This window comes from Ruegeria sp. G7 (assembly GCF_056535465.1).
On the sequence record NZ_JBQFIL010000001.1, the window covers coordinates 113,159 to 226,293 of the forward strand.

109 protein-coding genes, 3 tRNA genes, 1 pseudogene and 1 riboswitch (2 of these 114 running past the window's edge) are annotated in these 113,135 nt (G+C 60.3%); of the genes and pseudogenes, 69 read left to right on the forward strand and 44 right to left on the reverse strand.

Annotated elements, in window-relative coordinates; genetic code table 11:
• The 5 genes from ACR3EN_RS00550 to ACR3EN_RS00570 all read right to left on the reverse strand — a co-directional run.
• Positions 1-608 carry the start of a sarcosine oxidase subunit alpha family protein gene (locus ACR3EN_RS00550; protein ID WP_480819559.1) on the reverse strand. The gene continues 2,326 nt to the left of window position 1, outside the view, so the window shows 608 of its 2,934 coding nt (coding positions 1-608); it begins with the start codon at positions 606-608; the stop codon falls past the left edge of the window.
• Entirely contained in the window at positions 605-868 is a 264-nt protein-coding gene (locus tag ACR3EN_RS00555; RefSeq protein WP_480819558.1) for a sarcosine oxidase subunit delta, read from the reverse strand. Before ACR3EN_RS00555 ends, ACR3EN_RS00550 begins: the two co-directional genes overlap by 4 nt.
• A 55-nt stretch (positions 869-923) precedes the next feature.
• On the reverse strand, positions 924-2,177 hold the full coding sequence (locus tag ACR3EN_RS00560; protein WP_480819557.1) for a sarcosine oxidase subunit beta family protein: 1,254 nt from the start codon (positions 2,175-2,177) through the stop codon (positions 924-926).
• 143 nt (positions 2,178-2,320) lie between these two features.
• Positions 2,321-3,217, reverse strand: a complete 897-nt coding sequence (locus ACR3EN_RS00565; RefSeq protein ID WP_480869474.1) for a hypothetical protein — start codon at positions 3,215-3,217, stop codon at positions 2,321-2,323.
• 93 nt (positions 3,218-3,310) lie between these two features.
• A complete protein-coding gene (locus tag ACR3EN_RS00570) occupies positions 3,311-4,741 on the reverse strand; it encodes a Glu/Leu/Phe/Val family dehydrogenase (protein ID WP_480819555.1) in 1,431 nt (476 codons plus the stop codon).
• A 330-nt stretch (positions 4,742-5,071) separates the two neighbouring features.
• On the opposite strand from ACR3EN_RS00570, the gene ACR3EN_RS00575 reads away from it, so the two are divergent.
• From ACR3EN_RS00575 to ACR3EN_RS00585, 3 genes are all read left to right on the forward strand, one after another.
• Positions 5,072-6,772 carry a pilus assembly protein TadG-related protein gene (locus tag ACR3EN_RS00575; protein ID WP_480819554.1) on the forward strand — a complete coding sequence of 567 codons (1,701 nt, stop codon included), beginning with the start codon at positions 5,072-5,074 and terminating at the stop codon, positions 6,770-6,772.
• On the forward strand, positions 6,772-7,302 hold the full coding sequence (locus tag ACR3EN_RS00580; protein ID WP_480843360.1) for a TadE/TadG family type IV pilus assembly protein: 531 nt from the start codon (positions 6,772-6,774) through the stop codon (positions 7,300-7,302). The genes ACR3EN_RS00575 and ACR3EN_RS00580 overlap by 1 nt, the downstream gene beginning before the upstream one ends.
• Before the next feature lie 66 nt (positions 7,303-7,368).
• Complete coding sequence (locus tag ACR3EN_RS00585; RefSeq protein WP_480918378.1) at positions 7,369-7,932, forward strand: hypothetical protein; 564 nt, start codon at positions 7,369-7,371, stop codon at positions 7,930-7,932.
• On the opposite strand, the gene ACR3EN_RS00590 is transcribed toward ACR3EN_RS00585, so the two are convergent.
• Complete coding sequence (locus ACR3EN_RS00590; protein WP_480819551.1) at positions 7,929-8,408, reverse strand: hypothetical protein; 480 nt, start codon at positions 8,406-8,408, stop codon at positions 7,929-7,931. The two genes, ACR3EN_RS00585 and ACR3EN_RS00590, sit on opposite strands and share 4 nt — an antisense overlap.
• A 160-nt stretch (positions 8,409-8,568) precedes the next feature.
• Here ACR3EN_RS00590 and ACR3EN_RS00595 point away from each other — a divergent pair, with 160 nt between their 5' ends.
• On the forward strand, positions 8,569-9,480 hold the full coding sequence (locus ACR3EN_RS00595) for a pirin family protein (RefSeq protein ID WP_480819550.1): 912 nt from the start codon (positions 8,569-8,571) through the stop codon (positions 9,478-9,480).
• Positions 9,481-9,483: 3 nt separating this feature from the next.
• Here the strand turns inward: ACR3EN_RS00595 and ACR3EN_RS00600 are convergent, their stop codons facing one another.
• Positions 9,484-10,071, reverse strand: coding sequence for a TetR/AcrR family transcriptional regulator (locus ACR3EN_RS00600; RefSeq protein ID WP_480819549.1), 588 nt, complete (start codon positions 10,069-10,071; stop codon positions 9,484-9,486).
• Positions 10,072-10,171: 100 nt separating this feature from the next.
• Here ACR3EN_RS00600 and ACR3EN_RS00605 point away from each other — a divergent pair, with 100 nt between their 5' ends.
• The 6 genes from ACR3EN_RS00605 to ACR3EN_RS00630 all read left to right on the forward strand — a co-directional run bounded on the left by ACR3EN_RS00605 (position 10,172) and on the right by ACR3EN_RS00630 (position 14,981).
• A complete protein-coding gene (locus tag ACR3EN_RS00605) occupies positions 10,172-10,420 on the forward strand; it encodes a hypothetical protein (protein WP_480819548.1) in 249 nt (82 codons plus the stop codon).
• Positions 10,421-10,527: 107 nt separating this feature from the next.
• The gene (locus tag ACR3EN_RS00610; protein ID WP_480819547.1) at positions 10,528-11,814 is read left to right on the forward strand and encodes a homoserine dehydrogenase; all 1,287 of its coding nucleotides are present in this window, start codon (positions 10,528-10,530) and stop codon (positions 11,812-11,814) included.
• A gap of 69 nt (positions 11,815-11,883) precedes the next feature.
• Positions 11,884-12,867, forward strand: coding sequence for a class II fructose-bisphosphatase (glpX, locus tag ACR3EN_RS00615; protein ID WP_480819546.1), 984 nt, complete (start codon positions 11,884-11,886; stop codon positions 12,865-12,867).
• A 91-nt stretch (positions 12,868-12,958) separates the two neighbouring features.
• Complete coding sequence (gene recJ, locus ACR3EN_RS00620) at positions 12,959-14,701, forward strand: single-stranded-DNA-specific exonuclease RecJ (protein WP_480870200.1); 1,743 nt, start codon at positions 12,959-12,961, stop codon at positions 14,699-14,701.
• Positions 14,702-14,810: 109 nt separating this feature from the next.
• Positions 14,811-14,885: transfer RNA gene (locus ACR3EN_RS00625), tRNA-Glu, on the forward strand.
• A gap of 21 nt (positions 14,886-14,906) precedes the next feature.
• A tRNA-Glu gene (locus ACR3EN_RS00630) sits at positions 14,907-14,981 on the forward strand.
• Positions 14,982-15,017: 36 nt separating this feature from the next.
• On the opposite strand, the gene ACR3EN_RS00635 is transcribed toward ACR3EN_RS00630, so the two are convergent.
• Both ACR3EN_RS00635 and ACR3EN_RS00640 read right to left on the reverse strand, forming a co-directional pair.
• Positions 15,018-15,818, reverse strand: coding sequence for a DeoR/GlpR family DNA-binding transcription regulator (locus ACR3EN_RS00635; RefSeq protein WP_480819544.1), 801 nt, complete (start codon positions 15,816-15,818; stop codon positions 15,018-15,020).
• A gap of 113 nt (positions 15,819-15,931) precedes the next feature.
• A complete protein-coding gene (locus ACR3EN_RS00640) occupies positions 15,932-16,888 on the reverse strand; it encodes an NAD(P)-dependent oxidoreductase (protein WP_480819543.1) in 957 nt (318 codons plus the stop codon).
• 145 nt (positions 16,889-17,033) lie between these two features.
• Positions 17,034-17,236: riboswitch (cobalamin riboswitch) on the forward strand.
• A gap of 82 nt (positions 17,237-17,318) precedes the next feature.
• On the opposite strand from ACR3EN_RS00640, the gene ACR3EN_RS00645 reads away from it, so the two are divergent.
• Genes ACR3EN_RS00645 through cobJ form a run of 7 tightly spaced genes read left to right on the forward strand, consistent with a single transcriptional unit; the run spans position 17,319 to position 25,275 of the window.
• Positions 17,319-17,699 carry a DUF1636 family protein gene (locus ACR3EN_RS00645; RefSeq protein ID WP_480819542.1) on the forward strand — a complete coding sequence of 127 codons (381 nt, stop codon included), beginning with the start codon at positions 17,319-17,321 and terminating at the stop codon, positions 17,697-17,699.
• A complete protein-coding gene (gene cobW, locus ACR3EN_RS00650; RefSeq protein WP_480528634.1) occupies positions 17,696-18,751 on the forward strand; it encodes a cobalamin biosynthesis protein CobW in 1,056 nt (351 codons plus the stop codon). Before ACR3EN_RS00645 ends, cobW begins: the two co-directional genes overlap by 4 nt.
• Before the next feature lie 3 nt (positions 18,752-18,754).
• Positions 18,755-22,048: a cobaltochelatase subunit CobN gene (cobN, locus tag ACR3EN_RS00655; protein WP_480819541.1), complete on the forward strand. Its 3,294-nt coding sequence runs from the start codon at positions 18,755-18,757 to the stop codon at positions 22,046-22,048.
• Positions 22,045-23,172 carry a precorrin-3B synthase gene (gene cobG, locus ACR3EN_RS00660; RefSeq protein ID WP_480819540.1) on the forward strand — a complete coding sequence of 376 codons (1,128 nt, stop codon included), beginning with the start codon at positions 22,045-22,047 and terminating at the stop codon, positions 23,170-23,172. The genes cobN and cobG overlap by 4 nt, the downstream gene beginning before the upstream one ends.
• On the forward strand, positions 23,172-23,801 hold the full coding sequence (locus ACR3EN_RS00665) for a precorrin-8X methylmutase (protein ID WP_480819539.1): 630 nt from the start codon (positions 23,172-23,174) through the stop codon (positions 23,799-23,801). Before cobG ends, ACR3EN_RS00665 begins: the two co-directional genes overlap by 1 nt.
• A complete protein-coding gene (locus tag ACR3EN_RS00670) occupies positions 23,798-24,526 on the forward strand; it encodes a precorrin-2 C(20)-methyltransferase (protein WP_480819538.1) in 729 nt (242 codons plus the stop codon). The genes ACR3EN_RS00665 and ACR3EN_RS00670 overlap by 4 nt, the downstream gene beginning before the upstream one ends.
• Positions 24,523-25,275: a precorrin-3B C(17)-methyltransferase gene (cobJ, locus tag ACR3EN_RS00675; RefSeq protein ID WP_480819537.1), complete on the forward strand. Its 753-nt coding sequence runs from the start codon at positions 24,523-24,525 to the stop codon at positions 25,273-25,275. Before ACR3EN_RS00670 ends, cobJ begins: the two co-directional genes overlap by 4 nt.
• Here the strand turns inward: cobJ and ACR3EN_RS00680 are convergent.
• The gene (locus ACR3EN_RS00680; protein ID WP_480819536.1) at positions 25,248-26,012 is read right to left on the reverse strand and encodes a cobalt-precorrin-6A reductase; all 765 of its coding nucleotides are present in this window, start codon (positions 26,010-26,012) and stop codon (positions 25,248-25,250) included. The two genes, cobJ and ACR3EN_RS00680, sit on opposite strands and share 28 nt — an antisense overlap.
• On the opposite strand from ACR3EN_RS00680, the gene cbiE reads away from it, so the two are divergent.
• The 13 genes from cbiE to mdoH all read left to right on the forward strand — a co-directional run bounded on the left by cbiE (position 26,011) and on the right by mdoH (position 40,722).
• Positions 26,011-27,210: a precorrin-6y C5,15-methyltransferase (decarboxylating) subunit CbiE gene (gene cbiE, locus ACR3EN_RS00685; RefSeq protein WP_480819535.1), complete on the forward strand. Its 1,200-nt coding sequence runs from the start codon at positions 26,011-26,013 to the stop codon at positions 27,208-27,210. The two genes, ACR3EN_RS00680 and cbiE, sit on opposite strands and share 2 nt — an antisense overlap.
• A complete protein-coding gene (locus ACR3EN_RS00690) occupies positions 27,207-27,575 on the forward strand; it encodes a cobalamin biosynthesis protein (protein WP_480820062.1) in 369 nt (122 codons plus the stop codon). Before cbiE ends, ACR3EN_RS00690 begins: the two co-directional genes overlap by 4 nt.
• Positions 27,572-28,366: a precorrin-4 C(11)-methyltransferase gene (gene cobM, locus ACR3EN_RS00695; protein ID WP_480819534.1), complete on the forward strand. Its 795-nt coding sequence runs from the start codon at positions 27,572-27,574 to the stop codon at positions 28,364-28,366. The genes ACR3EN_RS00690 and cobM overlap by 4 nt, the downstream gene beginning before the upstream one ends.
• Complete coding sequence (locus ACR3EN_RS00700) at positions 28,353-29,675, forward strand: cobyrinic acid a,c-diamide synthase CobB (protein WP_480819533.1); 1,323 nt, start codon at positions 28,353-28,355, stop codon at positions 29,673-29,675. Before cobM ends, ACR3EN_RS00700 begins: the two co-directional genes overlap by 14 nt.
• Complete coding sequence (gene cobA, locus ACR3EN_RS00705) at positions 29,672-30,400, forward strand: uroporphyrinogen-III C-methyltransferase (RefSeq protein ID WP_480819532.1); 729 nt, start codon at positions 29,672-29,674, stop codon at positions 30,398-30,400. Before ACR3EN_RS00700 ends, cobA begins: the two co-directional genes overlap by 4 nt.
• Positions 30,393-31,142 carry a precorrin-6A synthase (deacetylating) gene (cobF, locus tag ACR3EN_RS00710; protein ID WP_480819531.1) on the forward strand — a complete coding sequence of 250 codons (750 nt, stop codon included), beginning with the start codon at positions 30,393-30,395 and terminating at the stop codon, positions 31,140-31,142. The genes cobA and cobF overlap by 8 nt, the downstream gene beginning before the upstream one ends.
• A gap of 83 nt (positions 31,143-31,225) precedes the next feature.
• A complete protein-coding gene (locus tag ACR3EN_RS00715; RefSeq protein ID WP_480819530.1) occupies positions 31,226-31,690 on the forward strand; it encodes a DUF302 domain-containing protein in 465 nt (154 codons plus the stop codon).
• Between the two features lie 79 nt (positions 31,691-31,769).
• Complete coding sequence (locus tag ACR3EN_RS00720; protein ID WP_480819529.1) at positions 31,770-33,389, forward strand: thiamine pyrophosphate-binding protein; 1,620 nt, start codon at positions 31,770-31,772, stop codon at positions 33,387-33,389.
• Positions 33,376-34,560 carry a CaiB/BaiF CoA transferase family protein gene (locus tag ACR3EN_RS00725; RefSeq protein ID WP_480819528.1) on the forward strand — a complete coding sequence of 395 codons (1,185 nt, stop codon included), beginning with the start codon at positions 33,376-33,378 and terminating at the stop codon, positions 34,558-34,560. The genes ACR3EN_RS00720 and ACR3EN_RS00725 overlap by 14 nt, the downstream gene beginning before the upstream one ends.
• Positions 34,561-34,738: 178 nt before the next feature.
• Complete coding sequence (locus tag ACR3EN_RS00730) at positions 34,739-36,109, forward strand: tetratricopeptide repeat protein (protein ID WP_480819527.1); 1,371 nt, start codon at positions 34,739-34,741, stop codon at positions 36,107-36,109.
• 31 nt (positions 36,110-36,140) lie between these two features.
• Positions 36,141-37,358 carry an OpgC family protein gene (locus tag ACR3EN_RS00735; protein ID WP_480819526.1) on the forward strand — a complete coding sequence of 406 codons (1,218 nt, stop codon included), beginning with the start codon at positions 36,141-36,143 and terminating at the stop codon, positions 37,356-37,358.
• Entirely contained in the window at positions 37,355-38,854 is a 1,500-nt protein-coding gene (locus ACR3EN_RS00740; protein WP_480819525.1) for an OpgD/OpgG family glucan biosynthesis protein, read from the forward strand. The genes ACR3EN_RS00735 and ACR3EN_RS00740 overlap by 4 nt, the downstream gene beginning before the upstream one ends.
• On the forward strand, positions 38,851-40,722 hold the full coding sequence (gene mdoH / locus ACR3EN_RS00745) for a glucans biosynthesis glucosyltransferase MdoH (protein WP_480819524.1): 1,872 nt from the start codon (positions 38,851-38,853) through the stop codon (positions 40,720-40,722). Before ACR3EN_RS00740 ends, mdoH begins: the two co-directional genes overlap by 4 nt.
• Here the strand turns inward: mdoH and ACR3EN_RS00750 are convergent, their stop codons facing one another.
• Both ACR3EN_RS00750 and ACR3EN_RS00755 read right to left on the reverse strand, forming a co-directional pair.
• On the reverse strand, positions 40,723-41,547 hold the full coding sequence (locus ACR3EN_RS00750; RefSeq protein WP_480819523.1) for a CE1 family esterase: 825 nt from the start codon (positions 41,545-41,547) through the stop codon (positions 40,723-40,725).
• Positions 41,547-42,017 carry a rhodanese-like domain-containing protein gene (locus ACR3EN_RS00755; protein ID WP_480819522.1) on the reverse strand — a complete coding sequence of 157 codons (471 nt, stop codon included), beginning with the start codon at positions 42,015-42,017 and terminating at the stop codon, positions 41,547-41,549. The genes ACR3EN_RS00750 and ACR3EN_RS00755 overlap by 1 nt, the downstream gene beginning before the upstream one ends.
• 219 nt (positions 42,018-42,236) lie before the next feature.
• Here ACR3EN_RS00755 and ACR3EN_RS00760 point away from each other — a divergent pair, with 219 nt between their 5' ends.
• The 7 genes from ACR3EN_RS00760 to selD are packed head-to-tail and all read left to right on the forward strand — an operon-like array spanning position 42,237 to position 50,323.
• Complete coding sequence (locus ACR3EN_RS00760) at positions 42,237-45,107, forward strand: monovalent cation/H+ antiporter subunit A (RefSeq protein ID WP_480819521.1); 2,871 nt, start codon at positions 42,237-42,239, stop codon at positions 45,105-45,107.
• Positions 45,107-45,466 (forward strand): Na+/H+ antiporter subunit C, encoded by a 360-nt coding sequence (locus tag ACR3EN_RS00765; protein ID WP_480819520.1) that lies wholly within the window; start codon positions 45,107-45,109, stop codon positions 45,464-45,466. Before ACR3EN_RS00760 ends, ACR3EN_RS00765 begins: the two co-directional genes overlap by 1 nt.
• Positions 45,463-47,001 carry a monovalent cation/H+ antiporter subunit D gene (locus tag ACR3EN_RS00770; RefSeq protein ID WP_480819519.1) on the forward strand — a complete coding sequence of 513 codons (1,539 nt, stop codon included), beginning with the start codon at positions 45,463-45,465 and terminating at the stop codon, positions 46,999-47,001. Before ACR3EN_RS00765 ends, ACR3EN_RS00770 begins: the two co-directional genes overlap by 4 nt.
• A complete protein-coding gene (locus ACR3EN_RS00775; protein WP_480870205.1) occupies positions 46,998-47,498 on the forward strand; it encodes a Na+/H+ antiporter subunit E in 501 nt (166 codons plus the stop codon). The genes ACR3EN_RS00770 and ACR3EN_RS00775 overlap by 4 nt, the downstream gene beginning before the upstream one ends.
• Positions 47,495-47,764, forward strand: coding sequence for a K+/H+ antiporter subunit F (locus ACR3EN_RS00780; RefSeq protein WP_480819517.1), 270 nt, complete (start codon positions 47,495-47,497; stop codon positions 47,762-47,764). The genes ACR3EN_RS00775 and ACR3EN_RS00780 overlap by 4 nt, the downstream gene beginning before the upstream one ends.
• Positions 47,765-47,771: 7 nt before the next feature.
• On the forward strand, positions 47,772-48,158 hold the full coding sequence (locus ACR3EN_RS00785) for a Na+/H+ antiporter subunit G (protein WP_480819516.1): 387 nt from the start codon (positions 47,772-47,774) through the stop codon (positions 48,156-48,158).
• Between the two features lie 5 nt (positions 48,159-48,163).
• A complete protein-coding gene (gene selD, locus ACR3EN_RS00790; RefSeq protein ID WP_480819515.1) occupies positions 48,164-50,323 on the forward strand; it encodes a selenide, water dikinase SelD in 2,160 nt (719 codons plus the stop codon).
• Here selD and mnmH read toward each other — a convergent pair.
• Both mnmH and ACR3EN_RS00800 read right to left on the reverse strand, forming a co-directional pair.
• Positions 50,314-51,366 (reverse strand): tRNA 2-selenouridine(34) synthase MnmH, encoded by a 1,053-nt coding sequence (gene mnmH, locus ACR3EN_RS00795; protein WP_480819514.1) that lies wholly within the window; start codon positions 51,364-51,366, stop codon positions 50,314-50,316. The two genes, selD and mnmH, sit on opposite strands and share 10 nt — an antisense overlap.
• Before the next feature lie 73 nt (positions 51,367-51,439).
• Positions 51,440-53,023, reverse strand: coding sequence for a bifunctional metallophosphatase/5'-nucleotidase (locus ACR3EN_RS00800; RefSeq protein ID WP_480819513.1), 1,584 nt, complete (start codon positions 53,021-53,023; stop codon positions 51,440-51,442).
• Between the two features lie 108 nt (positions 53,024-53,131).
• On the opposite strand from ACR3EN_RS00800, the gene ACR3EN_RS00805 reads away from it, so the two are divergent.
• Genes ACR3EN_RS00805 through arsC form a run of 4 tightly spaced genes read left to right on the forward strand, consistent with a single transcriptional unit; the run spans position 53,132 to position 55,291 of the window.
• Positions 53,132-53,470: a DUF952 domain-containing protein gene (locus tag ACR3EN_RS00805; protein WP_480819512.1), complete on the forward strand. Its 339-nt coding sequence runs from the start codon at positions 53,132-53,134 to the stop codon at positions 53,468-53,470.
• Complete coding sequence (locus ACR3EN_RS00810) at positions 53,467-53,898, forward strand: DUF1330 domain-containing protein (RefSeq protein WP_480819511.1); 432 nt, start codon at positions 53,467-53,469, stop codon at positions 53,896-53,898. Before ACR3EN_RS00805 ends, ACR3EN_RS00810 begins: the two co-directional genes overlap by 4 nt.
• Positions 53,895-54,953 carry a quinone-dependent dihydroorotate dehydrogenase gene (locus ACR3EN_RS00815; protein ID WP_480819510.1) on the forward strand — a complete coding sequence of 353 codons (1,059 nt, stop codon included), beginning with the start codon at positions 53,895-53,897 and terminating at the stop codon, positions 54,951-54,953. Before ACR3EN_RS00810 ends, ACR3EN_RS00815 begins: the two co-directional genes overlap by 4 nt.
• Entirely contained in the window at positions 54,950-55,291 is a 342-nt protein-coding gene (arsC, locus tag ACR3EN_RS00820; RefSeq protein ID WP_480819509.1) for an arsenate reductase (glutaredoxin), read from the forward strand. The genes ACR3EN_RS00815 and arsC overlap by 4 nt, the downstream gene beginning before the upstream one ends.
• Here arsC and ACR3EN_RS00825 read toward each other — a convergent pair.
• From ACR3EN_RS00825 to ACR3EN_RS00835, 3 genes are read right to left on the reverse strand one after another with little or no spacing between them, the layout of a single operon-like run.
• Complete coding sequence (locus tag ACR3EN_RS00825) at positions 55,288-56,604, reverse strand: MATE family efflux transporter (protein WP_480819508.1); 1,317 nt, start codon at positions 56,602-56,604, stop codon at positions 55,288-55,290. The genes arsC and ACR3EN_RS00825 overlap by 4 nt on opposite strands.
• A gap of 2 nt (positions 56,605-56,606) precedes the next feature.
• Positions 56,607-57,122 (reverse strand): PaaI family thioesterase, encoded by a 516-nt coding sequence (locus ACR3EN_RS00830; RefSeq protein WP_480819507.1) that lies wholly within the window; start codon positions 57,120-57,122, stop codon positions 56,607-56,609.
• A 1-nt stretch (position 57,123) separates the two neighbouring features.
• Positions 57,124-57,543 (reverse strand): PaaI family thioesterase, encoded by a 420-nt coding sequence (locus ACR3EN_RS00835; protein ID WP_480819506.1) that lies wholly within the window; start codon positions 57,541-57,543, stop codon positions 57,124-57,126.
• A gap of 117 nt (positions 57,544-57,660) precedes the next feature.
• On the opposite strand from ACR3EN_RS00835, the gene ACR3EN_RS00840 reads away from it, so the two are divergent.
• The 8 genes from ACR3EN_RS00840 (at position 57,661) to ACR3EN_RS00875 (ending at position 65,510) form a co-directional block, all read left to right on the forward strand.
• Positions 57,661-58,029: a MerR family transcriptional regulator gene (locus ACR3EN_RS00840; protein ID WP_480531464.1), complete on the forward strand. Its 369-nt coding sequence runs from the start codon at positions 57,661-57,663 to the stop codon at positions 58,027-58,029.
• Between the two features lie 172 nt (positions 58,030-58,201).
• Positions 58,202-58,603 (forward strand): MerR family transcriptional regulator, encoded by a 402-nt coding sequence (locus tag ACR3EN_RS00845; RefSeq protein ID WP_480819505.1) that lies wholly within the window; start codon positions 58,202-58,204, stop codon positions 58,601-58,603.
• 38 nt (positions 58,604-58,641) lie between these two features.
• Entirely contained in the window at positions 58,642-60,423 is a 1,782-nt protein-coding gene (locus tag ACR3EN_RS00850; RefSeq protein WP_480819504.1) for an acyl-CoA dehydrogenase C-terminal domain-containing protein, read from the forward strand.
• A gap of 53 nt (positions 60,424-60,476) precedes the next feature.
• On the forward strand, positions 60,477-60,689 hold the full coding sequence (locus ACR3EN_RS00855) for a hypothetical protein (RefSeq protein WP_480819503.1): 213 nt from the start codon (positions 60,477-60,479) through the stop codon (positions 60,687-60,689).
• Positions 60,690-60,966: 277 nt separating this feature from the next.
• Positions 60,967-61,605, forward strand: coding sequence for a glutathione S-transferase family protein (locus ACR3EN_RS00860; protein ID WP_480819502.1), 639 nt, complete (start codon positions 60,967-60,969; stop codon positions 61,603-61,605).
• Between the two features lie 11 nt (positions 61,606-61,616).
• Complete coding sequence (locus tag ACR3EN_RS00865) at positions 61,617-62,828, forward strand: acetyl-CoA C-acetyltransferase (RefSeq protein ID WP_480819501.1); 1,212 nt, start codon at positions 61,617-61,619, stop codon at positions 62,826-62,828.
• Entirely contained in the window at positions 62,828-63,316 is a 489-nt protein-coding gene (locus ACR3EN_RS00870; RefSeq protein ID WP_480819500.1) for a cupin domain-containing protein, read from the forward strand. Before ACR3EN_RS00865 ends, ACR3EN_RS00870 begins: the two co-directional genes overlap by 1 nt.
• The gene (locus ACR3EN_RS00875) at positions 63,309-65,510 is read left to right on the forward strand and encodes a 3-hydroxyacyl-CoA dehydrogenase NAD-binding domain-containing protein (protein ID WP_480819499.1); all 2,202 of its coding nucleotides are present in this window, start codon (positions 63,309-63,311) and stop codon (positions 65,508-65,510) included. Before ACR3EN_RS00870 ends, ACR3EN_RS00875 begins: the two co-directional genes overlap by 8 nt.
• Before the next feature lie 59 nt (positions 65,511-65,569).
• On the opposite strand, the gene ACR3EN_RS00880 is transcribed toward ACR3EN_RS00875, so the two are convergent.
• A complete protein-coding gene (locus tag ACR3EN_RS00880) occupies positions 65,570-66,265 on the reverse strand; it encodes a Hint domain-containing protein (protein WP_480819498.1) in 696 nt (231 codons plus the stop codon).
• A 267-nt stretch (positions 66,266-66,532) separates the two neighbouring features.
• Positions 66,533-67,453 carry a DMT family transporter gene (locus ACR3EN_RS00885; protein ID WP_480819497.1) on the reverse strand — a complete coding sequence of 307 codons (921 nt, stop codon included), beginning with the start codon at positions 67,451-67,453 and terminating at the stop codon, positions 66,533-66,535.
• 143 nt (positions 67,454-67,596) lie between these two features.
• Between ACR3EN_RS00885 and ACR3EN_RS00890 the strand changes: the two are divergent.
• A pseudogene (locus tag ACR3EN_RS00890) lies at positions 67,597-68,608 on the forward strand (hypothetical protein).
• Between the two features lie 3 nt (positions 68,609-68,611).
• On the opposite strand, the gene upp reads toward ACR3EN_RS00890, so the two are convergent.
• From upp to ACR3EN_RS00925, 7 genes are all read right to left on the reverse strand, one after another.
• The gene (upp, locus tag ACR3EN_RS00895) at positions 68,612-69,244 is read right to left on the reverse strand and encodes a uracil phosphoribosyltransferase (RefSeq protein WP_480819495.1); all 633 of its coding nucleotides are present in this window, start codon (positions 69,242-69,244) and stop codon (positions 68,612-68,614) included.
• Positions 69,241-70,227: an adenosine deaminase gene (locus tag ACR3EN_RS00900; protein WP_480819494.1), complete on the reverse strand. Its 987-nt coding sequence runs from the start codon at positions 70,225-70,227 to the stop codon at positions 69,241-69,243. The genes upp and ACR3EN_RS00900 overlap by 4 nt, the downstream gene beginning before the upstream one ends.
• Entirely contained in the window at positions 70,224-71,435 is a 1,212-nt protein-coding gene (locus ACR3EN_RS00905) for a phosphopentomutase (protein WP_480819493.1), read from the reverse strand. Before ACR3EN_RS00905 ends, ACR3EN_RS00900 begins: the two co-directional genes overlap by 4 nt.
• Positions 71,432-72,739: a thymidine phosphorylase gene (locus ACR3EN_RS00910; RefSeq protein ID WP_480819492.1), complete on the reverse strand. Its 1,308-nt coding sequence runs from the start codon at positions 72,737-72,739 to the stop codon at positions 71,432-71,434. Before ACR3EN_RS00910 ends, ACR3EN_RS00905 begins: the two co-directional genes overlap by 4 nt.
• On the reverse strand, positions 72,740-73,132 hold the full coding sequence (locus tag ACR3EN_RS00915) for a cytidine deaminase (RefSeq protein WP_480819491.1): 393 nt from the start codon (positions 73,130-73,132) through the stop codon (positions 72,740-72,742).
• 99 nt (positions 73,133-73,231) lie between these two features.
• The gene (locus ACR3EN_RS00920) at positions 73,232-74,329 is read right to left on the reverse strand and encodes a cupin domain-containing protein (protein ID WP_480819490.1); all 1,098 of its coding nucleotides are present in this window, start codon (positions 74,327-74,329) and stop codon (positions 73,232-73,234) included.
• On the reverse strand, positions 74,298-74,996 hold the full coding sequence (locus tag ACR3EN_RS00925; RefSeq protein ID WP_480819489.1) for a hypothetical protein: 699 nt from the start codon (positions 74,994-74,996) through the stop codon (positions 74,298-74,300). Before ACR3EN_RS00925 ends, ACR3EN_RS00920 begins: the two co-directional genes overlap by 32 nt.
• Positions 74,997-75,171: 175 nt before the next feature.
• Between ACR3EN_RS00925 and ACR3EN_RS00930 the strand changes: the two genes are divergently transcribed.
• The 3 genes from ACR3EN_RS00930 (at position 75,172) to ACR3EN_RS00940 (ending at position 81,227) form a co-directional block, all read left to right on the forward strand.
• Positions 75,172-77,445, forward strand: a complete 2,274-nt coding sequence (locus ACR3EN_RS00930; protein WP_480857072.1) for an NADP-dependent malic enzyme — start codon at positions 75,172-75,174, stop codon at positions 77,443-77,445.
• Between the two features lie 283 nt (positions 77,446-77,728).
• The gene (prpE, locus tag ACR3EN_RS00935; protein WP_480820060.1) at positions 77,729-79,618 is read left to right on the forward strand and encodes a propionate-CoA ligase PrpE; all 1,890 of its coding nucleotides are present in this window, start codon (positions 77,729-77,731) and stop codon (positions 79,616-79,618) included.
• Between the two features lie 169 nt (positions 79,619-79,787).
• Complete coding sequence (locus ACR3EN_RS00940) at positions 79,788-81,227, forward strand: amidase family protein (protein WP_480819487.1); 1,440 nt, start codon at positions 79,788-79,790, stop codon at positions 81,225-81,227.
• A 251-nt stretch (positions 81,228-81,478) separates the two neighbouring features.
• On the opposite strand, the gene ACR3EN_RS00945 is transcribed toward ACR3EN_RS00940, so the two are convergent.
• Positions 81,479-82,240 carry an NAD kinase gene (locus ACR3EN_RS00945; protein WP_480819486.1) on the reverse strand — a complete coding sequence of 254 codons (762 nt, stop codon included), beginning with the start codon at positions 82,238-82,240 and terminating at the stop codon, positions 81,479-81,481.
• Between the two features lie 168 nt (positions 82,241-82,408).
• Here ACR3EN_RS00945 and glyA point away from each other — a divergent pair, with 168 nt between their 5' ends.
• Complete coding sequence (glyA, locus tag ACR3EN_RS00950) at positions 82,409-83,704, forward strand: serine hydroxymethyltransferase (RefSeq protein WP_480819485.1); 1,296 nt, start codon at positions 82,409-82,411, stop codon at positions 83,702-83,704.
• Between the two features lie 65 nt (positions 83,705-83,769).
• On the opposite strand, the gene ACR3EN_RS00955 is transcribed toward glyA, so the two are convergent.
• Positions 83,770-84,144 (reverse strand): hypothetical protein, encoded by a 375-nt coding sequence (locus ACR3EN_RS00955; RefSeq protein WP_480819484.1) that lies wholly within the window; start codon positions 84,142-84,144, stop codon positions 83,770-83,772.
• A gap of 47 nt (positions 84,145-84,191) precedes the next feature.
• On the opposite strand from ACR3EN_RS00955, the gene ACR3EN_RS00960 reads away from it, so the two are divergent.
• Positions 84,192-84,992 carry an alpha/beta fold hydrolase gene (locus ACR3EN_RS00960; protein WP_480870208.1) on the forward strand — a complete coding sequence of 267 codons (801 nt, stop codon included), beginning with the start codon at positions 84,192-84,194 and terminating at the stop codon, positions 84,990-84,992.
• On the opposite strand, the gene ACR3EN_RS00965 is transcribed toward ACR3EN_RS00960, so the two are convergent.
• From ACR3EN_RS00965 to ACR3EN_RS00990, 6 genes are all read right to left on the reverse strand, one after another.
• Positions 84,993-85,178 carry a hypothetical protein gene (locus ACR3EN_RS00965; protein ID WP_480528563.1) on the reverse strand — a complete coding sequence of 62 codons (186 nt, stop codon included), beginning with the start codon at positions 85,176-85,178 and terminating at the stop codon, positions 84,993-84,995.
• An 85-nt stretch (positions 85,179-85,263) separates the two neighbouring features.
• On the reverse strand, positions 85,264-85,656 hold the full coding sequence (locus ACR3EN_RS00970; protein WP_480819482.1) for a rhodanese-like domain-containing protein: 393 nt from the start codon (positions 85,654-85,656) through the stop codon (positions 85,264-85,266).
• 87 nt (positions 85,657-85,743) lie between these two features.
• Positions 85,744-87,087 (reverse strand): HlyD family type I secretion periplasmic adaptor subunit, encoded by a 1,344-nt coding sequence (locus ACR3EN_RS00975; protein ID WP_480819481.1) that lies wholly within the window; start codon positions 87,085-87,087, stop codon positions 85,744-85,746.
• Positions 87,088-87,090: 3 nt separating this feature from the next.
• Complete coding sequence (locus ACR3EN_RS00980; protein WP_480819480.1) at positions 87,091-89,400, reverse strand: type I secretion system permease/ATPase; 2,310 nt, start codon at positions 89,398-89,400, stop codon at positions 87,091-87,093.
• A gap of 40 nt (positions 89,401-89,440) precedes the next feature.
• Positions 89,441-91,381 (reverse strand): type I secretion protein, encoded by a 1,941-nt coding sequence (locus ACR3EN_RS00985; protein ID WP_480870211.1) that lies wholly within the window; start codon positions 91,379-91,381, stop codon positions 89,441-89,443.
• Between the two features lie 130 nt (positions 91,382-91,511).
• Positions 91,512-93,938 carry a hypothetical protein gene (locus ACR3EN_RS00990; RefSeq protein ID WP_480819478.1) on the reverse strand — a complete coding sequence of 809 codons (2,427 nt, stop codon included), beginning with the start codon at positions 93,936-93,938 and terminating at the stop codon, positions 91,512-91,514.
• 520 nt (positions 93,939-94,458) lie between these two features.
• Here ACR3EN_RS00990 and ACR3EN_RS00995 point away from each other — a divergent pair.
• A complete protein-coding gene (locus ACR3EN_RS00995; protein ID WP_480819477.1) occupies positions 94,459-95,310 on the forward strand; it encodes a response regulator transcription factor in 852 nt (283 codons plus the stop codon).
• A complete protein-coding gene (locus ACR3EN_RS01000) occupies positions 95,294-95,800 on the forward strand; it encodes a hypothetical protein (RefSeq protein ID WP_480819476.1) in 507 nt (168 codons plus the stop codon). Before ACR3EN_RS00995 ends, ACR3EN_RS01000 begins: the two co-directional genes overlap by 17 nt.
• A 791-nt stretch (positions 95,801-96,591) precedes the next feature.
• On the opposite strand, the gene ACR3EN_RS01005 is transcribed toward ACR3EN_RS01000, so the two are convergent.
• Positions 96,592-96,723, reverse strand: coding sequence for a hypothetical protein (locus tag ACR3EN_RS01005; protein ID WP_480918379.1), 132 nt, complete (start codon positions 96,721-96,723; stop codon positions 96,592-96,594).
• Positions 96,724-96,758: 35 nt separating this feature from the next.
• On the opposite strand from ACR3EN_RS01005, the gene ACR3EN_RS01010 reads away from it, so the two are divergent.
• From ACR3EN_RS01010 to ACR3EN_RS01035, 6 genes are all read left to right on the forward strand, one after another.
• Positions 96,759-97,490, forward strand: a complete 732-nt coding sequence (locus tag ACR3EN_RS01010; RefSeq protein ID WP_480918380.1) for a hypothetical protein — start codon at positions 96,759-96,761, stop codon at positions 97,488-97,490.
• A gap of 231 nt (positions 97,491-97,721) precedes the next feature.
• The gene (locus ACR3EN_RS01015; protein WP_480870217.1) at positions 97,722-97,892 is read left to right on the forward strand and encodes a hypothetical protein; all 171 of its coding nucleotides are present in this window, start codon (positions 97,722-97,724) and stop codon (positions 97,890-97,892) included.
• Positions 97,893-98,007: 115 nt separating this feature from the next.
• On the forward strand, positions 98,008-98,580 hold the full coding sequence (locus ACR3EN_RS01020; protein ID WP_480870220.1) for a recombinase family protein: 573 nt from the start codon (positions 98,008-98,010) through the stop codon (positions 98,578-98,580).
• 326 nt (positions 98,581-98,906) lie between these two features.
• A complete protein-coding gene (locus ACR3EN_RS01025) occupies positions 98,907-99,767 on the forward strand; it encodes a hypothetical protein (protein WP_480870222.1) in 861 nt (286 codons plus the stop codon).
• A gap of 127 nt (positions 99,768-99,894) precedes the next feature.
• Entirely contained in the window at positions 99,895-100,278 is a 384-nt protein-coding gene (locus tag ACR3EN_RS01030; RefSeq protein ID WP_480870225.1) for a hypothetical protein, read from the forward strand.
• Positions 100,279-100,313: 35 nt separating this feature from the next.
• The gene (locus tag ACR3EN_RS01035) at positions 100,314-101,282 is read left to right on the forward strand and encodes a hypothetical protein (RefSeq protein WP_480870228.1); all 969 of its coding nucleotides are present in this window, start codon (positions 100,314-100,316) and stop codon (positions 101,280-101,282) included.
• A 419-nt stretch (positions 101,283-101,701) separates the two neighbouring features.
• On the opposite strand, the gene ACR3EN_RS01040 is transcribed toward ACR3EN_RS01035, so the two are convergent.
• Together ACR3EN_RS01040 and ACR3EN_RS01045 are read right to left on the reverse strand one after the other, a co-directional pair.
• Positions 101,702-103,057, reverse strand: coding sequence for a tyrosine-type recombinase/integrase (locus ACR3EN_RS01040; protein WP_480870231.1), 1,356 nt, complete (start codon positions 103,055-103,057; stop codon positions 101,702-101,704).
• Positions 103,058-103,149: 92 nt separating this feature from the next.
• Positions 103,150-103,225, reverse strand: a tRNA-Thr gene (locus ACR3EN_RS01045).
• 178 nt (positions 103,226-103,403) lie between these two features.
• Between ACR3EN_RS01045 and ACR3EN_RS01050 the strand changes: the two genes are divergently transcribed.
• A complete protein-coding gene (locus ACR3EN_RS01050; protein ID WP_480819475.1) occupies positions 103,404-104,279 on the forward strand; it encodes a hypothetical protein in 876 nt (291 codons plus the stop codon).
• Between the two features lie 9 nt (positions 104,280-104,288).
• Here ACR3EN_RS01050 and ACR3EN_RS01055 read toward each other — a convergent pair whose 3' ends face one another.
• Positions 104,289-104,555: a DUF2312 domain-containing protein gene (locus ACR3EN_RS01055; protein WP_480819474.1), complete on the reverse strand. Its 267-nt coding sequence runs from the start codon at positions 104,553-104,555 to the stop codon at positions 104,289-104,291.
• A gap of 167 nt (positions 104,556-104,722) precedes the next feature.
• Between ACR3EN_RS01055 and ACR3EN_RS01060 the strand changes: the two genes are divergently transcribed.
• The gene (locus ACR3EN_RS01060; protein WP_480819473.1) at positions 104,723-104,941 is read left to right on the forward strand and encodes a hypothetical protein; all 219 of its coding nucleotides are present in this window, start codon (positions 104,723-104,725) and stop codon (positions 104,939-104,941) included.
• Positions 104,942-104,949: 8 nt separating this feature from the next.
• On the opposite strand, the gene ACR3EN_RS01065 is transcribed toward ACR3EN_RS01060, so the two are convergent.
• Complete coding sequence (locus ACR3EN_RS01065; RefSeq protein WP_480819472.1) at positions 104,950-105,165, reverse strand: hypothetical protein; 216 nt, start codon at positions 105,163-105,165, stop codon at positions 104,950-104,952.
• 242 nt (positions 105,166-105,407) lie between these two features.
• Between ACR3EN_RS01065 and ACR3EN_RS01070 the strand changes: the two genes are divergently transcribed.
• The 4 genes from ACR3EN_RS01070 to ACR3EN_RS01085 are packed head-to-tail and all read left to right on the forward strand — an operon-like array spanning position 105,408 to position 107,594.
• Positions 105,408-106,271 (forward strand): MBL fold metallo-hydrolase, encoded by an 864-nt coding sequence (locus ACR3EN_RS01070; protein ID WP_480819471.1) that lies wholly within the window; start codon positions 105,408-105,410, stop codon positions 106,269-106,271.
• Between the two features lie 25 nt (positions 106,272-106,296).
• Positions 106,297-106,725: a YeeE/YedE family protein gene (locus ACR3EN_RS01075; protein ID WP_480819470.1), complete on the forward strand. Its 429-nt coding sequence runs from the start codon at positions 106,297-106,299 to the stop codon at positions 106,723-106,725.
• Positions 106,725-107,156, forward strand: a complete 432-nt coding sequence (locus ACR3EN_RS01080) for a DUF6691 family protein (RefSeq protein WP_480819469.1) — start codon at positions 106,725-106,727, stop codon at positions 107,154-107,156. Before ACR3EN_RS01075 ends, ACR3EN_RS01080 begins: the two co-directional genes overlap by 1 nt.
• A 9-nt stretch (positions 107,157-107,165) precedes the next feature.
• The gene (locus ACR3EN_RS01085; protein ID WP_480819468.1) at positions 107,166-107,594 is read left to right on the forward strand and encodes a protein tyrosine phosphatase family protein; all 429 of its coding nucleotides are present in this window, start codon (positions 107,166-107,168) and stop codon (positions 107,592-107,594) included.
• A gap of 5 nt (positions 107,595-107,599) precedes the next feature.
• On the opposite strand, the gene ACR3EN_RS01090 is transcribed toward ACR3EN_RS01085, so the two are convergent.
• The 5 genes from ACR3EN_RS01090 to ACR3EN_RS01110 all read right to left on the reverse strand — a co-directional run.
• Positions 107,600-108,682 (reverse strand): FliM/FliN family flagellar motor C-terminal domain-containing protein, encoded by a 1,083-nt coding sequence (locus tag ACR3EN_RS01090; RefSeq protein WP_480819467.1) that lies wholly within the window; start codon positions 108,680-108,682, stop codon positions 107,600-107,602.
• Between the two features lie 77 nt (positions 108,683-108,759).
• Positions 108,760-111,441 carry an ATP-binding protein gene (locus ACR3EN_RS01095; protein ID WP_480819466.1) on the reverse strand — a complete coding sequence of 894 codons (2,682 nt, stop codon included), beginning with the start codon at positions 111,439-111,441 and terminating at the stop codon, positions 108,760-108,762.
• Entirely contained in the window at positions 111,429-111,749 is a 321-nt protein-coding gene (locus ACR3EN_RS01100) for a hypothetical protein (protein WP_480819465.1), read from the reverse strand. The genes ACR3EN_RS01095 and ACR3EN_RS01100 overlap by 13 nt, the downstream gene beginning before the upstream one ends.
• Complete coding sequence (locus ACR3EN_RS01105) at positions 111,746-112,126, reverse strand: response regulator transcription factor (RefSeq protein WP_480819464.1); 381 nt, start codon at positions 112,124-112,126, stop codon at positions 111,746-111,748. The genes ACR3EN_RS01100 and ACR3EN_RS01105 overlap by 4 nt, the downstream gene beginning before the upstream one ends.
• 78 nt (positions 112,127-112,204) lie before the next feature.
• On the reverse strand, positions 112,205-113,135 hold the 3' portion of the coding sequence (locus ACR3EN_RS01110; RefSeq protein ID WP_480819463.1) for a helix-turn-helix domain-containing protein. The gene runs 365 nt beyond the window's last position; only the last 931 of its 1,296 coding nucleotides appear in the window; its start codon lies off the right edge, out of view; its stop codon occupies positions 112,205-112,207.

Genomic DNA, 113,135 nt, shown 5'->3' on the forward strand with positions numbered 1-113,135 from the left:
CGCCCGCCCATCCGCGCGTTTTCATCCGCCAGAATGACATCCGCCCCGGCGCGCGCGGCGGTAAGTGCGGCCATCAACCCCGCAGGCCCGGCACCAATGACCAACAGATCACAGAAGGCATAGGCGCTCTCGTACTTGTCGGCATTATCCTCGCCGGACAACGCGCCCAGCCCTGCAGCACGGCGGATCACGGGTTCATAAAGCTTTTCCCAGAAGCTTTTCGGCCACATGAAGGTCTTGTAGTAGAAGCCCGCCCCCAGAAACGGCGCGGCCAGATCGTTAAGCGCCATGACATCGAACCCAAGGCTCGGCCAGCGGTTCTGGCTGCGCGCCTCAAGCCCGGGGTAAATCTCCTGCATTGTGGCCCGCACGTTCGGTTCCTGTCCGCCCCCATGGCCGACCGTCACCAGCGCGTTGGGTTCTTCGCTGCCTGCTGTCAGAATACCGCGCGGGCGGTGGTACTTGAACGACCGACCCACAAGCTTCACGCCATTGGCCAACAGGGCGGAGGCCAGCGTGTCCCCCTGAAACCCTTCGTAACCGACGCCATCAAAAACAAACGGCACCGTTTGCGTCCGATCAACCAGTCCCTTGCCCGAAATCCTCATGCCTTCACCTCGGACGCCAGTTGAGAGCCCAACATCTCATGCGTGACCGTATCGCGCGTCACAACGATCCACGCGCCGCAGCCGCCTTCGTGATACCAAAGCTCCCTAGTCACACCTGCAGGATTGTCACGCAGATGTACGAAACCATCCCAGGCATCATCCCCCGCATCCGGGGCCGGACGATCCAGATCCACCGCCGCGCCACGATAGTAAAACTCGCGCCGATCACGCTCACCGCAATAGGGACAGGTAACCCTCATACCCGCACCCGTGGCTTCATCTTTTTAAAAATACTCAAATCCAACATCGCCACCCTCAATGCAGATTGTGTTGAGAGCCCTTGCCCTCTTCATCAATAATCCCCCGCCCGGTCCGAAAGCGATCCAGCCGGAACCCGGTCGCATTCTCATGATACCGATCCGTCGCAATCAGATGCGCAAACACGTTGCCCGAACCCGGCACCGCCTTGAACCCCCCATAGTTCCAGCCGCAATTCAGATAGAGCCCGTCGATATCGGTGCGATCAATGATCGGAGAGCCATCCGGCGACATATCCATGATCCCGCCCCAGGATCGCAGCACCCTTGCCTTGCCGATCATCGGCATCAGGGCGACCCCGGCCTCCATCACGCTTTCCACCGTGGGCAGGTTCCCCCGCGCCGCATAAGAGGCATAGAAATCCAGATCGCCGCCGAAAACCAAACCGCCTTTGTCCGACTGGCTAATGTAGAAATGCCCCATGCCAAAGGTCACGACGTGATCGATACAAGGCTTCAGCCCCTCGGTCACAAAGGCCTGCAGAACATGGCTTTCAATGGGCAAGCGCATGCCCGCCATCGCCGCCACCAGTCCGGATCGGCCCGCTGCAACCATGGCAACCTTCTTGGCCCGTATCGCACCGCGCGTGGTCTGAACGCCGCGCACGGCACCATTCTCGATATCTATCCCGGTCACCTCGCAATTCTGGATCAGGTCCACCCCGCGCTGATCCGCGCCGCGCGCATAACCCCATGCCACCGCATCATGCCGCGCCGTGCCGCCACGCGGATGGTACAACCCGCCATATAGCGGAAACCGCAGATCGTCGTAATTCAGATAAGGCAACATCTCACGCAGCTGATCGCGGCTCAGCAGGATGGCGTCATCACCCTGACTGATCATCATGTTCCCCCGCCGCGCGGCTGCATCGCGTTGCCCGTCCGAGTGGAACAGATTGATGATACCGCGCTGCGAATGCATGACGTTGTAATTCAGGTCCTCCTCAAGACCTTCCCACAGTTTCAGCGAATGCGAATAGAACTCGGAATTGCCCTGCAGAAAGTAGTTCGCGCGCACAATGGTCGTGTTGCGCCCGACATTGCCGCCGCCGATATAACCCTTCTCCAGCACGGCGACATTGGTCAGACCATGTTCTTTGGCCAGATAATACGCCGTACTCAGGCCATGACCGCCACCGCCAATAATGATGATGTCATATTCGTCCTTGGGCTGCGGATCACGCCAGTGCGGGGCCCAACCTTTGTTACCGGTCAGCCCCTCTCTGAGAATCCTAAAGCCGGAAAAACGCATTCAGACCTCCCTGCAGCCCTGAGTGGCATCAAACAAACTCTGACCAGCAGTAGCAATGTCATCAGGGCGCGCCGCCGCTGTTTTCGACACCAACTTGTCCGTGGGCGACGAAACATGAGCGGAATGCGAATTTTCAATACAGGTCAGAAGCGCAACTGAAAAGCAACGCCCGCGATCGGCGCTGTGTCATAGTCCTGCTGACTGATCTCGCGACCATTTTCATCTTCAAGGGTCAGTTCGCCGCCAAACTCTGCACCGGCGAATGCCGTCAGCGCTACGCCGGGGTTCGGGGCATATCGAACGGACAACACGACCGGAAAACTGCGGTCCTCGCCGACACCACCCGGTGCAATTCCGTCATCGTCCAGCCGGAAGCGAACACTCTCGAACCGCGCGGCCAAGCCAACCGTCAAATCGTCAGAGACCGCGCGCTCTAGGGTTAGCCCCGGCCCCTGCGTCGCGCCCAAACCCCCGCCCGTGCTCAGCTTCCAACGGTCAGCGAATTCCCAATCCACAAGCACCGCCGGAAACACCTCGGGGCCACCCGAGCCAATCTCTGAAAACACGCCAAACGCAGGACCCAGCCGTAGGTTCGGCGTCAGCTGCCAAGAAATCCCCGCAAAAGCACCATAGCTGAACCCTTCGGACGTATCGGCCCCCAGCTCATAATCCCAGCGCAGTTGCGGCGAGATGAACACGCTGGCACCATTGTCCAGAATAAGGCGCATCGGCGCGGTGACCCGGATGTCGCGAATATCCTCCCACGGCGCATTTTCGGAACGCTGAAAGTCGTATGAGAACAACCCATAGCTGACGAGGACACCGGCAAAGGACCCATCGTCAAAGCGGTTGATCGCGCCCCCACGCAGGAACGCGCGATTGGCGCTGAAATCTCCGCCGTCATCCAAATCGGCCTTGCCCTGATAGACCGCCAGGCCTTCGGCACTGCCCCCCCAGCCTGACGGAGCCTGCGCCATCGCGCTTGGTGCGCTGAGCGACAGCGATGCTGCCAAGAAAACTGTTCTGATGGAAAATTCCAATGGCTCCGCTCCTCTCGACACCTTGTATGTATACGATGGGCGGTTGCAACCGGACCAATGAAATTGGTCCGGTTTCTGTCTGGGTGTGTCGCGTCAAAGCCCCTTGGCGCGATAGCTTTTTGAGACGCGGTCGATCGCTACGATATAAGCTGCTGTGCGCAGGTCCTCGACATCCGAACGACTGTGCCAGACCTCTCGCATGGCCTGATAAGCAATCCGCATCGTGTCATCGAGGCCCGAGCGGACCAGTTCCAACTCATCGGCACCCTTGAGATACTTCGCCTTAAAGTCCGGCGACATTGACCAAGCATCGCCCAGATAACGGTCCAACCGCTCCAGTTCGCTGACAATCAACTCGTGGCGCGATTCCTCCTGACGGCGCTGCATGCGGCCAAAACGGATATGGCTCAGGTTCTTGACCCATTCGAAATAGGACACCGTCACACCGCCAGCGTTGGCATACATATCGGGGATGATCACCGTGCCCTTCTTGCGCAGGATTTCATCCGCGCCCGCGGTCACCGGGCCATTCGCCGCCTCAATAATCAGTGGCGCCTTGATACGGTCGGCATTCGACAGGTTGATGACCCCTTCCAGGGCCGCCGGGATGAGAATATCGCAGTCTTCTTCAAGAACCGCAGATCCTTCAGCCGAGTGATTTGCGTCAGGATAGTCTTTTACACCTCCGTGCTTGACGATCCACTGTCGTACCGCCTCGACATCGATCCCCTCGGGGTTGAAAAGCGCGCCGTCCCACTCGATGACACCGATGACGCGCGCGCCATCCTCTTCGCTGAGGAATTTGGCCGCGTGGTAGCCCACATTCCCAAGCCCCTGAACGATCACGCGCTTGCCGTCCAGCTTACCCGAAAGACCTGCCTTCGCGATGTCCTCGGGATGGCGGAAGAATTCACGCAGCGCGTATTGAACGCCACGTCCGGTCGCTTCGACACGACCTGAGATGCCTCCGGCATTCAGCGGCTTGCCCGTCACACAGGCGCGCGCGTTGATGTCTGTCGTGTTCATCCGCGCGTATTGATCAGCCATCCAGGCCATCTCGCGCTCACCCGTACCCATATCGGGGGCGGGCACGTTCTGCGAAGGATTGATCAGGTCGCGTTTGGCCAGTTCATAGGCGAAACGGCGGGTGATCTGCTCAAGCTCGTGCTCTTCGTACAGACGCGGGTCGATGCACAAGCCCCCCTTCGAGCCACCGAACGGAGTTTCAACCAGGGCGCATTTATAAGTCATCAGTGCTGCAAGCGCCTCGACCTCGTCCTGATTTACCGCAAGCGCATAGCGGATACCGCCTTTCACAGGCTCCATATGCTCTGAATGCACCGAACGGTATCCGGTGAATGTCTGAATTTTGCCGCGGAGGCGCACGCCGAAGCGCACGGTATATGTGGCGTTGCAAACCCGTATCTTTTCTTCGAGCCCCGGCGGCAGGTCCATCAAGGATGCCGCCCTGTTGAACATCAGATCTACACTTTCGCGAAAGCTGGGTTCATTGATTGCCGTCATGTAATCCTCCGTACCGGTAAATGACGAATGTCATGACGTTTTGTCGCACCACTGCGCTCGGGCTGCAATCACCAACTGCATATTTTTTGATCAATTTGAGAACTCAGCTTGCCGTCGCGCGCCTGAGTCGCGTCGTAAATGGTGGGCTCAGACAATTGTTCACGACAGGACGACAGAGCGACACCGGAGCGCGGGATTATCTTCGGAATTACCGCAAACCAGCCTAAACTAAGCCTTTTTCGCCCAATTCCCGCCACGTTTGGAAATTAACGTAATACAGTAAATTTTTCCTTGGGGGCTTTATCGGCCTGCTCAGCGGAGTCACCAAATATGAAGAGTAACTTGCCCAGTCTTGGTTCTATCAAGCCAAACAACAAATTTGATACAGTCCGTCAATTCCCCAAAAATGAGGAGGGTTCGTTCACCATCCTCACGGTCTTTCTTTTCCTGCTCATGATTGCGACGACGGGGATTGGCGTCGATATGATGAATTACGAGCGTGATCGCGCGGCCCTTCAGTCGACGCTTGATCGCGCGGTTCTTGCTGCCGCCGATCTCGACCAAAAAGAGCCACCGAAAGCGGTTGTAGAAGCCTATCTCGACAAAGCCGGTCTTGGCGACAAGCTGAAAGATGTGACCGTTGTCGAGGGCTTCGGCTCACGGAAGGTCTCGGCCACAGCAGAAACGATCGTCAATACGCACTTTATGCGCCTGTCTGGCGTCGAAACCATGATCGCGCCGGCCGCAAGCACGGCTGAGGAGTCAATCGGCGCGGTGGAAATCTCGCTGGTTCTGGACATCTCGGGGTCGATGAGTGAACGGTCTGCCGATCCGCTCTATTCAAAAATGGCAGTTTTGCGGGATTCGGCGACGGAATTCGTTAATCTGATGCTGGACAAGCCTGGCGAGAGCGAGATTTCGATTTCGATCGTCCCCTACGCCACCCAGGTCAACGCGGGCGAAGATCTCCTGGATAAGTTCACGAATGTCACTCAAGAGCACGATTATTCGCATTGCGTGAACTTTATTCCCGAACAATATAGCGACTCGGACCTGCATCGCGGTGACACACTTGAACGCACCGCGCATTTTGATCCGTTCACCTACTCAGAGAATGGAATCCGAATTCCGGTATGTCCTGTTCGCGCTGGCAGTGCCATTACCGCTGTGACCAACAACCGTGACAAACTGCTGAAGCACATCAGCCAGCTGACGCCCAATGGGAACACGTCGATCGATATCGGTATGAAATGGGGTGTCGCTCTTCTGGACCCCAGCATGCGTGGCATCGTCAATGATCTGTCGAAACAGACGGATCCGGACCCGCAGTTCTCGTCATCAACCATCGTTCCAGCGAATTTCAGCCAACGTCCTACGGACTACAATACGGATGTGCTGAAGGTCGTTATCGTCATGACCGACGGGAAGAACACCGATCAATACATGCTGAATCCGTCGCTTCGCGAAGGATACTCGGATGTGTGGTATAATCCCGACTCTGGAAATCTGACCAGTTGGATCGATTATGGCCGCCGTACACGTCATAATGTAGAGGGCGACTATACAATCTTTCACTCGCAAGGTAAGCCGAACTACTTCTGGCCTCAGCGCAATCAGTGGGCTGATCATCCATACGGCAACCCGGAACCCGAAACCGCCAAGAACAACGAACCTGGTGATGCTGTACGCCTGACGTATCCGGAATTGTTCAACCGCGTTTCGCTGGCCTGGAATGCTGAATACAATTTCTACTGGCAGTCCAGTGCTTGGGCCGAGTGGTATTCAAAAGCTTTCTCAAAAGTTGAAACCTCGGCCAAGAACCAGCGTACGAAGCACGTGTGCAACGCCGCGAAAGACGAAGGTATCATTATCTACGGTATCGCATTCGAAGCTCCTCGGAGCGGGTATCGCCTGCTTCAGGATTGCGCCAGCTCTGAGTCAAGTCACGTCTACAATGTAAAAGGGCTGGATCTTGAAAGCGCCTTTGAGTCGATCGCGTCGTCAATCCGCAAACTGAGGCTGACACAATGATGGGTAAGTTTTCCTCATTCGCGCGGCGGTTTCGCAAGGCGGAGAATGGCAATGCTACAATTGAATTTGCCATCATATTTCCCGCTTTCATGCTCTTCACTCTATCTGCCGCGGAGCTGACAATCATAACAGCTCAGCAGACCATGCTTGAGAGAGCCGTAGACATGACGGTGCGAGACATTCGTTTGGGTACAGGGACAACCCTTGAGCATGACGACATCAAAGACGTCATCTGTGAACGCACTGCTTTTATCAAAAATTGTTCAAATAACCTGCGGCTTGAGATGATTCAGCAGAGTGCATTCGAAGGAATCGTCCTTGAAGAAGAACCAGATTGCACGGACAACTCGGAAGAGGTGAAACCGGTCAGAAACTTCATCAATGGGCAATCGAATGAGCTCATGATCCTGCGTGCCTGCGCTCGTATTGATCCAATCTTCCCGACGTCGAAGATGGCAGAAGGAATATCCGACAAGTCTGGCCAATACTCTCTTACCGCGACAACCGCGTTTGTTCAGGAGCCGATTTAAGCGATGTTACAACTAGCAAAACTCTCAAAGTATCTGAAAGTCCTGACGCGCAAAGAATCCGGCTCCATGACTTTGGATGCCGTCCTGATGTTCCCACTGCTTTTGTTCACCGCCACTGGGACATATACGTGGTTCGACGGTTTTCGGCAAAGCGCGTCCAACTTGAAGGCCGCTTACACCGTAAGCGACCTCATCTCACGCGAGACTGGGACAATCAATGACACTTACATCAATTCACTGCACCAATTGATGAAGCGCATGATCAACAATGGGTCTCCTTTGTCGATGCGCGTGTCGCTGTTGGTCTTTGACGAGGAAAAAGATCGCCATCTCGTTCAATGGTCGACAGCGCGTGGGTATCAGTTCATATGGACAAACGACAACGTTGAACATCTTCGCACTTCTCTGCCTCCGATGCCCAATCAAGACACTCTGATCCTTGTTGAGACATCAAACAAGTATCAGCCGATTTTTAACGAAAACATCGTCAAGGATATCTCGTTCGACAATTTCGTTTTCACCCGGCCCCGCTTCACAAACAAGATCGGTGCAGAGTTTGAAACCCTGATCATTGATCTGGAAGATGTCGGCAACGATATTGACGATGCTGAGGAGTCTGGCTCGATCTAAGCGCCTGAACCGCGCTCGGCCAGCATCGCCGATAGCATTTCGGACATGAACTTGGCTTCGGCGGCCGCTGTCATGCCGCCGATGCCGACACGCCGACCCAAGCGCCACCAGAGGCCCGGTGCCCAGGCATTGGGTGCCGGCGCAACGGTTTTGATCAGGAAGCCGTTCGACGGCTTGAACGCAAAGATACCCCGGTCAATCGCTTCTATCTCATCGACGGTGCAGATGACCTGCCCTGACCCGGTGCGCAACGTCGATCGTGTCAACTCGATCGTATCTGCGGTCGCGCTCCACATGCGCTGGGACAGCCAGAAAGATGCAGTACCGATAACCAGCAGAAACACCTGCCACCCCAGCTGAGGCGGGCTGGCCAGCGCGACATAAATCACCAGCGCGCCGACCGTTGTCAGCATCCCCACCCCCATCCAGCGGCGCGGGGCTGAGGCCGCGACAGTGGCCAGAACATCTTCTTGCATGTGTCTCTCCTGCTTTGCCGCCTGCTTTAGCGGCTTTGCCGCGCAAAGGACAGAGCCCCCGGATGGATCTGAGCACCCCTGCACAGACTGCGTGTTTCTGCGCGAATTGATTGCACTGACATGCGGCTTAGATTTGCAGCCAACGATGATGGAGGCTTGGATGTCGCTCAGACCTACTCTGGAAACCCGCAAAGCCGTGCCGACGATGGAGGGCGCGGGTGTCAAACTGCACCGGGCCTTTGGGTTTCAGGACCCGTCGGAACTGGACCCGTTCCTGCTGTTTGATGACTTTCGGAACGAACACCCGCAGGACTACATGGCCGGTTTCCCATGGCATCCGCATCGCGGAATCGAGACGATTACCTATGTTCTGTCGGGAACAGTCGATCACAGCGACTCGCTGGGCAACAGCGGGACGCTGGGGGCGGGTGATGTGCAATGGATGACCGCAGGCTCGGGCATTCTGCATCAGGAGATGCCGAAGGGTACCGCCAGCGGTCAGATGCATGGGTTCCAACTCTGGGGCAACTTGCCTTCGGATCAGAAGATGACTGCGCCGCGCTATCAGGATGTTCAAAGCCGGGACATCCCGGAGATCGTCGATGATGACGGAACCACGGTGCGGGTAATCGTGGGTGAGTTCTGGGGGCGTACAGGCCCTGTGGATGGCATTGCAGCCGATCCGCAGTATCTGGACATCAGCATCCCGGCAGGCGTGAAAAAGACCTTTCGCATCGACACGTATCGCCGCGCGTTCGCCTATGTATTCGAAGGTCAGGCCGCCTTTGCCGATGCCTCGCAGCCCACTGGCGTTCTGCTGGAAAAAGAGGTGGCGGGGCATGAGGTCAACATCCGCGATATGTCCGGCGACCGGACGCTGATCCGCTTTGGCTCGGGCGATGAAGTGACGGTTCAGGCCGGGCCCGAGGGCGTGCGGTTTCTGCTGATCTCGGGCGCTCCGATCAATGAGCCTGTCGCATGGCACGGACCGATCGTCATGAACACGCAGGCCGAGTTACAGCAGGCCTTTCGCGAATTGCGCAACGGGACGTTCATCCGCCCGGCCCACTAAGGGTCAGGCGGATACGGCCTTGCGCACCATGTCCCAATAGACCTGCTCGACCTCATCCAGAGACAGCCGTCCGCCGCTGCGATACCAGGTGATCACGCCGTTCAACATCGCGATGACCGCAAGCGTGGCGATTTTGGTATCGGTCACCGCGAACTGCCCGGTCTCGTGGCCACGTCGCAGAATGCTTTCAAGCGAGTCCTCGTACTGGCGGCGCAGGGCTTCAATCTCGGCGAAGTTGGGGGGCGTCAGATTGCGCAGCTCCATATATGCGATGAAGACCTCATCCGGTCGCTCCAGATGAAAGCGGATGTGGAAGCCGACGAACTGGCGCAGGGCGTCTTTTGGATCGTCAAACCGGGTGAGATCGCTATACGCAGCCGATAGGTCCTGCATATGGGTACGCATCAGATCGTAAAGCAGGCTCTGCTTGTCGGGGGTGTAATTATAAAGCGCACCCGCCTGCACCCCGACTGCCCCCGCGATCTGGCGCATCGAAACCGCGGCATAGCCGTGGCGCGCAAAAAGCCCCAACGCCGCCCTACGGATGCGCGGGCCTGTTATATCGGAATGAGAGCCTTGTGTGCGTGCCATGATCCGACCGTATCTGAACAAACGTTCAGATAGAAGCCCGCTTGAACCGCCTCGACAAAAGGTGCATCACATAGGTCACGGCGCAACCCAAAGGATCATCATGAAGCCTCTGCCACTGGTACTTTTGCTGTTCGTCGCTGCTGGCTGCGTTGATATCCCAGAGTTAAAAGACAGCGAGACCGAGGCCTTGCGCAAAGCCCCCTACCCCAAGCTGATCCCTTTGGATGCGGCTTTGGGCGCGCCTACCGATCCGGTCAGCGAGGCTGCAGAGGTCGAAGAAGAGCTGACCGCCCGCGCTGAGGCGCTGGCAAACCGTGCCGAGGCCCTTCAAAACGCCGAGATAAACTAGCGCGCTTTGCGTTCTGACGGATTGCACCCCTGCCCCGAACCCGCTAAGGCAGCCCGCAATGGATGGCCCGCCACCGGCGGAGTTTCGAGCGGAAAGGACCCATAGGGATGACACAGGCGCTGCGGCTTGGAATTGCCGGTTTGGGAACCGTGGGTATTGGCGTGGTCAAGATCGTCCGCCGCCACGCGGAACTGCTGCAGGCCCGCACTGGGCGGCCCATCGAAATCACCGCAGTCTCGGCCCGTGATGCTGGCAAGGATCGCGGCGTGAACCTGTCGGATTATGCGTGGGAAACCGATCCGGTCGCGCTGGCCAAGCGCGACGACGTTGATGTTTTTGTAGAACTGATGGGTGGTGAAAACGGCCCCGCCAGGGCCTCGGTCGAGGCGGCGCTGGCCAGCGGTAAGGATGTGGTCACCGCCAACAAGGCACTGCTGGCCATTCACGGTCAGGAACTTGCCGAAAAGGCCGAGGCCGCTGGTCGCGTGATCCGGTTCGAGGCCGCTGTTGCCGGCGGCATCCCGGTCATCAAATCTCTGACCGAGGGGTTGGCGGGTAACGAAATCACCCGCGTCATGGGGGTGATGAACGGCACCTGCAACTACATCCTGACCCGAATGCAGTCACAGGAACTGGGCTATAACGCGTTGTTCGAGGAATGTGCCCAGCTTGGGTATCTCGAAGCCGATCCCAATCTGGACGTGGGCGGCATCGATGCGGCGCATAAGCTGGCGCTGCTGTCGTCAATTGCCTTTGGCACCAAGCCGAACTTCGACGGGATCGAGATTGAGGGCATTCAACAGATCAGCCTGGATGATATCCATCAGGCCGATGACATGGGCTATCGGATCAAGCTGCTCGGCGTGGCGCAACGCACCGCGCGCGGTCTGGTTCAGCGCATGCAGCCCTGTCTGGTGCCCAGCGACTCGCCCTTGGGGCAGCTGGAAGGCGGCACGAATATGGTGGTGCTGGATGGCGACTCGATCGAGCAGATCGTTCTGCGCGGCCCCGGTGCAGGCGAAGGCCCGACCGCCAGTGCCGTGATGGGCGATGTCTGCGATCTGGCGCGTGGGCTGCACATCCCGACCTTTGGACGCCCCGCCACCTCGCTGCAAGACGCTACGCCCGCCGTTACCGGCCTACCTGCGCCGTATTATCTGCGGCTGGGCCTCATGGACAAACCCGGCGCGCTGGCCAAGGTCGCCGCCATTTTGGGTGATGCCGGTGTTTCGATCGACCGGATGCGCCAGTATGCCCACGCCGAAAGCACCGCGCCGGTTCTGATCGTCACCCACAAAACCACACGCGCCACACTGGACATCGCGCTTGAGGGCTTGCGCGAGACCGATGTGATCGCGGGCGAACCGGTTGCCCTGCGGATTGAAGAGGTTTGAGCTTGCAGCCTGCATGAAACGCAAGCTATGCCGGAAGAAACGGCTTTGTTGACCTGAGGATACGAACATATGAGTGCTGCCAAGATCGATTTTAACGACCGCCTGCTGTCGCTGGGGCTGGCAAGGGTTGCAGAACAGGCCGCACTGGCCTCGGCCTCTCTGGTTGGGCGGGGCGACGAAAAGGCAGCTGATCAGGCTGCGGTGAACGCCATGCGCGAACAGCTGAACCTGCTGGACATCGCGGGCGTTGTTGTCATCGGCGAAGGCGAGCGTGACGAAGCACCGATGCTTTATATCGGTGAAGAGGTCGGTACCGGCAACGGCCCCGGCGTGGATATCGCACTGGATCCGCTGGAAGGCACCACCCTGACCGCCAAGGACATGCCCAACGCGCTGACCGTGATTGCCATGGGCCCGCGCGGCTCGATGCTGCATGCGCCGGATGTCTATATGGACAAGTTGGCGGTTGGTCCGGGTTACCCCGAGAACGTGGTCAATCTGGACATGACCCCGCGCGAACGCGTCGAGGCGCTGGCCCAGGCCAAAGGCTGCGAACCTGCCGATATCACCGTCTGCATTCTGGAACGTCCGCGCCACGAGGCGATGATCGCCGAGGTGCGCGAGACCGGTGCCTCGATCCGTCTGATCACCGATGGAGACGTGGCCGGTGTCATGCATTGCGCCGAAAGCGAAGTGACCGGTATCGATATGTATATGGGTCAGGGCGGCGCGCCTGAGGGTGTTCTTGCGGCGGCGGCTCTGAAATGCATGGGTGGCCAGATCTTTGGCCGGCTGTTGTTCCGCAACGACGACGAACGGGGGCGTGCTGCCAAGGCAGGTATCACCGATCTGGACCGCGTGTACGCGCGGGATGAGATGGTGACAGCCGATGTGATCTTTGCCGCCACTGGCGTGACGGGCGGGTCGCTGCTGCCGCGCATCAAGCGGGAACCGGGCTGGGTCGAGACGACGACGCTGTTGATGCGGTCCAAGACAGGCTCGGTCCGGCGCATGTCCTACCGCACGCCGATGTGGTCGCATACCGACGCATAGCGGCTTGCGCCGCTGCCTTCGGCGAGAGTATTTGTGAAAAGATGAAGAGGCCGGGTCCTGAAGGGTCCGGCCTTGGTGCATGAGGTGAGATGTGGCGTTTCTGGGTGTTGAGCAATCATTGAGCGGGCGGCGCTGGGTTGGACCGGGAATCGAGGTCGAGCGCGCGGCCGAAATGATGGCGCAGCAGACCGATCTGCCGCGCGCGCTGTGCCAGGTTCTGGCCCGACGCGGGGTTCCCGCCATGGAGGCCGCGGGATTTCTGGAGCCCAAGCTGAAAGAACTGCTGCCTGACCCCCGCGCAATGAAGGATATGGAAGCTGCTGCGGCCCGGTTTCTGGAGGCCGTGCGTAAGCGTCAGAAGATTGCGGTGTTTGCGGATTATGACGTGGATGGCGGGTCTTCGGCGGCGCTGTTGCTGGTTTGGCTGCGCCAGATGGGGATTGCTGCAACGCTCTATGTGCCGGATCGGATTGACGAGGGCTATGGGCCCAATGTGCCCGCCATGCAGGAGCTGGCGGCAAGTCATGATCTGATCATCTGCGTGGATTGCGGAACGCTGAGCCACGAACCTATCGCGGCGGCCAAGGGTGCGGATGTGATCGTGCTGGATCACCATCTGGGCGGGGAGACCCTGCCGGATTGCGTGGCCGTGGTGAACCCGAACCGGCAGGATGAAAGCGGCGATCTGGGCTATCTCTGTGCCGCTGCGGTGGTGTTTCTGATGCTGGTCGAGGCCGGGCGCCAGCTGCGCGAGGCCGGGGCCAAGGGGCCGGACCTGATGGCGATGCTTGATCTGGTGGCTCTGGCCACGGTGGCTGATGTCGCGCCTCTGATCGAGGCCAACAGGGCGCTGGTTCGGCAGGGTCTGAAGGTGATGGCCCAAAGGCAAAGGCCGGGGCTGGTGGCGCTGTCGGATGTGGCGCGTATGGATACCGCGCCCAACAGCTATCATCTGGGGTTCCTGCTGGGACCGCGCGTGAATGCAGGCGGGCGCATTGGTCAGGCCGATCTGGGCGCGCGGCTGTTGAGCACCGACTCGGCGACCGAGGCCGAAGCTTTGTCCGAGCGGCTGGACGCGCTAAACGCGGAGCGGCGAGAGATCGAGAACACGGTGCGCGCAGCCGCGCTAGCGCAGGCCGAAGACCGTGGGCTGGACGCGCCACTTGTCTGGGCCGCAGGCGATGGTTGGCATCCGGGCGTCGTGGGCATCGTTGCCTCACGCTTGAAAGAGACCGCAAACCGCCCCGCCATCGTGATCGGGTTTGATGGGGATGAGGGCAAGGGCTCGGGCCGTTCGGTCTCGGGTGTTGATCTGGGTGCCTCGATCCAGCGTCTGGCGGCCGAGGGGCTGCTGGTCAAGGGCGGCGGTCACAAGATGGCGGCGGGACTCACCGTAATGCGTGATCAATTGGAGCCCGCGATGGCGCGGCTATCGGAACTGCTTGCCAAACAGGGTGCAGGGCAAAGCGGCCCCGCCGATCTGAAACTGGACGGCGCTCTGATGTCGGGGGCCGCGACGGTTCACCTGATCGAACAGATCGAAAAGGCGGGTCCCTTCGGAGCCGGAGCCCCTGCCCCCCGCTATGCCCTGCCCGATCTGCAGGTGCGCTTTGCCAAACGCGTGGGCGAGACCCATCTGAAACTCTCGCTGTCGGATGGCATGTCCGGCGGGCTGGACGCCATCGCATTTGGGGCCTTCGATGGCCCGCTGGGGGATCGTTTGTCCAATCACGGCGGGGCGCGTTTCCATTTTGCGGGCCGGCTTGAGGTGAATTCCTGGGGCGGTCGGCAGAGCGTGCAGCTGCGGTTGGAGGATGCCGCAGAGGCCGTCTGATACCCGTTTCAAAGCCCTGCGGAGGCGGCCAAAAAAGTTGCGCAGCCTTGCGTTTTTCGTCTTGCGGGGGGGGAAGGTAAACCGTAAAAGGCCCTCCACAAGCCAGCGTGGCCCGTTCGTCTATCGGTTAGGACGCCAGGTTTTCAACCTGGAAAGAGGGGTTCGATTCCCCTACGGGCTGCCATTTTGCTTGTTTGAACCAAATGGCCCGTTCGTCTATCGGTTAGGACGCCAGGTTTTCAACCTGGAAAGAGGGGTTCGATTCCCCTACGGGCTGCCATTTTTCCAAAGATCAGCCTCAACGAACACACCCACGTCAGCCTGCGGCCTGCACCCCGCTTGCAACCGCGATCTGGACCTCAATACCCCATTGATTCAATGCGTTGGCGACGTCTCCGCCGGGTGCCTGATCGGTGACAAGCTGATCGATCATGCGCGGTTCGGGACCAACGTATGGCGCGGTTTCACCAAACTTGAAATGCGCCGCCGCCACCAGCAGCCGATCCGCATTCCCCGCCACAACGCTTGCCAGATCAGCCTCGACCGAGCTGTGGTACAGGAACCCCCGCCGCGCCGAGATCGCATCGATGCTGAGCACGGCCACATCGAAGGCATAGCGCTGCACCTGCCGATGCGTGACATGGCCGAAAGCGCCGCGCTCATCGCTTTGCAGTTCGCCACCCAGCAGGTGCACACGGTTGCCCGGCGTCCCGGCAAGCGTCTGCCCGACCCCGATCGAGTTGGTCACGACGGTGAGATTGCCAGACTGACGCAACTCCTCGGCGACGTAGGCGGTGGTAGATCCGACATCCAGAAACACGGTCATACCGTCCCGGATCAGGCCCGCCACATGCCCGGCAATCAATCGCTTTTCCTCGGAATGCTGCGCAATGCGGTGGAAGAAGCTGGGATCGCCTTGTGTGCCTGCCAGATAGGCACCACCATGCACCCGTTCGACGGCCCCCGAAGACGCCAGCGACTTGATCGTGCGCCGCACGGTCTCCTCGGACACGCCGAGCGTCTTGGCCAGTTCCGAGTTCCGGGCCGTGCCGCCAAGACGTCTGAGGACATCAAGCAGCTCCAGCTCACGATGGGTGTGCGGGGTGCGGGTTTTCACTGGACGCTCCGTATTTCCCAAATTCGCCCAGACAAAGGCACAAAAACCACTCGGCAATCAACCCGAAACACGTGCTGCAGCCCGCAGACCGGTCGCGCCTGATGCAAACGTGTCTATGATACCCTGCGGTTCTGGGGGACGACCTCATAGCCCGGTTCTTCGGGTTCATCGTCCTGCATCTCGGGCGGGAAGCCCGGGGCCTGAATTTCAAGCCCCGTCGCGTCCTCAAGCCGTTTGATGATATTCGGCGACAGCTCGCGCTCGCCATAGCGCGCGATCCCGTCTTCGAAAATCTTGATCATCAACGGGTTGATCTCAAGCGGCACTCCGGCGCGGTCGGCGACCTCCTGAAACAGGCCGATATCCTTTCTCACCAGATCCATGGTGAACGAAATATCGCGCGAGCCGTTCAGGATGACCTGACTTTCCGTCTCATGCACAAAGGATGTCCCCGAGGAAATCTTGATCGCCTCATAGGTGGTGCCAAGGTCCATCCCGGCGGCCTTTGCGGTCACCAAAGCCTCGGCGCAGGTGATCAGGTTGGCAGTGGCCAGATAATTGGTCAGCACTTTCAGCACCGACGCCGAGCCCAGTTCGCCCGTATGCAGGATGCGTCGCCCCATGGTCGTCAGGAAGGGAAGGATACGCTCGAACGTCTCGCGATCACAGCCCGCGAAGATCGAGATATTGCCCGTCGCGGCCCGATGGCAGCCGCCTGAAACCGGGCAATCCACCGCAGCCCCGCCCCGCTCGATCACCATCGCGCCAAGGCGTTTGACCTCGGCTTCGTCGGTGGTCGACATTTCCATCCAGATTTTGCCGGGAGTGACCTCGGGCAGCATCTCTTGCATCACCGCATCCGAGGCGGCGGGCGACGGCAGGCAGGTGATCACCGCATCGCAATCGCGCATCAGTTGGGCCGGGCTTTCAGCCGCTTTGGCCCACTGCGTGACAAACGCGGCCACCAGATCGGGGTTCAGATCATGCACCGTCAGATCAATCCCGTTGCGCAGCAGCGATCCTGACAGCTTGCCCCCCACATTGCCCAGCCCGATAAACCCTACTTTCATGCGCCGCATCCTCCTGTTCGCGTTTTGCAAACCATGCCAGCATGTCGGCCCAACCGGATCATGCCGCCCAGCGACCCGGACAGGTCGCTTTTTACCCGCGTGATCACGGATCAGCGTGTTGCGCTTGACAAGCGGGGCAACCCTGCCGCATGTCCCTTTCGTTGGTGTCTGCGACAGCAGATGAAAAGGGAATGCGTCAGCGGATCATCCGTCAAACGCAGCCGCCCCCGCGACCGTGACCGGAGAGGGTGCCCAAGCCACTGGCGAATGCCGGGAAGGCGGGACATCCGACAGAGGACGCCTCTGACATCCGCAAGCCGGGAGACCTGCCAGCGCCCGAAGATGAAACCGGACGGGGTGTTCCGGTGTCGGGTCAATGGACCCGCATGAAACCCCGTCCCCCACGAAGAGGATTTGGGGGATGAGAGACATGACCGAGACCGCTCCGGTCGAATTGCTGGTTTGTACCACCTGCCGTCGCGGGCTGCCCGTCGAGGACGATGCGCAACGCCCCGGCACCTTGTTGCACAAGGCTCTGGAACAGGCCGACCTGCCCGACGGGATCACCCTGAAAGCCGTCGAATGCCTGTCGAACTGTGACGAGGGTTGTTCCATCGTCCTGCGTGGCGGACCGGATCGTTGGACCTTCGTGTACGAACACCTGAACGAAACCGACCATGTCGACGTGATCGTTGACGGCGCCACCAAGTACCTCGCGACCGAGGACGGTCTGGTCAAATGGCGCGAACGCCCTGAACATTTCCGCAAAAACTGTGCGGCCCGCATTCCCCCGATTGGAGCCCTGAAATGAGCAATCTCGAAAAACTCCCCGTCACCGTGATCACCGGCTTTCTGGGTTCGGGGAAGACGACGCTGGTGCGCCATCTGATGCAGAACCCGCAGGGCAAGCGTCTGGCTGTTGTGGTCAACGAATTCGGAGATGTGGGCGTCGATGGCGACATCCTGAAATCCTGCGCCATCCCCGATTGCCCGGCGGAAAACATCATGGAACTGGCGAACGGTTGCATCTGCTGCACCGTGGCCGACGATTTCATCCCCACGATCGAGGCCCTGATGGCGCTGGAGCCGCGCCCCGATCACATCCTGATTGAAACCTCTGGCCTCGCCCTGCCCAAACCGCTGCTGAAAGCCTTCGACTGGCCCGATATCCGTTCGAAAATCACCGTCGATGGCGTGATCGCTCTGGCCGATGCCGAAGCCGTGGCCGCAGGTCGCTTCGCGCCCAATGTCGAGGCGGTGGACGCCCAGCGCATGGCCGATGACTCGATTGACCACGAAACGCCCCTGTCCGAAGTGTTCGAGGATCAGATTTCCTGCGCCGATATCATCCTGCTGACCAAGCCCGATCTGGCCGGTCCCGAAGGTGTCGCCAAGGCACGCGAGATTATCGCCGCCGAAGCCCCGCGCCCGTTGCCCGTGGTTGAGGTCGCCGAAGGTGCCGTTGACGTCCGCGTCGTGCTGGGTCTTGAAGCCGCCGCCGAGGATGACATGGACGCACGTCCCTCGCATCACGACGGCCACCACGATCATGAGCATGACGATTTCGAAAGCATCATCGTCGAGTTGCCGGAACAGTCTGACCCGCTGGATCTGGTTGCCAAGATCGAACGTCTGGCCAAGGAACTGAACATCCTGCGCGTCAAAGGCTATGCCGCCGTTCAGGGCAAACCGATGCGCCTGTTGGTACAGGCCGTGGGTGCGCGTGTACGTCATCAGTACGACCGTCCTTGGGAGCCCGGCGAAGACCGCCGCTCGCGCCTTGTGGTCATTGCCGAGCATGACGACATCAAGGAAGCCGAAATCCGCGACATCCTCGTGGGTGTGGCCGAGGCCGCCGAGTAAGCCATGCACGTCGTCTTCCGCGAAAGCCACGGGCTCGAAGAAACCGAGACCCCGACCGATCTGGGCCAGAGCCCGGCGGATCTGGTGGTGCTGTCCTTTTCCGACAGCGACCTCGGCGCTTTCGCGGCAGGCTGGCATCGTGGCGGCGGTCCCGATGGGCGCATGCCGACCCTGCGGCTGGCCAATCTGACGGCGCTGAAACACCCCCTGTCCGTCGACACCTATGTCGAACAGACATTGGAGGGCGCGAAGGGCATCCTGATCCGCCTGATCGGCGGGGTGCCCTATTGGGCCTACGGGCTGCAGCAGGTTCTGGCGCTTGCGCAGGCCAAAGGAATTGCCCTGGCCGTCCTGCCTGCCGATGGGCGCGAAGACACGCGGCTGGACGACTATTCCACCTTGCCTGTCTCGACCCTCCGCCGTTTGGCACATCTCTGCGACACAGGCGGTGAAGTCGCGGCACAAGCAGCGCTGGCGCAAATGGCGCTGGCGGCGGGTCTCTATGCCGGGCCGGTAATGGGGGCCAAAACGATCCCCGAATGCGGCGCCTGGTGCCCGGATCGCGGTGTGATCCCGGTGGACACAGCGTTCTCCGGCGATGCCAAACGCATCCTCGTGACGTTCTACCGCGCCTATCTGACCTCTGCCGACACCGCCCCGGTCGCAGCCTTGATACGCAGCCTGCGCGCGCGGGGGTATGAGGCCTTGGGCCTGTTCGCCCCCTCGTTGAAAGCGCCCGCAGCCGCCGATTGGCTACGCGAACAGGTCGTGGCGCTGACCCCCTCGGCGATCATCAACGCAACCTCCTTTTCGGGGAAAGGCGCGTCGGGCACATCCCCTCTGGACGCTGCCAATGTACCGGTGTTCCAGGTCGCCCTTGCCACTTCGCGCCGCAAAGCCTGGGCCGAGGCGGAACGCGGCCTGTCCCCCGCCGACCTTGCCATGCATGTGGTGCTGCCCGAGGTGGACGGGCGGATTTCGGCAGGCATTGCGTCCTTCAAGGAACCCGGCAAACGCGACCCGCATCTGGAATATTCCCGCTTTGCCCACCGGGCCGAACCCGAACGGATCGAGTCGATCATCGACCGCGTCACCGGCTGGCTGAATCTGGTGGACAGACCCAAAGCAGATCAGGTTCCGGCGCTGGTGCTGTCCACCTATCCCGGCAAAAACTGGCAGATGGCTCATGCGGTGGGTCTGGACGCACTGGCCTCGGCCGAGGCGATGCTGGCCGATCTGCAAGACGAAGGCTATGACACCGCGCCTGCTGAGCCGATTGCTGAGACGCTGCTGGATGCGCGGATTTCATGGCCTCTGGCGGATTATCTGACCGCGCTGGCCGAATTGCCTGAAAACCTGCACGCAGACCTGCAAACCGTCTGGGGCAACGCCGAAGATGACCCGGTATTCTCAGACGGCGCATTCCATTTCACCGCCCTGCGCCGTGGCAAGGCTCTGATCGCTCTGCAGCCGGAGCGCGGTACACCCGAGCTGCGCGATGACGACTACCACGACCTGTCTCGCACCCCGCGCCACAGCTATGTCGCGTTTTACCTGTGGCTGCGCAAAAGCCTTAAAGCCGATACGCTGATCCATATCGGCGCCCATGGCACGCTGGAATGGCTGCCGGGCAAATCGGTCGCTTTGTCCGCGGATTGCTGGCCCGAGGCTTTGATCCGCGACCTACCGGTGATCTACCCTTTCATCGTCAACGATCCCGGCGAAGCCGCGCAGGCCAAACGCCGGATCGGAGCCGTCACACTGGGCCATATCCCCCCCGCGTTGAAAGAAAGCGGTACGCCCGACCGGATGGTGCGTCTGGAATCGCTGCTGGATGAGTTCTCAAACGCCGATGGGCTCGACCCCAAGCGCCGCGACCGGCTGCAAGAAGACATCCGTGACGAGGCGCAGGCCATTGGGCTGGAAAGCGATCTGGGGCTAGATCAGGCCACCTGCACCGCCGAGGCGATCACCCGCATCGACCGCTTCGTCTGTGACATCAAGGAAAGCCAGTTCGGCGACGGGCTGCACATCTTTGGTCGCGTCCCCGAAGTGGCTGGCAATTTCGACCCCGCGCCGTCGGCCCATGCCGAAAGGCAGGGTCTTATCGACGCGCTGGCCGGAAAACGGATCGAGGCTGGTCCATCCGGCTCTCCTTATCGCGGGCGTTCGGACGTGCTGCCGACAGGGCGAAACCTCTACACCACCGACCCGCGCTCGGTCCCGACCCGCGCGGCCTATACCCAAGGCGTGAAACTGGCCGAGGAACTGGTGCGGCGGCATTTGCAGGAGGAAGGCGACTATCCCAAAGGTCTGATCGTCGATCTCTGGGGCTCGGCCACCATGCGCACCGCGGGGGAAGAGTTTGCCATGGCGCTGCACCTGCTGGGCGTGAAACCGGTCTGGGACAAGGGCTCCGAGCGGGTTTCGGGCATCGAGGTACTGCCGATCACCGACCTTAGCCGCCCGCGTCTGGACGTGACTCTGCGGGTCTCGGGCCTGTTCCGCGACGTATTCCCGACGCTCTCGACGCTCTATGGTCAAGCCATTCGCGCCCTGTCCGCTCGGGATGAGGCCCCGGACTGGAACCCCTATGCCGGTCAGGAACCGGCGGCCCGCGTCTATGGCCCGGCCCCCGGCAGCTATGGTCTGAACATGACCCACCTGTCCGAAACCTATACCGACGAGGCGCGGGCACAGGCGGGTGAAGCATGGCTCAACGCGAGTTCCTTTGCGCTGGAAGGCGAGCATATCGCGCAGGACAAAGACGGCATCACCCAGCGCGTCGCCAATGCCGACAGCTTTGTCCACCTGCAGGACCTGACCGAGACCGACCTATTGCTGGCCAATGACTATGCCACGCATGAGGCCGGGTTCGCTGCCGCCAAGAAGATCACCGGCGGAACCGCGCAGCTTTACCACTTGGACAATACCAACCCCGAAAACCCACGCGCCCGCACTTTGCCCGAAGAGATCAGCCGCGTCGTCCATGCCCGCGCCGCCAATCCCGGCTGGATCGCCGGGATGCAGCGGCATGGCTTCCGAGGGGCTGCCGAGATCGCCGCGACGCTGGATCACATGGCCTCCTTCGCGCATCTGTCGGGCACCGTCGCGCCGCATCTGTTTGACCTCTACCACGATGCCACGCTGGGCGATGCCGAGGTGGATGCGTTTTTGCAGGAATCCAATCCGCAAGCGCATCAGGCCATGCAGGACCGGTTCCGCGCGCTGCTGGAGGCGGGTCTGTGGGACACCCGCCGGAATTCGATCCGCGCCAATCTGGAGGGGCTGGGATGAGCGGCCCCATCGTTCAGGGGTGGTGCCCCGGCGCGCACCGTCCGATGATGTCGGGCGACGGCCTCGTGGTGCGTGTTCGTCCGCGACTGGCGCGATTGAACGCCGTGCAGGCCTTGGGCTTGTGCGAACTGGCCGAACAATTCGGCAATGGCACCATCGATCTGACCAACCGCGCCAACCTGCAACTGCGCGGGGTGGCCGAGGCGGATCATCAGCCACTACTGGCCGAACTGTCCGCGCTGGACTTGCTGGACGCCGAACCCGGCATTGAGGTACGGCGCAACATTCTGGTCTCGCCGCTTTATGAAACAGACGACCTGACTACGCGACTGACGCAGGAACTGATTGACCGCCTGTCGGAATTGCCTTCCCTGCCCGCCAAATTCGGGTTTGCGGTGGACACCGGACCCGAGCGGCTGCTTGCAGCGGATTCGGCGGATATTCGACTGGAAGCCAGCCCGGATGGCCTGATTCTGCGCGCTGACGGGGTCGAGACAGGACGACAAGTCTCGGAGGCTGAAGCCATCGATCGACTGATCGCGCTGGCCGGATGGTTCGCTAAAAACTACACCCCCGAGACCCGCCGCATGGCACGGACCGTCGCCGCACTTGGTCTACCGCCAGAATGGCAAGGCACCGCGCCCGGTCCGGTTGGAGCCGCACTTGAACCCGGCTGTTGCGCACAAGGGACACTTTACGGCGCGGCGTTCGGGCAATTGCCTGCGCGTGAGCTTGCCCGGTTGATTGAGAAAAGTGGGGCGACTGCCCTGCGTGTCACCCCGTGGCGGCTAATTCTGCTGGAAGGCGGGGCGGCGAAACCTGCCCCGGCCTTTGTTACGGACGGCACCGACCCGCTTATGACCACCGACGCCTGCCCCGGCGCACCGTTCTGCCCGCAGGCGCATATGGCGACCCGCGACATCGCCCGTGCGCTAGCCCCGCGCGTCCCCGGCACGTTGCACGTCTCGGGCTGCGCCAAGGGATGCGCGCGCATGGGGGCTGCCGATATCACTCTGGTCGGCCATGATGGACGATTTGATCTTGTCAAACAGGGCCGCGCAGGGGATGAGCCCTGCCAGACCGGCCTGACCGAAGAAACACTCATGACCATGGACTTCACCTGATGCCCTATACTTACGAAACCGATGGCGCGGCGATCTATAAGGAAAGCTTTGCCACCATCCGGTCCGAGGCCGATCTGGCCCGGTTTGATACTGATGAAGAGCAGGTTGCCGTCCGCATGATCCACGCCGCCGGGATGGTCGGGCTGGAAGAGTTCGTGCATTTCTCACCCGGTTTTGTGCAGGCCGCCCGCACCGCGTTGGAAGGTGGAGCGCCGATCCTGTGTGATGCGCGCATGGTCAGCGAGGGCGTCACCCGCTTTCGCCTGCCCTCCGAGAATGAGGTGATCTGCACCCTGCATGACGAACGTGTGCGCCCCCTGGCTGCCGAGATGAGCAACACCCGTTCTGCTGCCGCGTTGGAGCTGTGGCGTCCGCACCTGCAGGGCGCTGTAGTTGCAATCGGAAACGCCCCCACCGCCCTGTTCCACCTGTTGAATATGCTGGAAGATCCCGACTGCCCGCGCCCGGCCGCCATCATCGGCTGCCCGGTGGGCTTTGTCGGCGCGGTGGAATCGAAGGATGCTCTGTGGGCCGCGCAACCGGTGCCGTGCTGCATCGTCAAGGGCCGTCTGGGCGGCAGCGCCATCACCGTCGCCGCCATCAACGCGATCGCGAGCCGGGCCGAATGAAGATGGGAACGATATATGGCGTAGGTCTGGGCCCAGGCGACCCCGACCTGATGAGCGTCCGGGCCGACCGGCTGCTGCGCAACGCGCGGCATGTGGCGTTCTTTCGCAAGCCGGGGCGCAGCGGTCAGGCACGCAAGATCGTCAACGGAATGATCCCCGAGGGTGCGGTGGAATTTCCGATGGAATACCCCGTGACAACGGAAATCCCTGTGACCGATCCGCGCTACAATGAACTGCTTTCGACCTTCTACAAGGACTGCGCGGCGCATCTGAAGTCACTCGCCGAGCAAGGCGAGGACGTCGTGGTTCTGTGCGAGGGTGATCCGTTTTTCTACGGTTCTTTCATGCATCTTTACAACCGACTACGAGACGAAGCTGATGTTGATGTGATCCCCGCCATCACCGGCATGTCGGGCGCATGGACAGCCACTGGAGACCCCATCACCTGGGGCGATGACGTGCTGACGGTGCTGGTCGGAACTCTGCCCGAGGATACTCTGGCCGAGCGGATGGCGCAGACCGACGCTTTGGTTGTGATGAAGATCGGGCGCAATATCGAAAAGGTTAAACGGGCGCTGAAAACCGCAGGCCTGTATGATCGCGCTTGGATCGTGGAATTCGCGCAAATGCCCAACCAGACAGTGACCAAACTGTCCGAGGCCTGCGACAAGGTCACCCCCTATTTCTCGATCATCATCGTCCACGGGCAAGGGCGGCGGCCATGAGCGGCTGGGTGAAGATCGCGGGGCTTGGGCCGGGCGATGAGGCACTTGTGACACCCGAAGTCACGGCGGCACTGGCCGAGGCGACCGATGTGGTCGGCTACATTCCCTATGTCGCCCGCGTGGCCGAGCGCGAAGGGCTGACGCTGCATGCCAGTGACAACCGGGTTGAGATTGACCGGTCTGAACACGCGTTGCAGATGGCCGCCGAGGGCAAACGGGTGGTCGTCGTCTCCTCGGGTGATCCGGGCGTGTTTGCGATGGCGGCGGCAGTGTTCGAGGCGCTGGAGAACGGCCCCACCGAATGGCGTGATCTTCAGATCGACGTTCTGCCGGGCATCACCGCGATGCTGGCGGCATCCGCCCGTGTTGGCGCTCCGATGGGGCATGATTTCTGCGCGATCAACCTCAGCGATAACCTAAAGCCATGGTCGCTGATTGAAAAACGGCTGCGGCTGGCGGCGCAAGCAGATTTCTCGATGGCCTTCTACAACCCTCGCTCGAAGTCCCGCCCAGAAGGGTTTGTAAAGACACTGGAAATCCTGCGTGACGAATGCGAGCCTGAGCGTCTGATCCTGTTCGCCCGCGCCGTCTCACGCGCGGATGAGGCGATCCGTATTTCGACCCTGTCCGAGGCCACTCCGGACATGGCAGACATGCAGACCGTGGTCATCCTGGGATCGTCCCGCACCCGGCTGATTGAACGCGACGGCGCGCCTATCGTCTACACGCCGAGGTTCACACCGGAATGATTCAACCAGTCCAGAACCTGCGCGACACTCGTCACTTCGGTCCGCTGCGGCAGAACCGGACGGTCGATCATAAGCACCGGCAGGCCCAACGCCCGCGCCGCGTCCAGCTTGGCGCGCGCGCCGGTGCCGCCTGCGTTCTTGGACACAACCAGCTGCGTGTCGTGGCGCTGCATCAGCGCGCGGTCATCGGCCTCGGTGAAGGGGCCTCGGGCCACGACCACATCTGCATGCGGCAGTGGCAAGGCGTCGGGTTCATCCACCAGCCGCAGCAGGTAGTGATGCTGAGGCTGGATGGCGAAGTCTTCAAGATGCATGCGCCCCACGGCAAGAAACACGCGCTGAGGGTCGCCGGACAGTGCCTGAACCGCAGCAGCGATATCTGGAACATGCCGCCACGCATCGCCGGGCCTTGCGGTCCACGCCGCCCGCGTCAGGGCAGCCAGCGGGGTGCGCGTTTCACGGCAGGCCTCAATCGCATTCCGGCTCATCTGCGCCGCAAAGGGATGGGTGGCATCAACCACATGGGTGATCCTGTTTTCGCAGATATAGCGGACCAGACCCTGCGGGCCTCCGAACCCGCCGACGCGGGTCGGCAGCGGCTGCGGACGCGGGTTCTCCACACGTCCCGCATAGGAATAGACCGCCGTAACGCCCTGTTCGGCAAGGGTTTTGGCCAGCGCGTTCGCCTCGGTCGTGCCGCCCAGAACAAGCACATTGGAGATCAGGAGGTTTGGCATGGCTGACGCTCCGTGGTTGACCGTTCTGGGGTTGGGCGAAGATGGGCTTGATGGCCTGTCGCCTGCCAGCCGTCAAGTGCTGGACCGGGCCGAGGTCATCATGGGCCCGCCCCGCCACCTGTCGCTGGTGCCCGAAAACAAGGCCGAGCGAATAGCATGGCCGGTGCCCTTCTCGGACGGTTTGCCGCTGTTACAACAGCAGCGCGGGCGGGCGACTGTAGTTCTGGCCTCGGGCGATCCGTTCTGGTTTGGTGCGGGATCCGTCATTGCAAGGAATTTCGAGGCGGGGGAATGGACTGCGTTGCCCGGTCAGTCGACATTCTCGCTAGCCGCTGCGCGCTTGGGCTGGCCACTGGAAAGCACGCAAACCTTCGGGTTGCACACAGCCCCCCTGACCCGCCTGCGCCCGCATCTGTCATCCGGCCTACGCGCGATCATTCTGCTGCGCAACGGCGCGGCAGTCGCCGAACTTGCGTCTTACCTGACCGAAACAGGCTTTGCCGACACAAGGCTGCATGTACTTGAGGCCCTCGGCGGCCCCCGCGAACGCGCCCGCTCGGTGTCGCTGACCGAGGCGCTGCTGGGTACGTTCGATCACCCGGTCTGCGTCGCTCTTGAGGTGGCGGGCGAGGGACGCGCGCTGCCCAAGGCGTCCGGAAAGCCGGATGAGATATTTGAAACCGACGGCCAGATCACCAAACGTCCGATCCGCGCGCTGACCCTGTCAGCGCTGGCTCCTCAACGCGGTGAGCATCTTTGGGATATCGGCGGCGGCACCGGATCAATCAGCATCGAATGGCTGATGTGTGATCCGACACTGACGGCCACCACGATTGAACCGCGCGAGGACCGCACCGAGCGTATTCGACGGAATGCCGACGCTCTGGGACAAGACCGCCTGAACGTCGTGCAAGGCACTGCCCCGGACGCGCTGTCTGGTCTTCCCTTGCCGGATGTCGTGTTCATCGGAGGTGGGCTCAGCGCCAACCTGCTCGCATGGCTACGCGATGCCCTGCCCGCCGGAACACGGTTGGTCGCGAATGCGGTGACTCTGGAAAGCGAGGCCTTACTGGCCAGCTGGCACGAAGAACTGGGCGGAGACCTATTGCGCATCGAACTGGCACAGTCCGCGCCTCTGGGGCCCCGCCGTGGCTGGAAGTCGGCCTATCCGGTCGTGCAGTGGAGCGTGACGCTATGATCGTTGCCGGGATCGGATTTTCCTCAGCCGCGACAGCGGACAGCCTGCGCGCCGCATACCGCGCCGCATCGGCAGGACATGAGGTCGAGGCGCTGGCGAGCGTGGCGGACAAAGAAGGGCACCCCGCCCTTGTCGCCTTCGCCGAAGACCTGCCGGTGCCAGTGCATTTCGTTGCCGCATCCGATCTGGCAGGACAGCGAACCCTCACGTGCTCGAACCGCAGCCGGGCGACCTATGGCACCGGCAGCGTGGCCGAAGCATCCGCATTGGCTGCCGCCGGGATTGGCGCGCGGCTGCTTTCACCCAGACATATCTCGGACGACCGGCTGGCCACCTGCGCCATTGCCATCGGAGGACAATCATGACCGTTCATTTCATCGGCGCCGGACCCGGCGCTGCCGACCTGCTGACCCTGCGCGGGCGCGATATCATCGCATCCTGCCCTGTGTGCCTGTACGCGGGTTCTCTGGTGCCCGAGGAAATCCTTGGCCACTGCCCCGAAGGTGCAAAAATCATCAACACCGCGCCGATGGATCTGGATCAGATCATGGCCGAGATCGACGCCGCGCATCAGGCCGGTCAGGACGTAGCGCGGTTGCACTCGGGCGACCTGTCCGTCTGGTCGGCAATGGGTGAACAAATCCGCCGCCTGAAAGAGATGGGCATCCCGGTCAGCGTGACCCCCGGTGTGCCTTCGTTTGCCGCGGCTGCGGCTTCGCTGGGCACCGAACTGACCTTGCCGGGGCTGGCGCAATCGGTGGTGCTGACCCGCACACCGGGACGTGCGTCCTCGATGCCAGAAGGCGAAACGCTTGAAAATTTCGCCCGCACCGGCGCAACGCTGGCCATTCACCTGTCGATTGGCAATCTGGAGCGCGTGATCGCTGACCTGACCCCGGCCTATGGCGCTGACTGCCCGGTGGCCGTGGTATACCGCGCCAGCTGGCCGGATGAGCGGATCATCCGCGCAACGCTGGCGACGCTGAAGGATGCTTTGGACGACAGCATTTCGCGCACGGCGTTGATTATGGTCGGCCCGGCGCTGGCAGGCGAAGGGTTCGACGAAAGCTGCTTGTATTCCAAGGATTACGACCGGCGCTATCGCCCGCAAAGCGCCGATAGCCCTTGGTCAAGCTGGAGCCATGGTGATGACTAACCCCCCCGGCCTTCTGATTTCGGCCCCCTCTTCAGGGACCGGCAAGACCACCGTGATGCTGGGCCTTCTGCGCGCGCTGGCCGAGGATGGGTTGACCGTCCAACCTTTCAAGAGTGGGCCGGACTACATCGACCCGGCCTTTCACCGCGCTGCGGCGGGGCGGGCGTCGTTCAATCTGGACAGTTGGGCGATGGGCGATCCATTACTGGCCGCGATTTCCGAGCAGGCTGACGGCGCGGATATTGTCGTCGCCGAGGGCTCGATGGGCTTGTTTGACGGCGTTGCCAAACCCGGAGAATTGGGTCATGGGTCCAGCGCCGAAACCGCGCTGCGTATGGGCTGGCCGGTGGTTCTGGTGCTGGATGTGGGCGGCCAGGCGCAATCGGCGGCAGCCACGGCGTTGGGGTTCAAGATGTACAATCCCGACCTGCCCTTTGCCGGCGTGATCCTGAACCGCTGCGCCAGTCCCCGGCATGAGCGACTGACGCGGTTGGGCATGGAGCGCGCGGGCCTGCCGGTTCTGGGCGTGTTGCCCCGTCGCGGAGACTTGACCCTGCCCGAGCGGCATCTGGGGCTGATACAGGCGGTCGAGCATCCCGATCTGGAAAGCGCGATTGCCGGATACGCCGCGTTTCTGCGCGAGCATGTGGATATTGAGGCGATCAAACGGGCGGCCTCCTCAGGCCCCTCGGGGCCATCGTCAGCCGCGCTGCCGCGTCCTCCGGCGCAACGGATCGCGTTGGCCCGGGATGCGGCGTTTTCGTTTACCTATCCGCATTTGCTGGAAGGTTGGCGAACGGCAGGGGCCGAGATCTTGCCGTTCTCACCGTTGGCTGATGAGGCCCCTGCACAGGATGCCGATCTGGTGTGGTTGCCGGGTGGTTATCCAGAATTGCACGCGGGCACGCTGGCCGCTGCGGGAACGTTTTTGGCCGGGCTGCGCAAACATGCTGAGACAAAACCTGTGCATGGGGAATGCGGAGGGTACATGGCGCTAGGTCAGGCGTTGATCGACAAAGAGGGTGTGCGACATGAGATGGCGGGCCTGCTGGGGCTGGTAACGTCGTACCAGAAACGCAAATTCAATCTGGGCTATCGCCGGGCGGAACTGCTTTCCAAGATGCCCGGGTTTGCCGAAGGGACCGCCTTGCGCGGGCATGAATTCCACTATTCGTCGATTGTCGAGCAACCCGATGCCCCGCTCGCGCGTGTGTTTGACGCCGAAGGCGCGGAAGGGCCGCAAACCGGGTCCGTTCGTGGCCACGTGACTGGCACGTTCTTCCACCTGATTGCCGAGGCTTCGGCATGAGCGGGTTTGTCTCATTCATTGGTTCAGGCCCCGGCGACCCGGAACTGCTGACGCTGAAGGCGGTGGACCGGATGCAAAAGGCCGATGCAGTGCTTTTTGACGACCTCAGCAGCGGGCCGATCCTGACCCATGCGCGCGACGATGCCGATCTGGTCGGCGTTGGCAAGCGCGCGGGTCGCCCCTCGCCCAAGCAGGATCATGTCAGCCGTTTGTTGGTCGAATATGCACAGACCGGGCAACGCGTCGTGCGGTTGAAATCCGGCGATGGCGGTATGTTCGGCCGCCTCGAGGAAGAGCTGGTCGCACTGCGTGCCGCCGGGATCGAATATGAAATCATTCCGGGCATCCCTTCGGCCATCGCGGCCGCTGCGGCGGCTGGTATCCCGCTGACGCGGCGCCTGACGGCGCGGCGCGTGCAGTTTGTCACCGGCCATGATATCAGCGGCAAGCTGCCCTCCGACCTGAACCTGCCCGCCTTGGCCGATGCCGGGGCAACCACGGTTGTGTTCATGGGCAAGCGGACCTTTCCGCTGTTGGTCGAAGCCCTGCATGCCCATGGTCTGCCGCTGGACACCCCGGCGCTGATGGCTGAATCCGTTTCGACCCCCGAACAGGCGCTGCACCGGTCGACCATCGGCGCGCTGGCCGAGAAGCTGCAATCCGAGATCGGGAAGGCTCCGGCATTGATACTCTATGGCCCGTTGGCGGAGTTCGATGATGATTGAACTCAGCCTGATCGGTATTGGTACCGGCAACCCGGATCATGTGACCTTTCAGGGCGCACAGGCGATCCGAAACGCCGATCTTATCCTGATCCCCCGCAAGGGTGAGAACAAGGCCGATCTGGCCGGGTTGCGCGAACAGATCATCGCTCGGGTCTCTGATGCCACGCCGCGCATCGCCTATTTCGACATCCCCAAGCGACGCTCGGATGACGGCTATCTGCGCGGGGTCGACGCGTGGCACGACGCCATAGCTCTGCGCTGGCAAGAAGCGATGGCCGCCAACCCGGACGCACACCATGTGGCGCTGCTGATCTGGGGGGACCCGTCGCTTTATGACAGTTCGCTGCGCATCGCGGCGCGGCTGCGCCCACAGCCGAAAACCAAAGTGATACCCGGCATTACCGCGCTGCAGGCGCTGACGGCGGCGCATGCGATCCCGATCAACGATCTGGGCGCGCCCTATGTGGTCACCACCGGGCGGCGCATCCGCGAGGAGGGCTGGCCCGAAGCAGCCTCGACCGTGGCCGTGATGCTGGACGGTGAATGCTCATTCCAGAGCCTTGAGATGGACGGCTATGACATCTGGTGGGGGGCTTATGTGGGTATGGCCGAAGAGCTGCTGGTCAAGGGGCCATTGGCCGAGGTGGCGCAGCAAATCCTTGACACCCGCGCTCGTGCGCGCGCCGATCACGGATGGATCATGGATATCTATCTGCTGAAAAAACGCCCGGATCAGAGCTGACCAGCCGCCGCCCACGCGATTGTGAGTGCGATTTCATCGCTTTTCTGCCATCACTTCGATGACCACCGAAGGAAGGCTGGAACATGAGAGCATTCTGCATCGTACTATCCCTGCTGGCCCTGCCCGCATGGGCCGACAGCCCCGAGCCTCTTCCCGGGTGGGCAGTTTATCCCAGCGCCAAAAGCTATGACCAACTGGTCGAAGACACCAAGACCGCCGTTAAGGAAAATGGACTGATCGTCGTCACGCAGGCGGGTCCAACCAAGGCCGCCGCTGCGCGCGGCATTACCATTCCGGGCAACCGGGTGATCGGGGCGTTCAACAATGACTATGCGGTGCGGGTGCTTGAAACCTCGACCAACGCGATGATCGAAGCACCGATCCGGTTTTATGTGACCGAAAATGGCGATGGCACTGCAACCCTGTCTTACAAAACCCCGGGATTCGTCTTTGCCCCTTATGCTCATGAAGGCGGAGAAGCGCTGAGCGAGATCGCCGCCGAACTTGACGCCAAGTTTCAGGCAGTCGCGGAAAGCGCAGTCAAATAGTCACACTGACGTGAACCTGCTTGCGTCCGGGCCTGTCCTCCGCAATCTGCTGCATAACGTGATGATCGGAGCTTGAGTGATGCAGGACCTGTCCCCCCGCGCTGCGGATCTGTTGGCGCAACGCCTCTATGAGGCTGGATGCCGCCATGCCTTTGGCATGCCGGGCGGTGAGGTTCTGACGTTGGTGGACGCTTTGGAGCAGGCGGGGATCACCTTCCATCTGGCCAAACACGAGAACTCCGCCGGTTTCATGGCCGAGGCCGTCCACCACCGCGATGGCGCGCCCGCGATTCTGGTGGCCACGCTGGGGCCCGGTGCGATGAATGGAATCAACGTGGTCGCCAACGCGCTGCAGGACCGGGTGCCGATGATCGTGCTGACCGGCTGCGTCGACGCGGATGAGGCGCTGACCTACACCCATCAGGTAATGGACCACGCGCAGGTCTATCGCTCGATCACCAAGGGTACGTTCATGCTGACCGCAGAAGGTGCTGATATCATTGCTGACAAGGCCGTATCGCTGGCCAACCAGCCGCGACCCGGCCCGGTCCATATCGACGTGCCGATTTCAGTCGCCGATACCCGCGTGACGAATGTGAAACGCCGCCGTCTGGCCAAAGTCGCCCCCGTCGCGCCCGAAGGTGAATGTCTGGAGAAAGCCCGCCGCTGGGTGGCCGAGGCCGAGCGGCCCATCGCGATTGTCGGTCTGGACGTGCTCTATGACGACTCGCGCTCGGTGGTGCAGGCGTTTCTGGAACATTTCAGCATTCCCTTCGTGACCACCTACAAGGCCAAAGGCGTGGTGCCCGAGGATCATCCGTTATGTCTGGGTGGCGCGGGGCTGTCACCGCTGGCCGACAAACATCTGGTACCGCTGGTCGAACAGGCCGATCTGGTGCTGTGTCTGGGCTACGACCCCATCGAAATGCGCCCCGGCTGGCGCGAGATCTGGGACCCCGAAACCAAGCGCGTCATCGATATCTCGGCGGTGGTCAACGATCACTATATGCACCAGTCGGGGCTCAATCTGGTTGCCGACACTGGCGCAACTCTTGAGGCTATAGCCAAGGGCAACCCGGCCCGGGCGACGTGGCCGGGCGGCGAACCTGGGCAGGTCAAGGCCGCATTGGCACAGGCCTTTCCGACGGATGAAGACTGGGGACCAGCAGCGATCATCGCCGAGACCCGCGCCGCCCTGCCGCCCGAAACGCTGGCCACCGCCGACAGTGGCGCGCATCGCATTCTTCTCAGCCAGATGTGGCAATGCACCGAAGAGCGCGGGCTGATCCAGTCCTCGGCGCTGTGCACCATGGGCTGCGCGGCGCCGATGGCGATCGGTCTGAAACTGGCCGAACCCGACCGCCCCGTGATCAGCTTTTCGGGCGATGCCGGGTTCCTGATGGTCGCCGGAGAGTTGTCGACCGCCGCCGAGCTGGGCGGCAACCCCATCTTTCTGGTCTTTGTCGACGCCAGCCTTGCGCTGATCGAGCTAAAGCAACGCCAGCGCCAGATGGGCAATCGCGGGGTGGATTTCGACCGTCACGACTTTGCGGCCATGGGCCGCGCCTTTGGCGGCTATGGCCACACTGTGCGCACTAGGTCCGAGTTGCGCTCTGCGCTGGAAGATGCTGTAAAAGCGGACAAATTCACCGTGATTGCAGCAGAGATCGAGCGTGGAGGATATGATGGCCGCATCTGAGGGACCGCTGAAAGGCGTCAAGGTTCTGGACCTGTCACGTATTCTCGCGGGGCCGACCTGTACGCAGTTGCTGGGCGATCTTGGTGCAACGGTCATCAAGATCGAAAACCCCGCCACCGGAGGGGACGATACGCGGCAATGGGGCCCGCCCTATGTCGAGGACGCAGACGGCAACCGATCTGACCTGAGCGCCTATTTCATGTCCTCGAACCGCAACAAGAAATCCGTGGCCTTGGACATTGCAACCTCCGAAGGTCAGGCGGAAATCCGGCGGTTGGCGGCCCATGCGGATATCCTGATCGAGAATTTCAAACCCGGCGGGTTGGCGAAATATGGGCTCGACTATGCCACTCTTTCGCAAGAATTTCCGGGCCTCGTCTATTGTTCTATATCGGGCTATGGGCAAACCGGACCAAATGCCAGCAAGCCCGGTTATGACCTGATGGCGCAAGGCTATGGTGGCGTCATGTCTTTGACTGGCGACCCCGATGGAGCGCCGATGAAGGTCGGCGTCGGCATCGCCGACGTGATGTGCGGCATGTATGCCTGTGTTGGAATCCTTGCCGCGCTGCGCCACCGCGACCGGACTGGTGAAGGTCAGCAGATCGATCTGGCGCTGGTCGACGCGCAGGTCGCGTGGCTGATCAATGAGGGCGTGAACTATCTGACGTCAGGCGATGTGCCTCAGCGGCGCGGAAACGGGCACCCGAACATCGTGCCCTATGATGTCTACCAGACAGCGGATGGGCATGTGATTCTGGCCGTTGGAAATGACAGTCAGTTCAGACGCTTCTGCGGCTTCATCAAACGCCCCGATTTGCCCGATGATCCGCGTTTCGCCACCAACCCGGCGCGATTGGAACATCGCGATGCCCTGAACGCTATTCTGCGCCCCGCCGTACAGATGCTGGATACCGAAACCGTCATCGACGGTCTGGAAACGCTGAAAGTCCCTGTCGGGCCGGTGCAGACGCTGGATCAGGTCTTTGCCAGCGATCAGGTCGCCGCGCGGGACATGCAGATTTCGATGCAGGCCGAACCGGGCCCGGTCAATCTGGTCGGGAATCCTCTGAACCTGTCGCGTACACCTGTAACATATCGCAGCGCACCCCCGGTCTGCGGGGCCGATACCGACGCGGTTCTGAACGCCAAAAATCCCTTCGAGGATTGAAACACTCCGCCTAATTCGGCGGCAAGTTGCTGAAACATGCCCTTGAATCGGCGGTTTTTTCATTTTTTGCCCACACGGGCTTTCACCAATTCGAGAGCAGGGTCGATACTGTTACGACCCGCATACACTCTCTGCTAAGTCGTAGAGTGTAAAAATCGCAACCAGATTGGACCCGAGCATGAAACAAGACGTTTTTGGACAGATGAACACCCTGAGCCTGCCGGCAAGTGTCGAGGCCTGGAATGGTGTTCTGCTCGGGTTCATGGCGCACGCGGCTGTTACACCTCAGCATCTGGGTAAGGTGCTCGAGCTTGAGCCCGATTTTGCGCTGGGTCATGCGGTCAAGGGTTTGTTCATGGTTCTGCTGGGTCGGCGCGAGATGATCCCAGTCGCGACCGAGGCGCTGAATGCAGCCAATGCGGCGATGGAACGGCAGCCGGTCTCGGCGCGCGAAAGGCTCTATGTTGAGGCGCTGGCGCTGTATATGGCTGACCTGCCTTCGCAGGCGGTGCAGAAATTCGAAGAGGTTCTGCGCGCCCACCCCACCGATACGCTGGCGATGAAGCTCAGCCATGCCACCCGGTTTGTTCTGGGCGACGCGCAGGGGATGCGCCGATCGATTGAACGTGTGATGCCCGCCTATGAACCTGATCACGCCGGTCGCGGTTACCTGCTGGGCTGTCATTCCTTCGCGCTTGAGGAAACCGGCGCTTATGAGAAGGCCGAGATCGCCGGGCGTCAGGCGCTGTGGATGGTCTCGGACGACGCTTGGGGCCTGCACGCCGTTGCGCATGTGCATGAAATGACGGGCAACGCGCAGCTGGGTCTGGACTGGCTGGCGGGGCGCGAGGATGCCTGGGCGCATTGCAACAACTTCCGCTATCACGTCTGGTGGCACAAGGCGCTGATGCACCTGGACCTGGGTCAGGTCGATCAGGTGATGGCGCTTTATGATCACCACATCCGTCAGGATAAAACTGACGATTACCGCGATATATCAAATGCCACCTCGCTGCTGTCGCGGCTCGAGCTTGAGGGTGTGGATGTGGGCGACCGCTGGGAAGAACTGGCGGACCTTAGCGCTGCGCGCACCGAAGATGGCTGCCTGATCTTTGCCGATCTGCATTACCTGCTGGCCCTGACCGGCGACAATCGTTCGGACGCGACCGGCAAGATGTTGCAGCGCATCCAGAAAGACGCCCAGCGCAATCAGGGCGACACGCCCATTCGCATGTCCGACCCGGGCATTGCCGCCGCCAAGGGGCTTGAGGCCTTTGGTGACGGTTTGTACGGCCAAGCCTTTGATTTCCTGTCGAATGCGCGCGGCGGGATGCAACTTGCGGGTGGCAGCCACGCCCAACGTGATGTATTCGAGCGCATCACAATTGATTCCGGCCTGCGCGCCGGCCGTCTGGATGAGGTCGAGCACATCCTGGATGACCGCCGCGCCAAGCGTGCGGGTGGCGAAGACAACTATGCCCTCGCCCGCCGCGCTCTGATCGAGGCCGCACGCGACAGCGGTGACGCACAAAGCGTCCCAGCCGAATAACAACAAAAAAGACCAAGAAGGACAGAACTGTATGGCGACTGCATCGCCCGCTTCTGATTTTGCTCCGGTGGCTTCTGCGACAGCCACCCCTGCCCGTACGCGCGATCCGCGTCTGGACTTCTATCGCGGCATCGCGATGTTCATCATCCTGATCGCTCATATCCCCAACGACCCATGGGCCAAGTGGATCCCCGCCCGTTTCGGGTTTTCGGACGCGACCGAGATTTTTGTGTTCTGCTCGGGCATGGCCTCGGCCATTGCCTTTGGCGGTGCGTTCATGCGCAGGGGATGGTGGATGGGCACCGCCCGCGTGACGTTCCGCATCTGGCAGGTCTATTGGGCCCATATCTGCCTGTTCTTCTTTGTTGCCATGTCCATGGCTGCGCTGAACGAAAGCGGGTTGTTCGAGAAAAACTATATTGCCTCTCTGAACTTGCAGCATTTCTTCAACGATCCGGCCTCGCAGATCGTGGGGCTGTTCACCCTGACCTATGTGCCGAACTACTTTGACATCCTGCCGATGTATCTGGTGGTTCTGGCGATGATGCCGCTGTTCATGGGTCTCTACCGCATCGGATTCTGGGCTGTTGCAGCGGCTTCGGTCGCGATCTGGCTGGTGGCGCAGACAGGTGTATTGGCCCTGCCGGCCGAGCCGTGGTCGGATCGTCAGTGGTTCTTCAACCCGTTTGGCTGGCAATTGCTGTTCTTCACAGGCTTTGCCTTCATGCGCGGATGGATCCCGGCCCCTCCGGTGTCGAAAACCCTGATCTGGGCGGCGGCGCTGTTCCTGATCTTCTCGATGCCGTTTGGGTCGTGGAAAGTGTTCACCTGGATCAATGCTGCAGCGCCCGATCTGGCGGATGAAATCCGCAAGGTCTGGCCAATCACGAAGGAATTCCGCGACAAGACCGACTTTGGCCTGTTCCGGTATCTGCACTTCCTGTCACTGGCCTATCTGGGCTGGGTCGTCGCCGGTGAGCACGGCCATCGCCTGATCGCCACCGGCCATGGCGCGGCAGCGCGGGTCTGGCAGGGCTTGCTGACCGTGATCACCAAAGTGGGTCAGCAATCGCTCGCGGTATTCGTATTTTCTATGGCAGCAGCAAGGCTTATCGGCGTCGGACTGGACCTGAGTGGGCGGGATGTTGCCAGTGTCTTTGTCGCTAACATGATTGGCTTTGCCATGATCATCGGCGTGGCTTATCTGGCCGCTTGGTTCAAGTCTCAACCCTGGAAATCGAAGAAATGAATTTTACCCGCCGCGCATTTCTCGCCTCATCAACGGCTCTGGCCTTTGCCCCGGCTGCCTATGCAACAGGCGGAGAGAGCCCGTTCAGCCGTGATGACGTCATCGCCATGGCCCGCGATCTGGCCAGCCGCGACTATGCCGAGCGTGAGATGGTCCCGCAGGAATGGCAGGATCTGACGTACCAGCAATACCGATCCATCCGGTTCCGGCTGGACCGTGCGCTCTGGTACGAGACTGAGACCCCTTTCAACGTCGATTTCTTCACACCGGGCCTGTACTTCCCACGCACCGTCAAGGTGCACACGGTCGAAGATGGTGTGACTACGCCAGTCAGTTTCGATCTGGCGATGTTCGACAAATCCGAAGACGTGCCCAAGCTGCCGATCGACGACACGCTGGGCTTTTCCGGCCTGCGCCTGCGCACCGAAATGCACCGACCGGGTGAGACCGATGAATTCTGCGTCTGGCAAGGGGCCAGCTATTTCCGCGCCATTGGTCTGCATGAGGTTTATGGCCTATCGGCCCGTGGTCTGGCGCTTAAAACCGGCGACCCGGATGGTGAAGAATTCCCCGAATTCATCCGCTTCTGGCTGGAGCGTCCCAAACCGGGTCAGCGCAACATGATCGTGCATGCCCTGATGGACAGCCCCAGCGTCACCGGGGCCTACCGCTTCAATGTCACCGCCGGAGCAGACTGCGTGATGGATGTCGAAGCGACGCTGTTTCCGCGCACCGAACTGCCCCATGTCGGCATCGCGCCCGGCACGTCAATGTTCCTTTTCGACCAGACCAACCACAGCCGGTTCGACGATTTCCGCCCCGCCGTCCACGACAGCGACGGCCTGCTGATCCGCAACGGTGCCGGAGAAGTCCTGTGGCGACCGTTGGCCAACCCGACCCGTCTGCAAATCTCGTCTTTCGTCGACACCAACCCGCGCGGCTTTGGCCTGATGCAGCGGAAACGCAAGTTCTCGGACTATGCGGACCTTGAGGCGAATTATCACAAACGCCCGGGCCTTTGGGTTGAACCCAATGGCGATTGGGGCAAAGGTACCGTCACGTTGGTCGAGATCCCTGCGGATCAGGAGATCTATGACAACATCGTCGCCTATTGGCGCCCGATGGAGCCCTACGCCGCAGGCAGTCAGATTGACCTGTCCTATCGCCTGATCTGGGGCGAGGAACCTCAGCGCACGCCGATGCCGCGCGTGATCAACACCGCCATGGGTGACAATACGTTCGGCGAGGGTCGTCTGGCCGTGATCGATTTCGAAGACAGCGAATTGTTCGAAGACCCCGAGGCCATCAGCATTTTTGTTGACTCGCCCCATGCCGAAACCTCTGACGGTGTGCTGCAGCGCAACCCGGATACCGGCGGTCTGCGGCTGGCGTTCTCGTTCGAGCCGGGGGACCGCACCTATGTGGAGCTGCGCGCGCAGCTTCTGAAAGACAAACAACCGGCCTCTGAGGTCTGGCTTTACCGTTGGACCACATGAGCCGCGATCTGCATATCATGCCGCCCGAGGCCCCTCTGGCGATGCCGGCGCAGAACTTCGCGCAGGGCTTCCGCGATGCCCAGGTGCCTGCAGGGGGTCGTAAGCCCGCGTCCGGGTTCTGGCGTGCGCTGGCCTTTTCGCCCGCAATGGCGGCGGCTCTGGGTCTGCTCTGGGTCATGTCCGACTGGTTCAGTGCCGAAGGGATCAATCTGGTCGAAGGCATTCTGCTGACGCTGATCTCGTTCAACTTCTTCTGGATTTCCTTCACGGTCTGCACTGTGCTGCTGGGGATGATCTCGCTGTCCCGGCAAGAGCAGCCCAAGCGCGAAACCCGCCCGCAACCCCTGCGCGTGGCGCTTTTGACGCCGGTCTACAACGAGGTGCCGTGGAACGTGCTGGGCAACGCCCGCACGATGCTGGAAGACCTGCAGAAACGCGGCGGTCAGCACCACTATGCCATGTTCATCCTGTCCGACACGCGAGACCCCGAGATCGCCGCGCAGGAACAGGCCAGCGTCGAGGCGCTGCGAACCACGTTGGCCCCCGGTCTGGAACTCTACTACCGCCGCCGTCCTGAGAACACGGACCGCAAAGTTGGCAACATCGCCGATTGGGTCAGCCGCTGGGGCGCGGATTGGGATGCGATGCTTGTGCTGGATGCCGACAGCCTGATGACCGGCCGCGCAATCAGCCGCCTGACCGACGCGCTGGCGCGCGATCCTCGCGCAGGCCTGATCCAGAGCTATCCACAATTGATCGGTGCGCAATCGGTCTTTGCCCGGATGCAGCAGTTCGCCAATGGTGTCTATGGCATCGCCTTCGCCGAGGGCCTCGCGCGTTGGTGCGGGCAAGAGGGCAACTATTGGGGCCACAACGCCATCATCCGCACTCGCGCCTTTGCCTCCAGCGCAGGCCTGCCCAAGTTGAGATCGCTGGGCGGGCAGGACAAGCTGATCATGAGCCACGATTTTGTCGAGGCCGGTCTGTTGCGCCGTGCCGGATGGGCCGTGCGTTTCCTGCCGCGCATCCGCGGGTCCTATGAAGAGACACCGCCCACCCTTATCGACCACGCCATGCGCGACCGCCGCTGGTGTCAGGGCAACCTGCAGCACCTTAAACTGCTGGGCTCGACCGGGTTCCGCGCTGTGTCACGCTTCCATATGTTCCACGGCGCGGTCGGCTATCTGATGTCGCCGCTGTGGTTCGCGCTGCTGGTGATGTGGGCGCTGATCGGTCAGGGCGAGGATGCCTCGGTCCTGCACTATTTCAGCCCGGACAACCCGCTGTTCCCGCAATGGCCCGAGATGTCCGAGACGCGCCATGTGCTGATCATTCTGGTAATGTACGCGATGCTGCTTGCGCCCAAGGTTCTGGGCGTGGCGGCCCTGCCCCTCAGCGGTGTGCGCTATTCTGATTTCGGCGGCACACGCAAGTTCTTCACCTCGTTCCTGTCCGAAGTCATTTTGTCGATTCTCTATGCCCCGATCCTGATGGTGCAGCAGATGATCGCCGTGTTCCGCACCGCCTTGGGCCTGCAAAAGGGCTGGTCGCCGCAGGCGCGCGATGGCGGCAGTTATGGGCTGCGCACATTGATCCTGTGCCACACGCTGGAAACCATCAGCGGTGTCGCGCTGAGCGTTGGTATCCTCGCCGGTCTGGTCTCGGTCTGGCTGGCCCCGATTGCAATCAGCCTTGCGCTGGCCATCCCGCTCTCGGCGCTCAGCGGTGTGTCGGCGGGCGCCGCGCGCCGCATGGTCGGGATGCGCGAAGATGTCAGCGAGCCCGCCATCACCCGCTCGGCACGGCGGTATCGGGATGAGTTGAAGCGCCTGATCGAAGGCAAGGGCATTGTCACCCCGGCCGAGTAATCAGCCGCCCGGCAACCTTTCGTACCAGTCCACCATCATATCAGCCCACCCCTGCGGCACAGTATGTCCGCCGGGGAACAGCGCGAATTCCAGCGCGCTGCCTTCGGCGCACCCCATCCAGTTACGCCGCAGAAACTGACCTGTGGTCGAAAACCCGCTGGGTTTGGTATCGACACATTCATTGGCGACCCGCCAGATTTCCAGACCGGCGAAAATATCACCCTGATGAAACCGGCCACCGCCCAAAAGCCGGCCTTCCAGTGGTACAACATTGTCGGTCCAGCCATGGGTGTGGAACATGCGCACCGGTCCTGCGCAATCCTCGGGGTGCGGACGCCAGAAACCGCCTGACACCGGCACATAGGCCGAGAAGGTCTCGGGCGCTTCACAGGCGAGATAATTGACCATGAAGCCACCTGCCGAGAAGCCGCCCAGAACAACGCGGTCGCTGTCGATGCCGAACCGTGCAGCCGCGTCTTCGACCGCTTCGCTTAGAAATGCGGTTTCATCACGCTCGCCGAAGCCCGGATAGAAGTTCCAGCTTTTGGTGCCGCCCCGGTCGGGTCGCTCCAGCCCCTCGGGCGCCATAACGGCATAGCCGCGGTCAAGTAACGGATCGACCATGCGGCGATTGTTCATGGTGCCGCTGCCACTGCCACCATATCCGTGCAGGAACACCACCAAGGGCGGGTTGTCTGCATCAGGCAGTTCGATGTGATATTCACCAGACCCTGTCCCACAGGTCCCCTCGTCCGGACCGCAAGCAGCGGCTGCCTGTTGCCCCGCAAGCGCCAAACAGAAAGACATCCAATACAGCTTATTCATCACGTACCCTCAGCGAAAACTTCGACCGGAAGCCCGGCGCGCACCCACCCCGGCCCTGCAGCCGATCCAAGCATACCCTCAGGCACGTCGATGATGTTTGTAAACCCTGCCTCGGTCAGACGGTTGCTCAGCCGGGCCGAGCGCACGCCGCGCGCACAGATCAATGCGACAGGGGCCGAGGTATCTCCGCCGGTCAGTTGCATCAACGCGGATACGAAATCCGCGCGGCGCATATCCAGCGGCCGCGCGCCCTCGCCTATGCCGGTTGAGCGCCACTCGCGCGGGGTGCGGATATCGACCAACAGCACCTCACCGGAGACAGCCTTGGCATGGGCCTCGGCAACCTGCAACTGACCGCCGGCATAATCCTGCGGGGTCAAAAGGTACTCACGGGCGGCAAATCCCGCTGCGATGGCAACGCCGCCGCCCAGCAAAACCCATCTGCGGGTTCTATTTTGTGCGACCACCATGCCGCCTCCCTCTGCCGTGACGGTTTGTTTTAACACAGGGCAAATCGCGACGCTGTCGGGAAATCAGACACCCGGATCAAGTTCGCGTCATTATCACGCAGGTAAATCACATTTAATATGTACCTTTTAGAACCTTTCAAAACCTTGCAATTTCCGAGCAGTCAATAAATTATCCCTAGTAATTCAGTCATCTTGACCGCACAGACCGGAGTATCGCACTTGTCCCTATTCCTTATCGCGGCCCTTCCCTTCCTCGGAGCTGTCTTTCCAGCCCTCCTGATACGGGCAGGACGAAACGCTGCAGCCTCGGCCGCCGGGTTGACCACCTTTCTGGCGTTGATGGGGCTGCTGATCCACATCCCCAGCGTCATGCGCGGAGATGTGGTGACCGCACGCTTTGACTGGATACCAGGCCTTGGTTTGAACGCGAATTTCATGCTGGACGGCCTGGGTTTTCTGTTCGCACTGCTGATCCTTGGGATTGGCCTGCTGATCATCCTCTATGCGCGGTTCTACCTGTCGCGCGAAGATCCGATGGGGCAGTTCTACACCTATCTGCTTCTGTTTCAGGGCGCGATGGTCGGGATCGTTCTGTCCGACAACATCCTGCTTCTGCTTATTTTCTGGGAACTTACGTCTCTCAGCTCATTCCTGCTGATCGGTTATTGGAAACATCTGCCCGAGGGGCGGCAAGGTGCGCGCATGGCACTGGCCGTCACCGGTTCAGGCGGTTTGGCGATGATCGCGGGGATGCTGATCCTCGGCAATATTGTGGGGTCCTATGACCTGAGCGTCATTCTACAGAACAAAGAACTGATCCAGGCCTCACCCTACTACTTGCCCGCGCTGATCCTGATTCTGCTGGGCTGTTTCACCAAGTCCGCTCAGTTCCCGTTCCACTTCTGGCTGCCGCACGCCATGGCCGCGCCAACCCCTGTCTCGGCCTATCTGCACTCGGCCACGATGGTGAAGGCCGGTCTGTTCCTGATGGCACGGATGTGGCCCGTTTTGGCGGGCACCGATGCGTGGTTCTATATTGTGGCCACGACGGGTCTGATCACCATGTTGCTGGGCGCGGTCATCGCGCTGTTCAAGGATGATCTCAAGGCGCTGCTGGCGTTTTCGACGGTCTCGCATCTGGGTCTGGTGACCATGCTGCTGGGCTTTGGCACCAAGTTCGCTGCCGTTGCCGCGGTGTTCCACATCATCAACCACGCAACGTTCAAAGCGGCCCTGTTCATGACCGCCGGGATCGTCGATCACGAGGCCGGAACGCGCGATATCAAACGACTGGGCGGGCTGCGCCACCTGATGCCGATCACCTTTACCATCGGCACCATCGCAGCCTTGTCGATGGCCGGTCTGCCACCGCTGAACGGGTTCCTGTCAAAAGAAATGATGCTTGAGGAAACCGTGCACACCACGTGGCTGAACACCCATTATCTGGTGCCCGGCCTGGCGCTGCTGGCGGCGCTGTTTTCAGCAGCCTATTCCTTCCGGTTCATCAGCCATGTGTTTCTGGGGGAAACGCGCGACGACTACCCGGCGCACCCGCATGACCCGCCTGTTGGCCTTTGGCTGGCCCCGGCTTTCCTTGTCGTGCTGGTGATCCTGATCGGCCTGTATTCGGCTGCCATCGTCGGCCCTCTGGTCGCGGTTGTGTCCAGCGCCGTGATCGGCGGCGAAAAGCTGCCCTATTACTCGCTGAAACTGTGGCACGGCTTTACGCCCGCGCTTTATATGTCCGTTGTCGCGACGCTTGGCGGCCTGTTTCTGCTGTCACTGCACAAGCGTGGGGATCAGATCTGGAACGCGCTGCCCCGTCCCGAAGCCAAGGTGATTTTCGAGGCACTCATAGCGGCGCTGACCCGCGCCAGCCGCTGGATCACGGACGAGTTGCACAACGGTGTCCTCAGCCGCTATGCGATCATCTTCGTCGCCTTCACCGTCGGGTTGGGCTATTATGCCTATTCCACCGGTACCATTGGCGTCGAAACGCGGGTGTCGCTGGAGCCCCAGATCATTCCGATCATCGGCTGGATCTGTCTGATTGTCGCGACGCTGGCGATCATGTGGTTCCATCGCAACCGTTTGCTGTCTCTGGTGCTGATCGGGGTGGTCGGCCTGATCGTTTCGATGGCCTTCAACTATCTTTCGGCCCCGGATCTGGCGCTGACGCAAATCTCGGTAGAAGTCGTCACGATGATCCTTCTCTTGCTGTCGCTGAACTTCTTGCCGACCGAGACCCCATGGGACAGCAGCGCGGCGCGGCGCTGGCGCGATGCCGCGATCTCGGTGATTGCGGGGATTGGCTCGGGCGCATTGATCTATGCGCTGATGATGCGGGATTTCGCCTTTCCGACGATCTCGGAATTCCATCTGGCCAATTCCTACAAAGGCGGTGGCGGCACCAATGTCGTAAACGTGATCCTCGTCGATTTCCGTGGCTTTGATACCTTTGGCGAGATCATCGTGCTGGGCATCGCCGCACTGATCATCTTTGCCCTGACCGAGGCGGTTCTGGGCACCAATGTTCGAAGCTATCTGTTGAACCGCAAACCGCATTGGCCGCAATCGGGGGATTCGCACCCGCTGATGATGGTCGTCGTCACCCGCGTGATGATGCCCATCGCGCTGATGGTCGGGGCCTATATCTTCTTCCGTGGCCACAACCAGCCCGGAGGTGGCTTTATCGCGGGCCTGATCGTCGCAATTGCGTTCCTGATGCAGTACATGGCCAGTGGCTATACCTGGGCGATCGAGCGACAAAGGTTCTACTACCACGGCACCATCGGCTGGGGCGTGCTGATTGCCGCAGCCACCGGTCTGGGCGCCTGGTTCAACGAACGTCCGTTCCTGACCAGCGATTTCGGCTATATCAACTGGCCGCCACTGGAAGAGTTCGAATGGGCGACCGCAATCCTGTTCGATACAGGCGTGTTCCTGGCCGTGCTGGGCGCGGTAATGCTGGCCCTAGACAGCCTGTCGCGGTTCGCCTGGCAGCCGGGCATGGCACAAGAATTCCCGATGGATATCAACCCGCTGCGGGATGACCCTCAGGACCAAGATAATGAGAAGGAGCAGGCCTGATGGAAGCGCTCGTAGCCTCTGCCGTAGGCGTCATGACCGCCGCCGGGATTTTCCTGATCCTGCGCCGCCGGACTTTCCCCGTGATCCTTGGCCTGTCGCTGATCACCTATGCAGTCAACGTGTTCCTGTTTGCGACCGGGCGGCTGGCCACAAATGCGCCCGCCGTTCTGAACAAATACGAAGACGTCCCGTATACCGATCCGCTGCCACAGGCGCTGGTGCTGACAGCCATTGTGATCTCGTTCGGGATGACGGCCGTGATCGTGATGATCGCGCTGTCGGCCTATCTGTCCTCAAAGGATGACCACATCGACATGAGCGCCAGCGACAGCGTGGACGCGCCGGGAGAAGACGCATGAATCACTGGATCGTTGCGCCGATCGTCCTGCCCGCGATCCTGGCCCCGTTCATCATCATGGTCCTGCGCTATCACCTGGACCTGCAGCGCATCTTCTCGGTCGCGGGCGTTTTCGGTCTGCTGGGCATTGCGCTGACGATTACCGCGCAAGCCGCCGGAGGAGAGGTTCAGGTCTACGAGCTTGGCAACTGGCCCGCCCCTTTCGGTATCGTCATGGTCCTGGACAAGCTATCGGCCATGATGGTGTTGCTGACCGCCCTTCTGGCCCTGCCCATTGTTCTGTATGCCATCGGGTCCGGCTGGGATGAACGCGGCAAACATTTCCACGCGCTGTTTCATTTTCAGCTTATGGGGGTCTGCGGCGCCTTCCTGACCGGCGACGCCTTCAACCTGTTTGTGTTCTTCGAGGTGCTGCTGATCGCCTCTTACGGGCTGATGACCCATGCAGGCGGCGCGGTGAGGCTGAAAGCTGGCGTACAATATGTGGCCTACAACCTGTTGGGCTCGACCCTGTTTCTGTTTGCTCTGGGCACGCTCTATGCTGTGACCGGGACGCTGAACATGGCCGATCTGGCTGTCCGTGTTGCCGAGATCCCTCCTGAGGACACCGCCTTGCTGCGGGTCGGCGCAGTTCTGCTGTTGCTGGTGTTCTGTATCAAGGCTGCAGTCCTGCCGCTGCATTTCTGGCTGCCCGCCAGCTATGCCAATGCCCCGCTGCCCGTGGCCGCCCTGTTCGCGATCATGACCAAAGTCGGAGCCTATTCGATCCTGCGCGTCTACACGCTGGTCTTCGGCCCAGAGGTCGCCGCCACCGATGGTCTGGTCGGAACGTGGCTGCAACCCGCAGCCCTGCTGACCCTGGCCGTCGGGGCGATCGGCATTCTGGGATCGCAGCACATCGCGCGGATGGTCGCCTTCTGCGCCATCGCCTCGATGGGCACATTGCTGATCGCGATCTCATTGTTCAATGAGGCGGCGACGGCGGCGGCGCTGTATTACATCTTCCACTCCACACTGGCGACAGCACTGATGTTCCTTGTCGCCGATATGGTGATGGAGCGCCGCGGCGGTGCCATCTCACCGACAGCCCCGATGGCGCAAACCGGGTTGATCTCGGCGCTGTTCTTCGTCGGCGCGATTGCCATGGCGGGTATGCCGCCGTTATCGGGTTTCATCGGTAAGCTGCTGGTTCTGGACGCGTCACGCGGGGCCCCGGATGCCAACGCGGTCTGGGCGGTAATCCTGATCGGGTCCTTTGTCACCATCGTTGGACTGGCCCGCGCCGGGACTATGATCTTCTGGAAAAGCCACGATACGCAGCACAACCCTGCACCCGATCCCGAAGAAGATGCTGCACCAAAACACGCGCCCGAACCTCATCCGGGTCTCGCCTTTACGTCGGTGTTTGGCGCTGTTTTGGGTCTGGTGCTTCTGACGCTGTTTGCCGGTCCGGCGCTGGATTATGCCAGCGGCACCTCGGCGCAGCTTTTTGCGCCGGATGACTACATCTCGTCAGTGCTGGGAGGAGAACAATGAGAAAGCTTCTGCACCGCATATTTCCGCACCCTCATCTGACCTTTCTGCTGACATTTGTTTGGGTCCTGCTGGCCAATAACGGGTCCCTTAACTCGCTGGTCTTTGGGTTGCTGCTGGGCATCATCATTCCCTTCATCACCCAGCCCTATTGGCCCGACCGCCCCAAGCTGCGCAACTGGCCGATGGTAGCCGAATACATGCTGGTGGTTCTGTGGGATATCGTGATGGCCAACATCGCGGTCGCCCGGATCATCCTGTTCAAACGCGATGCGGATCGGCAGCCCGGCTTTGTCAGCGTCCCGCTAGAGTTGCGTACGCCCGAAGCCATTACCGTGCTGGCCGGAACCATCACCATGACCCCCGGTACCGTCAGTTGCGATCTGTCCGCGCAGGGGCATTGCCTGCTGGTTCACTGCCTGGACGCCCCCAAGCCCGAAGAGGTGCGCGACCAGATCAAGCAACGCTACGAACGCCGCCTGAAGGAGATTTTCGAATGATCACCTATGCGATTTACTTTGCCTTTGCCTGTTTCGGTACAGCCATCATGCTGTGCCTGTATCGGATCATCTCGGCCGAAGGCGTCGGCACCCGCGTTCTGGCACTGGACACGATGGTGATCAACACCATTGCGCTGTTGATCCTGTACGGGCTGAATGTCGAGACCGAGATATTCTTCGAATCCGCCATGATAATCGCCATGCTGGGCTTTGTTTCAACGGTGGCTTATGCGCGCTTTATGCTGCGCGGCAATATCATCGAGTGAGGGCGGCATGACATTCATCTTCGAACTGCTCATCGCCTTCTTCCTGATCGTCTCGGGCATTTTCGGTTTTGTCGGCTCGTTCGGTATGATCAAGCTGAAGGATCCCATGTCCCGACTGCACGCCCCGACCAAAGCGACCACGCTGGGGGTGGGCGGCGTCCTGTTGGCCTCGATCGCGCATTCGGTGCTGCTTGAGGGTAAACTGTCGCTGCACGAATTGCTGATCACGCTGTTTTTGTTCCTGACCGCGCCGATCACAGCCCTGTTCATTGCCAAATGGCACATTCACCGCCATGAAAAGCCCGGTGATCTGCCGGACGCGGGCGAGGATGAGCTTTGGGCTACCCACGCGGTCGAACAGGTCGAGGACGTCCCGGACCACAGCACGAACTGAGAGCCATGAAAACACCTCCGCTGCCCCTGACCCGCGATCTGGTTCTGATAGGCGGAGGCCACACCCACGCGCTACTGCTGCGCAAGTGGGGCATGAACCCGCTGCCCGGCGCACGGGTCACAGTGATCAATCCCGGCCCTACCGCGCCCTATTCCGGCATGCTGCCCGGCTTTGTCGCCGGTCACTATGAGCGGTGGGAGTTGGATATCGATCTGGTCCGTCTGGCGCGGTTTGCCGGTGCGCGCGTCATTCTGGGTGCAGTCGACGGGATTGACCCAGATGCGCGGCAGGTCCATGTGCCCGGTCGTCCGCCCGTGGCATTTGATGTCGCCTCGGTCAATGTGGGCATCACCTCGGACATGCCCGCCCTGCCCGGTTTTGCCGACCATGCGGTTCCGGCCAAACCGCTGGGACCGTTTGCGGCGCAATGGGCCAGTTATCTGGCCGGGTCCGGCCCGGCCTCGGTCGCTGTGATTGGCGGCGGCGTCGCGGGCGTCGAACTTGTCATGGCGATGGCGCACGCGCTGCGCAGCAAAGGGCGCAACGCACAGGTGACACTGATCGATAATGCCACGGCATTGACTGCGACGGTCCCAAAGGCCGCCGCCACGATCCGGCAGGCGATGGCGCAGTTGGGTGTTGAGGTTCTTGAACAGAGCACAATCCAACAGATCTCGGCGGGCCAGATCACCCTGAGTGACGGGCGCGAAATCCCTGCCGCGTTCATCACCGGGGCGGCCGGTGCGCGACCCTATGGCTGGATGGCCAGCAGCGGACTAGAGCTTCACGACGGCTATATACGCGCGAACGGCTATCTTCAGTCCAGCGACCCCGCAATTTTCGCCGCCGGAGACTGCGCCCACCTCTCGGAAAACCCACGCCCCAAGGCGGGCGTTTATGCGGTGCGTGAGGCTCCGGTGCTGTTCGACAATCTCAGGGCTGCCTTGGGCGCAGGCAGGATGCGCCGTTACACGCCGCAAAAGGACTATCTGAAGCTTATCTCGCTGGGTGGTAAATCCGCACTGGCCGAACGTCTGGGCACTTCGTTCAGCGGGCCGCTGATGTGGAAGTGGAAAAACCACATCGATCAGAGCTTTATGAACAGGTTCCGGGCGTTGCCAAAAATGCAGGCCCCCACCCTGCCCCGTCTACGTGCCGATGGAATGCACGAGGCACTGGGTGCCAAACCCATGTGCGGCGGTTGCGGCGCCAAGGTTGGACGCGAAGCATTACAGACTGCGTTGCGCGACTTACCAGCACCTGAGCGCGGGGACATAACGCCCCTACCCGGTGACGATGCCGCGCTGTTGAGCACAGGCGGGGCGCGGCAGGTGATGACCTCGGACCACCTGCGCAGCCTGAGCGATGACCCGGTTCTGATGACGCGGATCGCCGCGGTTCATGCGCTTGGCGATATCTGGGCCATGGGCGCACAGCCGCAGGCCGCGACCGCGACGCTTATCCTGCCACGGATGTCGGCAGAGTTGCAGCAACGCACACTGGCCGAAATCATGACCACTGCGGCCGAGGTTATGCGCGACGCCGGGGCCGAGATCGTTGGCGGCCACAGCTCGATGGGGGACGAAATGACCATCGGGTTTACGCTGACCGGCCTGTGCGACACCGATCCGATCACCCTGAGCGGCGCAAAACCCGGCGATGCTTTGATCCTGACCAAACCAATCGGCAGCGGTGTTTTGATGGCCGCCGAAATGGCCGGTGAGGCCGATGGCGACTGGGTTGCGGCAGCTTTCGCGCATATGACGCATCCACAGGCCACGGCCTCTCGCCTGCTGGGTGAGGCCCATGCGATGACCGATGTCACCGGTTTCGGCCTCGCAGGTCATTTGCAGGGGATGTGCGCCGCATCTGGTTGCGGCGCGACTCTGGATCTGAATGCAATTCCAGTGATGCAAGGCGCTTTGGACCTGAGCAAGCAAGGCGTCCGCTCGACCCTTTATGCAGACAACCGCGTGCTTACGCCCGAGCTACCGGAAGGGGGCAAAGCCGACTTGTTGTTCGATCCGCAAACTGCCGGCGGGCTGTTGGCCGCACTGCCCACCGACACAGCGACATCGATCTGTGCAGAGTTAAAGGCTGCGGGCTATCCGGCTGAGATCATCGGACATATGGATCAACAACCCGGTCTGCGCCTTCAAAGCTGATCCAACACCTGCGCAATGCGGTCCGCAGCAGCGGAAAGCCCCTTGTCATCCAAAGACAGGGCTTCAACCTCGGCACGGACCTCTGCCGTCTGCGCCCGACACGATTTTGCATAGGACGGATCGTAGTGCTGCTGCATCAATGCCCGCGTCAACCCCGGCTTGTCACCCGCATCGATCAGAGCCATCCAGCCATCGACAACGTCGTGACCCCGATGAGCGCGCAGCGGCGACAGGCGGTCGCGCAGTCGTGCTGCATCTGACAGGATATCTTCATAGGCCCTGAGCAGATATGCAGTACGCGCCTCGAGCGGCGCCGTGATCCGAATGCGCGACGCGCCGCACAACGCCCTCCAGACCACGGGCGGCAAGATCAAAGAGCCAATCTTGGACGACTCAGCCTCGACCACCACAGGCCGGTTCGGGTCGAGGCTGCAGAGCGCTTTGGCCAACGCCGATTCGAACGCCTTCTGGCTGGGTTGCCCGCCGGGTTTTTCGCCCAGCAACGATCCGCGGTGATTGGCCAGACCTTCGAGATCAAGAACTTGCACGCCTCGGGACTGAAGATAGCTCAGCAATTCAGTTTTTGCCGTACCGGTATAGCCGTCCAAAGCGACCAGACGATGCGGCAGCGGATCATCGTAAAGGTAGCGCTTCACCAGCCTGCGATAGGTGCGATAACCGCCGTCGACCACCTCGGCCCGCCAGCCGATTTGCTGCAGCATCCAGACAAATGAACCGGATCTTTGCCCACCGCGCCAGCAATAGACCAGAGGCCGCCAATCGCCTTCATGATGGCTCAGGCTGTTTTCTATATGGCTTGCGGCATTCCGAAACACGAGGGCAGCGCCCAGTTTTCGGGCCAGAAACGGGCTCTGCTGGACATAGATCGTGCCCACCCGCGCCCGTTCGTCATTGTCCAGCACCGGCAGGCTGATGGCACCGGGCAGATGATCTTCGGCGAACTCTGCCGGGCTGCGGACATCGATGATGCTGTCAAACGCATGGGCGTAAAGCTGCGGAAGATCGTTGAATTTAAGCGCCATTGCGTTGGCCTGTCATGACTTGCGAAAAAGGCCGCATCCGAGGATGCGGCCTTTGGTGTTTGTCAGGCAGATATCACTTCTGCTTGATACGGCCATCCAGATAAGGCTGATACGGCGCGTTTTCGGCCAGATACTCGGCCGTGACATCCGCCAGATCGGGTCCGAAATCATAGGCGTTCTTGTCATCGCCCGAAAACACGGAATAGCCGTCGCCGCCGTTGCGGACATAGTTGTTGGTGACCACCAGATAAGTCGCCGCCGGATCAATGGGTTCAAAACCACCATCCTTGGCGACCATCACCTCGGTAATGCGGCCTTCGTTCGGGGCGACCGACGGGTCCCAGGTGAAGGTCATACCAGCCACCTGCGGGAAGCGGCCTTTGACCTCTTCCACCTGGCTTACGCCATTCTCCAGCGCGTCGATGACGCCCTGACCGCTGATCTCAAAGGTCGACAGCGTGTTCTGGAAGGGCAGCACCGTCAGCACCTCGCCCATGGTCACCTCGCCCTCGTCAATCGAGGCGCGCAGTCCGCCTGCATTGGCAATCGCAATCTGCGCGCCTTGATCCGCGACACGCGCCAGCATTGCGTCGGCAACCAGATTGCCCATCTCACATTCCTGCACACGACAGATATCCCGCGACCCCTCGATGGCAGCCCCGGAATTGGCAACGACGCGCTGCTTCATCTCTTCGATCGGGGCGCCCATTTCCGCGACGCGTGCAGCGATATCCGCGTCCGGGGTGACCGAGGCGTCCAGCAGGATCGGCGCACCCTCTGCGGAAATCAGGTTGCCGTCATCGTCGAATGTCAGCGTGATTTCGCCCAGATATTTCGAGTAGGCATAGGCCTGAACAACAGGTACGTCGCCGACCATGGTCGGGTAGGCACCTGCCGCATCCTCATCCGTGTTCGACAGCAAAGTGTGCGAGTGGCCGCCGACCACCAAATCCAGACCGGGCACTTTCTCGGCAATTTCGATGTCCTTGGCCAGACCCACGTGGTTCAGCGCGATGATGATGTTCACACCGTCTTCCTGCAGGGCAGCGACATCAGCCGAGAGGCTGTCGATCTCATCCTGAAACACGACATCTTTGCCCGGGCTGGACGTCTCAATAGTGTCTGTCGCCAGCGCAGAGATGATGCCTATTTTCTGGCCGCCAACGTCCAATACAACGTGGTTGTCCACCTTACCCTTCAACTCGGCCGACGAGGACAGGTCCAGATTGCCCGAGATTACCGGGAAACTGACCGCATCAATGAACGCCGCCAAACCCTCCGGGCCGTCGTCGAACTCGTGGTTGCCAACCGCCATTACGTCATAGCCGATGGCCTCCATGAACTCGGCTTCTGCCGCGCCTTTGTAAGTTGTGTAGAACAGAGAACCCTGGAACGGATCGCCTGCATCCAGCAACAGGACATTTTCATCGGCCAGCTCCGCCCGCTTGGCATCCACCAAAGTTTTCAGGCGCGCCACACCACCGAAACACTTGCCCTCGGCTTCGCCCTCAGCGTCGCAGGTTGAGTCGTATTTGTTGATGGATTCGATCCGGCTGTGCAGATCGTTGGTGTGCAAAATGGTCAACTTGTATTCGGCCGCAGCCATACCGGCAGTCAGGCCCAGAGCGGCAACCGAGGCCAGAAAACGGGTGAACATCATGTAACTCCCTGTGGTTGTTTGACGTGATGGTGCGCCGTGCATCCCGAAGAGTCAAAGGGGGAAATCCGGCTTGATTCTGCCCGTCGCGCGGGGCATCAGGGCATCATGCTGATTTACAAGATTTTCCGTGCCGATGAATGGGCGACCCTGCAGGCGCTGGGGGCCTCGGATGGTGCGCCCGTTGATGTGGCGGATGGGTTCGTGCATTTCTCGACCGCCACCCAGGCCGCCGAAACGGCGGCCAAGCACTTTGCCGGGACCCAGGGGCTGACGCTGCTGGCCTGTGATGCGGACGCTATGGGCGATGATCTGAAATGGGAGGTTTCGCGCGGCGGTGCCCTGTTCCCACATCTCTATCGCCAGATACGGATGACGGATGTGGTCTGGTCCCGCGACCTGCCATATGACGGGCAGGCCCATCGCTTCCCGGAGGAGATGGAATGAACCGCTTCATCGACCCCGAGCGCGAGCAATTCGAGGCGTTCAAGGCCCTTGATCGGGATCATCCGATCGAGATGCTTAATCTGGTGAGGTTTCGCGATCTGGCAGACTATCCGTCAGATCATCCGTTGGCCGATACCGGGCTGACCGGCGCGCAGGCTTATCGCAACTATGGAGTGGAAACTGCGCCGATCATTGACCGGATCGGCGCGTCAATCCTCTGGCGCGGCGCGTTTCAGGCCACGCTGATCGGTCCGCAAGACGAAGCATGGGACGCAGTGTTCATCGCCCGCTATCCCACCGCTCATGCGTTTCTAGATATGGTGACCGATCCCGGCTATCGCGCCGCTGTGGTCCACCGACAGGCCGCCGTTGAAACCTCGCGCCTGATCCGCTGCGCACCAACAGAAGGTGGAGTGTCCTTCGGATGAAACTGACCGAGAAACTAGGGCTGGCCGCCCTGCACCGACTTGACCCCGAAACCGCGCATGGGCTGTCGATCAGGGCCCTGACCGCGGGGCTTGCGCCGACGCCCGGCCCGGTGACGTCCGACCGGCTGAGAACCCGTGTCGCAGGACTGGATCTGCCCAACCCGGTCGGGCTGGCCGCTGGTTTCGACAAGAACGGCGAGGCGCTGGCCCCGCTCTCACGCGCGGGGTTCGGGTTTATCGAGGTCGGTGCCGTGACCCCGCGGCCGCAGCCCGGCAACCCAAAGCCGCGCCTTTTTCGCCTCTCCGAAGACCGCGCCGCCATCAACCGGTTCGGCTTTAACAACGAGGGCATGGAGGTCATGGCCCGTCGCTTGGCTCACCGCCCTAAGGATGCCGTGATCGGGCTGAACCTTGGGGCCAACAAGGACAGCGACGACCGGCCCGGAGATTTTGCCAAGGTGCTGGCCCATTGCGCGGCGCATCTGGATTTTGCCACTGTCAATGTCTCGTCCCCCAACACCGAAAAGCTGCGCGATCTGCAAGGCAAGGCGGCGCTGAGCGCGCTGCTGGGCGGCGTGATCGAGACCCGCAATTCTCTGCCCCGCCCGATCCCGATTTTCCTCAAAATCGCGCCGGACCTGACCGAGACCGAACTACAGGATATCGCTGATGTCGCGCGCGAAACCGGCGTGGATGCGGTGATTGCCACCAACACAACCTTGTCCCGCGACGGCTTGCACAGCGCACACAAAGATCAGGCGGGCGGCCTGTCCGGTGCACCCCTGTTCGAGAAATCGACCCGTGTGCTGGCGCAGCTCAGCCGACTGACCGGCGGAGATATCCCCCTGATTGGCGTTGGCGGCATCAGTACGGCGGAACAAGCCTATGCCAAGATTTGCGCCGGGGCATCTGCGGTGCAGTTCTATACCGCGATGGTCTATGGCGGAATTTCACTGGCTGCCGAAATCGCCCGTGGGCTGGACGCGCTGCTGGCACGCGACGGGTTCTCGTCGGTTGCGCAAGCGGTCGGCAGCAAACGCGAGGACTGGCTGTGATCGAATACTGGCACAATCCCCGCTGCTCCAAATCCCGTGCCGGACTGGCGCTGCTACAGGACAACGGCGCGCAACCGGAGGTGCGCAAGTACCTTGAGGATGCCCCCTCGGTCGATGAAATCCGGGCGGTTCTGTCCAAGCTGGGCATTCCGGCGCTGAATATGATGCGCACCGGCGAGAAGGTGTTCAAAGAACTGGGCCTGACCAAAGACGCCCCGGAAGAGGTGCTGATTCAAGCGATGGCAGCGCACCCGATCCTGATTGAACGCCCTTTAGGCATTTCAGGCACCAAGGCCGCCATTGGCCGCCCGCCCGAGAACCTGCTGGACCTGCTTTAGGCGATCTGCGCCTCCAACCTCGGGTACCTCCAGCCCAGCGTGACGCCGCGCGCGATGTTCAACACCATCAGCGCAGCCCAGAGCCCGTGATTGCCCATCGTGGGGACCAGCACGAACAGCGCCACCACATAGATCGCAACCGATTGAATCATTGCGTTGCGCATCGCGCGGGTCCAGGTGGCCCCGATGTAAATGCCGTCATACATCCAACTGGCCACCCCGATCACCGGGGCAAGCGCAGCCCAGAACAGATAGTCCCGCGCGGCGCTGCGCACCTCGGGCGAGGTCGACATCAGGTCAATGAGCGCTGGTCCGGCCAGATAGAACAGCAGCCCCAGCGCAACCGCCCCGCCCACGCCCCATTGCGAGGCCATCACCGATGCGCGCCGGACCTTCAGCCGATCACGTGCGCCAACCGCGCCGCCGACCAGCGCCTCGGCCGAGAAGGCGAAGCCGTCCAGCGCAAAGGCTGTGATCTCAAGGAACTGTAGCAGGACCTGGTTGGCGGCCAGATTCACGTCTCCTAAATCTGAGCCCACGAACAGAAACGTGGTGAACGCGCCCGTTAACAAGACCGAACGCACCATGATGTCGCCATTCACCTGCAACATCCGGCGCAGGCGGCTGGCGTCGAAAATGCGCGGCCAGTCCCGCCACTGTTTGCCGCTGAACGCGTCGCCACACAGCCATAAACCCAGCGCGAGGCCGGTCCATTCCGCGATCAGGGTCGCGATGGCAACGCCCTCGACGCCCCAGCCGAGGCCCAGAACGAACCATAAATCCAGCACGATATTCAGACCGTTCATCCAGACCTGTAGGATGAACACACCCCGCGTGCGCTCGACCGCGATCAGCCAGCCGGTCACCGCATAAAGGGCGATGGTCGCAGGCGCACCCCAGATACGGATTTCCAGATAAGCGCGGGTCAGCGCCTCGACCTCGGCGCTGGCCGGGGACAGGGCAAAGGCCCCGAGGAAAACCCAGACCTGAGCGGCGATAAAGAACAGCCCCGCCGTGCCGCCCAGCAACAGGCCACGCATCAGCAGCGCTCCGGTCTCAGCCGTATCGCCCGCCCCGCGCGCCTGCGCGGCCAGCCCCGTGGTGCCCATGCGCAGGAAGCCGAAAATCCAATAGATCGCCGACAGGATCACTGCGCCCATGCCGACCGCACCGATGGGGGCGGCCTGCCCCATCTGGCCCACGACGCCGGTGTCCACCGCCCCAAGGATCGGAACGGTCGCGTTCGACAGCACAATCGGCAGCGCGATTTTCAGCACGCGCCGATGGGTGATGGGCGCGTTGGCGTCCTCCACGCTTAGGCCTGTGTCGGAGGCTGCGGCATCAGGAAATGCCCCGTACCCTGCGCAAACAGCTTGGCGTGGTTGTCCTGCCACGCCTCGACCCGGACCGAGGCATAGCGCCGCCCCGACCGGTTGATGAACGCCCGCGCATAAGCATCGCGCGGCAGGCCCGAGCGCAGGTAGTCGACGGTGAAATCGATGGTCTTGGGAAAGCGGATATTTTCGTTAGTCAGAATATCCTCGGCATCGATCTCACCGCTTTCGATCCTTGGGAACATATGCTCCCAACTCAGAGTGATGACGGCGGTGACTTCGAGAAAGGCCGCCGTTACGCCGCCATGGATGGCGGGCAGAAACGGATTGCCGATCAGCTTTTCGTCGAAATTCAATACACCGGTCAGCTCATCCCCGCGTCGGTCGAATGTGATGTTCAGGAATTGGATATAGGGCACCCCTTCGACCAGCGCTGTCAGCGCGGCGTCGCGGCGGTGCTTGACCACCTGCATGGGTTCGGGTCGCGCGCGCGCCATGTCAGCGACCCTCCACTGTGAATGCGCCCGAGGCGGTGGCGACGGGGCGGTCGCTGTCATCATCCGTTGCGGTTGCGCGCACAAATGCAACGTTGCGCGTGATGTGATAGCACGTGGCGCGGGTGCGGATGCTCTGTCCCGGCGTTGCCGCACGCATATAGTCGATGCGCAGGTCGATGGTGGCCGTGCCGCCCGGGGCGGATGGATGGCTCATCACCGCAGCACCGCAACAGGTGTCCAGCATCGCAGACACCGCGCCACCATGGATCACCCCGGTGCGAGGATCGCCAATCAGCTTTTCGTTATAGGGCATCGAGATTTCGGCCTCACCCTCACCGATATGGGTCAAATCGAGTCCCAAAGCCTTGGCATGCGGGATCGCCTCGATGAATTGGCGCGCTAAAACTGTCTTGTCGACCATAGGGTTGGGTCCTGTCCTTGTGCCTGCCCCTTTATGGGCCTGCGCCTGCGTCAAGGGCAAGCCCACCTGTTGCGCTTGCCCGCCCAACACCCTAGGTTGCAGCCGAGGAGACCCGGAATGTCCGACACCCGTTTGTCATTCAAAGAAATGTGCGCCGAGTTCGACGTGACTCCGCGCACCCTGCGTTACTACGAATATATCGAATTGCTGCAGCCCGACCGCGAAGGCCGGTCGCGGTTTTACGGCCCCCGTGAATGCGCCCGGATGAAGCTGATCCTGCGGGGCCGCAAGTTCGGGTTCCCGCTGGAAGAAATCCGCCAATGGCTGCTGATCTATGAAGATCAGGGCAATCAGGCCCAGATGGCGACGTTTATCGAGATGGCAGATCGCCAGATGGAAGAGCTGCGCCAGCAGCGCGCGCAACTGGATGAGGCGATGGACGCGCTGCAGCAGCTTCGCAATCAGACGGTTGAGCTGCTGAAATAGCCCTTCCCTTACGGCAAGAAAATTTCTCGAAACCACCCTTTACGCGGCCGGATGTTACGTCAACTTATTTGTGACGCAGCGTCCACATTACGTAAACGTCACTTGTGTGTTGTAAAACGCTCATCGACTGCGCAACTCAATCAACATGACGCCAGTGATGAGAGTTTGAACCATGACCGAAGATCTGCTGACCATCCGCGAAATGTGCGAGACCTATGATGTCACGCCCCGCACTTTGCGGTTCTACGAGGCCAAAGAGCTTTTGTTTCCGATCCGCGAGGGCCAGAAGCGCCTGTTCACCAAACGGGACCGCGCACGCCTGAAACTGATCCTGCGCGGCAAGCGCTTTGGCTTCAGCCTCGAAGAAATCCGCCAGCTTCTGGACCTGTACCATGTGGGCGACCAGCAGGTCACCCAGATGTCCCGCACCTATGAAATCGCGTGCGAGCGTCTGGCCGACATGGAATCACGCCGCGAAGAGCTGACACAGGCCATCGACGAACTGAAAGAGCAGTTGCGCTGGGGCGAGAAGGTTATCGCCTCGATGAAACAGGAAAAGAAGGCGGCTGAATAAGCCCGCCCTCTCGGACATATGAATTAAGGGAGCTTCACATGCCCGTCTATAACGCGCCAACAAAAGACACACAGTTTATCCTGCATGACGTTCTGAAGGTCTCGGCCTCAGATATCCCCGGTTATTCCGAGCTTGAGACCGAATTCACCGCAGCCGTGCTGGAGGAAGCAGGCAAAGTGGCCACCAACGTGCTGCACCCACTGAACGTGGTGGGCGACACCGAAGGGTGCCGGTTGGAGAACGGGATTGTCTACACCCCTACGGGTTTCAAAGATGCCTTCGAGCAGATGAAGGAAGGCGGCTGGACGGGCCTCGACATGCCGGAAGAGTATGGCGGCCAGAACATGCCCTACGTCATGGGGACGGCCGTGGGCGAGATCTTCTCGGGCGCAAACCAGGCATTTGTGATGTATCAGGGCCTGACCCATGGGGCGGCTTCAGCGATCTTGGCGCACGGGTCTGAAGAGCAGAAGAATACCTACCTTCCCAACATGGTTAGCTGTGAATGGACCGGCACCATGAACCTGACCGAACCGCATTGCGGCACCGATCTGGGCCTGATGCGCACCAAGGCGGAACCGCAGAGCGACGGCAGCTATAAAATCACCGGCCAGAAAATTTTCATCTCGTCCGGTGATCACGACATGGCTGACAACATCATCCATCTGGTGCTGGCGAAGATTCCCGGCGGCCCCGAGGGCATCAAGGGTGTGTCTCTGTTCATCGTGCCGAAGTTCATCGTCAACGAAGACGGCTCGCTGGGCGAACGCAATGGTGTGTCGGTCGGCAAGATCGAAGAGAAAATGGGCATCCACGGCAACTCGACCTGCGTCATGAACTATGACGAAGCAACCGGCTGGCTGCTGGGCGAAGAACACAAAGGCATGCGCGCCATGTTCACCATGATGAACGAAGCGCGTCTGGGTGTGGGCATGCAAGGTCTGGCACAGGCCGAAGCCGCGTTCCAGAACGCCTTGGAGTATGCGAAGGACCGCCTGCAAGGCCGCGACGTGACCGGCGTAAAGAACCCCGATGGCCCTGCCGATCCACTGATCGTTCACCCGGACATTCGCCGCAACCTTATGGATCAGAAAAGCTTTACCGAGGGTGCGCGCGCGTTCATCCTGTGGGGCGCAACGATGATCGACAAGGCGCATCGCTCGGGTGACAAGGACGCGGACGGGCTGATCTCGCTGCTGACACCGGTCATCAAGGGCTTCCTGACGGATGAAGGCTACGACATGACCGTTCAGGCGCAGCAGGTCTATGGCGGCCATGGCTACATCGAAGAATGGGGCATGTCGCAATACACCCGCGATGCCCGTATCGCGATGATCTATGAGGGCGCAAACGGCGTTCAGGCGCTTGATCTCGTTGGTCGTAAGCTCGCGCAGGATGGCGGTAAGCACGTCATGGCGTTTTTCGAGATGGTCAAAACCTTCTGCAAAGAAAACGCAGGCCAGAACGAGGCCTATGATGAAGCCTTCATCGAACCACTGAAAGCCGCGTCCAAAGATCTGCAGGCCGCAGGCATGTATTTCATGCAGGAAGGCATGAAGAACCCCAACAACGCTCTGTCTGGTTCTTATGACTTCATGCACATGTTCGGCCATGTGTGCCTGGGCCTGATGTGGGCACAGATGGCCAAGGCCGCACAAGACGCGCTGGACGGTGGAGCCTCGGACAAAGAGTTCTACGAGACCAAGATCAACACCGGTCGTTTCTACATGGCCCGCCGCCTGCCCGCGACCGCCATGCACCTGTCCCGCATCCAGACAGGTGCGGACACGGTGATGGCACTGGACGCTGCGAACTTCTGATCTCAGGGTGGGTTCGGGCACTGAAACCCGAACCCACATTCAAAGGAGACAAGATGCCGAAACGCTTTCGCCTGACCCGCCGATTTCCGGTCGCCATGACCGAAGAAGGTTATCGCAAACTGCGCGGCTTCGCGCGCGAGGCCGGTCTTGATGAAGGTGAAGCACTGTCATTTCTGTTCGAGAACTTCAACAGCGTGATTGATCACGAAAACCTGACGCACAGGCTGCGCATTTTCAACTCGGAGTTGGAGGCGCGCAAGCGGTGAAAACAAAATGCAAATCAACCGGCATCGCGAGCTCTGAGCTCAGATGCCTCCGGCGGGAGTATTTTTGAAAAGATGAAGATGCGATGCGTCCCTGCCACCGGGCGCACTCGCCATCAGGACAGGGACGACTTCACCTTTTACGGCCATCGGCTCTCCAGCCTGTACCGCAGGGTCATGAAGACAGAAGACCGTTAATTGAACGTTACGAAAGCAACTTCATCTTTTCACAAATACTCATTTCCGACCTAACCGCACACGCCATGGGAGGGGCGTTCTTATGACCATCAAGCTTCATTGCTTCGGAGAAAGCGGGAACTCGTACAAGGCCGCCCTCGCGCTTGAGATGTCCGGACTGGATTGGGAGCCGGTCTTTGTCGATTTCTTTGGCGGGGCAACGCGAACGCCGGAATACCGTGCTGAAGTAAATGCAATGGGCGAAGCGCCGGTGATGGTCGACGGCGATTTCAGCACCAGCCAGTCGGGCGCGATTCAGGCATATGTGACCGAGAAGTCCGGCAAATTCGGCGGCAAAGATCGCGACCAGAATTATGATATCTTCCGCTGGGTTTTGTGGGACAACCACAAGCTCAGCTCGGTGGCTGGCTTGACCCGGTTTCTGTGCAACTTCCTACCCGAAGAGCATCGCAATGCGGATGTCATCGCCTTCAACCAAGGGCGTTTGAAGGCCGCTTATGGCGTGCTGAACGCACATCTGGAAGGCCGCGACTGGATCGTTGGGGATGGCGTGACCAATGCCGATCTCAGCTGCTGCGGTTATCTTTATTACCCCGAACCCTTCGGCTTTGATCGCGCCGACTGGCCCAACATCGACGCCTGGCTGACGCGCCTCAGCGAACAGCCCGGCTGGAAACACCCCTATGACCTGATGCCCGGCAATCCGTCGGATCGAGCTTGAGGAGAAGACCCATGACCGAAGCTTACATTTATGACGCCCTGCGCACCCCGCGCGGCAAAGGCCGCAAGGATGGCAGCCTGCACGAGGTGACCTCAGTGCGGCTGTCCGCCCTGACCCTGAACGCGATGAAAGAGCGCAATAATCTGGAAGGTCACGCCGTTGAGGACGTGATCTGGGGCAACGTCACCCAAGTCATGGAGCAAGGCGGCTGTCTGGCGCGCTCGGCTGTTTTGGCGTCCGATCTGGATCAATCGATCCCCGGTCTGGCGATCAACCGGTTCTGTGCCTCGGGTATGGAAGCCGTGAACCTTGCAGCCAACCAGGTCAAAGGCGGCGCAGGCGAGGCCTACATCGCGGGCGGTGTTGAGATGATGGGCCGCGTGGCCATGGGAAGCGACGGTGCCGCGATTGCTGTGGACCCGACGCTGGCAATGGAGACCTATTTCGTGCCGCAGGGCATCTCGGCCGACATCATTGCGACCGAGTATGGGTTCAGCCGCGACGACGCCGACGCACTGGCCGTTGAGTCTCAGAAACGCGCGGCGGCGGCTTGGGAAGACAACCGGTTCGAGAAATCGGTGATCTCGATCAAGGACCAGAACGGCCTGACCATTCTGGATCGTGACGAATACATGCGCCCCGGTACTGACATGCAGTCGCTGGGTGCTTTGAACCCGTCTTTCGCGATGATGGGTGAGCAGATGCCGGGCTTCGACAAGGTCGCGATGATGAAGTACCCGCATCTTGAGCGGATCAACCACATCCACCACGCCGGCAACAGCTCGGGCATCGTGGACGGTGCAGCTGCGGTTCTGATCGGGAATAAGGAATTCGGTGAGAAATACGGCCTGAAACCCCGCGCACGTATCAAGGCCACAGCCAAGATCGGCACCGACCCGACCATCATGCTGACCGGCCCGGTTCCGGTGACCGAGAAAATCCTTGCTGACAATGGCATGCAGATCAGTGACCTGGACCTGTTCGAGGTGAACGAAGCCTTCGCCTCGGTCGTGCTGCGGTTCCAGCAGGCGTTCGATGTCGATCCCGCTTTGGTTAACGTCAATGGCGGTTCTATCGCGATGGGTCACCCGCTGGGCGCAACCGGCGCGATGATCATCGGCACCCTGCTGGATGAGTTGGAGCGTCAGGACAAGGAAACCGGTCTGGCCACGCTCTGCATTGCGTCCGGCATGGGGGCGGCAACCATTATCGAGCGGGTCTGATGCCCAAGCTGGACCTTTCGCAAATCCCCTACAGGGGCGGTTCGTCCTATCCCGGCAAACTGGCCGAGGCGGTTGGAGGCCGCTTCAACCAGGGCGTCGGCGATGCGGGTGGACTGACCCAGTTCGGGGTCAACATCGTGCGGCTGGAGCCGCAGGCCCTGTCCTCACTGCGCCATTATCATATGGAGCAGGACGAGTTTGCCATCATGCTCAGCGGCGAATGCGTGCTGATCGACGATGACGGTGAGCACCAGATGCTGCCCGGCGATTGCGCCGCCTGGCCCGCTGGTGAGGCCAATGGCCATCACCTTGTGAACAGAACCGATGCGCCCGCGAGTTTTCTAGTGGTGGGCACACGGACCCCGACCGAGACCGGCTATTACAGCGACATAGACATGATGGTGAAGGACGACGAGAACGGGTTCGCCTTCACCCGCAAGGATGGCAGCCCGCTGACGGCTGACCAGATTGGAGATGACAATGACTGATTTCACCCTCAGCAAAGACGCAGACGGCGTCGCCTTCATCACCTGGGACGTTCCGGGAAAATCCATGAACGTTCTGTCGCGCGAGGCCTTCACTCTGGTCGGCGAACTGATCGATCAGGCGCTGGCGGATGATGAGATCAAAGGCATCGTGATTACCAGCGGCAAGGAAGGTTCGTTCGCTGGCGGCATGGACCTGAGCACGCTTGCCACGATCCGTCAGGAGGCCGGTGATGAACCCGCTCAGGCGCTATTTGACTTCGTCATGAGCGGCCACAACATTCTGCGTCGGTTGGAACTGGCAGGTATGGATCCGAAGACCAAGAAAGGCGGCAAGCCGGTGGCCTGCGCCATCAACGGCACCTGCGCCGGGATCGGGACCGAGATTGCGCTGGCCTGTCATCACCGTGTTATGACCTCGAATGCCAAAGCGAAGATCGGCCTGCCCGAGATCCTGCTGGGTATCTTCCCCGGTGGCGGCGGCACCATGCGCTATAGCCGTATGGTTGGCGCGATGGCGGCGGCTCCGGTCCTGCTGGAAGGCAAGATGATGGACTCGAAGAAAGCCAAAGGCGCGCAGTTGATCGACGCGGTCGCGGACGATCCAGTTGCCGCAGCAAAGGAATGGGTTCTGAATGCCAAGGACGCCGATCTGGTCAAGCCATGGGACGCGAAGGGCTACAAAATGCCCGGCGGCGCGCCGTATCACCCGGCTGGCTTTATGACCTTCGTTGGCGCAAACGCGATGGTGAACGGCAAGACACAAGGTGCTTTCCCGGCGGCAAAGGCTCTGCTGAGTTCGATCTACGAAGGCGCGCTGGTTGACTTCGACACCGCCCTGAAGATCGAGGCGCGGTGGTTCACCAATGTCCTGATGAACCCGTCCTCATCGGCAATGATCCGGTCGCTGTTCCTGAACAAGGAAGCGTTGGAGAAAGGCGCGGTCCGCCCCAAAGATGTGGCCGATCAGCGCGTCAAAAAAGTCGGTGTTCTGGGCGCGGGCATGATGGGGGCTGGTATCGCGCTGGTCTCGGCGCAGGCCGGGATGGAGGTTGTTCTGGTCGACCGTGATCAGGCTGCCGCCGACAAGGGCAAGGCCTATAGCGAGAGCTACATGGACAAAGGCATCAAGCGCGGCAAAGCCACCGCTGAGAAGAAAGAGGCCCTGCTGGCGCAGATCACCGCGACCCCCGATCTGGAGCACCTGAAAGGCTGTGATCTGATCATCGAGGCGGTGTTCGAAGACCCCGGCGTCAAGGCCGAGATGACCAAGAAGGTCGAGGCGATCATCCCCGAGGATTGCATCTTTGCCTCGAACACCTCGACCCTGCCGATCACCGATCTGGCGAAGGCCTCGGTGCGGCCCGAGCAGTTCATTGGCATCCACTTCTTCTCGCCGGTCGAGAAGATGTTCCTGGTCGAGATCATCAAAGGCAAGGAAACCGGTGATCGCGCGGTCGCCAAGGCTCTGGACTACGTACGCCAGATCCGCAAGACGCCGATTGTGGTCAACGATGCGCGCTTCTTCTACGCCAACCGCTGCATCATCCCCTACATCAACGAAGGTGCGCGCATGATCACCGAGGGCGTCAGCCCCATCCTGATCGACAACGCGGCGCGTCAGCTGGGCTTCCCGGTCGGACCGATCCAACTTACGGACGAGACTTCGATCGATCTGGGTGCCAAGATTGCACGGGCGACCAAGGCGGCGATGGGTGATGCCTATCCCGAAAGCCCCTCGGACGATCTGATCTTCTGGATGGAGGAACAGGGCCGTTTGGGTCGCAAGGCCAATGCTGGCTTCTTCGACTATGACGACAAGGGCAAGCGCGTCGAATATTGGAAGGGTCTGCAGGACAAGTACCCGCTGGCCGCCGAGCAGCCTGACCTGATCGAGGTGCAGGAACGTCTGATGTTCGCACAGGTTCTGGAAGCCGTCCGTGCGCTGGAAGAAGGCGTTCTGGAAGACATCCGTGAAGGCGACGTGGGCGCGATCTTGGGCTGGGGCTTTGCGCCTTGGTCCGGTGGCCCGCTGAGCTGGTTGGACATCATCGGCACGCCCTACGCAGCCGAGCGTTGCGGTCAGCTGGCCGAGGCCTATGGCGAACGTTTTGCCTGCCCACCGCTGCTGCGTGAAATGGCCGAAAAAGGCCAAAGCTTCTATGGTCGGTTCAACCCGGAAGCTGAGGCCGCGTAAGAAAACAGATGCAGGCGCATAAGGTCATGCGCCTGCATCATTCTTTTTGAAGTGTTAGGTCAGGTCTGCCATTCAGGCCGCAGAAACAAAGGCGGCATACTCGGCCGTCCCGGACGCCCCGGTCGGCGTATCCCCGAAGGGGGCCGGATCGGGAAAATCGGTTCTTGCGGGATGGGTGCAGGCAGTGCACCCAATGGGTTTGCAAAAGCGGAAATATCGCCCCTGGTTGCAACCGCTTCGATCAACAGTTCGGCATCCTCGGCATCAGCGACCTCATAGGCGCTTGTCGGCCCCAGAGCCGCCACCATCCGGCCGGCCGGACAATAGGCCTGAAACCCGCCTTCGATGAACACGACCTCATCCTGATCGAAAAATAATGACGTCACATCAAAGGTCTGGGCCGGTGTCTGCGAATGCAACCGCCCCACCCCGCTGAGCATGCGGGCGGGCACAATCGAGATACCCTCGATCCCCAAACCCAGCTTGCCCTGATCCAGCGCCATGCCCTGTTCAGGCATCAGCCAGACAGGTCGCCCGTTATAGGCCGCGCGCGACGGGACAAGCACCGGCAGATGCTCGGCCCGTCGCTCATCTCCGGGAACAACGATACGGTCGACGCTGGCGCGCCGAAGCTCGCGAAAGCCGTGATCCAGTGTGCGCACCAGATCACCCGCGACCAATCTTTCGACCGGTTTCCAACCGCTGGTTGTTGCAACCTTGGTTCCGTGCAGTAGGCCCCCACGACGTACTGACACGGCTGTCCCCGAAAAGGCCCCCCGGCCCCTGTCTTCCTGTTTCGAATACCCCGAAACACTCACTACTTCTAACACGTGCCTTCCCCTTTTTGGCACCTTCAAACAAAACAGAAGGGTCTGAGTGTTGTGCCTTAAAGGGGCTTAGTTTCGCCACATTTGGGGCAAATTTCGGTTAATTTCGCCGCATTTAGCCGGATTTCGGTGGACAAAGCCGCAGGCGAACGCGGGTTTGGACGCCCTGCGGAAACGACGGGGCGCGAATCCGGTTCAGGGTTGGGCCAGCAGACGACGTTCTCTCCACCCCAGCAAGACCCCTGCCGTTGCGATCATCGCGATGCCGATGATCTGCATCACGCCCACGGATTGCCCAAAGGCCACCCATGCAAACAGCGGACCGAAGATCATGACCGAGTATTCGAACACCGCCACATAAGACGGTTCGCCCAGTTGATAGGCTTTGATCAGCATGAACACCGCGATTGTCGAGCCGACAGCCTGCACCACAACCCACGGCACCGCCGCGTGCATCGGCCAGACCCAGCCGCGCAGCACGAACCCCTCGGGCCCGGCCACCGCTGTAGCCGGAGATAGTGCCAACCAGACCAGCCCCACCCCTCCGGCCAAACCAAGCGTCGCCACCATCGCGGCCAACAGAGCGACGGTGCTTTCGCCCGCGCAATGGGTGCGCGTGACGACGGCGCTGAGGGCATAGAAGAAACCACCGGCCACGGGTAGCAGGGTTTTGATGTCGAAGGATTGTGGATCGGGCTGCAACACGCACAGGATACCCGAGAAGCCCAACAGGACGGCAACGATCCTCCATGGCCCGATATGCTGCTTCAGGATCAGGGCCGAGATAAGCAGCACAAAGATGGGTGACGTGAACAACCCGGCCAGTGCCTGCGCGATCGGCATCAGCGCCAGTGCGCTGAAATAGAACAGCATGGCCAGAGTGATCAAAACACTACGCAGCGCGACGATGCCATAGCGGCGGGGTCTCAGGCTACCCAGCCCCAGCAACGACAGGCAAGCGATCAGCGGCAGCATAAGCAGGGCACGGCACAGGTGGAATTGCCATAGCCCGATGGTCCCTGCCAGACGAATCACGAAGTTGTCGATGACGCCGATGATTGCCATCGCACAGACCATCAGCATCGATGCCAGCGCCGAGGACCTCTCGTGTTCCACCCCTGATATCCCCCTTGCCGCAAATACGCTCGCCCCGATCCGGCCCAGTCAGCATATTTTCGAAACCGCGCGCAACAGGTTTGCGCCGTTGGTTTTCAACATGCTAGGCTCGGGGCAAAATAATACTCGAGCAGCTTTACCCGATGACCGCACTCAAACAGTATCAGCGGATCGAAGCCACCGGTCTGTGGCGCCCCACGCCCGACGAGCAGCGGCGCGAGGTCGTGGTGTCCATTGGCGAGGCCACACTGACCATCTCGGATTTCAACGACCGGGCGCTGACTCATTGGTCGCTGGCCGCGCTGGAGCGGCAAAACCCCGGAGCCTATCCGGCGATCTTCCACCCCGACGGCGACCCGGGTGAGACGTTGGAGCTGCCCGAAACCGAGACCACGATGATCGAAGCCATCGACCGCCTGCAACGCGCCATCGACCGCGCGCGACCGCATCCCGGTCGGCTGCGCTGGCTCAGTGTCGCAGGGGTAGTATTGGCGGTTGTTGCCTTGCTGCTGTTCTGGCTGCCCGGCGCATTGCAGCGCCACGTGGTCGCCGTGGTGCCCGAGATCAAACGGCAAGAGATCGGTAATGCGATTCTGCACCGGATCGAACGTGTTTCAGGCAAAGCCTGCACCTCACCCGACGCACAGGACTCGCTGGATCGACTGGCGCGCCGGACGGGAGTCCGGCAGATCGTGATCCTGCCCGCTGGGGTGCCGGACAGCCTCAGCCTGCCGGGCGGGACGGTTCTGTTGAACCGGGCTCTGGTCGAGGATCACGAGGACCCCGCCGTTGCCGCAGGCTATGTGATTGCAGCACGCGCGCGCGGCGCAACAAGACCCGCTGGATGAGCTGTTGGACCGGACCGGCCCCACGACAGCCTTCCGGTTGCTGACCACGGGTGAGCTGACCCCCGAAATCGTGGACGCCTATACCGAACAGGTGCTGTCAGAGCCGCGCCCGACGATCACCGACAACGACCTTCTGGCCGTGTTCGCACAGGCTGCCCTGCCCTCGACGCCATACGCATATGCCCGCGATATCACTGGCGAGACCGTTCTGGGCCTGATCGAGGCCGACCCGATGGCAGGGCGCACTCTGGAACAGGTATTGCCGGACCGCGACTGGGTCCGGCTGCAGAATATCTGCGGGCAATAGCGCTTATTTGGTACCGAACATGCGATCTCCGGCATCGCCGAGGCCGGGCATGATATACCCCTTCGAGTTCAGCTCACGGTCCAGCGCCGCCGTGACGATATGCACATCCGGATGCGCCTCTTTCATGCGCGCAACCCCTTCGGGCGAGGCCAGCAGGCACAGGAACCGGATATCGGTGGCGCCCGCCTCTTTCAGCAGATCAATCGCGGCGGCCGAACTGTTACCGGTCGCCAGCATCGGATCAACGGCGATGACCAGTCGATCCTTCAGCCCTTCCGGGGCCTTGAAGTAATACTGTACCGGCTCCAGCGTCTTTTCATCGCGGTAAAGCCCGACAAAACCCACACGAGCCGAGGGGATCAATTCCAGTACCCCGTCCAGCATTCCGTTCCCAGCCCGCAGGATCGACACCAGCGCTAGTTTCTTGCCCGCCAGAATAGGTGCGTCCATCTCTTCCATCGGGGTTTCGATATGGCGGGTGGTCAGCGGCATCTCACGCGTGACCTCATAGGCCAGCAGCAGCGTAATCTCACGCAAAAGCTGCCGGAACGCGGCGGTCGAGGTGCCCTTGTCCCGCATGAGCGTCAGTTTGTGCTGCACCAGCGGGTGGTCGACGACGGTCAGATGTTCGCTCATGAGTTCTCCAGTCTTTTCTTGACCCGCGCGCGGGTGTCTTCATCACAGAATGCCGCGTTCAGTGCGTTCTGGTTCAATTCGGCAAAGTCTTCGGCCTCCCAGCCAAAGGCTGCAGCCAACATCTCATATTCACGGCGCATTGTGGTATGGAAAAACGGCGGGTCATCGGTTGAGACCGTGACCTTCACGCCCGCATCGCGCAGCTTGGCAATCGGGTGGGCAGCGAAATCGGGAAACAGACCCAGCACCACGTTCGAGCCCGGACAGACCTCAAGCGTTACATCCTGGTCGATCAGTTCGCGGATCAGGTCCGGGTTCTCGTAAGCCCGCACGCCGTGCCCAACCCGTTCGACCCCCAGATCACGAATGGCATCCCGTACGCTGTCGGGCCCGCCGAATTCTCCGGCATGGGTGGTCAGGCGCAATCCGGCCTCGCGCGCGCAATCAAAGGCCCACGCGAAATCGCCCTGCGTATGGACGCCTTCGTTGCCGCCCATGCCAAAGCCGGTGATCCAGTCTCCAGCCGTCTCAGCCGCGCAAAAGGCGCTGCGCTTGGCCTGCTCGGGACCGAAATGGCGTACGCAGGTCACTACCCCGCGCAGGGTGATGTTGAACTTGCGCTCGGCCTCGTCCGCAGCGTCCTGAATTGCGGTCAGATAGTCGCGCCACGCGTGCAGATCGCCACCACCGCAGAAGTCGGGGCTGAGAAAGGTCTCGGTATAGACCACGCCATTCGACGCGCTTTCTTCGAGGATCGCCAGCGTCAGGCGGCGGAAATCTTCGGGCGACTTCAGCACTTCGCAGGCCGCCTCATAGACACTGAGGAAGTGAGCGAAGTCACGGAAGTCGTAGGAGCCATCGGGCTTGAAAATGCCGCTGAGATCCACCTTCTTTTCATGCGCCAACTGACGGATAAAAGCGGGCGGGGCTGCGCCTTCATGATGCAGATGCAGTTCGATCTTGGGCAGGTCGGCAACGGTCATAGAAAGCTCCGCCCCGGTCCTTGCGACGGAATGTTCAGATGGTGAGCGATACTGGCCGCGACATCAGCAAAGTTGATCTGGCCGATCTCGCCCGCACCCTGCCCGGCCACTAGCACAGGCACCTGTTCGCGCGTGTGATCGGTCCCGGTCCAACTGGGATCATTGCCGTGATCTGCGGTCAGCAGCATCAGGTCTCCGGGGCGCAGGTTTTGCAGGATCACCCCAATCTCACGGTCGAACCATTCCAGCGCACGGGCATAGCCGCTGATATCTCGGCGGTGGCCATAGAGACTGTCGAACTCCACGAAATTGGCGAAGGTCAGGCTGCCCTCTTCGGCCTCATCCACCAGTTCCGAGAGATGCCGCATCAGGCTCGCATCCGAACCTTTGCGCAGCGTATCAATCCCCTGCATCGAGAAGATGTCGCCGATCTTCCCCACCGCATGAACGCGATGGCCAGCGTCCTGCGCCCAGTTCGTCAGCACCGGCGCGGGCGGCAGGATGGCGAAATCCTTGCGGTTGGTGGTGCGGGTGAAACCATCCTCTGGCGATCCCACGAAGGGCCGCGCGATCACGCGACCCACTTTCATCTTATGCAATTGCGGGGCCAGTGTTCGGCACATGTCCAGCAAACGGTCGAGGCCAAAGCTGTCCTCATGTGCCGCGATCTGAAAGACGCTGTCGGCAGAGGTATAGCAGATCGGCCAGCCGGTACGCATATGCTCGGCGCCGAGCTCCGCGATGATGGCCGTGCCCGATGCGTGACAATCGCCGAGGATTCCGTCGGTTCCAGCCGCCTCGGCAGCGGCCCGGCTGAGATCAGGGGGGAATGCGGGCTTGGTGTCTGGGAAATAGTGCCAGTCCCACGGCACAGGCAAACCCGCCAGTTCCCAATGGCCCGAGGGCGTATCCTTGCCCGGTGAATATTCGTGCGCGCAACCCCAGAGCCCCGTTGGCGTGGCGTCCAGCCCCGGCGTTGCGTCACCCGAGGCCAGCCGCACCGCAGCCCCCAGACCCAACGCATCGAGATTGGGCAGGCGCAAAGGGCCCGAACGCCCGTCTTCGGCGCGTCCCTCAGCGCAGGCCTGCGCGATATGGGCCACCGTGTTCGCACCGGTATCCGGTACGGTGCCGTTGAAGAACTGATCGGCATCCGGCGCGCCCCCGATGCCAACCGAATCCATCACCACAAGGAAAGCGCGGCTCATGCGCTGATCCTTTCATGCACATGCGGCGGTTGATCCACGGGCGTATCGCTGATCGTCACGGCATTCAGCACCACCTCAGATGCCTGCCGCGCTGCGTCTTCGCGTGCGGCATGGACCACGGCCAGCGGTGCGCCTTTCTGAACCGTCTCGCCCAACCGTAAGATGCCAGACAATCCGACCGCCGGGTCAATCTCATCGCTTTCGACCTGACGCCCGCCGCCCAGCGCAACCACGGCAAGGCCCAGCGCCTCGCCATCGATGGCCGAGATATAACCATCGTGTGGCGCGGGCACTTCCTGAATCACGTTGGCCTCGGGCAGGAACCGCGCCCATGTGTCGACGAAATGCACCGGACCTCCGACGGCGGCCATCATCCGGCCAAACCGTTCAGCGGCACGGCCATCGCGGATTACTTCGGCGATCTGCGCCGTGCCCTCTTCGACCGAGGCGCACATCCCAGCATCTGCCATCAACACGCCGCCCAGTTCGGCAGAGATATGGGCCAGAGGCGAATCCTGCCCGCTGGTCATGGCCCGCATCACCTCGGCCACTTCCAGCGCATTGCCCAGCGCCGGAGCGAGCGGCTGGTTCATATCGGTGATCACCGCCGAAGTCTTGCACCCCGCCGCATTCGCTGTCTCGGTCAGCGCCTGCGCCAGCCTGCGCGCATCGTCGAGCGTTTTCATGAACGCCCCGCTGCCCACCTTGACGTCCAGCACCAGTGCGTCTGGGCTGGCGGCCAGTTTCTTGGACAGGATCGACGCCGTGATCAGATCGAGGCTTTCCACCGTCGCCGTCACATCGCGTATCGCATAGAGCCGCTTATCCGCTGGCGCGATCTGGCCGGTGGCCCCCACAATCGCAGCACCCGCGTCTTTCAGAACCTGCGCCAGACGGCTCTGACCAATCTGGGTTGTCACGCCGGGAATAGCCTCAAGCTTGTCCAGCGTGCCGCCGGTATGACCCAGCCCCCGGCCCGAGATCATGGGAACATAGGCCCCGCATTCCGCCAGCGCCGGGGCCAGAACGAGGCTGACGCAATCCCCGACACCCCCGGTCGAATGCTTGTCGATCACCGGGCCGTCCAGATCCCAGTGCAGCACCTCGCCGCTGTCGCGCATGGCACGAGTCAGATCGGCCCGCCCCTGCGCACCCAGCCCGCCCATGCAGACCGCCATGGCAAAAGCCCCCGCCTGCGCATCGCTGACGCCCCCATCCGCGAGGCCTTGCGCGAACCAGTGCAGTTCCTCGCCCGAGGGCACCTCAGACCGGCGCAGCTTGGCAATGATCGAGCGGGCGTCCATTCAGTTGCCTTCCATATGCGAGGCCCCAAAGGCACCGGGCAGCAGATCAGTAATAGTGGTGCGGGTTTCAACGCCGTCGACGGTTGCCATCGTAACCACAACATCGCCTTTGCCGAATTCGGCCAGTTTCTGGCGGCAGCCGCCACAGGGCGGTACCGGCTGCGGGCTGCCGGCGACCACGTAGACCTCGGTCAATTCTGTTTCACCCGCGGCGACCATTGCGGCGATAGCCCCGGCCTCGGCGCATGTGCCTTCGGGATAGGCGACGTTCTCGACATTGCACCCGACATACGTCTGGCCCGAGCCAGACCGGATCGCGGCCCCAACCTTGAAATTGGAATAAGGCGCATGGGCGTTTTCCCGAACGGCGCGCGCGGCATCTTTCAGAGACATGGGCGATTCCCGATTTTTTGATCACTTGGTCAGAATACCGCACCCTAAAGGAAATCGCCCGGTGATTTGAAGCCCCAGGGCGCGGTTATCCACAGGCTTCTAGCCCAGCGTGGTGTTGAAGGTGCCGGGCAGCGTGACCTCAAGCAGTTCGATGTCATCCGAAGGGTCAGACAACCGGGTCCGCATACCCGGTGGAATTACAAACGCATCGCCCTGTTCCAACCGGAAGGGATCGCGCCCTTCGCCTTCCAACGTCACCTCGCCGTTCATGACGAACGTAAAGTGGATATCCGTGTCATGGCTGGCCCACTCCGGGTCGCCCTGCCCCCGACGCACGACCTGCACCCCGGCGACGCCCTTGGTGTTCTCGGCAATCGTCGTGTCGCGGCAGATGTAACCCGGTAAGCGGAAGGGCACCCACGCAGCATCCTTGGCCTGATTGTAGACGAACCGTTGCCCCTGCCATTCACGATCCGGGCGATAATCCGGGGTGGGCAATTCCATCTGATGGTCGATCTCGGTCACATGCTCGGCGGGCACTCCGATCTCGATCACCTGCACGTTGTCCGAGGCTTCCAGGACCCGGTGACGGATTTCCGGCGGTTGGATAAAGCAATCCCCGGCGGTCAGGCGCATCTTTTCGCCCTGATCCTCATAAACCACATCAACCCAGCCATGAATGCAGAAGATCAGCTGAAACCCGACCTTGTGGAAATGCACCATATCCGGCACCGGGCCGCCATCCGGGATGCGGATATGGCTGGCAATGATTGAGCCGCCCAGACGGTCCGGCACCAGATCGCGATAGTGCATTCCGGCCCGTCCGATGATCCACGGGGCCTGATCCTTGAGGCGGCGCACCACGTAAGAGTGCACCGTCTCGGGCATCACCATCGGGGGGTTCAGTTCCTCGATCTCGACCCGCGTGCCATTCGGCGCAACAAGGCTGCGCTGACCGTCGGCAAACCCATCCGGATCCTCGGTCAGAATGCGCAAGGTGCCTGCGGCCTCGGGCGCGTCCTTTTCGATCCGCAGCCGCAGACCATGCCCCGAAAACACAGCTATGCGTGGGTCATCAGCGGGATAGATCATGTCCATCCGCATCCCCAGAACCTTGGTATAAAATGGAATATCGTCGCGCAGTTCCTGTGTCGGCAGGCGAATCTCAGCGCGTGTCTGGCTTTCGGTCGAGGTCATTTGGCATCTCTTTGGTCTTCGATCTCGGCCATCCGATCAGAACAGCCGCCAAAATACCAACCGAAAAGTACATCTCAAGCGTTTCTTCCAGAACAAACAGACGCGTCGCCATCAAAGACGAAACGCCGACATCAAGAAAACCGCTGACCTCTTCCAGAAGCTGCGCCACAACGGCGGCCGCTCCGGCCAGAACAAACACCAGCAGGAACAGAGCCCGCTGTTTCAGCGCCCGCCAAGCAGAAGGGATGCCGTGCCAGACGGCCCCACCGACTATGACCAGCCCCAGCAAAACCCGCACCGCCGTCATATCCAGCAGTACGTCCAGACCGTGCAGCAACACAAAGGGCAGGCTGCCCTCGGCATAGACGTCCGCCTCAAGCTCGCGTTCGGCCAACAGCAGGCAGACCAGCCCGATATAGGCGCGGCTGATCCCCCGGTACCTGACCAGCGCAACCAGCCCTGCCGTAAACAGGGCCGCTGCTGAAAGCGTCTCGATCAGACCGCCTTCCTGATTGAAGATCGCGGCTTGCTGTGGCCAGATCAGGATCACGCACAACAACAGGCCGCCGGCAAACAGCGCCAAGCGCGCAAACAGCCGCCCCGCTCTGTTCGAAGCAACAGGATCAGCATCCACCAACGGGGGGTAGAGATCGTCTTTGTAGCTCATGTTCTTGGTCCTGCCGCCTGCAAAACTTGAAGTGTCTGGCGAATTGGCTGAATGTAAAAGTTTTACGACAAAGCGCAAGGAACGTCTGCGTGATGACTTAGGCTGACGCAGCGTAGCCAAGCCGAAAAAAATAGTTTAACGATCAAACAAATTCTGGAACGGAGTTCGAACGCCGATGTCTGACACACCCAGCCTGCGGCAGGCCGCCCTTGACTATCATGCCCATCCAAAACCGGGAAAGCTTGAGATCAAAGCCACCAAGCCGATGGCGAATGGTCGCGACCTTGCACGCGCCTACTCTCCCGGCGTTGCCGAAGCCAGCCTTGAGATCAAGGCCGATGCGGCCAATGCCGAGAAATACACGGCGCGCGGCAACCTTGTTGCTGTGGTGTCCAACGGCACGGCAGTCCTGGGGCTGGGCAATATCGGCGCGCTGGCCTCGAAACCTGTGATGGAAGGCAAAGCGGTTCTGTTCAAGAAATTCGCCGGGATCGATTGTTTCGACATCGAAGTGGATCAGCCTGACCCCGAGAAACTGGCTGATATCGTCTGCGCGCTGGAACCGACTTTCGGCGCAATCAACCTTGAAGACATCAAGGCCCCGGATTGTTTCATCGTGGAAAAGCTGTGCCGAGAGCGGATGAATATCCCGGTCTTCCACGATGACCAGCATGGCACCGCGATCGTGGTCGGTGCAGCGGCCAAGAATGCCTTGCATGTCGCGGGCAAGAAGTTCGAAGACATCAAGATCGTCTCGACCGGTGGCGGCGCGGCGGGGATCGCCTGCCTCAGCATGCTCGTCAAACTGGGCGTGAAACGAGAGAACATCTGGCTGTGCGACATTCATGGACTGGTCTACGAGGGCCGCGCCGAGGATATGAACCCGCACAAGGACCAGTTTGCGCAAAAAACAGATCTGCGCACGCTGGATGATGTGATCGGCGGGGCCGACCTGTTTCTGGGACTTAGCGGGCCTAATGTTCTCAAGCCGGAAATGGTGGCGAAAATGGCGAAAACGCCGATCATCTTCGCCTTGGCCAACCCGACCCCGGAAATCCTGCCGCAAGCCGCGCGGGAGGTTGCACCGGATGCGATCATAGCGACGGGCCGCAGCGACTTCCCCAATCAGGTGAACAACGTCCTGTGTTTCCCCTTCATCTTCCGGGGCGCGCTGGACGTGGGTGCGACCGAGATCAATGACGCCATGCAGATCGCATGTGTCGACGGCATCGCCGAGATGGCGCGCGCGACCACTAGCGCCGAAGCCGCCGCCGCCTACAAGGGTGAGCAACTGACTTTTGGGCCCGACTACCTGATCCCCAAACCCTTTGACCCGCGTCTTGTCGGCGTCGTGTCGTCATCCGTTGCCAAGGCAGCAATGGAAAGTGGCGTTGCCAAACGCCCGATCGACGATCTTGAAGCCTATAAAGAGCGCCTGAATCAGACTGTCTTCAAGTCTGCTCTGCTGATGCGGCCGGTGTTCGAAGCTGCTGCCGCCGCGTCACGCCGGATCGTTTTTGCCGAGGGCGAGGACGAACGCGTCCTGCGTGCCGCTCAGGCCATTCTGGAAGAGACCACGGAAACGCCGATCCTGATCGGGCGACCCGACGTGATCAACGCGCGGTGCGAACGACTGGGGCTGACGGTGCGTCCGGGACAGGATGTCCAGATCGTGAACCCTCAGGACGACCCGCGATACTATGACTACTGGAACTCGTACCACCAGATTATGCAGCGCCGGGGTGTAACACCCGACCTTGCAAAGGCCATCATGCGGACGAACAACACCGCTATCGCTGCGATCATGGTGCATCGCGGTGAGGCCGACAGCATGATCTGCGGCACGTTTGGCGAATATCGCTGGCATCTTAACTATGTTGAGCAGGTGCTCGATGGTGGCAACCTGCGCCCGCACGGGGCGCTGTCGCTGATGATCCTCGAAGACGGCCCGTTGTTCATCGCCGATACCCATGTGCGCCAGTTGCCCTCACCAGCAGAGCTGGCCGAGTCCACGATCGGCGCCGCGCGGCACGTCCGGCGTTTCGGACTGGAGCCCAAGATCGCCTTCTGTTCACAATCGCAGTTTGGCAATCAGGCCGAAGGCTCGGGCAAACGGCTGCGCGAGGCGCTGAAAATTCTCGACTCAGAACCACGCGATTTCACCTATGAGGGTGAAATGAACCTGGATGTCGCGCTGGACCCGGAATTGCGCGCGCGCATCTTCCCGAACTCGCGCCTGCAGGGGGCAGCCAACGTTCTGATTTTCGCCCACGCAGACGCGGCCAGCGGCGTCCGCAACATCCTCAAGATGAAGGCCGACGGGCTTGAGGTCGGGCCGATTCTGATGGGGATGGGCAACAAGGCCCATATCGTGACGCCCTCGATCACGGCGCGCGGACTGCTGAACATGGCTGCAATCGCCGGGACGCCCGTGGCTCACTACGGCTGAGCACGAATCTGACATATCGTGGGTCACACCGGGTTCCCAAAAGAACACCCGGTGTGATTCTGAACGCTCACAGTTTTTTGCACCAGAAAATTTGCAACTTTGCAAAATTCGGCTCTGAGCGCGGTTTTGGCGTGCTCCGGCGGTGTATTTGCAAAAATTTGCAGCCAGACTGACAGAAATCTGCAAATACTTTGCGATAAACTGACGCGCCGTCAGTCGCATTGCTTGTCGCACGACCACCGGACACCTTACACATCATCCGAGGATTTTGGAGGAGAGCATGATGGCGTATCAGGACGTTTACGAAAGCTGGAAAAACGACCCCGAGGCGTTCTGGATGGGCGCCGCCAAAGGGATCGACTGGGTCCAGCCCCCCAGCAAAGCCCTGTTTGACGACAATGCGCCTTTGTACGAATGGTTCAGCGATGCCAAGGTGAACACCTGCTGGAACGCGGTTGACCGGCATGTCGAGAATGGCCGGGGTGAGCAAACCGCGATCATCTATGACAGCCCGATCACGCATACCAAGCGGGAAATCTCTTATGTCGAGCTACGCAACAGGGTCGCCAATCTGGCTGGTGCGCTGCGGGCGAAGGGGATCGAGAAAGGCGATCGGGTCATCATCTATATGCCGATGATCCCCGAAGCGCTTGAGGCGATGCTGGCCTGCGCCCGCCTGGGCGCAGTGCATTCGGTTGTATTTGGCGGTTTTGCCAGCAACGAGCTGGCTGTGCGTATCGACGACGCCAAGCCCAAGGCGATCATCGCAGCCTCGTGCGGGATGGAGCCGGGTCGCGTCGTGCATTACAAACCCCTGCTTGACGGGGCCATCGACCTTGCGAGCCACAAACCCGAGTTCTGCGTGATCTTCCAGCGCGAACAAGAGGTCGCACAGCTGATCGAGGGGCGCGACGTCAACTGGCACGGGTTCCAATACGGGACCGAACCCGCAGATTGTGTGCCCGTCAGCGGCAATGATCCGGCCTATATTCTTTATACATCGGGAACCACTGGCGCACCCAAGGGCGTGGTGCGACCGACGGCCGGGCATCTGGTGGCGCTGAACTGGTCGATGAAAAACATCTACAATGTCGACCCCGGCGATGTCTTCTGGGCCGCCTCGGATGTGGGCTGGGTCGTAGGGCATTCCTACATCTGCTACGCCCCACTGATCCACGGCAACACAACCATCGTGTTCGAGGGCAAGCCTGTTGGCACGCCCGATGCGGGCACGTTCTGGCGGGTGATCTCGGAACATAAGGTCAAAAGCTTCTTCACTGCGCCCACTGCCATCCGTGCCGTCAAGCGCGAGGACCCCAAGGCCGCGATGATGGCGAAATACGACCTGTCCTGCCTGAACGCTCTGTTCCTTGCGGGCGAGCGCGCCGATCCCGACACCATTGTCTGGGCGCAGGAGGCGCTGCAGGTTCCGGTCATCGACCATTGGTGGCAGACCGAGACCGGATGGGCTATCGCCGGGAACCCGCTTGGGATTGAAGAGTTGCCGGTAAAGCTGGGATCACCTGCGAAACCGATGCCGGGTTATGACGTCCAGATTCTGGACGAAGGCGGACATCCGATGAAACCCGGAGAGCTGGGGGCAATTGCGGTGAAGCTGCCGCTGCCTCCAGGCACGTTACCGACGTTGTGGAACGCAGGGGATCGGTTCAAGAAGTCTTATCTGGAGCACTTCCCGGGCTACTACGAGACCGGCGATGCGGGGATGATTGATGAGGACGGGTACCTTTACATCATGGCGCGCACCGATGACGTGATCAACGTCGCGGGCCACCGTCTGTCGACCGGGGGCATGGAAGAAGTACTGGCCGCCCACCCTGACGTCGCTGAATGTGCCGTAATCGGGGTGTCAGACCAGCTGAAGGGCCAGATGCCGGTCGGCTTCTTGTGCCTGAATGCAGGATCGGACCGGGACCACGATGATGTAGTAAGCGATGTCGTCAAGATGGTGCGAGACAAGATCGGCCCTGTCGCGGCCTTTAAGAAAGCTGTGGTTGTGGATCGGCTGCCCAAGACGCGCTCGGGTAAGATCCTGCGTGGGACCATGGTCTCGATCGCTGATGGCAAAGAGTATAAGATGCCTGCCACGATTGACGATCCGGCTATTCTGGATGAAATCACCTCGGCCCTGCAGACCATTGGGTATGCGCAATAAATCATGCGGTGCGCCTTGCGGCGCGCCCGATTTGCGCTGACGCGCGTTGTGCGAGGCTCTGCCTCGCGCTCCGGGATATTTATGGCCAAATGAAGGGCGGGTCCGTTTTTGGATTGTCGCTCTTGCTATTGGGGTCGCTCCGCCGCAGGTTGAGGCCGGGAGGACGGGCATGGCACATGGTGATATCTGGCGGCTGAGTGCTGCGGAGTTGGTGGACCAGACGCGGGTGGGAGATCTGAGCGCCGAGGACACGGTTCAGGCCGCGTTGGAGCGGATGCATCAGGTAAACCCCGCGCTGAATGCGGTGGTCGAAGATCTTGGCGTTGAGGCGTTGGAGCGTGCGCGGAGTCTTGATAAGGCGCGCGCAGGCGGTGCTGCGGTCGGACCGTTGCATGGTGTTCCGGTTACGATCAAGGTCAACGTCGATCAGAAAGGGCATGCCACGACGAACGGGGTTGTTGCATTGAAGGACGCGATTGCGCCGGATGATGCGCCTGTGGTTTCGAACCTTCAGAAGGCCGGGGCCATTGTGATCGGGCGGACGAATACGCCTGAGTTTTCCTTTCGGGCCGACACGGATAATCCGCTTTACGGGCGCACGCACAACCCTTGGGGGCAGCATATCTCGGCGGGTGGATCCTCGGGCGGGGCTGGGGCGGCTGTTATGGCCGGAATTGGCGCGCTGGGGCATGGCAATGACATCGGGGGCAGCCTGCGGTTTCCCGCGGCAGCCAATGGTGCCGTTACCGTAAAACCCGGTTTGGGGCGCGTGCCTGCGTGGAACCCGAGCCAGAAGGCCGAGCGTGGATTGCTGGCCCAGTCCATGTCGGTGCAGGGGCTGATCACACGGTCGGCAGCGGATTTGCATCTGTCGATGCCCGCGTTGATCGCGCCGGATGCGCGCGATCCCTTCCATGTTCCAATGCCGTGGCGCGGAGCCACTCTGGATGCACCGATCAAGGTTGCCTTTACCAAGAACACATTCGGGTATGAGCTGCACCCTGAGGTGGACAAGGCGCTGGATACAGCGCGCGCTGCGTTGGTCGAAGCCGGGTATCTGGTGACCGAGATTGATCCGCCCGATGTGTTTGAATGCGGGCGCCTGGGCTATCGCGCGCTGATGGGCGAAGTGCTGACTCTGATGCAGGGCGATATCGAGGCAGCGGGCTCGCAGACCATCCGTGAGATTTTCGAGGTCTATTTTCAGGAATTCCCACCGATTGTCGGCACTGAACTGATTCAGGCTCTGGCCCAGCGCAGCCATTATGCGCGGGCCTGGTCGTTGTTTCTGCAGGAGTACCCGCTGGTCCTGTCGCCGTTTCTGCCGCAACCCTTCTTTCGGCCAGACCGGGATACCGAAGGGGCCGAGGGTGTGCATGAGGTACTGGGCTGTGCGGTCTATTCCTATGCGATGAACTTTCTTGGCCTGCCCGCCGCCAGCGTGCCGGCACGGTTGGCCGAGTTGGCGACCGGGCCGCAGCCGATCAACGTCCAGATCACCGCCAACCGTTGGCGCGAGGACATGGCGGTTGATGCCGCCGCCGCCATCGAGGCGCGGGTTGGCCAGATGGCTCCGGTTCTTTGGGACAGGATGGATGCAGGCGCATAGCAAAAAATTGACCCCGGGTTTTTGTGCCCGGGGTCCGCATGATAAAATATGCCCAGAAACCTGATGACGAGCGTAGCACCACCCACCCTCGCCAGCGCGTAAAATGCGCAATCATTTCGAAAACACCTTTAGATGGCCACTCACTTCCACCTTGGTGTGATCTCCGGGTAAGACAACATTAACAAACGATAAAGGGCGCGCCTGTGAACTGGTTCACATAAAAGATGCGAATTGGACGAACGCATCCAAATTTATGTGAATTGTTCGGAAATGAGGCGTTCTTCCAGGCCATGCCCAGGGTCGAAGAGGATTCGATGTTGTACGCTGGGGTCCGAACGGATCTCGACCCAATCGATATCGGGGAAGGACACCGAATCGGCCGCTGCGATAACCGGACGCTTGTCGGCCTCGATCACTTCGAATCGCACCCGCGCCATCTTGGGCAGCAACGCCCCGCGCCAGCGCCGGGGGCGAAACGCCGCGATGGGTGTCAACGCCAGGACATCGGCACCGATGGGCACAATGGGGCCGTGGGCCGAGTAATTATAGGCCGTCGAGCCCGCAGGCGTCGACAACAGCGCCCCGTCGCAGACGAGCTCGGCCATGCGCACACGGCCATCGACGCTGATCCTGAGGCGGGCGGCTTGCGGGCCCGCCCGTAGCAGTGAGACCTCGTTGATCGCGAGGGCCTCATGCTGTGTACCGGACTGGTCCATCGCAGTCATGCTGAGGGGGTTGATCACCTCTTCCTCGGCCTCGGCAAGGCGCGCCATCAGATCGGTTTCAGCGTATTCGTTCATCAGAAAGCCGATAGTGCCACGATTCATGCCATAGACCGGCGTATCGAGGTGCTGAATCCCGTGCAGCGTATGCAACATGAACCCGTCACCGCCCAGTGCCACCACCACATCCGCGTCCCTTGGGGCCGCATTGCCATAGCGTGCCACCAACGCGTCGCGGGCGGATTGCGCTACCTTGGCGTCGCTGGCCAGAAAGGCGATTCTTTTGCTCATGATCTGCGGTTTCCAGTGCTGCACATTTGGTTCCGAAACAAACATACCTTTCCGCATTAGGCCAGAGTTGACGCCATAGCAGGCCAATTCGTCGCTTTATAGCCTTTCTCGGCTGATCAGTTTCCGATAGGAAATCCGCCAGATAAACCCCAGCCCTGTGGAGCCACTATGAACGCCAACCTTCGTGATACCGGTTTCTTCACCCAGTCCCTTGCTGATCGTGACCCCGAGCTGTTCGGCTCGATCACATCCGAGCTGGGCCGTCAGCGCGACGAGATCGAGCTGATCGCGTCCGAGAACATCGTCTCTGCCGCCGTGATGGAAGCGCAGGGCTCGGTCATGACCAACAAATATGCCGAGGGCTATCCCGGTCGCCGCTACTATGGCGGTTGCCAATTCGTCGACATCGCCGAGAACCTGGCCATCGACCGCGCGAAAAAGCTGTTTGGCTGTGGCTTTGCTAACGTGCAGCCGAACTCGGGCTCTCAGGCAAACCAGGGTGTGTTCCAGGCGCTGATCCAGCCCGGCGACACCATTCTGGGCATGTCGCTGGATGCCGGTGGTCACCTGACCCACGGCGCGCGTCCGAACCAGTCGGGCAAGTGGTTCAACGCGGTGCAATACGGTGTGCGCCAGCAGGACAACATGCTGGACTATGATCAGGTTGAGGCGCTGGCGAAAGAGCATAACCCCAAGCTGATCATCGCAGGTGGCTCGGCCATCCCGCGCCAGATCGATTTTGCTCGTATGCGCGAGATTGCCGATATGGTTGGTGCCTATCTGCACGTGGACATGGCGCACTTCGCCGGTCTGGTTGCGGCAGGCGAGCACCCCTCGCCCTTCCCGCACGCGCATGTGGCCACCACCACCACGCACAAGACCCTGCGCGGCCCGCGCGGCGGCATGATCCTGACCAACGACGAAGATATCGCCAAGAAAGTGAACTCGGCCATCTTCCCCGGAATTCAGGGCGGCCCGCTGATGCACGTCATCGCTGGTAAGGCCGTTGCCTTTGGCGAGGCGCTGCGTCCCGAATTCAAGAGCTATATCCAGCAGGTTATCACCAACGCGCAGGCGCTGTCGGATCAGCTGATCAAGGGCGGTCTGGACACGGTGACCCACGGCACCGACACCCATGTGGTGCTGGTCGACCTGCGCCCCAAAGGCGTCAAGGGCAACGCGACCGAGAAGGCCTTGGGCCGCGCGCATATCACCTGCAACAAGAACGGCGTGCCGTTTGATCCTGAGAAGCCGACCATCACCAGCGGTATCCGTCTGGGGTCGCCCGCAGGAACCACCCGTGGCTTTGGCGAGACCGAGTTCCGCCAGATCGCGGACTGGATCATCGAGGTTGTGGACGGTCTGGCCGCCAACGGAGAAGACGGCAACGCCGAGGTCGAGGCAAAGGTGAAGGCCGAAGTCGCCGAGCTGTGCGCGCGCTTCCCGATCTATCCGAATCTCTGATCCGTCTCAGGTCGTGAAACAGAAAGCGGCGCCTCAAGGGGCGCCGTTTTTCTTTTGGGTTTGGCTCAAATGTAGCCGCGCCAGCGCAAGACGATGACCGCCAGCGCTGCAAGCGCGATCAGCCCCAAAGCCAGCGAACCCAAAAAGCTCAGAAACCAGCCCAAGCGTCTGTCGGCCAGATTGATCCCGTTCAGATGGGTCTGAACCTCGTCAGACGCTTTCTCAAGCTTCGGCATATCCAGAACCATCCGCAGCTTTGGGTGTTCGGCCATCTGCTCGGCCCGGGCCAGCACCATGGCCTGTTTATAGACCTTGCGCGGTAAGCGCCGCTTGGCGCGCTTGACCGAAGAGATCAGTGTTTTGTCCTTCACCCCAAGCTTTTTGCGCAGCAACCGGATGGTCTGCGCGATCTGCGTCTGGATATCGATTTCCTGCGTCATCTGCGCCTCCTGACGGGGTAATCTAGCCCTCTGCCGCGCAGGCGACAATGGGGCTGGTTGTTCCGCCCGGTGACGCGTATCACAGGGATATGCTGAATACGATCATCCATGGCGACCCGACCGACCACCCGCCCCTGCTGATTGCGCATGGCCTTTACGGCTCGGCCCGGAACTGGGGCGTCATCGCGCGGCGGCTGTCTGATGAGAGGCAGGTGATCGCGGTCGACATGCGCAACCATGCCTACAGCTTCTGGAACGATCAGCATGGCTATCCGCAACTGGCGCAGGATTTGGCCGAAGTCATCGACAGCGTCGGAGGCCTGGCCGATGTGGTGGGCCATTCCATGGGCGGCAAAGCCTCGATGGTGCTGGCGCTGGAACATGGTGATCTGGTGCGCAAACTTGTCGTCGCGGATATCGCGCCCGTCACCTATGGGCACAGTCAGATGCCGTTCATCGAGGCAATGCGGGCGGTGGATATGTCGCGCGTCCAGCGTCGCTCGGACGCCGAGGCGCAACTGGCCGATCTGGGCGTCGAAAAATCCCTGCAGAGCTTTTTCACGCAGTCGTTGGATGTTGAAGGCGGGCGCTGGCGGCTGAATCTGGACGTTCTGGCCAGCGAAATGCTCAAGATCATGAGCTTTCCCGAGGTTTCAGGCCATTGGGACGGCCCTACGCTGTTTCTGTCCGGTGCCGCGTCAGACTATGTCCTGCCCGAACACCGCGACCAGATACGCGCCCTTTTCCCCTCGGCCCGATTCGCGAAAATCCCCGGCGCGGGGCATTGGCTGCACGCCGAGAAACCCCGTGAATTCGAAGCTGCTGTCAGAACCTTCCTGAACGCCTGATCACGCCCCTTGGTAGAGCCGCTTGGCCACCAGCCATGACGCAGGTGCGGCGACAACTGCCCCTGCAATAGCGGCGTAGATAATGGCCATCGCGCTAACCATCCCTGCCGCCAGAACGGCGATCACGGCGGTTCCGGCAAGGGCGGTGGCGATCAGTGAATATAGCATAGCTGCAAGGCGTATCATGGCCGGTTGTCCTGTTTGGTCACACTCGACGATCACATTACAGGAATCGCATATAACTCGCTTTGACCTGTGTCAGATCAAACTCTTACATCCCCGGATCAACCGGTTCGACGGTATCACCGCCGCCGTTTACCCAATCCGAAAATCCGCCCATGTTGTAGACATGATGATAGCCCATATCCTTCAGCAGTTTTCCGGCCAGTGCCGCCCGGCCACCTGACGCGCAGTGCAGGACAATGACGCGATCCTTGCGCAATTCAGGGTCATAGGATTGCAGGTCAGGGTCAGCCCGGAATTCAAGCATACCGCGCGGGATGTGATGCGACCCCACGGCCCTGCCCGTCTTTTCCAGCTCGGGCGCGTCCCGGATATCCAGCAGCAGCGCCCCCTGCGCCAGCAACTCCTGCGCTCTGCCCGCGTCAATCCGTTCGACCACGGCATTGGCGGCCTCCATCATCTCTTTGACTGTCAAAGCCATCCGCGCACCCTCCTGCAGATTGAATCTGCAAGAGGGTAACATGCGCAATTTGGAAGATGTAGCAGTTAACGTATGCGGCCCGTCACATTAATGTTCCCGGAACGCGCGCGACATGCTGTCGACCACAGGCTTGGCGATATAGGCCGCGAATGTGCGCTCTTCGGTCTGGATCATGATCTCGGCAGGCATGCCGGGTGTGGGCACGAAACCCCGCACGCGGCTCATCTCGTCCGAGGTCAGCGAGATGCGCGCCAGATAGACCTCTTGCGGCATACCGGCGGAATCCTCGACCAGCGAGTCCGCCGAGACATAGAACACCTCACCCTCAAGCACCGGGGTCGTGCGCTGGTTCAGCGCCACCAGGCGCACCGTTGCGATCTGTCCGGTTACGACGCTGTCGATCTCGGTGCGCGGGATTTGCGCCTCGATGATCAGCGGAGCGTCGGCGGGCAGAATCTCGGCGATCTGCTCGCCGGTTTCGATCACACCGCCCGGCGTGTGGTGATGCAAGCGCACTACCGTGCCCGTCACCGGGGCACGGACAACCGCACGCGCCAGCACGCTGCGCGCCTGCCGCGCCTTCTCGCGCACGGATTCCAGATCGGCCTCAATCACGCCCAGCTCATCCAGCGCGGCCTCGCGATAGGCCGAGCGGGTGCGCAGGATTTGCTCTTCATACTTCAGCAGCATCTGATTGACCTCGGCGGTTTCGGCATGCAGACGCGCCAGTTGCCCCTCTGCTTCGGCTTGCACCCGGCGGATGGTGTTCAAATCGCCTTTGCGCACCAAACCCTTCTCGAACAGCGCGTGTTTCGTGTCATATTCCTCCTGCAGGATGTCCGAGCGGCGCTGCATGCTTGTCAGCTGCGCCTCGAACCCGGTGGCGCGGATCTTCAACGCCTCCATGTTCCGCTGCAGCAATGCGATGTCGTTCAACAACGTCTTGCGTGAAACATTGAAGCTGAGCTTCTGGTTATCCAGAATGGTCATGACCTCGACATCGTCCGAGGCCTCAATCAGGTCGGGCGAGAACACCAGATCCTCTTGCTCGCTGTGCTCGGCCAGAAGGCGTTCGGTCATGGCTTGCAGGCGGATTTTGCGGATAAACAATTCCCGCTCATTCGCCGCGGCAGAGGTCTGATCAAGCGTCATCATGATCTGACCTGCCTCAACCGCCTCGCCTTCGGCGACCAGAATATTCTCAATGATCCCGCCCTCAAGGTGCTGCACGATCTTGTTGCGTCCCGTGGCGACAAAGCTGCCCTGCGCGATGACCGCCGCCGCCAGCGGCGCGCGGAAAGACCAGACGCCAAAGCCACCGAAACAGACCACGAGCATGATCATACCGATGACGATGAACTTGGTGATCGATCGCGGTACCTCGGCGTACCAGACGCCCGGATCATCTTTGCGGACTACCAGCTCATTCATGATCTATCCCCCGTTGCCCTGAATTTCAGGTGGCTGCTGCCGCGAGTTGTTCAGCTGCTGCAGAACCTGTTCGCGCTGACCAAAGAGCGCCACGCGCCCGTCGGTCAGCAGCATGATCTTGTCGACCACGCTCAGCAGCGTTGGCTTTTGCGTGATGACAACGACAGTGATCTTGCTTTCCTTGGCCTGCTCAATCGCACGCGCCAGCGCCTTGTCGCCCGCCACGTCGAGATTCGAGTTCGGTTCGTCCAGCACCACCAGCCGCGGGTTGCCAAAGAAGGCGCGCGCCAACGCGATGCGCTGTTTCTGGCCGCCTGACAGGGGTGAGCCATCTGCGGCCACCACCGTCTCGTACCCCTGTGGGAGTGTCGCGATCATGTTGTGGACGTCGGCCAGCACGGCCGCGTCGTGGATTTGTTCGTCGGTCGCATCCGCACGCATTCGGCCGATATTGTCCTTGATCGTACCGGGGAACAGCTGCACGTCCTGCGGCAGGTATCCGATGCTTTCACCAAACTGGCGCGGGTCCCAGTTGCGGATGTCCATCAGGTCCAGCCGAACGCTGCCCGAGGTCGGCAGGATCGAGCCCACCAGCGTCTTGCCGAGCGTTGTCTTGCCCGCGCCGGAATTACCGATGATGGCCAGCGTCTCGCCGGGGTTCAGGGCAAAGGTGATCCCGTTCAGCACCACGCGCTTGGTGCCGCCGGGCACGTACAGCAGGCGCTCGACATCCAGACGACCCTCTGGGCGCGGCAGGCGCAGTTTCTCGTATTGCAGGGCCGAATTCGACAGCAACGCCTTGATCCGGCCAAAAGCCCCACGGGTCAGCAGGAAGGTGTTCCAGCCCTCGATCGACCCTTCGATCGGGGCAAAAGCACGACCCGCAATGATCGAAGCCGCGATGACCATGCCACCCGTGATCTCTCCCTGCAGCGCCAGATAAGCACCCCACCCCAGAATGCCGATCTGGGTCAGCAGACGCACGGCGCGAGAGATGGCGGCGAAGATCACGTTGCGATCCTGCGCCTTGACCTGCCATGTCAGCGATTGTGCGGTATCACGGCCCCAGATGCGCACCGCCTCGGGGATCATAGCCAGCGCGTTGATGATCTGGCTGTTGCGCGACATTGAATCCAGATGCTGGTTGGCAAGCGACTGGGCCTGATTGGCCTTGGCAAAGGGTTTTGCGGTGAGTTTCTGGTTCACCAGCGCGATCACCATCAGGATCAGCGCAGTGGTCACAACGATCATGCCAAGCTGCGGATGCACCAGAAAGATCATCAGGATGAACAGCGGTGCAAAAGGCACATCAAGGAAGGAAATCAGCGTGCCCGAGACCAGAAAGCCCCGCACCTGCTGCAAATCGCCCAGCGTCTGATACTCGCGCCCGTTACCATGCAGCGAGGCATGGGCCGCCGCGCTCAGAACCGGGGCACCCAGACGGGCCGCTACCTCGACCGCCGTACGCATCAGCATAAACCGGCGCACGGCGTCAAATGCAGCCTGAAAGATCACCGCGCCCGCAACAATTGCGGTCAGCATGATCAGCGTATCCAGCGAGCGGCTGGTCAGCACCCGGTCACTGATCTGGAACAGATAGATCGGGATCGCCAGGATCAGGATGTTGGTGGCGCAGGTCAGCACCAGCACAAAGGCCAGATTGCGCCAGATCGCGCGCAGCGAGGTGCGCAGCGTTTTCTGGAAATCTTCGGGCGGAGTGCGTTTGTGAAAGGTTTGGGGTGGCCCCTTGCCGTCGCCGCCGCCCGTCCCCGAGCGCATCAACGGTTCGTTCGCCTTTGCCTCGATCGTGGTACCCATGCGGTCTTTGCCGTCCGCAGGCGCAGAGGGGGTCATACGCGCTGTCGAATGATCGGCTGTCTCACGATCCGGGGTCTCTGGCTTGGCCACCCCAGTATCGCCGCCCGCCGGATCCGGATCTTGCGCGGGCTGCGACGGCGCGCGCTGAAGGGGAGAGCCAGCGCGCGCTTGTGACGTAATATCTGACTGCTGCGCATGCCTCGGCCCGGTTTTGTCCGGCTCTTGTGATTTTTGGGGCACCGCATCCTCAGGTGCCCGGTCTGATGGGGAATCCAGCGTTTCCACGCCCTCTTCGATGGCGAGTGCAGAAGCGGGTTGGGAGTTGGACAAAAGCATCTCCTTGGTCAGGCGAAAACGGGCTTCTGCCCCCAACGCATCAGCCTTAGCGGGCGCCTTGGCCCGGTTGCTGTCATCCAGTGGCGCCTGGCCTCCGCCTCCGTGCCGGTCCAAAGGGCTGGCAAAACGGGTCCGGCGCGACGAAAAAACGATCGACATATATAAAAAACCTTTGGGTCACTCGTAATGTACGGAAAACTCAGGCCAGCATTGACTGCAGGCCATCCGAAGCGGTCGCCATCTCGCTTGGCGTCAGGTCATTGCCCTTCGGTCCGATATCGGCACCGTGACCAGGCATCCCCATTTCATCCATCAGGGCTGCAATGGCTTCGTTCGTCATCTCTGTAATATCTTCGTTGGTGGGCATGTCGATCAGGCTGGCCTGATGCAACAGCAGGTCCGAATATGACCCGTCCTGCGCCATCACCACCGAGTCGACCCCGGCCTTGGTCACGTTGGCAGCGTTCAGCAATGCGTTGCTGCCGGCGATCACCTCGGTCGCGGATGCGCCTGGTCCATCCAGATGCACATCATCCTGATCGGCCAGCTTGGTCTCTTGCTCAACCACATTCAGCTGCACCAGTGACCCATCAACCTTGAGGACACGCATCTGTTCCATTCCGGCGAACATCGGATCGTTCATCAGCGCATCTTCCAGCGCCTCCATGTCGGATTCCTGTAGCGCCATCGCGTCGGCCATCGCGCTCTGCATCGCCTCGTGCGTATCGTCCCCTTCCGTGAGCAGCGAGACCTCATTCATGACAAGGTTTTCGTCGGTCCCTTCCATCGGCTTCGGCAGACCGCCGGTCACGATGTCATCATCCATCAGCACCAGCGTCTGGACAAAAGAGTCGACCGAGATCATGTCACCATCCACCATGACCAGATCGTAGTAGCTGCCAAGCTGCAGAATGTCGGTCACATCGACCATTTCGTTGTCGCCCAGCGCATAAAGCGTGGTCGTGGCGGAAATCTCGGTGTCGATATGGTCAATATCCGTAGCGTCTATGGTTTGCTTGACGAAATTCGCCACGATGAGATCGCCGTTGATCCAATCGACATGCACGAGGCCCGGCGCATCGTCCCCTTCGCCCGAGATCCAACCGGCAGCGCTGCCTTCGACCTCGATCGACGAGGACTGAATGACTTTCGTACCGGACCCGCCATTTGTGCCCTTATCAATATCCGAGACGACTGCGACCTGACTGACCATTGTCAGTTCGATCGACTTGCCACCAACCGCAATGAAGGGCGCATCAACCCAGGCCACGGTGGCAGAAACAGCATTAATCGCCAGATTGCCCCCTACGATCACTTCATGGCCATCCGAAAACTCTGGGTCGGCGTCCTGATCCCATTCCACCGGGAATGGATCCGGAGTGGCATCTTCATCATCTTCCTCGGGCTGATGATACGCAGGCAGAAGGTCGTCCCACTCTGGCGCCTCATCCATATATTCGCCGTTGACGATCACGCCCATCGCGTCGTCCCCATGGAACTGATAGACAACCGCGCCCTCAACCTCGACCTGGATCGGCGAGAGCATGTCTTCGGCCAGCGTTTCGACATATTCGACCGACAGGTAGTCCGAGATCGAGAAAGATGGCGCAGAAAAGGCATGCAGTGAGGTCGCAACCTGCATCGCGGCCTCGGCCAGCGCCACAAGCTCTTCGGGATCGCGGAAGTCACCCTCGCCCACCACATCATTGTCGCGCAAAAAGATCGACTGGAAGGTGTAAGTGATCGCCGATCCGATCAACTCGGTCACAATCTGCGGCTCAAGGATTATCGTATTTTGCGCGGCCTGGCCGATGGCCCCATCCGGCAGCGGTGGCCCTGCCGCGGGCGGTGCAGCAAGCACCACATTGGATTGGAGATATGGCCCGTCAGGCGCAGGTGGAAGTTCAGGAGTGGCAGGGAGGCTGTCGATCAAATAAGACAGCGGCGCATATTTTCCGGGGTCCAGGTCAAGATCTGCCTTGACCGTAATCTTGAACGGATCTTCCAGTTCCTCCAACTCGGCCTTGCGGCGCATAGCGGTGAACTCTTCATACTGATCCCTCAGCCGGGTTTGCTCAATCGTAAGATCAAAAGTTCCAATAAAGTGTGCAATTTTCTCGGTAACACTATCGAATGACATTTCGATGACCTCTAACTCCTTCCCCGGCAGGAAATTTCCGGGTCTGGATTTGCTGGGCCGAGGCCACAGAATGCGGCCCCGGCGTTTTCATTAAGACGGGGGCCGAAAATACGGCCCCCGCGAATTGGTCTTAGACCTCGGTGTCGTCGCTCGAGTAAGTCGAGGTCATCGAACCGCCAACCATGGTCGTATCGACCGAGTTACCAAGCACATTGGCACCCATGACGATCGATTGGTTGAAGGCAGATGTATCGACTACTGCGGCTGCGGATGCATAGGATTCGCCGTTGACGATACCGTCGCCACCGTTGTCCGAACCCCAGGAGCCGCCATTACCGCCAGCACCACCGGCGCCCGAATATGCACCGGATGCTTCGCCACCGGTGTTGATCGCACCTGTGGTTGCACCACCAGTAGACGTACCCATGACGTCACCGCTGGTGCCGCCATTCGATGCTGCTGCACCACCGGCACCGCCGTCACCCGACATCGCAGAACCTGTTGCGTCACCCGACGCCATCGAGTCCGCATCATTATCGGACGACGCATCACCACCGTATCCGGCAATCGCTTCGGCAAGGCTGTCGGCGTAACCATCGTTGGCTGCCTCGGCCCATGCTTCAGAGTCGCCGCCGTTTCCGGCTTCGTTGGTCGCGTCAGCCGAACCGGCACCGCTTCCGGCCGAGCTTGCGTCTGGGTTGGCTGTACCACCAGCGCCACCCGTACCTTCGGCCGATGCCATACCATCGCCGCTGGCGTCTGCCGATCCGTTGCTCGTGTTGGTTCCACCATTGCCACCAGAACCGTCTACGTCCTGATCGTTGTCGGCAGAGCCGTCGATATCACCAGGCGACTGCGTGATCACCGGTCCAGCAGCGTCTTGGTCACCAACACCTTGTGCTGCCGCATCCGTGTCGACAAAACCGCCACCGGCGCCGCCAGTGCCCGTACCACCGGTACCAGTACCACCAGTACCCGTACCGCCAGTACCGGTACCACCAGTACCCGTACCACCAGTACCCGTACCGCCGGTACCTGTACCACCGGTACCTGCACCACCGGTTCCGCCGTCTCCGCCGGTACCATTCGAGTTGCCATCTCCGGCTGCTTCGTCACCGTCAGGATCTTCTTCCTCTTCGACCAGCAGTACAGGGAATGCGAACCCTTCTTCTACCGAACCGGAATCTCCGCCGGTACCGTCACCACCATTGGCATTGCCACCAGAGCCTTCGCCACCGGAGCCTTCGCCGCCAGAGCCTTCGCCACCGGAGCCTTCGCCACCAGCACCTTCGCCACCAGCGCCTTCGCCGCCAGCGCCTTCGCCACCGGAACCTTCGCCGCCATCGGCATCATTCCAACCCATGGCGCCAGCACCAGCCAGACCCAAACCAATATTGCCTCCTGAGGAAGACTCGTTGGCTTCGTTGGTTCCATCGCTGGAGTTGTCTGCCGAACCATCGTTTTCGGCATCACCATCGCCACCATCGGCACCGTCGTTAGAAGCATCGGTTCCCGCCAGACCAAGGCCAGCAGCCAATGCACCCGAGGTGTTGTCACCACCGTCCGCATCGCCATCTGCGTTCGCTCCGGACAGGCCAAGACCCAGACCAAGACCAAACGATTCAGCGCCGCCACCGTCGCCACCAGTCGAGTCGCTGTCTGAGCTTGATTCACCATAGTTGTCGGCATTGGATTCGCTGTCGGCAGCTCCTCCTTCACCGCCAGTGCTGTCACCGTCCGAGCTGGCGCTTGAATGACCAAGACCCAGGCTTGCATTATAGGCATCGCCCGAAGACGCGCCGTCGCCACCGGTTGCAGCGCTGTCTGCGTTTCCGGAATGACCGCCAAAGGCCAGCGAATGGCTGCCGCTGGTATCGCCATAAGCGTCACCGCCGTAGCTCATGCCGCCATCACCAGAAGAGCCACCGTCGTTGTTTACGTCGATGCCATCCTCAGCATAGGCCTCGCCACCGTTGGCGTCGCCATTCTGGCTGAAGTCGCCCGAGTTCGATACCGATGCGGTGCCCAGTGAGTCACTATCTTCCAGGCTGGCGTATTGCTGATTGATCGACGCAAAGTCGTTTCCGGGCCCGTCCAGTGAGATATCGATATTGATATCATCGCCGGGATCATAATTGACGTCGTCGCCCGCCGTGATCACGTCACCGACGTCGCCATCGACATCTTCGATATCGACGTCAACCTTGTCATCGTCGCGCGGAATCCATTCTCCGCCTGAGAAATCAATGTCTACTGATGCGGTGTTGTTATTGGTGTTGCTGTCGTCACCACCGTTCGACTGCGAGTTGCTGTCATTGCCACCGTTGGTGTTGCTGTCATTGCCACCATTGGTGTTGCTGTCGTTACCACCGTTGGTGTTGCTGTCGTTACCACCATTGGTGTTGCTGTCATCGCCCTGTTGCTGCTGTTGTTGCTGCTGCTGCAGGTCTTCAACAGCCATCTCTTCTTCTACTTCGACTTGCGGCTCATCTACGATAGGATCCTGATCGTCGATGACTTCTTGGACATCGGTGATAGGTGCTACTCTACGTTCCATAATAAATTTCCACTTTTACTGAAGCACCAGACCGCCACTCATCTACAAAGCGGTTACAGGCGCGGTTGAAACAGATTTCGCGCACAGAGTGTCAAACTGGACACTCGCGCGGCAGTGAAGGTCTTCTGTCTGGTCAGCCCCCCTTTCTCGGCCCAGCCGATTCCATGACCACAGAAAATTCGCCGAAATAAGCGGCCGCGGGCATGTCAGGTTCAAAGATGCTTCATCAATTGAAGCGCGATCATGGTCGCAGCGATGGGGGAGGGTGAATAGCTGGCCGAAAGTACTAAATGTGGCAACTCTTTGTTTAAATAATGGTTTTTTCAGAAACCGCCTTTAGACAAGGCATTTCGGAGGAAAAACGAGCAAATTTCGGCCTTGTCAGTATTTTATTTATAAAAAACAATAAATTAACGGATATCGACAAAATCCAATACTAACCGAAAGTTCTATGGCACAGCACCGAAGCATGGCGTTCTATTGCTGAAATTCGAACTTTAAGTTATCATGAAGTTCTATTTTGAAGATTTTAGTTACCGTTGGGCGCCATCTGAATCTGTACCCGATTAGACCTTCAGCAGGTGGTGCGTTTATTAGTGGGGGAAGGACAATGAAGACCTCATTGCAAGATGACTCCCGTGGTCAGATTGAATACCCAGAAGACCTGACGATCACATTTATCGGTAAGGAATTATTCTATTCCAACCAAACTCTCAGAAGTGTCCAGAATGAATTTGGCGTCGTAGCGGCGCGCTACGAAACGATCGACGCGCTTCTGAGCGAGAGCGGATCTGCGCCGCCGGCCGAACGTATTATCGTGGTCGACCAGATGTTGATAGAGGATTTGCTGACCCGCCCGGGCGATTACGCAAAGCTGGCGCAAGACGGTTGTCTGGCGTTCGCATACCGTAAGAAAAGTTCGGCCAGATTCCTGTTTGAACACTGGCCGCGCGACCAGTTCGGCAATATCGGGTACCTTCCCATGAACGTCGCGCCCGATGTCTGGCGCGCCATTCTGCGTCTCTTGATGCACGAAGAACTGCACCTGCCCTGTTTCCTGGCAGACAGCGTTGCAGCCAAACAGGCGACCGCAGAAACCTCGATTGAAAACCAGCCAGCCACCCGGACGCGCGCGCCTGAAAAACTGCTGCTTTACGCCAAACTCACCCGCCGCGAGAAACAGGTGCTGAGACTCGTTGCACAAGGCAAAAGCAACAAGGCAATCGCCGCTAAGCTGGGCATCACCGAACACACTGTGAAACTGCACATGCACAACGTTTCGGGCAAGATTGATGTCAGCAACCGGACCGAAGCCGCCCATTTCTATTTCGAGGTCGCACCGAACGAGACGCGCAATGCCTCAGTTGGATGAGGCTTTCGAAACGCGGTTTGACCGGCTGATCCTTCTGGTCGGCCGGTTGAACTATATGTGGACGAATACGGAAAGCCTGCTGATCCATCTGATCGCCGGGCTGACCGGAGCCAACAAAGACGTCGCCGTCATCATCTTCCTGACCCTGAACACGACCCGCGCACGCATCGATCTTGTCGAGCGCCTCGCCAAGATGGAGGGTCGCCCTGCCGAGGTTCGCGATCCGATCCTGGAACATACACAACGCTTGTTGCGCCTGTCGTCGATCCGAAACAAATACAACCACTGCATCTATTCCTTCGATCAGGAAAGCGGAAATCCCAAAACCATCCTGATGCGTATCGCAGACCGCAAGACAGACATCAAACTTGGGCGCGAAGACACCGTGGACGATGACGCGATGCGCGAAATCGAGGATGTAGTTGCCCGTCTCTCGACAGCCAACACTGACATCTGGGCCCTGATCAAGCGGCTTGGGTTTCCTGTCTGACCCATTCCGAACACCGATTCTGAGCTGTTGGGTAAAAGAAGGGCGCGCCTGATCACAGCGCGCCCTATGAAAAAGGGAGGATTATGAAAAACCAAACGCCCGAAACAAAAAAGAGGCGCTCACTCACTAACACCTCTCTTCTGACGCATATTGTCAGAGTTATCAGTGATGCAATTCACATGCGTTCAAAACAAACTTGGAAAAGCTGTAGCGATCACACCGACCAGCACGACGGCGAGCGCCCGGTGGCGGCGATCCCTTCAAGCACCATAGGGCTTCTATCGAGACCAAAAACAAAGTCAGCGCCACCTATAGGCAGCAAATCTCTGACTAAGGGAAAACCCCAATTTCAGATATCAAAGACAGGTGTTAGTTTGACTTCAACGGATCGTTTTCAACGCTCCGACACCCCCTAGGAGAGAGGGGCTGGCCAAGACCCCCTCATCCAGCCCCTCGCGCCATCTTCACTCTCTACCATTTGTGAGACGATGGCTTGCTCCCCTAAAGGTGCCCTTTCGGGCATAGTGGAATCATAGCACGTCTCGCCTCAAAAATCTCCCCCTTTGCCAGAGTTTCTTAGCCCCGTCACCGGACGCAAGGATGGTCAGGAGCATTCGCTACGCCACGCCTCGAAAACGCGCTCGGGAACGATCTGAGAGTTTGGCAGGAAAAACGTGGTGCCCCCACACGGGCTGCATGTGAAAACCAGACCAACCCTAAGGGCACGTTTTTCAAGGGATAATCAGATCGACCTTCAGGTCATGTGTCCCAAGACGTGTATGTTTTGTGTCTCACACTATGTGGGTGATGTCCACCAATGGATGCAGAGCAAAGCGGTGTGGTTCTTGCCCAAAAAAGCGAAGCAATACCTGATAATGCTTGCCGTGGACGATCAGCTTGCTTCCGCCCGCCTTGTAGCGCATGGAAAAAAACAATGGTTGCATCAGGAGGCTTGGCTATGGATTTCACACTTGGCGATATGACTGTGACAGAAGCAGTATGGGTTCCGCTTATATCAGCGCTAGCAGGTGGCGTGCTTGCTCTATTAGGGTCGTTTGGTGCTACATGGCAGAATAATCGTGCAGCACGCATGATACGTGAAGAAGAGATTGAACGCCAAGGCGCAGAGAGTGCTTATGCTACGTTTTTCAAGCTACTTGAAGCGCACGAATCCGCTGCGAACCTACAGAGTCAAATAAACGAAATGTTCGATGTGGCTGCCGAGAACGGCGCTGAAGACATGGAGCCATGGGCTAAGGTTACGGAGTTGGTCGGAGCAGTAGACGAAATCAGAACAATAGAGCCGAGTGAGAGTTCATTTTTAATAGCCGAAAAGCAGGCCGATCTTCTGAATGAAGTCCACCTAATACAAAAGCGTATTGCCAATATAGTGGCGTCTGCTGCCAAGTATAACGAAATTCGTTCCGAACTTCACGAATTCCTACTCGCAAACATGTCAGAAGGTGAGTTGAGTGAGGGCACACGATTTGCGGCATCATTTGAAGGAAAAGCCGGGATTCACGCTGAAATGCTATCTAGCAGGGCCAACAACCTGCTCGGGCAAATCATGGCGTTTCTTGAGAAAGATGTGCCCGCTTCGTGGGATGTAACCAAAAATTTTAAAAGCGCCGCAAGCGCACGGTTCGGGGACAAGTTTCCAGAGTTTAATCTCGAACTTGAGCAGATGTGAAAACGCAACACACCCCTAAACTGAATTCACCGCAAAAATTTAAGTGCCTAAGATACATGGATGGGATGGCGATTTCCCCCATATGGGCACCTTTTTGCACCCATTAGCTCCACCTGCGGAAATGCTCCACTTATGCAATAAAAACAATAACTTGAAGTTATTTTCGGTAGCAACCATGTTGTCTCTGCATCGTGTTGGTGCATACCTAACAAACACTTAAAGGAAACACTGATGATCATCTTTGACATCCACCTTGGCCGCTTCTCCATCCTCGCCCAGCGCGAACCTGATTGGCGCAGCTTTAAAGTGACCCGTGAGGGGCAAGGAGAGATCGCCATTGATCTGCCTTACGCCTGCATCTTTCTCACTAACTACCGGCGCACCTTCAGTAATTCCCAATAGACCAAGGCCTCGTGGGAACCGTGTGGGTGTGTCTGATGATTTCCCAAAAGAATGGTATTGACGTTTTGGGAAGGCTTTCCCAAATAGTTTAAGACACCAGTTGGAAAGAACGACCATGATCATCGGATACGCCCGCACATCCACACTCGACCAGAAGGCAGGCTTGGAGGCACAGCAGAGAGACCTTGAGGCCGCTGGTTGCGAGAAGGTCTTCACGGAACAAGTATCGTCGGTGGATTTGCCAAGTCGCGAGAATTTAGAGAATGCCATCGAGTTCGCCCGCGAAGGGGACGTTTTGGTGGTGACTAAGCTGGACCGCCTTGCGCGTTCGGTTGCGCATCTCGTCAAAATCACCGAGCGCTTAGAAACCAAAGGCGTGGCCCTTCGCATCCTCGACGGCGCGATAGACACCACTACCGCGAACGGGCGACTTCACCTTAACATGCTGTCCAGCATCGCGCAGTTCGAGCGTGAGATCATGTTGGAGAGGCAACGCGAAGGTATTGCGAAAGCAAAGGCCAAGGGTCGTTACAAGGGCAGAAAGCCCACCGCCGTGGCGAAGACCGACAAAATCCTCAAGCTGGCAGGCGACGGCATGAAGCCGCTCAAGATCGCGGAGACCCTCGGCATAGGGAAATCCAGCGTATATCGCATTCTCGACGAGGCGAAGTCGGCTGAAGTTCAATAACCCCGTTCCTAGGCAGCGGGCGATAGGGTTCGAGAGACAGGTGTTCTCGCGACCCACATACTAGACCCAAGAGAGCACTGAACCTGAGCGGTCGCGGCAAGCGGCTTCGAGGAATGGCCCGCTGCCGTGGCTATGCGAAGACGGGACGGCACCTCTCGGGCACACGTGATGTCTACTTCTTTCACGAGACCTTCTCGGCGGCTTGGTCGGCTGCCGGGAAGGAAGCGTGTGGAAGCGGACGTGTGTCATGGGGTGCGAACAATCCTTTTCACAACTTGTCACATCATCTCTCTCGTCCATCCCAGCATGCAAAAAGGAACAATGACATGCAGAACAAGACCCTCACTAATATCGACCGAAACGACATCACGACGGACACCACATTCAGACACCGCTCTGGCCCTGATAGTGGCACACATTTGGCGGCGTTGCGGAAAACCCTCAGGAACACCGGCAGGCTAGACCCTGTGCTGGTTTGGCAAGAGGCCTGTGGCAAGGGCACGCCAACGGGTCGGTTAGTCTTGCTTGACGGTCACTACCGTCTTGCAGCTTATCGGGCAGAACAATCCGCCGGTAAGATTGAAGGCCGAGGTATCCCCGTGGTGATCTTGGTGGGCACCCGGATGGAGGCCCATCTGGCGGCGCTAATGGCGAACTCTAAGGACACGCTACCGCTAACCATGCAGGAACGCCTAAACGCAGCGTGGACACTTGTGAGGACTTACCGAAACGGCATCTCTAAGCCGCGCTTAGCAAGAGCCTCAGGTATTTCCGAACGGACCATCCTTAGCATGCGTCAGCAGATGAAGAAGTTTGCCGAGGAAGGAGAAGTTCCTGATGGCAACTGGCTCATCGACCGCAGGTTCCCCGTTCAGAGCGACTACGAACCACCCTCGGATGCCGCAAGACAGGCAATGGTGGCAAGCCTCTCTCAAGCTCTCAAAGCGGCCCTGAGCGAGGTCAGAACTCGCGACGTAGAGATCATCGGGGACGCGCTGCAGGAAGCCCTTGGTGTGCGCCAGTTCGCTACCATTGCGGACTACCTCGGGGGCAGCGATGACGGGGACGATAGAGACGTTGGGTGGATGGAACCTGACATCAATGAAGGCGGCTTCATGGACTTTGACCATGACCTCTTGGGCGACCCTTCAACGCGACCCCAAGAGGGAGCCGCGAGGATCAACTGAGAACATCCCAACCACGCAACCATAGACCACGCAAATTGCGCGGTTCTCACTATCAGATAATGCCCCTGTCGGACCAAGCGACGGGGCTTCTTCATTTTCAGTCACCGCAAGTGACAAAGGGAAACAAATGACCGACATCTACAAACGCCCAACCGGGTCCAAGGCAACGGCAGTGGGAGACCGCAACCGACGCCGATGGTCCCGCTACCTCCGCGAACGCCTCACTTTATTGGTGTCTCCGGTAGACTTCATGACTGCCGAGGAGGGCCAGACGTTGAACGCAATCCGACGTCAGCGCACGACCCAAAGCAAATACCCTTGGCAGAACAGGCCCACTTGGACCACGACCCGCATTCGCATCGACCAGTTGGCAACCCTTAGCCTCCTACAGAAGCGGCACCTCAAGGCCACCGGCAAGGAAATCTCAAAGGCCGAGGTCTTGGCCGCACTCATGGCCACCGGCCTCAACACCATCATTAACCACGAAGATTTTGGCGGCAAACCCGCCTGAGCTTCTCCCTTAAATCAACGTGAAAGATCAAAACTATGACTGACTGGACAACCGTATCCGGCACACCCGAAACAAACACATCAGCCCTATTGAACAAGGACGAAAAGACTACTCCTCACGCCGTCGTCGGCAACGGCGGACTTGAGGTCAATGGCTCAGGCCCCGTGCAACATTACCGCTCCTCGACTTACACGATGGGCCAAGAGGCCACTAAACAATCGTCCATCATGGACACTGCTAAAGCCGACCACGGAGGACAGATCATTGGACGCTCTCCCCATGGCAATGACATTGTCAGCATTGGCGGCATGACTACCACCATCAACGCAGCCGTCGCGGCTGGTTACCTTATTCGCAATCAGGATGGGTCTTTCTCGGACAAGGCAGTGCCGGAGGCCATTCGCAATCCTGTCGAAGGGGCGAGCGCGAAGGCACCCTCTCAGGACACCCCCAAGCAAACCTCTGATGGCATAACCGACTTGAGCCTATCCACAAAGACCACAGACGCCCTGACGAAGATCGCAACAACCGCGATGCCCGGAGACATTACCAAGGCCGTGGACGGCATCCTCATGCACGGCGAGGTGGACACGAACACGCTGAGCCGGATGGCGGGACAGATGGGAATGGAAGCCTCACAGGTTAACGCGCTCTGGCAAGCTGCACATGGCGGTTTCTACGAAGCCGGTGCAGATATTCTCGGAGAGGGCGGTATCGACGACGAAGCATTCGGGCAATGGGCCAACTCCAATCCGGCCACAGCACAAAAACTCATGGAAGCATCACGCGCGCTCGTCATGACCAATGACACCTCGGGTCTCAAGGACTTGCAAACCTCCTTTTACGAAAGTGCTGACAGGTTCATGCCTGAGGAGACCCGCAACGCGCTGACCGAGGCTGGTTTTGAATACCAAGACACACCATCGGGATTGAAGGTCGTCATTGACGGCACCCTCGTGTCCTTCGACGTGGCCGTAAAGCAGCAGATCATCCGTTTCATCTAACGCGCCCCCAACCTGTCCCCGAGCATCACCGTTCAGGGGCACTCCCCCAACTAAGACAAGGAGCCAAGAACATCATGGCCGAGATTTGCAAACCCAAGGTCGCACCAGACGAAAGTGGTGGTTTCAATCCCAATTGCAACCGAGCCTCAGGCGCTCAGTTTGCCTCTTCTGCTATCCCCAGCGCCGCTGAGGTCGCGGCCCGGGCCATGCGCAAGAGAGCCGCTGAGAGGGCCGCTCAGGAGGCCTACAGGCGTGCCAAGAAAGCATCGAAAGGGCGGTCTAAGAGTGAACCCCAACGATGGCTCTCGAACGATGACCTAGCCTGACGCCGCGAACACGAGCCTCACTGCCTCTCCTGAGGCGGTGGGGTGAGATGTATGAATGAAAGGTTGTGCGACCCGCTAGGCGGAAAGCCGAGACTACGGGGCAAGATCAATTGCTTTTTTCATCGCCTCTGCCCCTGCTTTCAGTTTGGCATCATCTCCGCCATAGACCCGGTCACCCTCACCACCAAGTGAATGCCCAAGAAGACGATGCTCAACTCTCTCTGGAACGCCTGCGAGGACAAGCCAGTCTTTCATGTTGTGCCGAAGTGAATGAAGAACGTGACGCTTGTCGTCTGTGATCTGTCTAAGATGCTTCATTAGCGCCTGAGATACTGCTTCGTATCCTCCTTCATGCGCATACCTTGCGAAAAGCATACGCTCTCCATCGGCCAGCTTCACGGCTTCCTGAGCGGCCAACAAGGCGTCACCGACAAGGGGAACCGCTCGAATGGAAACTTTCGTTTTAACACGCCTCTCTTCGTGCCACTCGACCCATATGTGAGGATGTTCGCCATCAAGCCTGACATCCTCGACGCGTAAACCAGCAACTTCGGAAACCCTGCAGCCGGTGCCCTGTAGCAACCGCCAGATAATCACAAGTGCAGGTTCTTTTGCCTTATCGTTCAGGCGTGCGCGCATCTTTAGAATAACGTTGCTTGGCAGAGGGTCGCGTTTCCGCCCCTCGCTTTCCGGCGGCGCGTTAGGGTCAACCGTTTCGAGACCAATGAAGGGGTTCTTTGCTTTGCCCTCAAGATCGAACTCAATGATGGCAAGGTTCACCATCGCCACGAGCATGTTGAGTTCTCGCTCAACAGAAGCGGGCGCGAGAGGTGAGCCGTCTTTCTTCCGTTCGCTCTTGTAAGTCTCCTCCAGTTTTCTCCCATGTGCCCTTTTGAGGTCCACCAATGCCAGCTTGCCGAGGGGGCCGAGCGCCTTTTCGACACGTCCGCACACGCGTTCCAGTTGGTTTCGTTTGTAGCGCCCTCTGGACCCGTCCACACGCAATTTGCGATACATCTCCTTCGCATCTTGCAAAGAAGCTGGCGGTTCATCCGCATCAGGGGTCATCAAGGCCCTAATCATGGTCGGGTCAGCACCACGACGGCGCAGGTCTTCTGCCAAGACAGCTTGTTTATCGTCGTCGCTAAGGCCTCCCTCTATGGCTTCCTTCATTGCGGTGACTTCCGCAACTGCTTCACGCCAGTGTTCGAGTGGCGAGAGTGAACCCTGACCAGCCGCCTTCAGTTTGGCTTTCTTTTCGATCTTTTTGTATTCCGCGAGGAGTGCCTCTTGCTCAGAAACAAGGGCCGAACCCTCTCGTGCCTTCATGGGAACCTGAAAAAACTCTTCCCCCAAGACCTCCATGACAGCCTTTGAGTAGCGCTTACGAAAGCGCTTGCGGCCTCCCGGCAGGTTGTCGACGTATTTGAGTTTCACCATCACCACCATCGCATGTGTCCCGTTTGTGTCCCGTTTTGTGTCTCGGGATGGGCGCGAAGTGCCTGATATCCTTGAAAAACAAAGCCTTCAAGCGGCTTTTGTGGTGCCCCCACACGGACTCGAACCGCGGACCTACTGATTACAAATCAGTTGCTCTACCAGCTGAGCTATAGGGGCACTGGATGCCGATTAATGCGTTGGCCCGGCAACTGCAAGACAGAATTTTTGCCTGATCTTAACACCGGGTTGTTTTTTTGCCAGCATGCCCCTCGGGTGCCCCATGTTAGGCATTTGACCACGCTCGGTGCAAATTGTAACCCGACCCGGTTCGTACCGTATGGAAGGATAGACGACAATGCAGGTGGCCATCCATGCCGGTACGCGCTTTACCGATGAAGGCGACGTGCTCAGGCTGCTCAAGGCAAATGCCGCGGTGGTTCACGGCAACGGTGCGGCGTTCTGGGGCTTCCGGGCTTACAAGAACATATTCCGGTCCGCGCTAGGGGTGATCGGCGACAGACCCCCCGAGGCGGAAACTCTGGCCAAGTTTGAAACCATCACACCAGATGATCGAGAGATCAGTCGCGCCATCCTGTATCGCGCCGAATATCTGGGCGAAAACCCTACCACCATCATGGACGGGCAGTTTTATCCGCACGCCGGAAAGCGCATTGCATTGATGGATCAGCTGTTCGCGGACGCTCAGATCGAGCTGTTTGTCGCACTGCGCAATCCCGGCACATATATTCCGAAGGTCCTGATGTCACTTTCCCAGCCCGAGCGGGACAGGATTCTGGCAACAACGGACCTGAGCTGTCTGAGCTGGTTGAGCGTGATCGAAGACCTGCGGGATTTGGCACCAGATGTAAAGATAACGTTGTGGAGCAACGAAGACTCGCCGCTACTGCAAGGTGAAATCGTCCGCGCCTTGGCCAGGCTGCCAGAGGACTTGCGCTTGCGTAACGAATACAAACTGCTTTCGTCGCTTGTATCCGAGACCGGTCGCCAACAGATACAGGACCTCAGACAACAGGACCTCTCGCCCAATGACCCCACCGTAAAAGAGGCGCTTGCCACCATTTTCCGAGACCATGCCCTGGCGCATGAGATCGAGGAAGAGGTTGAGTTGCCCGGCTGGGACCAGGATGTCGTGGCGGCGTTTACCGAGCTTTACGAGCAGGATCTGGCACGATTGCAAACCATGCCAGATATCAGGTTCCTGCGGCCGTAACGGCGCGCGCTACATGCCCAGCGCTTCTTTATACATCTCAAGCACCGCCTCTTCTTCGGCAATGTCATCCTTGTCACGCTTGCGCAAAGCGACAACCTTGCGCATCACTTTCGTGTCGTAGCCACGCGCCTTGGCTTCAGCCATGACCTCTTTTTGCTGATCAGCGATATCTTTCTTTTCCGCCTCAAGACGCTCGAACCGCTCAATGAACTGGCGCAACTCGCCTGCGGTTACGCGATAATTGGCGGCGGCCTGATCTTCGGTGATGTCATCCATCTGCGTCTCTCCCAAGGGCTGAAAAACAAGATGCCCGGAAGGCGGGCAGGATGCCGGATACATTGCCGCCCGCCCAACCGCAAGCGCGCATTCGGGATGGCAGGCTTGTCTGGCACGCCGCGATCCGCTAAGCGCGATCTCAGTTTTAAGGGATGAGTGTGGAAACCATGTTCGACATGATCGTCTGGGGCGGGGCCGCCCTGTCTCTGGCCGGGCTGGTCGGGCTTGTCTGGTGCATCTTACGCGTAATGAAGGCGCGCCGATCTGGTCTGAGTGATGATGAACTGCGCGCCGCGGTTCAAGCGGTACTTCCCTGGAACCTCGCCTCTCTTTTCTTGTCTGTCATTGGACTGATGTTGGTCATCCTCGGGATCTCGTTTGGATGACCAACCGATCAGACGGGCATGTTGTCAAAGCGCGCTTCAAGTGCATCCTCGGCAAGGGCCGCATCCAGCCGCCGCAACCGTGACGGAATCTGAACGCCCCGCGCACGCATCTTGTCGATCACCTTGCTGACACTGGGTTGCAATTCCAACCGGGTATCGAGACATGCGCCACAAAGCCTTTGCTCAAGGCGTTCCGCTTCGGTGTAAAGGTCCTGAGCAGTCATTTTGCATCCTCCCAATTGGTGTCACTTTGCCTGATATAGGTAACAGAAATAAGATCAGCATGAGACTTGATCAACGTATCGCAAATTCTTGCCGAGACACCGCAAAAACCGGCGATACGCTGCGGGTCGCCTAAAGGATATACAAATTACACGCGTCTTGCCTTGACAGACATCAACTCGTGATTTGGCACTTGCGTCACATTCCGCTATCAATATGTGAATCTGCCCAGACGGAGGACCACATGACCCCTATCGTGAACGCCTTTTTCGATCCACAGACCTTCACTGTGTCATATGTTGTGCGCGAACCCGAAGGTCAGGCCTGTGCCATCATCGACAGCGTACTGGATTTTGATCACGCCTCCGGGCGCACGGACACAGCGTCGGCAGATCAAATCGTCGATCATGTCGTGGCCAATGGGCTCAGGGTCGACTGGATTCTGGAAAGCCATGTCCACGCCGATCATTTGTCGGCCGCGCCCTATCTTCAGCAAAAGTTGGGGGGGAAAATCGGAATTGGTGAGAACATCGTGACCGTGCAGGACACGTTCGGAAAAGTCTTCAATGAAGGGACCGAATTTCAGCGTGACGGTAGCCAATTCGATGCACTGTTCGCCGAAGGCTCCAGCTTTCACATCGGTCAGATGCGCGGCGATGTTTTGCATACGCCCGGCCACACACCTGCCTGCATGACCTATGTGATCGGCGATGCGGCCTTCGTGGGTGATACGCTGTTCATGCCCGATTTCGGCACCGCGCGATGCGACTTTCCCGGCGGTTCGTCCGCGGATCTGTACGCCTCGATCCAGAAGATCCTCTCGCTACCCGATGAGACGCGCATCTTTGTCGGCCATGACTACAAGGCGCCCGGCCGGGATGAGTATGCCTGGGAAACGACGGTCGGCGAGCAAAAGGCGTTGAACATCCACATCGGACAAGGCCGCAGCATCGAAGAATTCGTCGAAATGCGCGACGCGCGCGATGCAACGCTATCGATGCCACGTCTGATCCTGCCCTCGCTGCAGGTCAACATGCGCGCCGGGCAGATGCCGCCCGCAGATGACAATGGCGATGTGTTCATGAAACTCCCGGTCAACAAATTATGACTGCCGGATAAGAGAGGAACCGGAAATGCATATCGACTGGCTCTGGGGCTTGGCCGGAGGACTTTTGATTGGATCGGGCGCAGCCGTGTATCTGCTGTGCAATGGGCGCATCATGGGCGCAAGCGGTATCCTTGCTGGCGTGCTGACACGCAGTGAACGCAGCGCGATGACGGAACGGCTGGCCTTTCTGGTCGGCTTGATCGGGATGCCGTTTTTGCTGCGCCCATTGATCGCTCCGCAGGCGCAAACCCATCTGACCGGCGATCTGGCGCTGGTCATCATGGCAGGGCTGTTGGTTGGCGTGGGAACCCGCATCGCCAATGGCTGCACTTCCGGGCATGGCGTTTGCGGCATTTCCCGCTTCTCGCTGCGGGGTATCGTGGCCACTGTGTTCTACATCCTGGCCGGCGGTCTGACCGTCGCGGCGTTTCGCCATGGCCTGGGGGTGATCTGATGCGCAACTTGTTTGCATTTCTGGCCGGTTCCTTGTTCGGGACAGGGCTTTTGATCTCCGGCATGACCGATACGACCAAGGTGCAGGGCTGGCTGGATGTTTTCGGCAACTGGGACGCGACGCTGGCCTTTGTCATGGGCGGTGCCATCCTGCCCATGCTGGTTGCATGGCGCATGACCCGCCGCGGTGCACCACTGGTCGGTGGCGCGTTCCCCGCTCCGCCCCGGGTCGAGCTTGACCGGCGGTTGATCGTCGGTTCAGTGTTGTTCGGCGTAGGTTGGGGATTGGTAGGTTTGTGCCCCGGTCCGGCTATGGCATCGCTGAGTTATGGCGGCACTGGCGGAATTGTGTTCCTGATCGCCATGATCGCAGGCATGTTTGCCGCCCCAATGGTGGGGGCGCAACTGGACAGGATGGAAAACCCGGCCTAAGCAATTGTCATGGAGATTCGACCGATTACCCCCCGCTACGCTGTCTCGCCTCAGATCAAGATTGAGGACGTGCCAGCCATCGCCGAGGCAGGTTTTGTCAAGGTGATCTGTAACCGCCCCAATTCCGAAGTGCCCCCGGACCAGCAATCCGATGCCATCGGTCAGGCCGTCCGGGACGCCGGGTTGGAATATGAGGTGCTTGAGCTGACGCACCAGACGATGACCCCCGAAAACGTTGCCCTGCAACGCGATATGGCGGAAAACTGCAGCGGGCCGGTTCTGGCCTATTGTGCATCTGGCACACGATGCTCTGTCGTTTGGGCGCTGGGTCAATGCGACAGGCTGACGACGGATGATATTCTGGATGCAACCAGCAAGGCGGGATACGCGCTGGAGAACCTCCGTCCGGCACTGGACCAGATGCGCGGACAGAGCTGAAGCGATCAGCCTTGGTCATCCATTTCTGAAAGCCCAGCGAGCTGCGAAATCTCGGAAACAATTTGCACCGCGTCGATCGGCGAGGCATCACTCCCTTCTTTGGTGTCGCCGAGGGGGGTTAGCTCGCCCAGATTATCACCGGTGTCCTCCGGCGCTTGTGCATGAACAGGACCGGACCGGCTTGCGAGGAACGGCTGCTGCTCTGTTGGGGGCAAGGTTGTCATGCCCCGATCTTCGTTGATCCGAACTGCACGCATCCCACCGCATTGACCCAGTCGACCAACAGCCATCCGGCCCCGGTCAATGGTCACGATTTCAACCTTATCCAGTTTCGCCCGGCTCAGCGGCAGTTGATCCCCGACAGACAACCCCGACAAGCTGGTCAGCGGCAGCGACACGCGACTGAGCACTGCACATAATTCGGCCCGCATGACCCCCGAGGCTTGCTCCAAGTTGCGGCCAATAGGGGTCTCTGACGCGCTCTGCTTCTGATCACCGGCCGCAGGGTTGGGCAGTAGGATGCACATCTCTCCCTGACGTGTTCCGCCAGCCAGTTCCACCGTCAGATCAATGGCCTGATAGCTCTCGTCCGCCATCGCCAATAGCAGGGCACGCACGGTCTCGGGACGCGAGGCGTATTCATATCCCGAAAGACTGGCAAGATCTTCGGGCGCATCAACAAGCCTGCAGGCACGCGCCATCATGTCTTCCAGCAATGGCGCGACCATGGCCGCGTCGGTGTCCGTGAATGCGCGCTCGGCCGGGGTGTCAGGTGTCACCATGCCGATGGTCTGCTGCTGCACAATGGCCCCGACACATCCGGCGTTCAGACACACTGCCGCAGCCCCCGATTGCCCGGACGCAAACAGCAGCAGCAACCAGTCGTCGGGCAACCTGTCCGCCAATTCGGCCTGTGCGCGGTGGCCCTGCTTCGCCCCGATCACTGAAAGAGGTAACCCCAACCCCTCACCCGCGGCACGCGCCAGCCCCAGACGCAAAGCGCGCAGGATTGACCGGCTTGGCTCAACCACCCGATCCTGCCCTGTCGAAAGCTTGCGCGCCAAAGCTGCGTTGGCTTGAACCGTCATCGTCCGATACCGCCGTTAGTCGCTGTTTCGAATCTTGGTTTAACCCGGCGGTCGTTACCAATATCTTTATGCGGATGTTATTGCGCGGCCTGCTGGTAAGCCAACGGCAGGCTGACCCGGAACGCCGCACCACCCTGCCCCGGCAGATAGGCGACCTCACCACCAAGTCGCTGCATGATCTCGCGACAGATCGCCAGCCCCAGACCTGCACCGCCGGCCTTGTCCGACCCGACGCGGGCGAACTTCTCGAAGACCATCGACTGTGCCTCGAACGGGATACCGCTGCCATTGTCGATGAAATCGATCAGCACCTGTCCGCCCACATCATGGGCAGAGATCGTCAACACCGGCTCAGCCGCGTTGCAGTACTTTTGCGCATTTGAGATCAGGTTGATGAAAACCTGCCCCAGCCGGTCCAAATCGGTGTGTAGCGGGATGCGTTCCGACGGGCGCACGCGTTTAACGGTCAATTTCCTCTCACCGCCCGTCAGGGCACTGGACAGGGCACGATCAAGGATCTGGCTTAGCGTAGCCTCGCCCATGTTCAGACTTACCTGACCACTTTCCAGCACACTCAGATCCAGCAGATCGTCCAACAGGCGCGTCAGACGCAGCGCCTCGTCATGAATGATCGCGGCATAGCGGGTCTGCTCTGCGTCGCTCAGCCCGTCGGTATCGCGCATGATCTCGGAAAAAGCCCGGATCGAGGTCATGGGCGTACGCAATTCGTGGCTGACCTGGCTGAGAAACGCGTCTTTCTGCATCGAAACCTGCGTCAACTTGGTGTTCGCCTCGCGCAGTTGCCGCGCCGTCCGGGTCAGTTCGGCGGATTTTGCCTCAAGCTGACCTGAATACTCCAGCAGCTGCGCCGACTCATCGGCCACAGCCAGCAAATCTTCGACCGAAACCGAAGCACCGCCAACGATCTGCCCGATCATGGCGTGCGCCGTGGCCGCACCCACCGAGCCGCTCAGCTCGCGCTCCAGCCGTTCCAGGAATTGCGGCGTGGGTTCTGGAAGGCGTCCGGGTCTGCCCTTCTGCCGCTCGGCCTCGGCCTGAAAGAACTCCTGCGCCGGGGCGGTGCCCAGAATGCGTTGGGTCATGATCATCAGATCTTCGCTTTGCGCCACCGAACCGGTCCAGCCGCGCAGCGCAGCAGAGTGATCAAAAACGTTCACGAACTGCGCGCCCTGCAGGCGTTCCAGCGGACTGGGAAAGCTGAGCATCGAGGCGACACAGAAGGCGATCGTATTCAGCGACAGCGACCACATGACCGTGTGCACCATGGGATCAATCCCTTCGATCCCGAACAGGGCTTGTGGGCGCAACCAGCCCCAGCCGAAGGGACCGTTCTCGATGACCGAGATCGGGATGAGGCCCCCGCCCATGCCCGGCAGCAGCAGCGTGTATATCCACAAGACAAATCCGACGGTCAGCCCAACCAACGCTCCTGTCCGCGTCGCCCCGCGCCAGAACAGCCCGCCCACAAGCGCGGGCAGAATCTGCGAAATCCCGGCAAAGGCCACCAATCCGATTGACGCCAGCGCCGCCCCTCCGCCGGAGAGGCGATAGTAGAAATAACCCAGCGCCATGATCGCCGCGATCGAGACCCGCCGCGCGATCAGTACGATGGTTCGCACATCACCCGAGACCGAGCCCGCGCCCTCTTGCGTATTCAGCCAGATGGGCATCACCACATGGTTCGACACCATGGTTGACAGAGCCATCGCGGTCACGATCACCATCGACGTAGCCGAAGAAAACCCGCCAATGAAGGATAACATCGCCAGCCAGTCATTGCCCTGCGACAGCGGCACGGTCAGCACGAACAGGTCGGGGTTCGAGCCTTCCGGCATCAGGTCCAGCCCAACGACGGCAATGGGCACCACAAACAGGCTCATCAGCAGCAGATACAGCGGAAAGGCCCAGGCGGCGGTACGCAGGTGGCTTTCGTCATCATTCTCGACCACCATCACCTGAAACATTCGCGGCAGGCAGACAAAAGCCGCAGCCGACAGGAAGATGAAAGTGGTCCAGCGCCCGGCATCCACACGCCATTGGCCGATCTCCGATGCATCGATCTGGTCCATCATGGGTCCGATCCCGCCGGCAATGCCCCAGACCACGAAGATGCCGACCGCCAGCAGGGCAAACAGCTTGACCACGGATTCCAGCGCGATGGCGGTCACCACCCCGTGGTGGCGTTCGTTTGCGTCAAGATTTCGGGTGCCGAACAGAATGGCAAACATCGCCAGACCGGCAGCCACCCAGAACACGCTTGAGCCCTCACGGTAAAGACCAGTTGGATCCGCCTCGGCAAAGATCGAGAATGACAGTGTAATCGACTGCAATTGCAGAGCGATGTAGGGCGTGCCGCCCAGCACCGCCAGAATGGTGACGCAGACGGCCAGCGTGTTGGACTTACCATAGCGGGATGAGATCAGGTCAGCGATCGACGTCACCCTCTGGCTGCGCCCGATGCGCACCAGCTTGCGCAGACCCCACCACCAGCTGACCATGACAAGCGTCGGACCCAGATAGATGGTCACAAACTCCAGCCCCGAACGTGCAGCGCTGCCGACGGCACCATAGAATGTCCACGCGGTGCAGTAGATCGACAGCGACAAGGTGTAGATCAAAGGCGAGCGCAGCCACCTGCCGCCGCCAGCAGCCGCCAGACGGTCCGCTGCAAAAGCCACGCCGAACAGCAGCACGACATAGCCCAGACAGACCAGAATGAGGACATTCAGCGTTGCCATGGCTCGGCCTCGGGTTCGGCGTTCTCACGCGCCGCCATGCGTCTGGCGGCAAACCCGAAAATCAGGCTGATCAGTATCAGAACACCCCAGCAGGCAAAGATGTAGAACATGGCCGACGACAGCAACACGGCGTCGGACCCGCCCGAGCTATCGGGCCATAGCAAAGGCAAAGCCAGCATCGCAGCACCCAGAAACGGCAACAGCCTTGCCGCATCCGCCAACCGGCGGCGGCGATAGCTTTGACGCTCCAGAAACAGTGACGGACGGGTGGAACCCGCTGAATCCTTGCGCTCGTCCGACGGGCTCATGACCGCGAGGCCTGCGCATGCAGGTCGCGCACTGCGGTCAGAACCTCGGCATTCGAGAACGGTTTTGTCATAAAGCGGCTGACCCCGGCCTGCTCGGCCATCTCGCGGTCGCGGGACTGGCCGCGCGCGGTCAGCATAAGAACCGGCAAGCCCTGTGTTTCATGGTGTTCGCGCAGATCACGCAAAATATCCATCCCGCTTTTGCCCGGCAACATCACATCCAGTATGACCAGATCGGGTTGGGCCGCCAAAACGACCTGAACCGCATCTGTGCCCTCAGCATGGGTTTCTACCTGCCACCCCTCGCGCGTCAGCAGAAACCGGATCGCCTCGGTGATATTAGGCTCATCCTCGATCAGCAGAACCTTACGGCTCATATTTGCAATTCCTCCCCATGACCGGTCGCACGCCCGGCCACCTGTCCAGCACAGATTAAGCGCTGTCTCGGGAACCTGTCAAAACCCTTCGCTCAGGATCGAGGGTTCGCGCCGCGCACTGCAGTCACGTTTCGGACAGATCCGGCAACTCGCGCCCGCCTGCGCCGCGTTTGCGGCTGGTTGCGCCGTGTCCTCGACCGGCAAAACCAGCATGACAGATCGATAGACCGGCTCATCCCCGAACGCCTCGGCAGGTTGAGGCCACGCGATCGCAAAACACTCGAACTCAGCCGCCGTCCGACCCAATTGCACCACGCGCTTGCGGATCGGCACCAGAGGACGGTTCAGCGCCGTGAACAATGGCCAGAGCGGGCAAGCCTCGCCATGGCGCGGCAAGCCAAAGCCCGGTGCCGGTTTGTAAAAGAGCACACTGCCCGAGGCATCGCAGATCACCAGCCCCGCCGGGCGCGCCAGCGTCCCTTCGGGCAAAAAGGCCAGCCGCCGCAGCACCGTTGCCAGATCGACCGAAAACGCGTTGGCCAGCGCCAGGGGGTCGATCTCTGCGTTGCTCAGTGCGGCCTGCACCTGTTCCAGCGGCATGGCACGCGCATCCGATGCGCAGAGATCAAGTACATCGGCAGCCACCGTCCTGGCGGCGGATGACTCCAGCGCCTCCAGCGGCACGTCGGCGCTGTGGCCACCAGCCTCGATCTGGGGGAAATGAAAGCCCTGCTCGGCGAAAAACGCCTCGACCGCGTCCAGCGGCACGCCGCGCAAATCCCCCTGCCCCTCGGTGTCATCCAGATAGTTTACCAGCGCCTTCGAGCTTTCCGCCAATCGTTCGGCGTCCTGGTGCAGGTTGCTATGGAAACGGTCACGCCACTCGGCCTCGATTTCGCCGGGTTCTGCAAGAATGGCTGCGGTTGAGCGGATCGCCGCGGCGGTTGACAACACTTCATGCATCGACGCCGCCAAATGCGGATCATGGGTCAGCCGGTCCGACAGGGTT

Bases quoted from the DNA above. Each gene is read 5' to 3' on its own strand.
- ACR3EN_RS01005 (WP_480918379.1), bottom strand. From the start codon at position 96,723: ATGCGCTACAAGGCGGGCGGAAGCAAGCTGATCGTCCACGGCAAGCAT.
- ACR3EN_RS00785 (WP_480819516.1), top strand. From the start codon at position 47,772: ATGACATTCATCTTCGAACTGCTCATCGCCTTCTTCCTGATCGTCTCG.
- mnmH (WP_480819514.1), bottom strand. From the start codon at position 51,366: ATGGCGCTTAAATTCAACGATCTTCCGCAGCTTTACGCCCATGCGTTT.
- ACR3EN_RS01035 (WP_480870228.1), top strand. From the start codon at position 100,314: ATGACTGACTGGACAACCGTATCCGGCACACCCGAAACAAACACATCA.
- upp (WP_480819495.1), bottom strand. From the start codon at position 69,244: ATGAGCGAACATCTGACCGTCGTCGACCACCCGCTGGTGCAGCACAAA.
- cobJ (WP_480819537.1), top strand. From the start codon at position 24,523: ATGAGCGGCTGGGTGAAGATCGCGGGGCTTGGGCCGGGCGATGAGGCA.
- ACR3EN_RS00690 (WP_480820062.1), top strand. From the start codon at position 27,207: ATGATCGTTGCCGGGATCGGATTTTCCTCAGCCGCGACAGCGGACAGC.
- ACR3EN_RS00855 (WP_480819503.1), top strand. From the start codon at position 60,477: ATGCCGAAACGCTTTCGCCTGACCCGCCGATTTCCGGTCGCCATGACC.
- ACR3EN_RS01095 (WP_480819466.1), bottom strand. From the start codon at position 111,441: ATGGCAACGCTGAATGTCCTCATTCTGGTCTGTCTGGGCTATGTCGTG.
- ACR3EN_RS00605 (WP_480819548.1), top strand. From the start codon at position 10,172: ATGAAGCCTCTGCCACTGGTACTTTTGCTGTTCGTCGCTGCTGGCTGC.
- ACR3EN_RS00735 (WP_480819526.1), top strand. From the start codon at position 36,141: ATGGCGACTGCATCGCCCGCTTCTGATTTTGCTCCGGTGGCTTCTGCG.
- ACR3EN_RS00575 (WP_480819554.1), top strand. From the start codon at position 5,072: ATGAAGAGTAACTTGCCCAGTCTTGGTTCTATCAAGCCAAACAACAAA.
- ACR3EN_RS00780 (WP_480819517.1), top strand. From the start codon at position 47,495: ATGATCACCTATGCGATTTACTTTGCCTTTGCCTGTTTCGGTACAGCC.
- ACR3EN_RS00990 (WP_480819478.1), bottom strand. From the start codon at position 93,938: ATGGAACGTAGAGTAGCACCTATCACCGATGTCCAAGAAGTCATCGAC.
- cobN (WP_480819541.1), top strand. From the start codon at position 18,755: ATGCACGTCGTCTTCCGCGAAAGCCACGGGCTCGAAGAAACCGAGACC.
- cobG (WP_480819540.1), top strand. From the start codon at position 22,045: ATGAGCGGCCCCATCGTTCAGGGGTGGTGCCCCGGCGCGCACCGTCCG.
- ACR3EN_RS01050 (WP_480819475.1), top strand. From the start codon at position 103,404: ATGCAGGTGGCCATCCATGCCGGTACGCGCTTTACCGATGAAGGCGAC.
- ACR3EN_RS00555 (WP_480819558.1), bottom strand. From the start codon at position 868: ATGAGGGTTACCTGTCCCTATTGCGGTGAGCGTGATCGGCGCGAGTTT.
- ACR3EN_RS00830 (WP_480819507.1), bottom strand. From the start codon at position 57,122: ATGGCGCGCGCGCGACCCGAACCCATGCAGGTGGTCAAGCACCGCCGC.
- ACR3EN_RS01080 (WP_480819469.1), top strand. From the start codon at position 106,725: ATGCGCAACTTGTTTGCATTTCTGGCCGGTTCCTTGTTCGGGACAGGG.
- ACR3EN_RS00700 (WP_480819533.1), top strand. From the start codon at position 28,353: ATGGTGATGACTAACCCCCCCGGCCTTCTGATTTCGGCCCCCTCTTCA.
- ACR3EN_RS01020 (WP_480870220.1), top strand. From the start codon at position 98,008: ATGATCATCGGATACGCCCGCACATCCACACTCGACCAGAAGGCAGGC.
- ACR3EN_RS00910 (WP_480819492.1), bottom strand. From the start codon at position 72,739: ATGGACGCCCGCTCGATCATTGCCAAGCTGCGCCGGTCTGAGGTGCCC.
- ACR3EN_RS00645 (WP_480819542.1), top strand. From the start codon at position 17,319: ATGACCGAGACCGCTCCGGTCGAATTGCTGGTTTGTACCACCTGCCGT.
- ACR3EN_RS00640 (WP_480819543.1), bottom strand. From the start codon at position 16,888: ATGAAAGTAGGGTTTATCGGGCTGGGCAATGTGGGGGGCAAGCTGTCA.
- ACR3EN_RS00815 (WP_480819510.1), top strand. From the start codon at position 53,895: ATGAAACTGACCGAGAAACTAGGGCTGGCCGCCCTGCACCGACTTGAC.
- ACR3EN_RS00560 (WP_480819557.1), bottom strand. From the start codon at position 2,177: ATGCGTTTTTCCGGCTTTAGGATTCTCAGAGAGGGGCTGACCGGTAAC.
- ACR3EN_RS00960 (WP_480870208.1), top strand. From the start codon at position 84,192: ATGGGGCTGGTTGTTCCGCCCGGTGACGCGTATCACAGGGATATGCTG.
- ACR3EN_RS00715 (WP_480819530.1), top strand. From the start codon at position 31,226: ATGAGAGCATTCTGCATCGTACTATCCCTGCTGGCCCTGCCCGCATGG.
- ACR3EN_RS00725 (WP_480819528.1), top strand. From the start codon at position 33,376: ATGGCCGCATCTGAGGGACCGCTGAAAGGCGTCAAGGTTCTGGACCTG.
- ACR3EN_RS00920 (WP_480819490.1), bottom strand. From the start codon at position 74,329: ATGACCTCGACCGAAAGCCAGACACGCGCTGAGATTCGCCTGCCGACA.
- ACR3EN_RS00580 (WP_480843360.1), top strand. From the start codon at position 6,772: ATGGGTAAGTTTTCCTCATTCGCGCGGCGGTTTCGCAAGGCGGAGAAT.
- ACR3EN_RS00835 (WP_480819506.1), bottom strand. From the start codon at position 57,543: ATGGTCGACAAGACAGTTTTAGCGCGCCAATTCATCGAGGCGATCCCG.
- ACR3EN_RS00875 (WP_480819499.1), top strand. From the start codon at position 63,309: ATGACTGATTTCACCCTCAGCAAAGACGCAGACGGCGTCGCCTTCATC.
- cobW (WP_480528634.1), top strand. From the start codon at position 17,696: ATGAGCAATCTCGAAAAACTCCCCGTCACCGTGATCACCGGCTTTCTG.
- ACR3EN_RS00750 (WP_480819523.1), bottom strand. From the start codon at position 41,547: ATGAATAAGCTGTATTGGATGTCTTTCTGTTTGGCGCTTGCGGGGCAA.
- ACR3EN_RS00610 (WP_480819547.1), top strand. From the start codon at position 10,528: ATGACACAGGCGCTGCGGCTTGGAATTGCCGGTTTGGGAACCGTGGGT.
- ACR3EN_RS00900 (WP_480819494.1), bottom strand. From the start codon at position 70,227: ATGACCGTTGCCGACCTGCCCAAGATCGAACTGCATCTGCATCATGAA.
- cobF (WP_480819531.1), top strand. From the start codon at position 30,393: ATGATTGAACTCAGCCTGATCGGTATTGGTACCGGCAACCCGGATCAT.
- ACR3EN_RS00925 (WP_480819489.1), bottom strand. From the start codon at position 74,996: ATGAGCTACAAAGACGATCTCTACCCCCCGTTGGTGGATGCTGATCCT.
- ACR3EN_RS00965 (WP_480528563.1), bottom strand. From the start codon at position 85,178: ATGATACGCCTTGCAGCTATGCTATATTCACTGATCGCCACCGCCCTT.
- ACR3EN_RS00570 (WP_480819555.1), bottom strand. From the start codon at position 4,741: ATGACGGCAATCAATGAACCCAGCTTTCGCGAAAGTGTAGATCTGATG.
- ACR3EN_RS00765 (WP_480819520.1), top strand. From the start codon at position 45,107: ATGGAAGCGCTCGTAGCCTCTGCCGTAGGCGTCATGACCGCCGCCGGG.
- ACR3EN_RS01065 (WP_480819472.1), bottom strand. From the start codon at position 105,165: ATGACTGCTCAGGACCTTTACACCGAAGCGGAACGCCTTGAGCAAAGG.
- ACR3EN_RS01025 (WP_480870222.1), top strand. From the start codon at position 98,907: ATGCAGAACAAGACCCTCACTAATATCGACCGAAACGACATCACGACG.
- ACR3EN_RS00985 (WP_480870211.1), bottom strand. From the start codon at position 91,381: ATGTCATTCGATAGTGTTACCGAGAAAATTGCACACTTTATTGGAACT.
- ACR3EN_RS00590 (WP_480819551.1), bottom strand. From the start codon at position 8,408: ATGCAAGAAGATGTTCTGGCCACTGTCGCGGCCTCAGCCCCGCGCCGC.
- glpX (WP_480819546.1), top strand. From the start codon at position 11,884: ATGAGTGCTGCCAAGATCGATTTTAACGACCGCCTGCTGTCGCTGGGG.
- glyA (WP_480819485.1), top strand. From the start codon at position 82,409: ATGAACGCCAACCTTCGTGATACCGGTTTCTTCACCCAGTCCCTTGCT.
- selD (WP_480819515.1), top strand. From the start codon at position 48,164: ATGAAAACACCTCCGCTGCCCCTGACCCGCGATCTGGTTCTGATAGGC.
- ACR3EN_RS00755 (WP_480819522.1), bottom strand. From the start codon at position 42,017: ATGGTGGTCGCACAAAATAGAACCCGCAGATGGGTTTTGCTGGGCGGC.
- ACR3EN_RS01075 (WP_480819470.1), top strand. From the start codon at position 106,297: ATGCATATCGACTGGCTCTGGGGCTTGGCCGGAGGACTTTTGATTGGA.
- ACR3EN_RS00810 (WP_480819511.1), top strand. From the start codon at position 53,467: ATGAACCGCTTCATCGACCCCGAGCGCGAGCAATTCGAGGCGTTCAAG.
- ACR3EN_RS01070 (WP_480819471.1), top strand. From the start codon at position 105,408: ATGACCCCTATCGTGAACGCCTTTTTCGATCCACAGACCTTCACTGTG.
- ACR3EN_RS01030 (WP_480870225.1), top strand. From the start codon at position 99,895: ATGACCGACATCTACAAACGCCCAACCGGGTCCAAGGCAACGGCAGTG.
- ACR3EN_RS01105 (WP_480819464.1), bottom strand. From the start codon at position 112,126: ATGAGCCGTAAGGTTCTGCTGATCGAGGATGAGCCTAATATCACCGAG.
- ACR3EN_RS00670 (WP_480819538.1), top strand. From the start codon at position 23,798: ATGAAGATGGGAACGATATATGGCGTAGGTCTGGGCCCAGGCGACCCC.
- ACR3EN_RS00955 (WP_480819484.1), bottom strand. From the start codon at position 84,144: ATGACGCAGGAAATCGATATCCAGACGCAGATCGCGCAGACCATCCGG.
- cbiE (WP_480819535.1), top strand. From the start codon at position 26,011: ATGGCTGACGCTCCGTGGTTGACCGTTCTGGGGTTGGGCGAAGATGGG.
- ACR3EN_RS01090 (WP_480819467.1), bottom strand. From the start codon at position 108,682: ATGACGGTTCAAGCCAACGCAGCTTTGGCGCGCAAGCTTTCGACAGGG.
- ACR3EN_RS01000 (WP_480819476.1), top strand. From the start codon at position 95,294: ATGCCTCAGTTGGATGAGGCTTTCGAAACGCGGTTTGACCGGCTGATC.
- ACR3EN_RS00850 (WP_480819504.1), top strand. From the start codon at position 58,642: ATGCCCGTCTATAACGCGCCAACAAAAGACACACAGTTTATCCTGCAT.
- ACR3EN_RS00585 (WP_480918378.1), top strand. From the start codon at position 7,369: ATGACTTTGGATGCCGTCCTGATGTTCCCACTGCTTTTGTTCACCGCC.
- ACR3EN_RS00740 (WP_480819525.1), top strand. From the start codon at position 37,355: ATGAATTTTACCCGCCGCGCATTTCTCGCCTCATCAACGGCTCTGGCC.
- ACR3EN_RS00915 (WP_480819491.1), bottom strand. From the start codon at position 73,132: ATGTCTCTGAAAGATGCCGCGCGCGCCGTTCGGGAAAACGCCCATGCG.
- ACR3EN_RS00940 (WP_480819487.1), top strand. From the start codon at position 79,788: ATGGCACATGGTGATATCTGGCGGCTGAGTGCTGCGGAGTTGGTGGAC.
- ACR3EN_RS01040 (WP_480870231.1), bottom strand. From the start codon at position 103,057: ATGGTGGTGATGGTGAAACTCAAATACGTCGACAACCTGCCGGGAGGC.
- ACR3EN_RS00770 (WP_480819519.1), top strand. From the start codon at position 45,463: ATGAATCACTGGATCGTTGCGCCGATCGTCCTGCCCGCGATCCTGGCC.
- ACR3EN_RS01010 (WP_480918380.1), top strand. From the start codon at position 96,759: ATGGATTTCACACTTGGCGATATGACTGTGACAGAAGCAGTATGGGTT.
- ACR3EN_RS00730 (WP_480819527.1), top strand. From the start codon at position 34,739: ATGAAACAAGACGTTTTTGGACAGATGAACACCCTGAGCCTGCCGGCA.
- ACR3EN_RS00945 (WP_480819486.1), bottom strand. From the start codon at position 82,240: ATGAGCAAAAGAATCGCCTTTCTGGCCAGCGACGCCAAGGTAGCGCAA.
- cobM (WP_480819534.1), top strand. From the start codon at position 27,572: ATGACCGTTCATTTCATCGGCGCCGGACCCGGCGCTGCCGACCTGCTG.
- ACR3EN_RS00905 (WP_480819493.1), bottom strand. From the start codon at position 71,435: ATGAGCCGCGCTTTCCTTGTGGTGATGGATTCGGTTGGCATCGGGGGC.
- ACR3EN_RS00870 (WP_480819500.1), top strand. From the start codon at position 62,828: ATGCCCAAGCTGGACCTTTCGCAAATCCCCTACAGGGGCGGTTCGTCC.
- ACR3EN_RS00665 (WP_480819539.1), top strand. From the start codon at position 23,172: ATGCCCTATACTTACGAAACCGATGGCGCGGCGATCTATAAGGAAAGC.
- ACR3EN_RS00805 (WP_480819512.1), top strand. From the start codon at position 53,132: ATGCTGATTTACAAGATTTTCCGTGCCGATGAATGGGCGACCCTGCAG.
- ACR3EN_RS01085 (WP_480819468.1), top strand. From the start codon at position 107,166: ATGGAGATTCGACCGATTACCCCCCGCTACGCTGTCTCGCCTCAGATC.
- ACR3EN_RS01015 (WP_480870217.1), top strand. From the start codon at position 97,722: ATGATCATCTTTGACATCCACCTTGGCCGCTTCTCCATCCTCGCCCAG.
- mdoH (WP_480819524.1), top strand. From the start codon at position 38,851: ATGAGCCGCGATCTGCATATCATGCCGCCCGAGGCCCCTCTGGCGATG.
- ACR3EN_RS00680 (WP_480819536.1), bottom strand. From the start codon at position 26,012: ATGCCAAACCTCCTGATCTCCAATGTGCTTGTTCTGGGCGGCACGACC.
- ACR3EN_RS00800 (WP_480819513.1), bottom strand. From the start codon at position 53,023: ATGTTCACCCGTTTTCTGGCCTCGGTTGCCGCTCTGGGCCTGACTGCC.
- ACR3EN_RS00930 (WP_480857072.1), top strand. From the start codon at position 75,172: ATGTCTGACACACCCAGCCTGCGGCAGGCCGCCCTTGACTATCATGCC.
- ACR3EN_RS00840 (WP_480531464.1), top strand. From the start codon at position 57,661: ATGTCCGACACCCGTTTGTCATTCAAAGAAATGTGCGCCGAGTTCGAC.
- ACR3EN_RS00980 (WP_480819480.1), bottom strand. From the start codon at position 89,400: ATGTCGATCGTTTTTTCGTCGCGCCGGACCCGTTTTGCCAGCCCTTTG.
- ACR3EN_RS00775 (WP_480870205.1), top strand. From the start codon at position 46,998: ATGAGAAAGCTTCTGCACCGCATATTTCCGCACCCTCATCTGACCTTT.
- ACR3EN_RS00970 (WP_480819482.1), bottom strand. From the start codon at position 85,656: ATGGCTTTGACAGTCAAAGAGATGATGGAGGCCGCCAATGCCGTGGTC.
- ACR3EN_RS00845 (WP_480819505.1), top strand. From the start codon at position 58,202: ATGACCGAAGATCTGCTGACCATCCGCGAAATGTGCGAGACCTATGAT.
- ACR3EN_RS01100 (WP_480819465.1), bottom strand. From the start codon at position 111,749: ATGAGCCCGTCGGACGAGCGCAAGGATTCAGCGGGTTCCACCCGTCCG.
- ACR3EN_RS01060 (WP_480819473.1), top strand. From the start codon at position 104,723: ATGTTCGACATGATCGTCTGGGGCGGGGCCGCCCTGTCTCTGGCCGGG.
- ACR3EN_RS00720 (WP_480819529.1), top strand. From the start codon at position 31,770: ATGCAGGACCTGTCCCCCCGCGCTGCGGATCTGTTGGCGCAACGCCTC.
- ACR3EN_RS01055 (WP_480819474.1), bottom strand. From the start codon at position 104,555: ATGGATGACATCACCGAAGATCAGGCCGCCGCCAATTATCGCGTAACC.
- ACR3EN_RS00600 (WP_480819549.1), bottom strand. From the start codon at position 10,071: ATGGCACGCACACAAGGCTCTCATTCCGATATAACAGGCCCGCGCATC.
- ACR3EN_RS00595 (WP_480819550.1), top strand. From the start codon at position 8,569: ATGTCGCTCAGACCTACTCTGGAAACCCGCAAAGCCGTGCCGACGATG.
- cobA (WP_480819532.1), top strand. From the start codon at position 29,672: ATGAGCGGGTTTGTCTCATTCATTGGTTCAGGCCCCGGCGACCCGGAA.
- ACR3EN_RS00865 (WP_480819501.1), top strand. From the start codon at position 61,617: ATGACCGAAGCTTACATTTATGACGCCCTGCGCACCCCGCGCGGCAAA.
- ACR3EN_RS00860 (WP_480819502.1), top strand. From the start codon at position 60,967: ATGACCATCAAGCTTCATTGCTTCGGAGAAAGCGGGAACTCGTACAAG.
- prpE (WP_480820060.1), top strand. From the start codon at position 77,729: ATGGCGTATCAGGACGTTTACGAAAGCTGGAAAAACGACCCCGAGGCG.
- ACR3EN_RS00975 (WP_480819481.1), bottom strand. From the start codon at position 87,087: ATGAATGAGCTGGTAGTCCGCAAAGATGATCCGGGCGTCTGGTACGCC.